The organism is Vibrio splendidus (genome assembly GCF_001557875.1).
Taxonomy (GTDB): domain Bacteria; phylum Pseudomonadota; class Gammaproteobacteria; order Enterobacterales; family Vibrionaceae; genus Vibrio; species Vibrio splendidus_F.
Genome location: NZ_LNRF01000006.1, coordinates 1 through 115,343, shown reverse-complemented (window position 1 = coordinate 115,343; position 115,343 = coordinate 1). Strand labels below are relative to the sequence as shown.

Annotated in this window: 91 protein-coding genes, 1 rRNA gene, 1 pseudogene and 2 other annotated features (1 of these 95 running past the window's edge); of the genes and pseudogenes, 56 read left to right on the top strand and 37 right to left on the bottom strand. The window is 44.8% G+C overall.

Translation table 11 applies throughout. The features are described 5' to 3' along the window. The 6 genes from secA to ATB74_RS15020 all read left to right on the top strand — a co-directional run. A protein-coding gene (gene secA / locus ATB74_RS15045) for a preprotein translocase subunit SecA (protein WP_061019049.1) crosses the window boundary here: on the top strand, nucleotides 1-1,226 show its 3' portion. Its footprint begins 1,501 nt before the window's first position; 1,226 of the gene's 2,727 nt are visible here — the last part of the coding sequence; the start codon falls outside the window, past its left edge; the stop codon is at nucleotides 1,224-1,226. A gap of 295 nt (nucleotides 1,227-1,521) precedes the next feature. Beyond that, on the top strand, nucleotides 1,522-1,920 hold the full coding sequence (gene mutT / locus ATB74_RS15040; RefSeq protein WP_060983042.1) for an 8-oxo-dGTP diphosphatase MutT: 399 nt from the start codon (nucleotides 1,522-1,524) through the stop codon (nucleotides 1,918-1,920). A 92-nt stretch (nucleotides 1,921-2,012) separates the two neighbouring features. Then, on the top strand, nucleotides 2,013-2,837 hold the full coding sequence (gene dapB / locus ATB74_RS15035) for a 4-hydroxy-tetrahydrodipicolinate reductase (RefSeq protein WP_081090132.1): 825 nt from the start codon (nucleotides 2,013-2,015) through the stop codon (nucleotides 2,835-2,837). A 503-nt stretch (nucleotides 2,838-3,340) separates the two neighbouring features. After that, nucleotides 3,341-4,495, top strand: coding sequence for a glutamine-hydrolyzing carbamoyl-phosphate synthase small subunit (gene carA / locus ATB74_RS15030; protein ID WP_010434758.1), 1,155 nt, complete (start codon nucleotides 3,341-3,343; stop codon nucleotides 4,493-4,495). A gap of 16 nt (nucleotides 4,496-4,511) precedes the next feature. Next, entirely contained in the window at nucleotides 4,512-7,742 is a 3,231-nt protein-coding gene (carB, locus tag ATB74_RS15025; RefSeq protein ID WP_061019048.1) for a carbamoyl-phosphate synthase large subunit, read from the top strand. A gap of 195 nt (nucleotides 7,743-7,937) precedes the next feature. Continuing rightward, entirely contained in the window at nucleotides 7,938-8,717 is a 780-nt protein-coding gene (locus ATB74_RS15020; RefSeq protein WP_061019047.1) for a TSUP family transporter, read from the top strand. Here ATB74_RS15020 and ATB74_RS15015 read toward each other — a convergent pair. The 10 genes from ATB74_RS15015 to gltB (ATB74_RS14970) form a co-directional block, all read right to left on the bottom strand. Beyond that, the gene (locus ATB74_RS15015; RefSeq protein WP_052880112.1) at nucleotides 8,668-9,513 is read right to left on the bottom strand and encodes a LysR family transcriptional regulator; all 846 of its coding nucleotides are present in this window, start codon (nucleotides 9,511-9,513) and stop codon (nucleotides 8,668-8,670) included. The genes ATB74_RS15020 and ATB74_RS15015 overlap by 50 nt on opposite strands. A gap of 207 nt (nucleotides 9,514-9,720) precedes the next feature. Further along, nucleotides 9,721-10,338, bottom strand: a complete 618-nt coding sequence (locus ATB74_RS15010; RefSeq protein ID WP_017062893.1) for a TRIC cation channel family protein — start codon at nucleotides 10,336-10,338, stop codon at nucleotides 9,721-9,723. A 74-nt stretch (nucleotides 10,339-10,412) separates the two neighbouring features. Beyond that, entirely contained in the window at nucleotides 10,413-11,282 is an 870-nt protein-coding gene (gene btuF / locus ATB74_RS15005; protein ID WP_060983045.1) for a vitamin B12 ABC transporter substrate-binding protein BtuF, read from the bottom strand. A gap of 1 nt (nucleotide 11,283) precedes the next feature. Beyond that, complete coding sequence (locus ATB74_RS15000; protein WP_060983046.1) at nucleotides 11,284-12,237, bottom strand: cobalamin biosynthesis family protein; 954 nt, start codon at nucleotides 12,235-12,237, stop codon at nucleotides 11,284-11,286. Nucleotides 12,238-12,247: 10 nt separating this feature from the next. Beyond that, entirely contained in the window at nucleotides 12,248-12,943 is a 696-nt protein-coding gene (gene mtnN / locus ATB74_RS14995; protein ID WP_061019046.1) for a 5'-methylthioadenosine/S-adenosylhomocysteine nucleosidase, read from the bottom strand. Between the two features lie 127 nt (nucleotides 12,944-13,070). Then, on the bottom strand, nucleotides 13,071-13,499 hold the full coding sequence (locus ATB74_RS14990; RefSeq protein ID WP_061019045.1) for a DUF1499 domain-containing protein: 429 nt from the start codon (nucleotides 13,497-13,499) through the stop codon (nucleotides 13,071-13,073). Between the two features lie 174 nt (nucleotides 13,500-13,673). Then, on the bottom strand, nucleotides 13,674-15,086 hold the full coding sequence (locus tag ATB74_RS14985) for an FAD-dependent oxidoreductase (protein WP_061019044.1): 1,413 nt from the start codon (nucleotides 15,084-15,086) through the stop codon (nucleotides 13,674-13,676). Between the two features lie 16 nt (nucleotides 15,087-15,102). Next, entirely contained in the window at nucleotides 15,103-19,566 is a 4,464-nt protein-coding gene (gltB, locus tag ATB74_RS14980; protein ID WP_061019043.1) for a glutamate synthase large subunit, read from the bottom strand. Between the two features lie 445 nt (nucleotides 19,567-20,011). Continuing rightward, nucleotides 20,012-21,481 carry a glutamate synthase subunit beta gene (locus tag ATB74_RS14975; protein ID WP_061019042.1) on the bottom strand — a complete coding sequence of 490 codons (1,470 nt, stop codon included), beginning with the start codon at nucleotides 21,479-21,481 and terminating at the stop codon, nucleotides 20,012-20,014. Continuing rightward, the gene (gene gltB / locus ATB74_RS14970) at nucleotides 21,481-26,028 is read right to left on the bottom strand and encodes a glutamate synthase large subunit (RefSeq protein WP_061019041.1); all 4,548 of its coding nucleotides are present in this window, start codon (nucleotides 26,026-26,028) and stop codon (nucleotides 21,481-21,483) included. The genes ATB74_RS14975 and gltB (ATB74_RS14970) overlap by 1 nt, the downstream gene beginning before the upstream one ends. Before the next feature lie 530 nt (nucleotides 26,029-26,558). Here gltB (ATB74_RS14970) and ATB74_RS14965 point away from each other — a divergent pair. From ATB74_RS14965 to ATB74_RS14950, 4 genes are all read left to right on the top strand, one after another. Next, on the top strand, nucleotides 26,559-27,512 hold the full coding sequence (locus tag ATB74_RS14965; protein ID WP_060983050.1) for a TIGR01212 family radical SAM protein: 954 nt from the start codon (nucleotides 26,559-26,561) through the stop codon (nucleotides 27,510-27,512). A 91-nt stretch (nucleotides 27,513-27,603) separates the two neighbouring features. Next, nucleotides 27,604-29,355 carry a sensor domain-containing diguanylate cyclase gene (locus ATB74_RS14960; protein WP_060983051.1) on the top strand — a complete coding sequence of 584 codons (1,752 nt, stop codon included), beginning with the start codon at nucleotides 27,604-27,606 and terminating at the stop codon, nucleotides 29,353-29,355. Between the two features lie 174 nt (nucleotides 29,356-29,529). Continuing rightward, nucleotides 29,530-31,899: an aerobic respiration two-component sensor histidine kinase ArcB gene (gene arcB, locus ATB74_RS14955; RefSeq protein ID WP_061019040.1), complete on the top strand. Its 2,370-nt coding sequence runs from the start codon at nucleotides 29,530-29,532 to the stop codon at nucleotides 31,897-31,899. Between the two features lie 7 nt (nucleotides 31,900-31,906). Then, on the top strand, nucleotides 31,907-32,350 hold the full coding sequence (locus ATB74_RS14950; RefSeq protein WP_061019039.1) for a hypothetical protein: 444 nt from the start codon (nucleotides 31,907-31,909) through the stop codon (nucleotides 32,348-32,350). Nucleotides 32,351-32,475: 125 nt separating this feature from the next. Here the strand turns inward: ATB74_RS14950 and arcA are convergent, their stop codons facing one another. Continuing rightward, nucleotides 32,476-33,192: a two-component system response regulator ArcA gene (gene arcA / locus ATB74_RS14945; protein WP_004741534.1), complete on the bottom strand. Its 717-nt coding sequence runs from the start codon at nucleotides 33,190-33,192 to the stop codon at nucleotides 32,476-32,478. A gap of 429 nt (nucleotides 33,193-33,621) precedes the next feature. Further along, nucleotides 33,622-33,723 (bottom strand): annotated as a pseudogene (locus ATB74_RS24440) (ribonuclease activity regulator protein RraA); the annotation flags it as partial. A 47-nt stretch (nucleotides 33,724-33,770) separates the two neighbouring features. On the opposite strand from ATB74_RS24440, the gene ATB74_RS14940 reads away from it, so the two are divergent. Beyond that, nucleotides 33,771-34,256 carry a putative 4-hydroxy-4-methyl-2-oxoglutarate aldolase gene (locus tag ATB74_RS14940; RefSeq protein WP_060983054.1) on the top strand — a complete coding sequence of 162 codons (486 nt, stop codon included), beginning with the start codon at nucleotides 33,771-33,773 and terminating at the stop codon, nucleotides 34,254-34,256. Nucleotides 34,257-34,321: 65 nt separating this feature from the next. Here ATB74_RS14940 and ATB74_RS14935 read toward each other — a convergent pair whose 3' ends face one another. Then, on the bottom strand, nucleotides 34,322-34,798 hold the full coding sequence (locus tag ATB74_RS14935; RefSeq protein WP_081090128.1) for a ribonuclease regulator: 477 nt from the start codon (nucleotides 34,796-34,798) through the stop codon (nucleotides 34,322-34,324). 315 nt (nucleotides 34,799-35,113) lie between these two features. Then, nucleotides 35,114-35,232, top strand: a sequence feature (Thr leader region). Between the two features lie 29 nt (nucleotides 35,233-35,261). On the opposite strand from ATB74_RS14935, the gene thrA reads away from it, so the two are divergent. Genes thrA through thrC form a run of 3 tightly spaced genes read left to right on the top strand, consistent with a single transcriptional unit; the run spans nucleotide 35,262 to nucleotide 39,975 of the window. Then, complete coding sequence (thrA, locus tag ATB74_RS14930) at nucleotides 35,262-37,721, top strand: bifunctional aspartate kinase/homoserine dehydrogenase I (RefSeq protein WP_061019038.1); 2,460 nt, start codon at nucleotides 35,262-35,264, stop codon at nucleotides 37,719-37,721. Between the two features lie 17 nt (nucleotides 37,722-37,738). Then, entirely contained in the window at nucleotides 37,739-38,695 is a 957-nt protein-coding gene (thrB, locus tag ATB74_RS14925) for a homoserine kinase (RefSeq protein ID WP_061019120.1), read from the top strand. Then, nucleotides 38,692-39,975: a threonine synthase gene (thrC, locus tag ATB74_RS14920; protein ID WP_060983056.1), complete on the top strand. Its 1,284-nt coding sequence runs from the start codon at nucleotides 38,692-38,694 to the stop codon at nucleotides 39,973-39,975. Before thrB ends, thrC begins: the two co-directional genes overlap by 4 nt. A gap of 78 nt (nucleotides 39,976-40,053) precedes the next feature. On the opposite strand, the gene grcA is transcribed toward thrC, so the two are convergent. After that, nucleotides 40,054-40,431: an autonomous glycyl radical cofactor GrcA gene (gene grcA / locus ATB74_RS14915; RefSeq protein ID WP_017059315.1), complete on the bottom strand. Its 378-nt coding sequence runs from the start codon at nucleotides 40,429-40,431 to the stop codon at nucleotides 40,054-40,056. A 326-nt stretch (nucleotides 40,432-40,757) separates the two neighbouring features. Between grcA and nfo the strand changes: the two genes are divergently transcribed. The 4 genes from nfo to ATB74_RS14900 all read left to right on the top strand — a co-directional run bounded on the left by nfo (nucleotide 40,758) and on the right by ATB74_RS14900 (nucleotide 43,395). Continuing rightward, nucleotides 40,758-41,666, top strand: coding sequence for a deoxyribonuclease IV (nfo, locus tag ATB74_RS14910; protein ID WP_061019037.1), 909 nt, complete (start codon nucleotides 40,758-40,760; stop codon nucleotides 41,664-41,666). A gap of 107 nt (nucleotides 41,667-41,773) precedes the next feature. Next, nucleotides 41,774-41,896, top strand: coding sequence for a hypothetical protein (locus tag ATB74_RS24490; protein ID WP_279626290.1), 123 nt, complete (start codon nucleotides 41,774-41,776; stop codon nucleotides 41,894-41,896). 180 nt (nucleotides 41,897-42,076) lie between these two features. Beyond that, nucleotides 42,077-42,757 carry a uracil-DNA glycosylase gene (gene ung / locus ATB74_RS14905; protein ID WP_061019036.1) on the top strand — a complete coding sequence of 227 codons (681 nt, stop codon included), beginning with the start codon at nucleotides 42,077-42,079 and terminating at the stop codon, nucleotides 42,755-42,757. 86 nt (nucleotides 42,758-42,843) lie between these two features. Next, nucleotides 42,844-43,395 carry a hemerythrin domain-containing protein gene (locus ATB74_RS14900; RefSeq protein ID WP_060983059.1) on the top strand — a complete coding sequence of 184 codons (552 nt, stop codon included), beginning with the start codon at nucleotides 42,844-42,846 and terminating at the stop codon, nucleotides 43,393-43,395. A gap of 144 nt (nucleotides 43,396-43,539) precedes the next feature. Here the strand turns inward: ATB74_RS14900 and ATB74_RS14895 are convergent, their stop codons facing one another. Then, nucleotides 43,540-43,728, bottom strand: coding sequence for a DUF3545 family protein (locus ATB74_RS14895; RefSeq protein ID WP_017059319.1), 189 nt, complete (start codon nucleotides 43,726-43,728; stop codon nucleotides 43,540-43,542). A gap of 709 nt (nucleotides 43,729-44,437) precedes the next feature. Here ATB74_RS14895 and ATB74_RS14890 point away from each other — a divergent pair. Together ATB74_RS14890 and yaaA are read left to right on the top strand one after the other, a co-directional pair. Next, nucleotides 44,438-45,865, top strand: coding sequence for an alanine/glycine:cation symporter family protein (locus ATB74_RS14890; protein ID WP_032545312.1), 1,428 nt, complete (start codon nucleotides 44,438-44,440; stop codon nucleotides 45,863-45,865). A gap of 208 nt (nucleotides 45,866-46,073) precedes the next feature. Continuing rightward, nucleotides 46,074-46,850, top strand: a complete 777-nt coding sequence (yaaA, locus tag ATB74_RS14885; protein ID WP_048606773.1) for a peroxide stress protein YaaA — start codon at nucleotides 46,074-46,076, stop codon at nucleotides 46,848-46,850. A 112-nt stretch (nucleotides 46,851-46,962) separates the two neighbouring features. On the opposite strand, the gene srmB is transcribed toward yaaA, so the two are convergent. Next, nucleotides 46,963-48,228, bottom strand: a complete 1,266-nt coding sequence (srmB, locus tag ATB74_RS14880) for an ATP-dependent RNA helicase SrmB (RefSeq protein WP_060983060.1) — start codon at nucleotides 48,226-48,228, stop codon at nucleotides 46,963-46,965. A 107-nt stretch (nucleotides 48,229-48,335) separates the two neighbouring features. Then, entirely contained in the window at nucleotides 48,336-49,064 is a 729-nt protein-coding gene (locus ATB74_RS14875; protein ID WP_061019035.1) for a tRNA1(Val) (adenine(37)-N6)-methyltransferase, read from the bottom strand. A gap of 314 nt (nucleotides 49,065-49,378) precedes the next feature. On the opposite strand from ATB74_RS14875, the gene brnQ reads away from it, so the two are divergent. Continuing rightward, the gene (gene brnQ / locus ATB74_RS14870) at nucleotides 49,379-50,692 is read left to right on the top strand and encodes a branched-chain amino acid transport system II carrier protein (RefSeq protein ID WP_061019034.1); all 1,314 of its coding nucleotides are present in this window, start codon (nucleotides 49,379-49,381) and stop codon (nucleotides 50,690-50,692) included. Between the two features lie 130 nt (nucleotides 50,693-50,822). On the opposite strand, the gene fldB is transcribed toward brnQ, so the two are convergent. Continuing rightward, entirely contained in the window at nucleotides 50,823-51,344 is a 522-nt protein-coding gene (gene fldB / locus ATB74_RS14865; protein WP_061019033.1) for a flavodoxin FldB, read from the bottom strand. A 150-nt stretch (nucleotides 51,345-51,494) separates the two neighbouring features. Between fldB and xerD the strand changes: the two genes are divergently transcribed. The 9 genes from xerD to ATB74_RS14825 all read left to right on the top strand — a co-directional run bounded on the left by xerD (nucleotide 51,495) and on the right by ATB74_RS14825 (nucleotide 60,947). Further along, the gene (gene xerD / locus ATB74_RS14860; RefSeq protein ID WP_048658059.1) at nucleotides 51,495-52,409 is read left to right on the top strand and encodes a site-specific tyrosine recombinase XerD; all 915 of its coding nucleotides are present in this window, start codon (nucleotides 51,495-51,497) and stop codon (nucleotides 52,407-52,409) included. A gap of 26 nt (nucleotides 52,410-52,435) precedes the next feature. Beyond that, nucleotides 52,436-53,215 carry a thioredoxin fold domain-containing protein gene (locus ATB74_RS14855; protein WP_061019032.1) on the top strand — a complete coding sequence of 260 codons (780 nt, stop codon included), beginning with the start codon at nucleotides 52,436-52,438 and terminating at the stop codon, nucleotides 53,213-53,215. Between the two features lie 80 nt (nucleotides 53,216-53,295). Next, nucleotides 53,296-55,032 (top strand): single-stranded-DNA-specific exonuclease RecJ, encoded by a 1,737-nt coding sequence (recJ, locus tag ATB74_RS14850; RefSeq protein WP_017059329.1) that lies wholly within the window; start codon nucleotides 53,296-53,298, stop codon nucleotides 55,030-55,032. 235 nt (nucleotides 55,033-55,267) lie between these two features. Continuing rightward, nucleotides 55,268-56,366, top strand: a protein-coding gene (gene prfB / locus ATB74_RS14845) for a peptide chain release factor 2 (protein WP_102300662.1) whose coding sequence is annotated in 2 segments (ribosomal slippage) — nucleotides 55,268-55,342 and nucleotides 55,344-56,366 — 1,098 coding nt in all. Because the reading frame shifts where the segments join, the coding sequence is not laid out codon by codon here. Nucleotides 56,367-56,464: 98 nt separating this feature from the next. Then, nucleotides 56,465-57,997, top strand: a complete 1,533-nt coding sequence (gene lysS, locus ATB74_RS14840) for a lysine--tRNA ligase (RefSeq protein ID WP_060983067.1) — start codon at nucleotides 56,465-56,467, stop codon at nucleotides 57,995-57,997. A 271-nt stretch (nucleotides 57,998-58,268) separates the two neighbouring features. Continuing rightward, a complete protein-coding gene (vpsR, locus tag ATB74_RS14835) occupies nucleotides 58,269-59,603 on the top strand; it encodes a cyclic-di-GMP-binding transcriptional regulator VpsR (RefSeq protein WP_060983068.1) in 1,335 nt (444 codons plus the stop codon). Between the two features lie 334 nt (nucleotides 59,604-59,937). Further along, nucleotides 59,938-60,060 carry a hypothetical protein gene (locus ATB74_RS24485; protein WP_260167372.1) on the top strand — a complete coding sequence of 41 codons (123 nt, stop codon included), beginning with the start codon at nucleotides 59,938-59,940 and terminating at the stop codon, nucleotides 60,058-60,060. Between the two features lie 109 nt (nucleotides 60,061-60,169). Further along, the gene (locus tag ATB74_RS14830) at nucleotides 60,170-60,421 is read left to right on the top strand and encodes a hypothetical protein (RefSeq protein ID WP_004735015.1); all 252 of its coding nucleotides are present in this window, start codon (nucleotides 60,170-60,172) and stop codon (nucleotides 60,419-60,421) included. A gap of 214 nt (nucleotides 60,422-60,635) precedes the next feature. Beyond that, nucleotides 60,636-60,947 (top strand): DUF6482 family protein, encoded by a 312-nt coding sequence (locus tag ATB74_RS14825; RefSeq protein WP_004735016.1) that lies wholly within the window; start codon nucleotides 60,636-60,638, stop codon nucleotides 60,945-60,947. Nucleotides 60,948-61,036: 89 nt separating this feature from the next. Here ATB74_RS14825 and mutH read toward each other — a convergent pair whose 3' ends face one another. Further along, nucleotides 61,037-61,702, bottom strand: a complete 666-nt coding sequence (gene mutH / locus ATB74_RS14820; RefSeq protein WP_048606845.1) for a DNA mismatch repair endonuclease MutH — start codon at nucleotides 61,700-61,702, stop codon at nucleotides 61,037-61,039. 616 nt (nucleotides 61,703-62,318) lie between these two features. Here mutH and rppH point away from each other — a divergent pair. The 7 genes from rppH to ATB74_RS14785 all read left to right on the top strand — a co-directional run bounded on the left by rppH (nucleotide 62,319) and on the right by ATB74_RS14785 (nucleotide 69,846). Further along, entirely contained in the window at nucleotides 62,319-62,837 is a 519-nt protein-coding gene (gene rppH, locus ATB74_RS14815; protein WP_017059335.1) for an RNA pyrophosphohydrolase, read from the top strand. A gap of 2 nt (nucleotides 62,838-62,839) precedes the next feature. Continuing rightward, nucleotides 62,840-65,089, top strand: a complete 2,250-nt coding sequence (ptsP, locus tag ATB74_RS14810; protein WP_061019031.1) for a phosphoenolpyruvate--protein phosphotransferase — start codon at nucleotides 62,840-62,842, stop codon at nucleotides 65,087-65,089. A gap of 8 nt (nucleotides 65,090-65,097) precedes the next feature. After that, the gene (locus tag ATB74_RS14805) at nucleotides 65,098-65,889 is read left to right on the top strand and encodes a sulfite exporter TauE/SafE family protein (protein WP_060983070.1); all 792 of its coding nucleotides are present in this window, start codon (nucleotides 65,098-65,100) and stop codon (nucleotides 65,887-65,889) included. Between the two features lie 57 nt (nucleotides 65,890-65,946). After that, the gene (gene lgt, locus ATB74_RS14800; RefSeq protein ID WP_008221585.1) at nucleotides 65,947-66,768 is read left to right on the top strand and encodes a prolipoprotein diacylglyceryl transferase; all 822 of its coding nucleotides are present in this window, start codon (nucleotides 65,947-65,949) and stop codon (nucleotides 66,766-66,768) included. Nucleotides 66,769-66,777: 9 nt separating this feature from the next. After that, entirely contained in the window at nucleotides 66,778-67,629 is an 852-nt protein-coding gene (locus ATB74_RS14795; RefSeq protein WP_060983071.1) for a thymidylate synthase, read from the top strand. Nucleotides 67,630-67,751: 122 nt separating this feature from the next. Further along, entirely contained in the window at nucleotides 67,752-69,152 is a 1,401-nt protein-coding gene (locus tag ATB74_RS14790) for a winged helix-turn-helix domain-containing protein (protein WP_061019030.1), read from the top strand. Nucleotides 69,153-69,369: 217 nt separating this feature from the next. Beyond that, nucleotides 69,370-69,846, top strand: coding sequence for a hypothetical protein (locus tag ATB74_RS14785; RefSeq protein WP_061019029.1), 477 nt, complete (start codon nucleotides 69,370-69,372; stop codon nucleotides 69,844-69,846). Between the two features lie 418 nt (nucleotides 69,847-70,264). On the opposite strand, the gene ATB74_RS14780 is transcribed toward ATB74_RS14785, so the two are convergent. Beyond that, nucleotides 70,265-71,410 (bottom strand): Na/Pi symporter, encoded by a 1,146-nt coding sequence (locus ATB74_RS14780; protein ID WP_048662115.1) that lies wholly within the window; start codon nucleotides 71,408-71,410, stop codon nucleotides 70,265-70,267. Between the two features lie 389 nt (nucleotides 71,411-71,799). Between ATB74_RS14780 and nhaR the strand changes: the two genes are divergently transcribed. Beyond that, on the top strand, nucleotides 71,800-72,690 hold the full coding sequence (gene nhaR / locus ATB74_RS14775; RefSeq protein WP_060983074.1) for a transcriptional activator NhaR: 891 nt from the start codon (nucleotides 71,800-71,802) through the stop codon (nucleotides 72,688-72,690). A 100-nt stretch (nucleotides 72,691-72,790) separates the two neighbouring features. After that, on the top strand, nucleotides 72,791-73,084 hold the full coding sequence (locus tag ATB74_RS14770) for an ArsR/SmtB family transcription factor (protein ID WP_004735028.1): 294 nt from the start codon (nucleotides 72,791-72,793) through the stop codon (nucleotides 73,082-73,084). A gap of 270 nt (nucleotides 73,085-73,354) precedes the next feature. Here the strand turns inward: ATB74_RS14770 and rpsT are convergent, their stop codons facing one another. Next, nucleotides 73,355-73,615: a 30S ribosomal protein S20 gene (gene rpsT, locus ATB74_RS14765; RefSeq protein ID WP_004739529.1), complete on the bottom strand. Its 261-nt coding sequence runs from the start codon at nucleotides 73,613-73,615 to the stop codon at nucleotides 73,355-73,357. Nucleotides 73,616-73,866: 251 nt separating this feature from the next. Here rpsT and murJ point away from each other — a divergent pair, with 251 nt between their 5' ends. The 6 genes from murJ (at nucleotide 73,867) to ispH (ending at nucleotide 81,709) form a co-directional block, all read left to right on the top strand. Then, on the top strand, nucleotides 73,867-75,429 hold the full coding sequence (gene murJ, locus ATB74_RS14760) for a murein biosynthesis integral membrane protein MurJ (RefSeq protein WP_060983102.1): 1,563 nt from the start codon (nucleotides 73,867-73,869) through the stop codon (nucleotides 75,427-75,429). A 70-nt stretch (nucleotides 75,430-75,499) separates the two neighbouring features. Further along, the gene (ribF, locus tag ATB74_RS14755) at nucleotides 75,500-76,435 is read left to right on the top strand and encodes a bifunctional riboflavin kinase/FAD synthetase (protein WP_017062867.1); all 936 of its coding nucleotides are present in this window, start codon (nucleotides 75,500-75,502) and stop codon (nucleotides 76,433-76,435) included. 63 nt (nucleotides 76,436-76,498) lie between these two features. Continuing rightward, nucleotides 76,499-79,357 (top strand): isoleucine--tRNA ligase, encoded by a 2,859-nt coding sequence (ileS, locus tag ATB74_RS14750; protein WP_060983075.1) that lies wholly within the window; start codon nucleotides 76,499-76,501, stop codon nucleotides 79,355-79,357. 157 nt (nucleotides 79,358-79,514) lie between these two features. Beyond that, on the top strand, nucleotides 79,515-80,015 hold the full coding sequence (lspA, locus tag ATB74_RS14745; RefSeq protein ID WP_060983076.1) for a signal peptidase II: 501 nt from the start codon (nucleotides 79,515-79,517) through the stop codon (nucleotides 80,013-80,015). A 149-nt stretch (nucleotides 80,016-80,164) separates the two neighbouring features. After that, on the top strand, nucleotides 80,165-80,596 hold the full coding sequence (fkpB, locus tag ATB74_RS14740; RefSeq protein WP_155645152.1) for an FKBP-type peptidyl-prolyl cis-trans isomerase: 432 nt from the start codon (nucleotides 80,165-80,167) through the stop codon (nucleotides 80,594-80,596). Nucleotides 80,597-80,752: 156 nt separating this feature from the next. Further along, nucleotides 80,753-81,709, top strand: coding sequence for a 4-hydroxy-3-methylbut-2-enyl diphosphate reductase (gene ispH / locus ATB74_RS14735; RefSeq protein WP_029235087.1), 957 nt, complete (start codon nucleotides 80,753-80,755; stop codon nucleotides 81,707-81,709). Between the two features lie 156 nt (nucleotides 81,710-81,865). Here ispH and btsR read toward each other — a convergent pair whose 3' ends face one another. The 3 genes from btsR to ATB74_RS14720 form a co-directional block, all read right to left on the bottom strand. Then, the gene (gene btsR, locus ATB74_RS14730) at nucleotides 81,866-82,597 is read right to left on the bottom strand and encodes a two-component system response regulator BtsR (RefSeq protein WP_061019027.1); all 732 of its coding nucleotides are present in this window, start codon (nucleotides 82,595-82,597) and stop codon (nucleotides 81,866-81,868) included. Between the two features lie 102 nt (nucleotides 82,598-82,699). Next, nucleotides 82,700-84,370, bottom strand: coding sequence for a sensor histidine kinase (locus ATB74_RS14725; protein WP_061019026.1), 1,671 nt, complete (start codon nucleotides 84,368-84,370; stop codon nucleotides 82,700-82,702). Between the two features lie 255 nt (nucleotides 84,371-84,625). Continuing rightward, nucleotides 84,626-86,116: a carbon starvation CstA family protein gene (locus ATB74_RS14720; RefSeq protein ID WP_061019025.1), complete on the bottom strand. Its 1,491-nt coding sequence runs from the start codon at nucleotides 86,114-86,116 to the stop codon at nucleotides 84,626-84,628. Nucleotides 86,117-86,448: 332 nt separating this feature from the next. Here ATB74_RS14720 and ATB74_RS14715 point away from each other — a divergent pair, with 332 nt between their 5' ends. Beyond that, on the top strand, nucleotides 86,449-86,799 hold the full coding sequence (locus ATB74_RS14715; protein ID WP_061019024.1) for a DUF2799 domain-containing protein: 351 nt from the start codon (nucleotides 86,449-86,451) through the stop codon (nucleotides 86,797-86,799). Between the two features lie 264 nt (nucleotides 86,800-87,063). Here the strand turns inward: ATB74_RS14715 and murQ are convergent, their stop codons facing one another. The 4 genes from murQ to ATB74_RS14695 are packed head-to-tail and all read right to left on the bottom strand — an operon-like array spanning nucleotide 87,064 to nucleotide 91,619. Next, nucleotides 87,064-87,984 carry an N-acetylmuramic acid 6-phosphate etherase gene (gene murQ, locus ATB74_RS14710; protein WP_048658073.1) on the bottom strand — a complete coding sequence of 307 codons (921 nt, stop codon included), beginning with the start codon at nucleotides 87,982-87,984 and terminating at the stop codon, nucleotides 87,064-87,066. 45 nt (nucleotides 87,985-88,029) lie between these two features. Next, a complete protein-coding gene (locus ATB74_RS14705; protein ID WP_061019023.1) occupies nucleotides 88,030-89,142 on the bottom strand; it encodes an anhydro-N-acetylmuramic acid kinase in 1,113 nt (370 codons plus the stop codon). Further along, the gene (locus tag ATB74_RS14700; RefSeq protein ID WP_061019022.1) at nucleotides 89,139-90,023 is read right to left on the bottom strand and encodes a BadF/BadG/BcrA/BcrD ATPase family protein; all 885 of its coding nucleotides are present in this window, start codon (nucleotides 90,021-90,023) and stop codon (nucleotides 89,139-89,141) included. Before ATB74_RS14700 ends, ATB74_RS14705 begins: the two co-directional genes overlap by 4 nt. A 3-nt stretch (nucleotides 90,024-90,026) precedes the next feature. Then, nucleotides 90,027-91,619, bottom strand: a complete 1,593-nt coding sequence (locus ATB74_RS14695; protein ID WP_061019021.1) for a sodium:solute symporter — start codon at nucleotides 91,617-91,619, stop codon at nucleotides 90,027-90,029. Nucleotides 91,620-91,860: 241 nt separating this feature from the next. Between ATB74_RS14695 and ATB74_RS14690 the strand changes: the two genes are divergently transcribed. The 4 genes from ATB74_RS14690 (at nucleotide 91,861) to tyrA (ending at nucleotide 96,258) form a co-directional block, all read left to right on the top strand. Further along, on the top strand, nucleotides 91,861-92,709 hold the full coding sequence (locus ATB74_RS14690) for a MurR/RpiR family transcriptional regulator (protein ID WP_061019020.1): 849 nt from the start codon (nucleotides 91,861-91,863) through the stop codon (nucleotides 92,707-92,709). A 10-nt stretch (nucleotides 92,710-92,719) separates the two neighbouring features. Further along, nucleotides 92,720-93,709: a beta-N-acetylhexosaminidase gene (gene nagZ, locus ATB74_RS14685; RefSeq protein ID WP_061019019.1), complete on the top strand. Its 990-nt coding sequence runs from the start codon at nucleotides 92,720-92,722 to the stop codon at nucleotides 93,707-93,709. A gap of 246 nt (nucleotides 93,710-93,955) precedes the next feature. Then, nucleotides 93,956-95,029 (top strand): 3-deoxy-7-phosphoheptulonate synthase, encoded by a 1,074-nt coding sequence (locus tag ATB74_RS14680; protein ID WP_061019018.1) that lies wholly within the window; start codon nucleotides 93,956-93,958, stop codon nucleotides 95,027-95,029. Nucleotides 95,030-95,130: 101 nt separating this feature from the next. Further along, a complete protein-coding gene (gene tyrA / locus ATB74_RS14675) occupies nucleotides 95,131-96,258 on the top strand; it encodes a bifunctional chorismate mutase/prephenate dehydrogenase (protein ID WP_017071391.1) in 1,128 nt (375 codons plus the stop codon). 144 nt (nucleotides 96,259-96,402) lie between these two features. Here the strand turns inward: tyrA and ATB74_RS14670 are convergent, their stop codons facing one another. From ATB74_RS14670 to ettA, 3 genes are all read right to left on the bottom strand, one after another. Then, a complete protein-coding gene (locus ATB74_RS14670; RefSeq protein ID WP_061019017.1) occupies nucleotides 96,403-97,413 on the bottom strand; it encodes a M23 family metallopeptidase in 1,011 nt (336 codons plus the stop codon). A 48-nt stretch (nucleotides 97,414-97,461) separates the two neighbouring features. After that, entirely contained in the window at nucleotides 97,462-97,830 is a 369-nt protein-coding gene (locus ATB74_RS14665; protein ID WP_061019016.1) for a PilZ domain-containing protein, read from the bottom strand. Between the two features lie 90 nt (nucleotides 97,831-97,920). Next, entirely contained in the window at nucleotides 97,921-99,588 is a 1,668-nt protein-coding gene (gene ettA, locus ATB74_RS14660; RefSeq protein ID WP_017056147.1) for an energy-dependent translational throttle protein EttA, read from the bottom strand. A 263-nt stretch (nucleotides 99,589-99,851) separates the two neighbouring features. On the opposite strand from ettA, the gene ATB74_RS14655 reads away from it, so the two are divergent. Then, nucleotides 99,852-101,801, top strand: a complete 1,950-nt coding sequence (locus tag ATB74_RS14655; RefSeq protein WP_061019015.1) for a transglycosylase SLT domain-containing protein — start codon at nucleotides 99,852-99,854, stop codon at nucleotides 101,799-101,801. Nucleotides 101,802-101,973: 172 nt separating this feature from the next. Beyond that, on the top strand, nucleotides 101,974-102,267 hold the full coding sequence (trpR, locus tag ATB74_RS14650; RefSeq protein ID WP_048615039.1) for a trp operon repressor: 294 nt from the start codon (nucleotides 101,974-101,976) through the stop codon (nucleotides 102,265-102,267). Nucleotides 102,268-102,385: 118 nt separating this feature from the next. Here trpR and yjjX read toward each other — a convergent pair whose 3' ends face one another. From yjjX to ATB74_RS14620, 6 genes are all read right to left on the bottom strand, one after another. Beyond that, complete coding sequence (gene yjjX / locus ATB74_RS14645) at nucleotides 102,386-102,907, bottom strand: inosine/xanthosine triphosphatase (RefSeq protein WP_061019014.1); 522 nt, start codon at nucleotides 102,905-102,907, stop codon at nucleotides 102,386-102,388. Then, nucleotides 102,870-105,248: a putative bifunctional diguanylate cyclase/phosphodiesterase gene (locus tag ATB74_RS14640; RefSeq protein WP_061019013.1), complete on the bottom strand. Its 2,379-nt coding sequence runs from the start codon at nucleotides 105,246-105,248 to the stop codon at nucleotides 102,870-102,872. Before ATB74_RS14640 ends, yjjX begins: the two co-directional genes overlap by 38 nt. A gap of 333 nt (nucleotides 105,249-105,581) precedes the next feature. Next, nucleotides 105,582-106,757, bottom strand: coding sequence for a prephenate dehydratase (gene pheA, locus ATB74_RS14635; RefSeq protein ID WP_061019012.1), 1,176 nt, complete (start codon nucleotides 106,755-106,757; stop codon nucleotides 105,582-105,584). 12 nt (nucleotides 106,758-106,769) lie between these two features. Beyond that, nucleotides 106,770-106,891 (bottom strand) — a sequence feature (Phe leader region). A 110-nt stretch (nucleotides 106,892-107,001) separates the two neighbouring features. Further along, entirely contained in the window at nucleotides 107,002-107,337 is a 336-nt protein-coding gene (gene hpf, locus ATB74_RS14630; RefSeq protein WP_004735034.1) for a ribosome hibernation-promoting factor, HPF/YfiA family, read from the bottom strand. 438 nt (nucleotides 107,338-107,775) lie between these two features. Next, complete coding sequence (locus ATB74_RS14625; protein ID WP_347876251.1) at nucleotides 107,776-109,200, bottom strand: lytic transglycosylase F; 1,425 nt, start codon at nucleotides 109,198-109,200, stop codon at nucleotides 107,776-107,778. Nucleotides 109,201-109,339: 139 nt separating this feature from the next. Then, the gene (locus ATB74_RS14620) at nucleotides 109,340-110,068 is read right to left on the bottom strand and encodes an outer membrane protein assembly factor BamD (RefSeq protein WP_061019010.1); all 729 of its coding nucleotides are present in this window, start codon (nucleotides 110,066-110,068) and stop codon (nucleotides 109,340-109,342) included. Nucleotides 110,069-110,205: 137 nt separating this feature from the next. Between ATB74_RS14620 and rluD the strand changes: the two genes are divergently transcribed. The 4 genes from rluD to ATB74_RS14600 all read left to right on the top strand — a co-directional run. Then, nucleotides 110,206-111,180 (top strand): 23S rRNA pseudouridine(1911/1915/1917) synthase RluD, encoded by a 975-nt coding sequence (gene rluD / locus ATB74_RS14615; protein ID WP_019820953.1) that lies wholly within the window; start codon nucleotides 110,206-110,208, stop codon nucleotides 111,178-111,180. A gap of 1 nt (nucleotide 111,181) precedes the next feature. Then, nucleotides 111,182-111,922 (top strand): peptidoglycan editing factor PgeF, encoded by a 741-nt coding sequence (pgeF, locus tag ATB74_RS14610; RefSeq protein ID WP_061019009.1) that lies wholly within the window; start codon nucleotides 111,182-111,184, stop codon nucleotides 111,920-111,922. Between the two features lie 142 nt (nucleotides 111,923-112,064). Beyond that, a complete protein-coding gene (gene clpB / locus ATB74_RS14605) occupies nucleotides 112,065-114,638 on the top strand; it encodes an ATP-dependent chaperone ClpB (RefSeq protein WP_061019008.1) in 2,574 nt (857 codons plus the stop codon). A gap of 580 nt (nucleotides 114,639-115,218) precedes the next feature. Beyond that, nucleotides 115,219-115,343: ribosomal RNA gene (locus ATB74_RS14600) — 16S ribosomal RNA — on the top strand; the annotation flags it as partial.

Genomic DNA, 115,343 nt, shown 5'->3' with positions numbered 1-115,343 from the left:
TAACTATCGCAACTAACATGGCTGGTCGTGGTACCGATATCGTGTTAGGCGGTAGCTGGCAGGCACAAGTTGAGAAGCTAGAGAATCCAACCAAAGAGCAGATCGATAAGATCAAAGCTGATTGGAGAATCATCCACGATAAAGTACTTGAGTCAGGTGGTCTGCACATCATTGGTACTGAGCGTCATGAATCTCGCCGTATCGATAACCAGCTACGTGGTCGTTCTGGTCGTCAAGGTGATGCGGGTTCTTCTCGTTTCTACCTATCAATGGAAGATTCTCTGCTACGTATCTTTACATCGGATCGTATGGCTGGTCTTATCCAAAGTGGTATGGACGAAGGCGAAGCGATCGAATCTAAAATGCTTTCTCGCTCAATTGAAAAAGCACAACGTAAAGTTGAAGGTCGTAACTTCGATATTCGTAAGCAGCTTCTTGAGTACGATGATGTAGCCAATGACCAACGTAAAGTGGTTTATGAGCTTCGTGACGAACTGATGAGTTCTGACGACATCAGCGAAATGATCGAACACAACCGTGAAGACGTGTTTACTTCGGTTATCGATGAGTACATTGCTCCTCAATCTCTTGAAGATATGTGGGATATCGCGGGTCTGCAAGATCGTCTGAAGAATGACTTCGATCTAGACTTTGATATTCAAGGTTGGCTAGACGAAGACGACAAGCTTTACGAAGAAGCATTGCGTGAACGAATCCTAGGTATGGCGGTTGATTCGTACAAACAGAAAGAAGAAGTGGTTGGTGCTCAAGTACTGCGTAACTTCGAGAAGTCTGTGATGCTACAAACGCTAGACGGTCTTTGGAAAGAGCACTTGGCTGCGATGGATCACCTTCGTCAAGGTATCCACCTACGTGGTTATGCTCAGAAGAACCCGAAACAAGAGTACAAGCGTGAGTCGTTTGAACTGTTTGAAGGCCTACTAGATGTACTAAAAACAGACGTTGTTACCATTCTTTCTAAAGTTCGCGTTCAGCAACAAGAAGAAGTTGAAAAGATGGAAGCGCAACGTCAAGCCCAAGCTGAAGAAGCGGCGCGTCGTGCAAAAGCACAACATGCAACGGCTGAAAACCAGCTAGGCGACAATGAAGCTGAAGCTGCATCTCCACAAACGGTAGTACGTGATGAGCGTAAAGTGGGTCGTAACGAACCATGCCCATGTGGAAGTGGTAAGAAGTACAAACAGTGTCACGGTAAAATAGACTAATGCTTTGCTGTAGTGGCTGATAACTTCGTCGGCGATGCTCATTTACATTTGTAAACTCCGCGTCGCCTCCTCGTTCTCAACCAATACAGCTTTGCCTTAATATAATTTTGATAAAAAGAGTCGCTTAGGCGGCTCTTTTTGTATGTGAAAATAATAAGGCTTCGATAGCGTCATCCTCGAGAGTGAGGGACGAGCGAGTCGGGGATCTTTCGAACTAACAAAAGAGTAGATTCCCTATCTAATTCGTTCCTCATTGTAGGGAATGACGATGGGGACATGAAAGGAACACCAACATATGAAAAGAATCCACATTGTAGCGGGCATTATCTTCAATCAAGATAAGTCACAGGTATTTATCACAAAGCGCCCGGACGACAAACACAAGGGCGGTTTCTGGGAATTTCCTGGTGGTAAGGTAGAAGCGGGTGAAACCATTGAACAAGCAATGACTCGTGAACTTGATGAAGAGATTGGCATTAAAGTGACTGAACAGTCTCTGTTTGAGCACCTTGAATTTGACTATACGGATAAGTCGCTTAAGTTTGATTTCATCCTGGTGACCGACTTTCAACAGCAGCCTTATGGCAAAGAAGGTCAACAAGGTGAATGGGTAAGACTAGAATCATTGAATCAATACGCCTTCCCAGAGGCAAATGTGCCAATTTTAGAGCGAGTAATAAAAGAGTTTTCGTAATTGCTAGCCTGAGTTTGAGATTGTTGTTAGTTTAAAGAGATTAATCGATTGAACGTTGCTGCAAGAGATAAGTGGCAACGGTAACCAAAACAATGGAGATATTCGCAGTGGTAAGAATTGCAATTGCAGGAGCAGCGGGCCGTATGGGTCGCAACTTGGTGAAAGCCGCTCATCATAATTCAGAAGCAAGTGTTGGTGCTGGTTCAGAGCGTCCAGAGTCATCTTTGGTCGGCGTTGATGTTGGCGAGTTATGCGGTGAAGGTCGTTTTGATGTTGCTCTAGTGGATGACTTGTCTAAAGCCATCGAAGAGTTTGATGTGATTGTCGATTTTACTGCACCTGTTAGCACATTAGCGAATATTGAACTTTGTAAACGTCACGGTAAAAAGCTGATCATCGGTACGACGGGTTTCTCTGAAGAAGAGAAGCAGGTGATTGATGCAGCTTCAAAAGAGATGCCTATCGTAATGGCACCTAACTACAGTGTCGGTGTGAACCTGGTATTTAAGCTGCTAGAGAAGGCCGCTAAAGTGATGGGCGATTATTGTGATGTCGAGATCGTTGAGGCTCACCATCGTCATAAAGTCGATGCACCTTCTGGTACTGCGATTGGCATGGGCGAAGCGATTGCTGGTGCGATGGGCAATGAGCTAAACAATGTAGCCGTGTGGTCACGCGAAGGTATTACTGGCGAGCGTACTAAAGATGAGATTGGTTTCGCGACGATTCGTGCCGGTGACATCATCGGAGAGCACACCGCTATGTTTGCTGATATCGGTGAGCGAGTAGAAATTACTCATAAAGCCACAGATCGAATGACCTTTGCTAATGGCGCAATCAAGGCTGCGGTTTGGTTAAATGATAAACCAGCAGGCTTTTATACCATGACGGATGTGCTTGGTTTGAATGACCTGTAAATAGATATTTATGCGCTGGCAATTGCCGGCGCTTTCTTTATTTGGTGCCTTTTCCTTAGTAATCTCTCTTCTACGATCCTCCTTTTACTTTCTTATCATCGTCATTTCTCCTCTATTTCTATGTTGTTTATGTGGGCTTTAGTGTGTTTTTTGTTTTAGATCTTTAAATTGTCATGTTTTCTCTTTGTATTTATCGATTGCGTTTTGTTGCTGATATTTTTGTCACTCTACGGGTGGCTAAAATGAGGGGTGAAAATTAGAAAATCGTAATATTCGAGCTAAATGCGCATGAAAGTTGAACTTTTGGAGCTTTGAGGGGGTAAATTGAATTAGTCCTTACAAATGTTTAATTTCTTTTGCGTTAAATGTTGACACGTATCATGCAGATCACTAAAATACCGCCAATTTGTCTAATTTCCATAAACACGCAGTTTTTGGTGTTGCAGGAAGGTAGATTTGCAAATTAAATCAATTTTAATGCATTTTTATTTCTGGAGGTTGTCTTGAAGAAGTCAGCACTACTCGTCCTAGAAGATGGGACAGTATTTCACGGTGAAGCCATTGGCGCTGTAGGTTCTGCAGTTGGTGAAGTCGTTTTTAATACCTCGATGACGGGGTACCAAGAAATCCTCACTGATCCTTCCTATTCTCAACAAATCGTTACCCTTACTTACCCTCACATTGGCAATACCGGAACCAATTCCGAAGACGAAGAATCTTCTTCAATCCACGCTCAAGGCCTTGTGATTCGCGATCTCCCTCTAATCGCTTCTAACTTCCGTAATGAACAATCCCTTTCTGATTACCTTAAGTCGCAAAACGTTGTTGGTATCGCTGATATCGATACTCGTAAGCTGACGCGTATTCTTCGTGAAAAAGGCGCACAGAACGGTTGTATCGTAGCTGGCTCTTCAGTAAACGACGGAAATTTAGACGAGGCTTTGGCTCTAGCTAAAGCAAAAGAATTCCCTGGCCTGAAAGGTATGGACCTTGCGAAAGAAGTTACAACAAAAGAAGCGTATCAATGGAAACAAGGTTCGTGGACGCTTACGGGTGGACTTCCTGAAGCGAAAGCAGACTCAGAATTGCCATACCACGTTGTTGCTTATGACTTCGGTGCAAAACGAAACATCCTACGAATGCTTGTTGACCGCGGCTGCCGCCTAACGGTTGTTCCTGCTGAGACTTCTGCAGAAGAAGTGCTAGCTCTGAACCCAGACGGTGTTTTCCTTTCAAATGGCCCTGGTGACCCAGAGCCATGTACTTACGCAATTGAAGCGACAAAAGTGTTCCTAGAAAAAGGCTTACCAATCTTCGGTATCTGTCTAGGTCACCAGATTCTTGCTCTTGCGTCAGGCGCTAAGACAGTGAAGATGAAGTTTGGTCACCATGGTGCAAACCACCCGGTTAAAGATTTAGATCGTGATGTTGTGATGATTACTTCGCAAAACCACGGCTTTGCTGCTGACGAAGAAACCCTTCCAGAGACACTACGTGCAACGCACAAATCACTATTTGATGGTTCTCTACAAGGTATTCACCGTACAGACAAACCAGCATTCAGCTTCCAAGGTCACCCTGAAGCAAGCCCAGGTCCAGAAGACGCAGCGCCGTTATTCGACCACTTTATTGAACTAATCAAACAGCACACAGCGTAATTCGGAGTAGTAGACAATGCCAAAACGTACTGACATTAAAAGTATTCTTATTCTAGGTGCTGGCCCGATCGTTATCGGCCAAGCATGTGAGTTCGATTACTCTGGTGCTCAAGCTTGTAAAGCGCTTCGCGAAGAAGGTTACCGAGTTATTCTTGTAAACTCGAACCCAGCGACAATCATGACTGACCCAGATATGGCCGATGCAACTTACATCGAACCTATCCAATGGGAAGTTGTGCGTAACATCATCGCTAAAGAGAAGCCTGATGCAGTTCTACCTACTATGGGTGGTCAAACTGCATTGAACTGTGCTCTAGACCTAGAAAAGCACGGCGTTCTTGAAGAGTTCGGTGTTGAAATGATTGGTGCAACGGCTGACGCTATCGATAAAGCAGAAGACCGTTCACGCTTCGATAAAGCAATGAAAGCTATTGGCCTTGAGTGTCCAACTGCTGATACAGCGAAAACGATGGAAGAAGCTTACAAAGTTTTAGACATGGTTGGCTTCCCTTGTATCATTCGTCCATCGTTCACGATGGGTGGTACTGGTGGCGGTATCGCTTACAACAAAGAAGAGTTTGAAGAAATCTGTCGTCGTGGTTTGGACTTATCTCCAACAAACGAACTTCTTATCGATGAATCACTTATCGGTTGGAAAGAGTACGAGATGGAAGTGGTCCGTGACAAAAACGACAACTGCATCATCGTATGTGCGATTGAAAACTTCGACCCTATGGGTATTCACACCGGTGACTCAATCACCGTGGCTCCAGCTCAAACGCTGACAGACAAAGAATACCAATTAATGCGTAACGCATCTCTAGCAGTACTGCGTGAGATTGGTGTTGAAACAGGTGGTTCAAACGTACAGTTTGGTATCAACCCGAAAGATGGCCGTATGGTTATCATCGAGATGAACCCACGTGTATCTCGCTCTTCTGCACTAGCATCTAAAGCAACAGGTTTCCCAATCGCTAAGATTGCAGCGAAACTGGCTGTTGGCTTCACGCTAGACGAGCTAATGAATGACATCACTGGCGGCGCAACGCCAGCATCATTCGAACCAACAATCGACTATGTAGTAACTAAGATTCCTCGTTTTAACTTCGAGAAATTTGCAGGTGCTAACGACCGTCTAACGACGCAAATGAAGTCTGTTGGTGAAGTTATGGCTATTGGCCGTAACCAACAAGAATCTCTACAAAAAGCACTTCGCGGCCTAGAAGTTGGCGCGACTGGTTTTGACGAAATGGTAGACCTAGATGCACCTGATGCTCTAACGACTATCCGTCACGAACTTAAAGAAGCTGGCGCAGAGCGTATTTGGTACATCGCTGACGCATTCCGTGCTGGTATGTCGGTAGATGGTGTATTCAATCTAACGCAAATCGACCGTTGGTTCCTAGTTCAAATCGAAGACATCGTTAAGCTAGAGCAAGAACTGAAAGCGAAAGGCTTTGCTGGTCTGAACAAAGACGAGCTAAACAAGCTTAAGCGTAAAGGTTTTGCAGATGCGCGCCTATCTAAGATTCTAGGTGTAGCAGAGAGCGAAATCCGTCGTCTGCGTGACCAATACGATATCCACCCAGTGTACAAGCGTGTAGATACGTGTGCGGCTGAGTTCTCTTCTGATACAGCTTACATGTACTCATCTTACGATGACGAGTGTGAAGCGAACCCAACAGACAAAGACAAGATCATGATTCTAGGCGGCGGTCCAAACCGTATCGGCCAAGGTATTGAATTTGACTACTGTTGTGTACACGCATCACTAGCACTACGTGAAGATGGCTACGAAACTATCATGGTTAACTGTAACCCTGAGACTGTTTCTACAGACTACGATACGTCTGACCGTCTGTACTTCGAACCAGTAACTCTAGAAGACGTACTAGCAATCGCTCGTGTTGAGAAGCCAAAAGGCGTTATCGTTCAGTACGGTGGTCAAACGCCACTTAAACTGGCACGTGCTCTTGAAGCGGCTGGCGTACCAATCATCGGTACTAGCCCTGACGCAATCGACCGTGCAGAAGACCGTGAGCGTTTCCAAGTTGCTGTAGACCGTCTAGGCCTACTTCAGCCAGAAAATGCAACAGTAACAACAATGGAGCAAGCGGTAGAGAAATCTCGCGAAATCGGCTTCCCACTGGTTGTACGTCCTTCTTACGTACTTGGTGGTCGTGCGATGGAAATCGTATACGACGAGCAAGATTTACGTCGCTACTTCAACGAAGCAGTTAGCGTATCAAACGAATCTCCAGTACTACTTGATAGCTTCCTAGACGACGCTGTTGAAGTAGACGTAGATGCGATTTGTGACGGTGAGCGCGTTGTAATCGGCGGTATCATGGAGCACATCGAGCAAGCGGGTGTTCACTCAGGTGACTCAGCATGTTCTCTTCCTGCATACACGCTAAGCCAAGAAATCCAAGACGTAATGCGCGAGCAAGTTGAAAAGCTAGCGTTTGAGTTGGGTGTTCGTGGTCTGATGAACACGCAGTTTGCTGTTAAGAACAATGAAGTGTACCTAATCGAGGTTAACCCTCGTGCAGCACGTACGGTTCCATTCGTATCTAAAGCAACTGGCGCGCCAATCGCTAAGATTGCCGCTCGTGTAATGGCGGGTCAATCTCTAGAGTCTCAAGGCTTTACGAAAGAAATCATCCCACCTTACTACTCAGTGAAAGAAGTTGTACTTCCATTCAACAAATTCCCTGGTGTTGACCCACTGTTAGGCCCAGAAATGCGCTCTACTGGTGAAGTTATGGGTGTTGGTGCGACGTTCGCAGAAGCATACTCTAAAGCTGAATTGGGTTGTGGCAACATCTACCCAGAAGGCGGTCGTGCACTTCTTTCTGTTCGCGAAGGCGACAAAGAGCGTGTTGTTGACCTAGCATCTAAGCTATCTAAGCTTGGTTACCAGCTAGACGCAACTCACGGTACTGCGGTTATCCTTGGCGAAGCGGGCATCAACCCACGTCTAGTAAACAAGGTGCACGAAGGTCGTCCTCACATTCTTGACCGTATCAAGAACAACGAGTACACGTACATCGTGAACACTGCAGCTGGCCGTCAAGCGATTGAAGATTCTAAAGTTCTTCGTCGTGGTGCACTTGCTGAGAAAGTTAACTACACGACTACGCTAAATGCTGCATTCGCGACTTGTATGGCGCACACTGCAGACGCGAAAACGTCAGTAACTTCAGTTCAAGAGCTACACGCTCAGGTTAAAGCTTCTCAAGCTTAATCACCTAAAGTGTATCGCTGTTAAGCGGATACAAATGCTCAAAGCCCACTCTTCTGAGTGGGCTTTTTTATGTCTGTTATCTGATGTTGGTTAAATGATGAATATTTGGAATAGGTTAGAATCTTGTGTTTCGTTATTGCTCGTCTGTCGTGAGTGGTAACTTGTCGCTACACAGGACTTAAAGGCGTTGGGTATATGGAAATCACTCTAGAAATATTGACTATCTTGTTTGTTGTTGCAACGGCAGCAGGCTTTATTGATGCAATGGCTGGCGGCGGTGGGTTACTGACTCTACCTGCATTGCTAGCGGCTGGAGTTCCACCCACGCAGGCATTGGCAACCAATAAACTCCAAAGCTCATTTGGCAGCTTCTCTGCGAGTTGGTATTTTGTGCGCAACGGTATCGTCAGCATCAAAGAGATGCGCCTTGCTATCTTTTGTACCTTTATCGGCTCTGCTATTGGCGCCGAGTTAGTCCAGCACATTGATGCGAGCCTACTGACTAGTGTGATACCGTTGCTGCTTATCGCTATATCTCTCTATTTCCTGTTAGCACCCCAAACTAGAGCGTCTGAAGGAAAACAGAAGATCTCTGAGGCGATGTTTGCTCTGTGTATTGGCGGCGGCGTGGGTTTCTATGATGGCTTTTTTGGCCCAGGAACAGGCTCTATCTTCACCGTCTGCTTTGTTGCGATTGGTCACTTCTCGTTAGTCGACGCGACGGCGCGTACTAAGGTACTTAACTTCACCTCGAATATCGCTGCCTTAATTTTCTTTATTTTGGCTGGTTTGCCAATTTGGAAGTTGGGATTAGTGATGGCGGTCGGCGGTTTTATGGGCGCTCAGCTTGGCGCTAAAGTGGTGGTGACAAAAGGGCAGAAATGGATTCGCCCCCTTGTGATCGTGATGTCGATGCTAATGGCGTCTAAACTGCTTTGGGAACAGCATCAACAATGGATTCTATCAGTGTTTTAACTCGTGGAGACTGGTAACTATTTGGTCTGACACAGATATGAATCGGCCGAATCAAGCCTGCTAATTCGGTGAAGCTATACAGATATTGAGGCTCAATATTGAGTGTTTTTACGATAGATAGCGGGATTAACGCTGGCCCAGTCCCGCCCAATGCAAGTTGCGCCGCTGCGGTGTAGGCATCCATCTCCATTAAGGGTTTGATACCAAACTTCTCTAATACAGAAAGTTGATAAGAATTGGCAGGGTTGGTCATATCGTTGGTAATCACCAATGGAGGAAGCTCCGTTAGCGGCGACTTACTCACTATGTAAAACGGTTCATCAAATAGGTGGAAGGTCATCAACCCATGATGCGGTGGCAGTAAGCCAGCACACAACCCCAAAGTCGCCTTGCCAGATTGTACTCGCTCTATGATTCTCGGTGTGTGGTTGGTGGTAATGGTGATGTACTTATCTTGCTGGATAAATTGGCCCATCATCTCACCTAAATAACCGGCTATCAGAGATTTAGAGCTGTCTAGGGTAATGAGAGTGGTATCTTCCAACTCTTGCTGTTCATAAATAAGCCCGCGAAGTTCATTGAATGTAGGGCCAATACTCTCTATTAATGCTATCGCATCTGGCGTGAGTTTTATCTGTCGGCCACTCGGTTCAATGAGTTTTTTACCTAGCTTCTTTTCTAAATTCGCAATCCGTTTGCTGACTGCTGATTGGCTGATATAAAGCAAACTGCCTGTGCGGCTCATGGTCTTTGCTTTACTCAATACCAGTAGAGTTTCGATTCCTTCGAGTAGCATTGGGTTATATTCATGAAAGTTGGGAATGATTTTTTTAACTTACCTGAAACGCAATCCATTCTCTAGACTTGAAACTAAAGCTTTGAACCAAGTTAGGTATTTTTAGTTATGCTCGCACGTGTAACGCGAGAGCATAATAATTGTGTTGAGGGAGCTCAAATTAAGAAAGGCTCCTTTGCGGAGCCTTTCTTAATATTTGGTAATGGTTTATTTGATGGCGAAGGTCGGCAATGATAAATGCCAACGAATGGCGCCAAGCCTGATCAATAGTGTTGAGAACACGCCGGCTAGAAATGCAGTTTCTGAGTCGTGCCCCATGCTGATCGCCATGGTGTGGAAAGTGCCACCAATGATACAAGCGGTCGCGTAGACTTCACTTCTTAGAATCATTGGCACTTCACGAGCAAGCACGTCGCGGATAATACCACCACCACAGCCGGTGATGACCCCCATGATGATGGCCACTAGTGCTGAATCTTGATAGATAAGCGCTTTTTCTACCCCAATGCCAACAAACACCGCTAGGCCAATCGCATCACATACCGGCAATATCCACCAAGCGAGACGTTTCGGGCGTCTTACAATAATCATGGTCAGCAAACAGGTGATGATGATGACCCAAAGGTAGGTGGTATCGGTGATCCAAAATACGGGAGTCGCGCCCAGAGCCATGTCTCGAATTGTACCGCCTCCAATTGCGGTAACACTGCCTAGAACGGCGACGCCAAAGGGATCCATCTTAAGACGGCCAGCGACAAATACGCCTGAGACGGCAAAGATGGCAGTGCCAAATAAATCGATAATATAAAGCAGCATGGAGTCCATGATACTGGTGCTCTTATAGTTAAAATTGTAGGGACAGGTCGGTGGCGAATTGTACGAAAAAACGCAGCAAATAGTTAGTGATTTTGCCTAGCTCTATCGAAGAAATCGCACACTTGTTGGATCGCATTCAAAGTTCTCGTTGTCGGGCGATTAATCCAGTCAGAATTGAGTGACCAAATCTGATTTTGAGCAACTGCTGGGATCTCATCTTCCCATGTTTGCCACATGGTTCCATTCTCAATCGCGTGCTGAGAAGTGAAGATCACTTGCGGTTTTCTTAATACAACTTGTTCAATACCAACTTGCGGATAGGGGGAAGCACTGTCTTCAAAAATATTGTGGCCACCACAAAACTCAAACACCTCACTTGGCCAGTGCCCTTGAGCAACAGTGATGATCGGCTTCTCACTGAGTTGGTAGAAGTAGTTTACTGGCTCAGCATCTTTGTATTTTAGTCTTAACGCGTTGAGCTGCTCTCTGTATTGTTGAGCGTTATTTTCGCCAATACTTGGATCGCTAGCGTATTGGCTCAGTTGTTCAATATTGGTTGCGATACTGTCTAGGCTTTTGGTTTTGGAGTAGTAAATATTAAAACCAAATTGCTCTAGTTTTGCTAGTTCTCTGGGCGGATTTCCGGCTGGCCACGCAAGAATCAAATCAGGCTGAAGTGCGATGATCTTCTCAACCTTGATGCCTTGATAGTTTGCCACTTTTTCAAGCTGGTCTGCTTGTGGTGGGTAATCACTTCGTTCACTTACGGCTACAAGGTTGTCGCCTAAACCAGCGCTGTACGCGAGCTCAGTAGCGTGAGGAGCAAGGCTGACCACGCGTTGAGCTGGCTGTACTTTTTCTTGAGTCAGAGGTGCTTCTTCTGCAAATGATAAAGGCAGCCATAAGCTGGAAGACAAAATAGTAAGGCTTGTAACAAGTGCTGAATGTTTCACTCTAAATCCCTTGGTGAACAAATAGTAAGGCTAGGCTTTGTAAAAACATCCAGATAGCGATGCGACCAAATAGTAGTTTCTGAACCTGAGACAGATGCAGGGCTGATGGGGCGATTCTTCCGCCTAATTTTGCACGAATGGCTTTGGTGTTGTCGTAAATCGCAGGGCCACCCAATGATAGTTCAAGCTTGTTGCCAACGGCTGTGATTAACCATGCAGGGCCGGGCAGTGGCCAAGAGCGACTTTGGACTAGCATCATCTTAAATGTGTGTGTTGCTTTATCACCACATGCGATCATCAAAGCAAACAAACGCATCGGTATAAATTCTAGGATAGCGACGATCTTGATAGCCGTTGAGCCAAATGGAGAAAATAGCTTGCGACTTGGTGACCAAGCTCGAGCTAACTCGACCACAAGGCGATACATTAACGCGGCGACTCCACCACCAATGGCGTACCAGAACAATACACAAACCACGTTACGAGCGTAACCCATGATGATGGTTTCTGTGGCGGCTTTGCCTAGGCCAAGTGATGAAAGTGATTCAGTCTGACGATTGACAATCGGAGCCAGTAACTGACGTGCGGCCGCTTTATCTTCTCGGCCAAGTGCTTTGATCAGTTGGTTAGCCAGCTTTTCATTATTGCGCCAATCAATCGCGAGTAATAACAGTGCTAATTCAAACAGTTGAGATTGCCAAACCAATGGTTGCAGAGCCAATAGAATAACCAGAGTCGGCAGTACCATTAGCCCCCAGGCTAATGTGCCTGAGATTAAGCTTTGGGAGTAGTTGTGGTTGTTATTAACCTTGCTTGCTAAAAGCTCAGCAAACTTATGCCATAAGGTCGTGGGGTGTGCGGCATGGGGTATAGGTAAAATTAAATGAAAAAGCAGTGCTCCCCACATCACAAGGAGCACGCCATTTGCAAATACCTGATCAAACAGTGTTTGCATGTCTAGTCGCTTACTTTAGTAGGGCAACCATTTTGATAACCATTTCAGAAGAGCTTTGCGCTGCGAGTGGCAGGAACTCTTCAAAACTCATTGGTGATTCTTTGTCTGCAACATCAGAGATTGCACGAACAACCACAAATGGTACTTGGAACTGGTGACAAGCTTGAGCAATCGCAGAAGCTTCCATTTCTACAGCAACCACAGACGGGAAGTGCTTACGGATGAACTCTTGGTGTTCTGCTGTGCAAACAAATGCGTCGCCAGTACAGATAAGACCGCGAACTGCATGCTTATCTTCCATTTGTGCTAGTGCTTGCTCAGCAACGGCCATCAGCTTGTCGTCTGCTTTGAACGCTGCAGGTTGACCTGCCATTTGGCCGATTTCGTAACCGAAGGCCGTAACGTCTGCATCGTGGTGACGAACTTCTGTAGAGATAACAACATCGCCAAGGTTCAGTGTTGAATCAAAACCGCCAGCAGAGCCTGTGTTTAGTACCACGTCTGGTTGGTATTCGCTTAGTAGGATAGAAGTACCAACAGCCGCTGCTACTTTACCAATGCCAGATTGAAGCAAAACAACGTCAACACCATTTAGCTGACCAGAGAAAAAGGTACAACCGCCTTTATTAACTTCAGTAATGTCTGAAATTGCTGCTTTTAGGATCGCAACTTCTTGCTCCATTGCGCCAATGATGCCGATTTTCATGTGTAGTCTCTTAATAAATAATATTTAAACAGTAGAGTGAAATTGTAGCATGGATAAGAAGTGTCGAGCGACTGCCCAGAGGCACTTCTCATCCGAATAGCAGCGATTTATCTGCGTATTCTTTTATCTATTTGATTAGGCCTTCGCTTTTCAAGCTAGTACGAAGTTGTTCAGCACGTTTTCGGTTTACGCCAAAATCAGAATGGCCAGTACGAGACTCTGAACGCACGATCAGTTTGTCACCAGTGATTTTTAGTTCTAGGTCATCGACAAAGCGCATGATGCGGGAAGTACATTCCACACGCAGGTAATCTTCTGTTTTACTCGCGGTTTTCGAACCTGGTAAGGTTAGCGCAACCTGCTCAATCGCATCCAAGCTTGCTGAATCTGATAACTCAAATGCAGCCAAAGTATGTTGTTCACGGTCATCTTGTGTTGATACGCAATTGGGTTTGTTACCACAAGGTGATGAGGTTCTGTCTTTCATGTCCGTGATTCCTTGGCTGCAAGCGGTTAAAGTGAAAAGAGATAGCGAGAGGAGAGCGGCTTTTTTCATAGTGTTTCCTATGGCGTTGTTTTATACCAATCGTAGTTCTGGGTATTGGTTACTTTGCGATTGTTTCACGTATTTTCGTTATGCTTGTAATAAACGTATCTAATTCAAAAAAGGATCCATCATTGGATCCTTTTTTATAGTAACGAACTGAGTAATAAAGGAAACCTTAACCAATTACACTTCTAGATAATCCAAGATCCCTTCCGCTGCTTTGCGGCCTTCATCAATAGCGGTCACCACTAAGTCAGATCCTCGAACCGCATCACCACCTGCAAAGATCTTGCTGTTGGTGGTTTGGTATTGAAACTCTTGTTTGCCGGGAGCTTTGATTCGACCCCATTGATCCAATTCCACACCGAAAGGTTCTAGCCATTCCATCGCGTGAGGTTGGAAACCAAATGCCATGATAACGGCGTCTGCTTCAAGAATATGCTCACTGCCTTCTACAGGTTCCGGACGACGACGACCTGCTTCATCGGGTTCACCTAGCGCCGTTTTCACCACTTTGACGCCCGTAACGTGACCGGATGAATCGGTTTCCAGTGCTAATGGTTGAAGGTTGAACATAAACTTCACGCCTTCCTCTTTCGCATTCTTCACTTCACGACGAGAGCCTGGCATGTTCGCTTCATCTCGGCGATAAGCACAAATGACGTTAGCTGCATGCTGACGAATCGAAGTTCGGACACAGTCCATCGCGGTATCACCACCACCAAGCACAACCACTTTTTTACCCTTCATGTCGATGAATGGCGTTGGATTATCGAGTTCCATGACCTTGTAGGTATTGGAAACAAGGAATGGTAGGGCATCATAAACGCCCGGAGCTTCTTCGTTGTCTAACCCAGCACGCATGTTTTTATAGGTACCGACACCTAAGAAAACGGCATCATAGTCATCGACCAGTTGTTGTAGTTGAACGTCTTTACCGACTTCGGTATTCATCTTAAATTCAACGCCCATCCCGCTAAAAATACGGCGACGGTTTTCCATGATACCTTTCTCTAGTTTGAACGATGGGATACCAAACGTGAGCAGGCCACCGATCTCCGGATAGCGGTCAAATACTACGGCCTTCACACCGTTTCGAACTAAGATGTCAGCAGCAGCAAGACCGGCGGGGCCTGCGCCGATGATTGCGACCTTTTTGTCGGTCCACTCGACATGCGACATGTCTGGTTTCCAGCCCATCTCAAACGCTTTGTCATTGATGTATTTTTCAATGTTGCCGATGGTGACTGCGCCGAAATCGTCGTTGAGGGTACAAGACCCCTCACACAAACGGTCTTGAGGGCAGACTCGGCCGCAAACCTCAGGCAAGCTGTTGGTTTGGTGAGACAGTTCAGCTGCTTCGATAATGCGCCCTTCATTGGCAAGCTTGAGCCATTGAGGGATGTAGTTATGGACTGGACACTTCCATTCACAGTAAGGGTTACCACAGTCTAAACAGCGGTCAGCTTGCGCCTTGGCTTGTTGCTTAGTAAAAGGTTCGTAGATCTCTACAAACTCAATCTTACGTATCTTGATTGGCTTCTTCGCTGGGTCTACGCGATTCACATCAATAAATTGGTATACATTCTGGCTCATTAGTGGCTCCTTCCAATTATTGCGCTTGAACACGAAGTTCAGCAGAGCTTCGGCTTTGGTGACCGAGCAAGGTGTTGAGATCCGCCGTCTTTGGCTTCACTAGGTAGAACTTCGGAATCCATTCATCAAAGTTCGCCAGAATCGCTTCAGCGTGTACTGAGCCCGTCTCTTCTAAGTGCTCTGCAATCAAACCACGTAAGTGTTCTTGGTGGATGAATAAGTCAGATAGAGAAAGTGCCTCGACCGACTCGTTGTTCACTCGGCCTTGGAAGTCTTCGTTTTTATCCATCACATAAGCGAAGCCACCCGTCATACCTGCGCCGAAGTTCACTCCAGTTGCGCCAAGGATGGCCACAATACCGCCTGTCATATACTCACAAGCGTTATCACCTGCGCCTTCAATCACAGCGACGGTACCTGAGTTACGCACGCCAAATCGTTCGCCTGCAGTACCTGCAGCAAATAACTTGCCTCCGGTTGCGCCATACAAGCAAGTATTGCCGATAATGGTAGCTTCGTTACAAACAAATGCAGTGCCTTGGTGAGGTTTGATAACCACCTTACCGCCCGCCATGCCTTTGCCGACATAGTCATTGGCATCACCCGTTAGGTAAAGCTCGACGCCACCGGCGTTCCAAACTGCGAAAGATTGGCCAGCGGTACCGTCGAGATACAATTTGATTGGTGAGCCTGCCATACCTTGGTTACCGTAACGTTTCGCTATTTCGCCTGAGATACGGGCGCCTATTGAACGATCGGTATTGATCACGTTGTAGTAGAGGCTGGTGGATTGTCGCTTCTCAATCGCATCGAGTGCATCATCAAGGATATGCTGGTTGAGCTGAGCCTTATCAAATGGTGCGTTTGGCTCGGTCCAAAACAACGGGTGACCTTCTGGAGATACCGGAGCTTCGAGTATTGAAGATAGATCGAGTTTGCTCTGTTTCGCTGTGAGACCTTGAACGGCTTCTAGTAAATCAGTACGACCAATCAGATCAGTAAGTTTTTCTACGCCAAGTTCTGCAAGGTATTGGCGAACTTCATCGGCTAAGCCAGTAAAGTAGTTCACCACCATGTCTGGTAGGCCTTTGAAGTATTCGCGGCGTAGGGTTTCATCTTGAGTCGCAACACCCGTTGCACAGTTGTTGAGGTGACAAATTCGTAAGAACTTACAACCCATTGCTACCATCGGCGCGGTACCAAAACCAAAGCTTTCAGCACCGAGAATCGCGCCCTTGATAACATCAAGGCCAGTTTTCAAACCACCGTCGACTTGCAGGCGGATCTTATGACGAAGCCCATTAGCAACCAGTGCTTGTTGGGTTTCTGCTAGCCCTAACTCCCAAGGACAGCCAGCGTATTTCACCGAAGTCAGTGGGCTTGCCGCGGTACCGCCGTCATAGCCTGAAATGGTGATCAGGTCGGCATAGGCTTTTGCCACGCCAGTTGCGATCGTGCCTACACCCGGCTCAGAAACTAGCTTCACTGAAACCAAGGCTTTGGGGTTCACTTGTTTAAGATCGAAAATAAGCTGCGCTAGATCCTCGATAGAATAAATATCGTGATGTGGAGGAGGAGAGATCAGTGTCACCCCTTGCACGGAGTATCTCAGCTTAGCAATCTCTGCCGTGACTTTATGACCTGGCAGTTGACCGCCTTCGCCTGGCTTCGCCCCTTGTGCGACCTTGATTTGCAGAACATCTGCATTGGTTAAGTAATGTGGTGTTACGCCAAATCGACCAGAAGCTATCTGTTTAATACGCGAGTTACGGTCGGTGCCAAAACGTCGTGGATCTTCACCACCTTCACCAGAGTTGGAGTAGCCTCCTAGTCGGTTCATCGCCATGGCAAGTGCTTCGTGGGCTTCTGGGCTCAGAGCACCAATCGACATTGCAGCAGAGTCAAAGCGTTTAAAGAGATCGCTGCTTGGCTCTACTTGCTCAAGCGTTAGTGGCTTATCGGCTTTTTTGAGACTCATTAAGTCACGCAGCATAGCGGCAGGGCGAGCATTTACTTGTTTCGCAAAAGATAGGTAATCTGAAGTTTCGCCGGTTTTAACTGCCGTTTGCAGCGTCCCTACCACATCTGGGTTATAAGCGTGGTATTCGCCACCATGGACGTATTTCAGTAAACCACCGTGCTCGATTGGCTTACGCTTAGTCCAGGCTTTGCGAGATAAATTATAGATATCTTGCTGGAAATCGCTAAAGCTTGCGCCTTGGATTCGTGTAGTAACTCCGCGGAAACAGAGCTCAACAACATCGGAATGTAGGCCAACGGCTTCGAAAAGCTGCGAACAGCGATATGAAGCAATCGTAGAAATACCCATCTTCGACATGATCTTATACAGACCTTTGTTAATGCCGTTTTGGTAGTTTTGCATCGCGGTACGATAGTCTTTATCTAAAGATCCATCATCCAACATTTTTCCTAACGCTTCATAAGCGAGGTATGGATAAACTGCGGTTGCACCGAAGCCAAGCAGCACTGCAAATTGGTGAGGGTCACGTGCAGTTGCGGTTTCAACCACGATATTGGCATCACAACGTAGGTTGTTGTCTGCAAGTTTGGTTTGCACAGCTCCGACAGCCATCGCAGCTGGAACCGGCAGTTTACCTTTCTCTAAGTTTTTATCTGAAAGCACAATTAAAACGGCACCGTCACGCACTTCTTGTACCGCACTATCACACAAGTCATTGATGGCTTGTTCGAGATCTTTTTCTGCTGGGTCATAGTGCATGCTAAGAATAGCGTGGCCATAGTGTTTTTGATTTAACTGTAGAAGTTGCTGCATGTCAGAGTAGAGCAGAACTGGTGAGTTAAATGTCACACGGTAGGCGTGACCGTCCGTTTCGCAGAACACGTTCATCTCTTGGCCGATACTGGTCGCTAAAGACATCACGTGCTTTTCACGCAAAGGATCGATCGGTGGATTGGTGACCTGTGCAAACTTCTGACGGAAGTAATCAGTGACTAGTCGCTCTTTCGAAGAGAGTACTGCCATTGGCGTGTCGTCGCCCATTGAGCCGACCGCTTCCTGTCCCATGTCACCAAGCACGCGTAATACTTGATCGGACTCTTCGTTGCTCATCGCAAACTGTTTTTGGTAGGTCTTGAGCGTGTCATCGTCGAAGCTACGCTTACCCACTTGGTTATCATCAAGCTCAGAAAATGGTGTTAGCTTGTGAACGTTCTTTTCCATCCACTCTTTGTAGGGATGACGCCCTTTAAGGTCATTATCGATTTCATTAGATTGCCATAGCTTGCCTCGGCGTGTATCGATAACGAGTAATTCTCCCGGACCAACGCGGCCTTTTTCTGCAACTTCATCCGGTGCGTAATTCCAGATACCAACTTCAGATGCCAGAGTGATTAGGTTGTCTTTGGTAATCACATAACGCGCTGGACGCAGTCCATTTCTATCGAGGTTACATGCGGCGTAACGACCATCTGAAAGTACGATACCAGCAGGGCCATCCCACGGTTCCATGTGCTTGGAGTTGAAGTCGTAGAATGCACGTAGATCGGGATCCATGTCTGGGTGGTTTTGCCAAGCGGGCGGCACCAACATACGCATCGCTCGGAACACATCCATACCACCGGCAAGGAACAAGTCGAGCATGTTATCTAGGCTCGATGAATCTGAGCCAGTCTCATTTACAAAGGGTGCAGCCGTTTGTAAATCGGGCAGCAGCGGTGAAGAGAATTTGTAAGCACGAGCTTTAGCCCACTGGCGGTTACCTTCAATGGTATTGATCTCACCATTGTGCGCCAAATAGCGAAATGGCTGAGCCAATGGCCAACGTGGTTGTGTATTGGTTGAGAAACGCTGGTGGAACAGACATATCGCCGATTCCATACGTAAGTCCGCAAGATCGAGGTAAAATCGCGGAAGATCGGCCGGCATACACAGACCTTTGTAAACCATGACTTGTGTCGAAAGGCTACAAATATAGAAATCTTTGTCTTCGGTGATCTGCTTTTCAATTCTACGGCGAGCGATATAAAGGCGTCGTTCAATATCGCGTTCACGCCAACCCGCAGGGGCTGAGATAAAGACTTGCTGAATATTGGGTACCGAATCTTTGGCAATCGGGCCTAATACGTCGGTGTTGGTCGGCACTACGCGCCAACCTGCAACAGTTAAGGTCTCTTGAGCGAGCTCTTTATTGACGATGTCTTGCGCGGTTTGCGCTTTGATTGGATCTTGGCTGAAGAAAATCATGCCGACAGCGTATTGCTTGCCGAGCTTGAAGTTATTCTCTTCTGCAATAATTCTAAGATAAGAGTCTGGCTTTTGTAGTAATAAGCCACAGCCATCCCCGGTTTTACCATCCGCAGCGATACCACCACGGTGTGTCATGCGATCGAGGGCTGAAATAGCAGTTCGTACCAACTTATGACTCGGTTGGCCTTCCATTTGCGCTATTAAACCAAATCCACAGTTGTCTTTTTCAAGACTAGGATCATATAGAGCCATTGCAATTCTCCCTTTTGCTTCTCTGTCATCCAGACAGTAAATGACTAACTATTCATATACTTGTTATTTTTTATAAGCTTGTTCTTACATAAACTGATTGTTTGTTTTAGCTAGTTAAAACGTTATCGGTTGTGTTAACAAAACCTATTGGTTTTATTTTCACCAGCTTTACAACGTATAGCTAATTGTGTTTAAGGTCAAGTTCATGGTTAATTATCATGCGTAAACGCGATTAACCACGTAATAATCTAAAATAGTAGAGTGATATCAAAGGGATATAATAGATAGATGTTAATAAGATTTAACATGTACAGCGAGGGGAATATCGTAAGAGCCAGAAAGCAGAGAGAAAAAAGGCTAGCATCGAGTGCTAGCCAAATATAAAAGTTAGGAAGGGTGTTGCTTTTCCTCTAGGCTAACGTCATTGACGTTAGCCCGAGAAATATTATGCGGAAAGCATGAGTGAATCTGCTTTCGCTTCTAAGTTTGAGTTACCCATTAAGAAGTCATCAATGGCAATTGCACATTCACGACCTTCATTAATACAACGTACAACTAGAGATTGACCAGTACGCATATCACCAGCAGCGAAAACGCCTTTCTGGTTCGTTGCAAAACCTTCAGAAGCGACGTTACCGCGCTCGTCCAGTTTTATGTCTAGTTGAGCAAGCACACCGGTTGGCTCTGGGTGTAAGAAGCCCATTGCTAGGAATGCCATGTCACAAGGAATAACACGCTCAGAGTTCGCGACTTCATCAAAACCTGGACGCTCACCTGGTTTCGCATCTTGCCAAACGATGTCAGCAATACGTAGACCCGTCACTTGACCTTGATCGTTACCGATGAACTCTTTAGTCAAGATGTTCCAGTGACGTTCACAGCCTTCTTCATGAGAAGTCGTGGTCTTCATGATCATTGGGTATTGGGGCCAAGGCATGTTTGCTGGGCGTTTCTCTGGTGGGATCGGCATGATCTCAACCTGAGTAATGCTTGCTGCTTTGTGACGGTTTGATGTGCCTACACAGTCAGAGCCTGTATCACCACCACCGATAACCACAATGTGCTTATCTTTAGCGTGAATCTCTTCAGTCTTAAGGTCTAAGTCGTTAGCACGGCGGTTGTTTTGACCAAGGAACTCCATGGCAAAGTGAACGCCTTTCAATTCGCGTCCCGGGATTGGTAAGTCACGTGGAACCGTAGAACCACCAGTTAGCAATACCACATCAAACTCTTGGCGCAGTTGTTGAGCATTAACATCAACACCAATGTGTTGGTTAACTTTAAACTCAACGCCTGCTTCAGCCATTAGGTTGATCTTGCGATCAATCACGTCCATGCCCAGTTTGAAATCAGGGATACCGAAGCGCAGTAGACCACCGACTTTCTCATCACGTTCAAATACTGTCACTGAGTGACCTGCACTGTTTAGCTGCTCGGCTGCGGCTAGACCTGCAGGGCCAGAGCCAACAATCGCTACGGTTTTACCCGTGCGAGAGCGAGGTGTTTTTGGTTTTGCGTACCCTTCACGGTACGCAGTTTCTACAATTGTTTTCTCGATATTACAGATAGTGATTGGGTCTTGGTTAATACCTAGTACACAAGCACTCTCACAAGGAGAAGGACACACACGACCCGTAAATTCAGGGAAGTTGTTGGTAGAGCTTAGGATGTTCCAAGCCTCTTCCCAGCTGTCACGGTAAACCGCGTCATTGAATTCTGGGATGATGTTACCAATCGGACAACCGCTGTGACAGAAAGGTACGCCACAGTCCATACAACGAGAGGCTTGAGTATTGATTTTGTCACCAAACTCTTCGTTAAGTACGAACTCTTTGTTGTCTTCAATTCGAACTGACGGGTCGAGCTTCTTTGGAAGCTCACGACCGTGTTCTAAAAATCCAGTAGGCTTACCCATTATACTGCCTCCACTTCTTCCGTTTGTGCCTGTTGTGCTTCAGCTTTACGCTTTTCAAGAACCGCTTTGTAGTCGCGTGGCATGACTTTAATCAGTGATGCAACACTTGCTTCAAAGTTGTCTAGGAAAGACTGAGCAACTTCACTTCCTGTGAATTCAACATGCTTGGTTAGCATATCTAGTAGAAGATCTTTATCTTCTTGTTCAATTGGATCTAGGTCTACAAGTTCAGAGTTAAGCTTGGTTTCGAAGTCACCCGCTTTATCCCAAACATAGGCAACACCGCCACTCATACCAGCAGCAAAGTTACGACCTGTTGAGCCGAGGATAATTGCAACACCACCAGTCATGTATTCACAACCGTGGTCACCAACGCCTTCAACAACAACCTTCGCGCCAGAGTTACGAACACAGAAACGTTCGCCAGCCATACCGCGAATGAAAGATTCACCTGAAGTCGCGCCGTAGAAACATACGTTACCTACCACGATGTTGTCTTCAGCAACGATAGTCGATTTCGCATCTGGGTACAGTACCAACGTACCGCCAGACAGACCTTTACCCCAGTAATCGTTCGCGTCGCCTTCTACTTCGAACTTAACGCCTTTCGCAAGGAACGCACCGAAAGATTGGCCAGCACTACCGTGGAACTTAACGTTCATTGGCTGTGGTAAACCTTGGTCTTTGTAAACCTTCGAGATTTCGTTCGACAGCATGGTGCCTGCTGAACGGTCCGTGTTGATGATAGGGAACTGAGCGGTAACCGCTTCGCCTTTCTCAAGAGCTGGAATCGCCGCTTGAATCAACTTGCGGTCTAGAACGTCTTCTAGGTTGTGGTTTTGTTGTGTCTGGTTGTAGATACCATCTTCTTCACGCGCCTGCTCGATGTGCAGTACCGGTGTTAGATCTAGGTTCTTGTACTTCCAGTGACCGATGTCATCACGAACTTTAAGTTTGTGCGATTGACCAACCATCTCATCGATAGAGCGGAAGCCAAGTTCAGCCATTACTTCACGCAGACCTTCAGCCATGTATTGGAAGAAAGTGACTACGTCTTCTACGCGGCCGTCGAAACGCTCACGCAGAGTTTTGTTCTGTGTTGCGATACCAACAGGACATGTATTCTTGTGACACTTACGCATCATGATACAGCCTTCAACAACTAGAGCTGCTGTTGCTACGCCCCATTCTTCAGCGCCAAGTAACGTTGCTACTGCAAGGTCACGTGGTGTTTTCATCTGACCATCAGACTGAACAACGATACGGTTACGTAGGCCATTTTTCAGTAGTGTTTGGTGAGTTTCCGCTAGACCCAGTTCCCAAGGCAGACCTGTGTGACGGATAGAAGACATCGGAGATGCACCCGTACCACCATCAAAACCTGCGATAAGTACCACGTCAGCTTTCGCTTTCGCTACACCAGATGCAATCGTACCTACGCCTGCTTCCGATACTAGCTTCACGTTGACACGGCCGTTACGGTTCGCGTTTTTCAGATCGTAGATCAGCTGAGCTAAATCTTCGATTGAGTAGATATCGTGGTGTGGCGGTGGAGAAATAAGACCTACGCCCGGAGTCGAGTGACGAGTTGCGCCGATCCAGTCATCAACCTTATCACCTGGTAGTTGACCACCTTCGCCAGGTTTCGCACCTTGAGCCATCTTGATTTGTAGCTCATCAGCGTTAGATAGGTAGTAAGACGTTACACCAAAGCGACCAGAAGCCACCTGTTTGATTGCTGAACGTTCCCAGTCGCCATTTTCTTTACGTTCGAAACGTGCTGGATCTTCACCACCTTCACCTGAGTTTGATTTCGCGCCAATGCGGTTCATCGCAACAGCCAGTGTTGAGTGAGCCTCATGCGAGATTGAACCAAAGCTCATTGCGCCGGTTGCGAAACGCTTAAGGATATTCTCGATTGGTTCTACTTCTGCTAGAGGAATAGAGCCTGCAGGGTTCTTGATGAAATCCAGTTGGCTACGTAGTGTTGCTGCGTTGTCGCCTTGGTCATCGACTGCTTTTGCGTACTTCTTGAACTGGCCGTAATCTTTGTTACGCGTTGATTCTTGAAGTAGAGAAATCGTTTCAGGGTTGAATAGGTGCTTCTCGCCACGTTGTTTCCACTGGTAAACACCACCAACATCAAGGATCTGAGCTGGGATTTCACGAGCTGGGTAACCAACACGGTGACGAACCAGTACTTCTCGCGCGATATCGTCGATCGTTAGACCTTGGATACGAGAAACAGTACCTGTGAAGTATTTTTCAACCACTGATTTGCTAACACCAAGTGCTTCAAAGATTTGTGCACCGTGGTAAGACTGCAGCGTAGAGATCCCCATCTTAGAGAAGATCTTAAGTAGACCGCCGTTAACACCTTTACGATAGTTATCGAATAACTCACGTGGGTGTACGTTTGGATCTAGCTTCTTCGTACGTTGCAGTTCAACAATCGTTTCAATAACTAGGTACGGGTTAACTGCGTTCGCACCGTAACCGATAAGCGTTGCAAAGTGGTGTGTCTCACGAGCGTCACCCGTTTCAACAACGATGTCACACTTAGCGCGTAGACCTTTACGGATTAGGTGGTGGTGAACCGCACCAACAGCCAGCATTGCTGGAATAGCGGCATGGTTAGAGTTAACCGCACGGTCTGTCAGTAGGATGATAGAGTAGCCATCAATCACTGCGTCTTCTGCGTATTGGCAGATACGCTTAAGTGCGCGCTCTAACTTACCTTGGTCGCCATTTGCTTGGAATACGATGTCCAGCGTCTTCGCTTGAAGGTGCTCGTTATCGATTGCACGCAGTTTTTCTAACTCTGAGTTAGACAGTACTGGAGACTCAAGTTCTACTTTTTGACAGTGCTCAGGTGTTTCAGCAAGTAAGTTCTGGTCTTTACCTAGGTAAGTATTCAGAGACATAACCATGCGCTCACGAATCGGGTCGATTGGCGGGTTGGTTACTTGTGCAAACAACTGTTTGAAGTAGTTTGAAAGGTGCTGCGATTGGTGAGACAGAATCGCTAGCGGCCAGTCAGCACCCATTGCAGAAAGTGGCTCGTAGCCTGTTTTCGCAAGAGGTAGAATAATTTCGTTTACTTCTTCAGAGCTCACGCCAAACGATTGTTGTTTGTGGAGAAGTTTCTCTGGAGAAGGTTGGCTAAATTCGTTGCTCGCATCTGGTAGCTTTTTCAGGCTCAGAAGGTTCTCTTCAACCCACTTTTCGTAAGGTTGTGCTTTAGCAATGCTGTCTTTCACTTCTTCATCAGAAATGATACGACCTTGCTCAAGGTCAGCAACAAAAATACGACCTGGTTGTAGACGACCACGGTACTCAACGTTTTCAGGTGCGATCTCAACAACACCAGACTCAGACGCCATTACTAGGAAGTCGTCTTTAGTTACTGTGTAGCGAGAAGGACGCAGACCGTTACGGTCAAGTGTTGCACCTACTTGAACACCATCGGTGAAACATACAGATGCTGGGCCATCCCATGGTTCCATAACGTTCGCGTGGTATTGGTAGAACGCGCGACGAGTCGGATCCATGTTTTTGTTTTCTTGCCATGCTTCCGGGATCATCATCATCAACGCATGTGGCAGAGTACGACCTGAAAGAACAAGTAGCTCAAGCGCCATATCGAAGTTTGATGAATCCGAACTACCTTCCTGACAGATAGGCAGTAGCATGTCGATTTCAGCTTGTGTAAACAGATCCGATTCTAGGATTGCTTCACGTGCTTTCATCCAGTTCAGGTTGCCGCGAACCGTATTGATTTCGCCATTATGCGCGATGTAACGGAAAGGCTGAGCTAGACGCCAACGTGGGAATGTATTGGTAGAGAAGCGAGAGTGTACAAGTGCTAGAGCTGTCACCATGGTTGGGTTTTGCAGGTCTAGGAAGTACTGAGGAACTTGTTCAGTTGTTAGCTGACCTTTGTACACCAATGTCTTGTAAGACATAGAGTTGATGTAGAAGTCATCACCGATATTTGAAACGCTTTCTAGGCATACACGAACCGTGTAGTTACGTAGAACATACAGTTTACGCTCAAGTTCTTCTGGTGTGATACCAGGGCCGCCAGAAATAAATACGTGTTCAAATTGAGGTTCAGTGCTTAGTGGGTCAGCACCAATCATTGAATTGTCAGTTGGAAGTTCACGGTAACCGATAACTTCTAACTCAAGGCGTTGTGCATTGCGTTCTAGAATGTCACGACACTGTGCACGTTTGTGTTCATCTTTAGGGAAAAGTACAACACCAACACCATATTTTTCAAAAGATGGCAGCTTAATTCCAAGCTTTACGGCTTCTTCTAGTAAGAATTCGTGCGGCTTCTGTAGCAGGATACCTGCACCATCACCAGAACACGGATCGCAGCCTTGGCCGCCACGGTGTTCCATACGTGCAAGCATATCGAGTGCTTGAGTTACTACATCATGAGATTTGCGATTCTTTAGATGCGCAACAAAACCGATACCACAAGCGTCATGCTCCAATTCAGGAGTATACAGACCCTGTGAGTTCTGCTCTTGATCTACCATAGATACATCCTTCCAGTTAAATCTAGGCGCAACTTCTTTGTATAAAGTCAGCCTTGTCCTTTTATATTTATGGGTCTAAACCTGCCTATGCTGGCGGTTTGAATCCTTTCCGTATCTCGCAGGAAAAGTATTGCGAGAAAAACAATCCTTAGTGATATCCGTTTATTTTTAACCACAAACTAGTGGTTTATATAGGTGGGATATGGATATCACCGACTTATTAGCAAGTTTTAGTTGTAAGTAAATACTCAAAAACCGCCAATATGTGTAAGTATCCTACAATTTTGTCTAGGCGAATTGCAATGAAAGTTGACCCATGTAGACCATTTTTTTCGTTTTATTTTGAATTTAATGCCTAACAAATGTGCAACATTAGGCAAATAGAGCCGATTTTTTGCATGTTTATTGATATTTGTTAGGTTGCTCGCAAAAAGCCTTGAGTAAACTAATTGGTCGAATTTTGCAGGGATGTAATTTTTTTTCAAAAAAAAGACTGATATTCATTCTTATTTACTGAGTGCTTTGAAAATATGCAATTACATGAGTTAGTTAATACTATCGGCCAAGATCTTCAACGCCGTTATGGCGAGAAGGTTCACAAGCTGACGCTTCATGGTGGTTTCAGCTGCCCAAACCGAGACGGAACCATTGGTCGCGGGGGCTGCACTTTTTGCAACGTGGCCTCCTTTGCCGATGAACAAACTCAAATTCAAAGCATTGCTGACCAGCTAAAGGATCGCGCAGGTGAAATTGCTCGTGCCAAGAAGTATCTGGCTTACTTTCAGGCTTACACCAGCACTTATGCAGAGGTGCAAGTGCTCAAGAATATGTATGAAGAGGCGCTAAAAGCACCCGGTGCAGAGATCGTCGGCCTTTGTGTTGGCACGCGACCAGACTGTGTGCCTGATGCGGTGTTGGATCTATTAGCGGGCTACGTTAAACAAGGCTATGAGATTTGGCTCGAGCTCGGCCTACAAACGGCCAATGATAAAACCCTCAAGCGAATTAATCGCGGACATGATTTTGCGGTGTATGAAACGATCACCCAGCGCGCACGAGCTTTAGGCATCAAGGTATGTACTCACCTTATTGTCGGCCTGCCCAAAGAGACCAAAGCGGATAATCTTGAAACCTTAGACAAGGTATTAGCGGTGGGAACCGATGGTATTAAGCTGCACGGCCTTCATATAGTAGAGGGCAGTACCATGGCTAAGGCGTGGAAGGCAGGAAAGCTAGAAGCCCCAAGCCTTGAAGAGTATATTGATATCGCGAGTGAGATCATTCAACGCACGCCTGCGGAGGTGGTTTATCACCGTGTTTCTTCAGCGGCGAGACGCCCAACGTTACTCTCTCCTTTGTGGTGCGAGAACCGCTGGTTAGCGATGACTGAAATAGGTCGTTCGCTCGATAAGACAGGTGCTCAAGGCATCAGAACTGGCTCTGCATTTGAGTACACACTGCCTGTTTTAAACGCTGCCAATTAATAGAAATGGGTGACTGTAGGTAACAGCAGATAAAACCAACAAATAGTGGTAACATTTCCCTCACAGATTTTATGGTATAGATTGAGAGTAAATGGAACTAGTAATGACTTGGTTGTGGGACAGGGCGTATGGTTACGGTATTTATATCGTTGTTATATTGCTGATTGGCCTCATCTGCTGGCATCTCTATTCTCGTTATCAGTCGCACATCGAAACGCTTCTACTCGCTACCCCTTCGCCACTCTACTTTGTTGATGTTCGAAGGGGCGAAATACTCTATGCCAATCGCCAAGCCATGCAGCTGCTTGGTATTCGCCAAATTGGCGTTCACTTTCGATTCCCTACCGTTGAAAGCGAGAATAGCTTTCGTCACTACTTAACCAATCACATACGTTCTCGATCTTTTGAGCAAGTTTCCCTGTGGGCACTTTCTGAATTTGAGTCTTTTAAGATCAATTTAGTCGGTCGCAAGATCCTTTTTAGAAATAAGAAGGCGTGGATGATTCATGCCTCACCTTATAAAAATACCAACGAAGAACTGTCTCAAGAGGTTCGAGAGCTTAATGTTGCGCGCACCGCTTTGGATTCTTTATCTGAGCTGATCTACGTGAAAGATCAGAAAGGAGAGTTGGTTGCTAGTAATCGTTCGTTTAAAAAGTTTTGGCACGGTCGACCTGAAGAAGGCACTTTAAGTGTTTCTGGTGGAGCATTAAAAGGTCGAGTCAGTGAACGTTCGTGGACGACGGATCAAGACGGTAAAGGTTGCTTGCTCGAAACCTATCAAAGTGTACTGCTTTCACAAGATGGAGAGACCATCGGTACGCTTTCGATCAGCCACGATGTGACCGATTGGCACGACATGCAGCAAAAACTGCGTGGTGAAATGGAAAAACGAAAAGATACCGAAGTGGCACTTGCACAGCGAGACACAATTTTACAAAATATCTTGGAAGCTAGCCCTGATTCGATTGGCATCTTCAATGAAAACATGGTTTATCAAGCGTGTAATAAGCCGTTTGTGGCGGCGCTTGGTATTTCTGAGGTCAGTGACCTTGTTGGTAAACGCCTGCAAGATGTCGTTCCGAATAGTATGTACATGCGTATTTCAGACACCGATCATCAAGTGCTTCATCAGGGTAAGTCGTTACGCTATATCGATAAGGTCATCTCTAGTGATGGCGAATACACTTGGTATGATGTGGTAAAATCGCCGTTTAGAGATCTGGCATCCAGCACCAATGGCGTATTGATTATGGCCCGTGATATTACCGAGCGTTACCTTGCTGAGCAGAAGTTGGAAGAGGCTAACCTCGAGCTTGAACGTCTTAGTTTTATGGACAGCTTGACTCAAGTATCCAACCGCCGTCGTTTTGATGAGCAGCTCTCGACATTGTGGCACTACCATGTGCGTGAGAAGTTGCCATTGACCATCATGCTGTGTGACATCGATTTCTTTAAAGGCTACAACGACTATTACGGACACCAACAAGGTGATGACGCTCTGGTCCAAGTTTCTCAGGCATTTAAGCAGGTGCTGAATCGTTCATCGGACTGTGTAGCTCGTTATGGTGGTGAAGAATTCGGCTTTATTTTGCCGAATACAACGACCGAAGGTGCTCAGCTGGTGGCGCAGCGTATTCATGACGAAGTCCTTAAATTGGAACTTGCGCATGAGAAGTCGACGGTCTCTGAATTCATCACGGTGAGTATTGGTATTGTCTCTTACATTCCTAAGCCTGATGACGAGATGGAGTCGGCCGTTGCTTTGGCTGACAGTGCGCTGTATCAAGCAAAATCTGACGGTCGAAACCGTTCTATGGTGCATCCATCTTCAATTCGCTAACTCTATAAAATCGGTGATTTGCCCACCTTTGTCTGTTTTGGTTGTTCGGTATTTATATTAATTGGATTAACCTGCGATATTGCCGCTGATCTCTTGCTGCGTGTGATGTAGCTAGCTTACCTCCTATCTTCAAACAGGGTAGAATGTTGCTAGTCTTATCGCATGGAGCGCTAAATGAAACCCATGAAAAATCTTGCCCAGTATTACGTGGATCTACTCGTAAAGCTGGGGATTGTCCGCTTTTCTATCTTACTCGCCTTAGCGCTTGTTGCCCTCGCTGTTGTTGTGCAAGTTGGCATTACCCTCGCACTTAAAGGTAATGTTGATGATATCGACATTGTCCGTTCAGTTTTCTTCGGCTTAGTGATCACGCCTTGGGCGGTTTATTTCTTATCGGTGGTCGTTGACCAGTTGGAAGAATCTCGTCAGCGTCTAGCTAAACTGGTCTCTAAACTTGGCGACATGCGAGAGCGAGACCAAGAACTCAACAATAAACTGCAGCTCAATATTGAGAAGCTTAATCAAGAAATTGAAGAGCGTGAAAAAGCGGAGGAAGCACGTGCAGAAGCGATGCACGACCTTGAGAACGAGGTGTTCCAACGTGAGCGAACTCAGCTTGAACTTGCAGAGCGAACGGCACTATTACGCTCGTTTATCGATGCTTCTCCTGACCTTATTTACTACCGTAATGAAGATGGTGTGTTTTCTGGTTGTAACCGAGCGGTGGAAGAGCTCACCGGAAAAACAGAAAAAGAACTGGTTGGCTTAACGCCTTGGGATGTCTACAGCAAAGAGGTTGCCCAGCAAGTTGTTGAAACCGACAAGAGAGTATTTGCCGACAACCAAGCGCTGACCTATGACCAGTGGCTTGAATACCCTGACGGACGTAAGAGTTACTTCGAACTGCGTAAAGTTCCTTTCTACAGTAAAGATGGCCGTCACTTGGGTTTAGTCGGTTTTGGCCGTGATATTACTGAACGCAAAGAACATCAAGAGTCGCTTGAGAAAGCCAGTCGTGATAAGACAACCTTTATTTCAACCATTAGCCACGAGTTAAGAACACCACTTAACGGTATTATTGGCTTGAGCCGCATGTTGCTCGATAGTCAACTGACGACCGAACAGCGTAAGCAGATGCAAACCATCAAGGTGAGCGCAGTTACATTGGGTAATATTTTTAACGATATTATCGATATGGACAAATTCGACCGCCGTAAGCTTGAACTATTCCCAACCCCTATCAACTTTGAAGACTTCGTTGTTGAGATCGAGAGCATTTCTGCGTTAATGGCAGAGCAGAAAGGGTTGAGGTTCGATCTAGAAAGATTGTCTGATCTTCCTGTTGCTGTTGAAGTGGATGGTACTCGTCTTAGACAGGTACTGTGGAACCTTGTAAGTAACGCGATGAAGTTCACCAAAGATGGTGGTGTGGTGATGACAGTCAGCGCCGACATTGATGGCGACTTTGCCAATATCACGATGGAAGTAGAAGACACCGGGATTGGTATCCCTGAAAGTGAAATCGAGAAGATCTTCGCGATGTACTATCAGGTGAAATCGGGAACGGACAATCTACACGCCGTCGGTACCGGTATTGGTCTTGCTGTATCTCAACAACTGATCAATATGATGGATGGCCACATTGAAGTGACCAGTGAAGAGGGTTTTGGTAGTACCTTTACAGTTTCGATTCGTGTGCCTGTTAATCACGATACTCAAGCATTGATTAAGACACCAAGAAAGCAATCAAATCTAAAGATCTTTATGGTCGAAGACATTGAGCTCAATATTACGGTGGCTCGTTCTCTACTTGAAAGCTTAGGCCATGAAGTGACAGTAGTGATGACGGGTAAAGAGGCGCAAATAGCTTTCAACCCTGAAGACTATGATTTGGTATTACTGGACATCCAACTGCCAGATATGACAGGTTTCGACATTGCCCAATACTACCGTGAGAAATACAGCCAGCTGCCGCCTTTGGTTGCATTAACGGCGAACGTATTGAATAACAAGCAAGAGTACTTCCAGAAAGGCATGGACGAAGCGATCAGTAAACCATTGTCGGTTCGTGCAATCCAAGATGTCATCAGCGAACTGATCGAAGATACGCCAGAGGTAATTGAGACAGTAGCGGGTACGGAGAAGGTTGAGAGCATTGATAAAGTCGACGTGAGTAAGCCTGTTCTTTCACCGGTTGATACCACTTTGCTTGATATTGATATGCTAGAGTCTTATGTTGATATTGTTGGGCCGAAACCGGTTTTGGATAGTATCGTGATGTTTGAAGATATGATGCCGGAGTATATGGAAATATTGAACTCCAACATGGTCGCGAAAGATCAAGCCAGTATCGTTTCTGAGGCGCATAAGATTAAAGGTGCAGCAGGCTCCATTGGCCTAAAGCGCATACAGCAAGTTGCTCAGAAAGCCCAATCTCCAGATATGCCTGCGTGGTGGGAGAACATTTCAGATTGGGTTGATGAAATAAATAACGAATACCAAAACGATATTGAAGTTTTAAAAAGTTGGTTAAATCAAAGGTAGAAGAATAATGAAGAAATTAGCATTCGCCGCATGCGTTGTGGCATTAGCCGGCTGCTCTGCACCACAAGTAGAATGGCAGCAAGATAACCAAGTTGAAGTCTCTACATCTACAGTCACAATGAAGAGTAATCTTTGGCACAACAAGATGCCAACTATTGGAGAAGCTCAAGATAAGACACTACACGGTTCTATCTACCTAGAGTCAGACTCACAGCTACCAGCAACACTTGCAGTGGAGAGCGTGACAGTTAAGCAAGGTGCAGATACCTTGCTAGTAACGGCTGATGACCTTGACCTAAGAACACATAGTGAAACTCAGTGGGAAGTGGCGTTTGTATGGCAGTTAGAGATCGATAGCGAAAAGCCTGTTGATGTTGCGGTTGAGCTGAGAGACGGTGAAACTGTGAAGTGGCTGGTGGAGAAAGACGTTAAGGTTGATACGGTTTACTAAAGCCTTATCAATTAAGAAGAATAAAAAAGGGAGAATGCGTTGGCATTCTCCCTTTTTAGTAACTATTGATTGCGCTTCTACTGTTAAAAACACCGAGTGTTAAACGACCAGAAACGCCAATCGAATTAGTCTTCTAGGTCACCACAGAAGCGGTAGCCTTCACCGTGAATCGTTGCAATGATTTCTGGCGTACCAGAAACAGATTCAAAGTGCTTACGAATACGACGGATTGTTACGTCTACAGTACGATCGTGTGGCTTAAGCTCACGGCCAGTCATCTTCTTAAGAAGGTCTGCACGTGTTTGGATCTTACCTGGGTTCTCACAGAAGTGAAGTAGAGCACGGAACTCTGAACGAGGTAGCTTGTAGCCTTCGCCATCTGGGCTAACCAGAGAACGACTGTTGATATCTAGTACCCAACCGTTGAACTCGTACTTCTCAACGCTGCGCTTTTCTTCTTGAACAGAGCTTGTGCTCATTGAACGGTTCAGAAGGTTGCGTGCACGGATAGTCAGTTCACGAGGGTTGAAAGGCTTAGTGATATAGTCATCAGCGCCGATCTCTAGGCCAAGGATCTTATCAACTTCATTATCACGACCAGTTAAGAACATAAGCGCTACGTTTGCTTGCTCACGTAGTTCACGCGCAAGTAGTAGACCATTCTTACCTGGAAGGTTGATGTCCATAATTACAAGGTTAACTTGGTTGTCAGATAGCACTTGGTGCATCTCTTCACCGTCGCTAGCCTCAAAAACAGCATATCCCTCTGCTTCAAAAATACTCTTTAGAGTGTTACGAGTTACTTGCTCATCTTCAACGATAAGAATCTGCGGGGTTTGCATTTGGCGGTACCTAAATTTGTGACGAAACTGTGCTAATAGAATAAATTCTAGGCAAAAACATAACATACAGGTAATGTATTTTTGATGATAACTTAAAGTTTTCAAAAAAACACTTACTTCCAGCTATCTGCCTTCCTTGAAGTATTGCCCAATAACGTAGATCCAGTACGCCTTTCAATCATTCTTTTAGTGATTGCAGAGGATTCTATAATGTTAACAGCATGCTAACAACGCGAGAATGTTAATTCCATTCAGTTTGTTGATTTACATCAATTGCCGTATCGCAACAAACTTTAATAGTATGGCTACAACTTAACCAATGTTATGGTGACTATTTAGTACCAAAACAAGAATGATTATTCGAGATGCTTCGCACATCTCGGTTGCTAAAGACCGGATTATTAACCAAGGAAGCTGAAAGCTTTCCTAAGAGTCTAGTAGATAAATATGCTCAATCAACTTTTATTGAGTAATAAATTGAGCATAGAATAATGAAAACAAAGGATTAATTTTAATAACATATAAAAGCATAGAGGCTCACCTGACTTAACAGGTAGCGCCTTACTCACGGAGGATATATGCACGATATAACACCTGACTTGTGTGATGAGTTTGAAAGCAAAGTCACCCTACTGAATATGCCATTGCAGAACTTCGGTCAACGTGGTGCGTTCTTTGGAAAAATTGTAACAGTTCGTTGTTATCACGATAATTCCAAGGTTCGCGAGGTTTTAGAGACAGACGGCTGTGGCAAAGTGCTTGTTGTTGACGGGAATGGTTCATGCCAGAAGGCGCTGCTTGGTGATCAACTCGCGATTCTCGCAATAGAAAATGGCTGGGAAGGCGTGATTGTAAACGGTGCTGTGCGTGATGTTGGCATGATGTCGCAAATGGATCTTGGTGTTCAGGCATTGGGTGCATCGCCATTCAAGACAGAGAAACGCGGCGTAGGCCAAGTGAATGTCACGCTCTCTATACACAATCAACTGATTCAGCCTGGGGATTACATTTATGCAGATTGGAATGGTGTGTTAATTTCATCTGAGCTATTGCTTGAATCATAAGTGGTGCGTAACTAATAAAAGAGGCTTGAATACGTAACATATTCATCGATATCAAGTTAATTGGATTAGAAGCGAAACCCTAACCCCACTTCAACACCTTGCTGCCACTCTTCATAATCAAGAGTGGCATGCAAATCTAAATTGTCGGTCAGCTGTACTCGGCTAGAAACTTCTGCGGCCACCGATTTCTCATTGTCTTCGGTTTCATCTTTATAGGTGTGCAGAGAACTGTTGAAAGAGACTCTTTCTGAGAATTGATAACTGACACCGCTCAAGAATCCGCTTTCCTGTTTCAGTGCAGCACTATTGATACGTGTACCGACATAAAGATCCACATCCGAAAACAAGCTATATGAATAGCCACTGTCTATTTTCCAAGTATCGAAGCTTTCATTCGATGCGTTTTGGGTGGAGATAAAAAATTTATGAGAAGAGCGATCGATTTGACCGGGAAGCTGAGGCAAACTATTTAGAAGAGGTAAACTGTTCGCTGAACAAACAACAGGCATAGCCAAGGCTAAAAGAATAAGTAATCTCTTCACTTCCCACTCCTGATGTCATTATTATTGTTTTTCGAACGTTATCGTTCAATTAAAGCACAGAATTTGTACGCTCGCCGCACAATCGATATAGCATTTTGTTATTAGCATATGCAATTGACTACCTATATTTGCTCGGTGAGTGAATTCAGTATCTTAATTGAAGGTTAATACAGGGTGTTTTATCCCTAAAATGATGGTTTGCTCTGAAAAATGGTGCGAATGTAAAAAAAACGCAACTTTTCATTGACGTCTAGTGGTAAAAATTGATACACGTAGAGTAAAGCACAAGCAGAGAATTTGATATGCAGCACGTAAGCCACCTAGTAATGACCACAACCATTATTATTACCGACATTAACATTGTTGGGGCAGGCTGCTAAGTAACGGATTTTAAAAAAAAGGCCTGTATCCAACAAGATACAGGCCTTTTTTTGTACCATTTTTATGACTTATGGAGAAAGGGATGCGCGTTTTAAAGTTTGGAGGTTCATCATTAGCTGATGCAGATCGTTTTTTACGAGCGGCGGATATCATCGCTAATAATGCCCAGCAAGAAGAGCTAGCCGTTGTACTATCGGCTCCAGGGAAAACAACCAATAAGTTGGTCGCTGTTATTGAAGCTGCACTGAAAAATGGTGAAGCAGACGCACAGATTACAGAGATCGAATCCTCATTCGCTGCACTGTTTGCAGATATTCAAGTTGTTGTTCCTTCTATTGATGGTTCAGCGTTCCAGGAGCAGGTTGATACTTCTCTTGCTCAGCTAAAACAGTTCGTTAACGGTATTAATCTACTGGGTATGTGCCCGAATCATGTTAATGCACGCATCATCAGTAAAGGTGAGCGAATCTCAATCCAGCTAATGAAAGCGGTACTTGAAGCGAAAGGCCAACCAGCAAGCCTGATTGATCCAGTTCAATACCTATACGCTAAAGGTGATCACCTTGAAGCTATGGTAGATGTGGATGTTTCAACTCAGAACTTCCGTCAATCGCCACTTCCTAAAGGTCACGTAAACATCATGCCGGGCTTCACTGCCGGTAATGATAAAGGTGAGTTAGTAACACTTGGCCGTAACGGCTCTGACTACTCAGCTGCAGTTCTAGCAGCATGTCTACGTGCTGATTGCTGTGAGATCTGGACAGATGTAGACGGCGTTTACAACTGTGACCCGCGTTTGGTCGATGATGCTCGTCTGCTTAAATCACTTAGCTACCAAGAAGCAATGGAGCTTTCTTACTTTGGTGCTTCGGTTCTACACCCGAAAACGATTGCTCCTATCGCACAATTTCACATTCCTTGTCTGATCAAAAACAGCTTTAACCCACAAGGTGCTGGTACTTTGATTGGTCAAGACACTGGCGAAGATAATCTAGCGATCAAAGGCATCACGACACTAAGTGACCTAACTATGGTTAACGTATCTGGCCCAGGTATGAAAGGTATGGTAGGCATGGCAAGTCGTGTATTCGGCGCGATGTCTTCTGCTGGCGTTTCTATTGTCCTTATTACTCAATCTTCTTCTGAGTACAGCATCAGCTTCTGTATTGAATCGGCTGACAAAGTGAAAGCGAAGCAAGTGTTGTCAGACGCGTTTGAGCTTGAACTTAAAGATGGCCTGTTAGAGCCTGTTGAGTTCATGGATGACGTTGCGATTGTAACGCTGGTAGGTGACGGTATGCGCACTTCACGTGGTGTAGCATCTCAATTCTTCTCTTCTTTAGCTGAAGTGAACGTCAACATTGTTGCAATCGCTCAAGGCTCTTCAGAGCGCGCTATCTCTGCGGTTATTCCTGAAGACAAAATCTCTGAAGCGATCAAAGCGTGTCACGAGAACCTATTCAACTCTAAGCACTTCCTTGATGTATTCGTTGTTGGTGTTGGCGGTGTTGGTGGCGAGCTTGTTGACCAAATCCAACGTCAACAAGGTAAACTGGCTGAAAAAGGCATCGTGATTCGTGTATGTGGTTTAGCAAACAGTAAAGGTTTGTTGCTAGACAGTGATGGCCTACCGCTAGAGCAGTGGCGTGACCGTATGTCGAGTGCGACTGAAGAGTTCAGCCTCGCGCGTTTAGCGGCTCTGGTTCAACGTAACCACATCATCAACCCGGTATTGGTTGACTGTACGTCTAGCGAAGGCATTGCTGCGCAGTACGCTGATTTCCTAGCGGCTGGTTTCCACGTGGTGACACCAAACAAGAAAGCAAACACAGCAAGCATGGCTTACTACCATCAGCTTCGTGAAGTTGCACGTAACTCACGTCGTAAGCTGATGTACGAGACAACGGTTGGCGCAGGTCTACCAGTAATCGAAAACCTACAGAACCTAATCTCTGCAGGTGATGAACTTGAGAAGTTCAACGGCATTCTTTCAGGTTCACTGTCTTACATCTTCGGCAAACTTGATGAAGGCATGACACTGAGCCAAGCAACCAACATTGCTAAAGATAACGGCTTCACTGAACCGGATCCTCGTGATGATTTATCAGGAATGGATGTGGCGCGTAAGTTACTTATCCTTGCTCGTGAAGCTGGCATGGCACTTGAACTTGAAGATGTTGAAGTTGACCAAGCTCTACCACCGGGTTTTGATGACTCAGGCACGGTTGAAGAGTTCATGGCTCGCTTGCCAGAAGCGGATGCTTACTTCCAAGAGCAATCGGCGATCGCAGCAGAAGAAGGTAAAGTACTTCGTTATGTTGGTGAAATCGCTGAAGGTAAGTGTAAGGTTCGTATCGCTGCTGTTGATGGCGATGATCCAATGTTCAAGATTAAAGATGGCGAGAACGCATTAGCATTCTACAGCCGTTACTACCAACCAATCCCTCTAGTGCTGCGTGGCTACGGTGCGGGTACAGAAGTAACAGCAGCAGGCGTATTCTCTGATGTGATGCGTACTCTTGGTTGGAAATTAGGAGTTTAGGAATGAGTTCAAGTGATATGGATGTTGTCGTTTATGCTCCTGCATCAATCGGTAATGTCAGTGTAGGATTTGATGTACTGGGGGCAGCTGTGTCTCCAGTGGATGGCACACTGCTGGGCGACCGAGTAATGGTTAAAGCAGGTGATGAACCGTTCTCACTTAAAACAGCAGGCAGCTTTGTTTCTAAGCTGCCAACTGAAACCAAAGAAAACATTGTCTACGATTGTTGGGTTGTGTTCTCTCGAGAGCTTGATAAAAAAGGCGTTGCGCTTAAGTCTTTGGAAATGACACTAGAAAAGAATATGCCTATCGGTTCTGGTTTAGGTTCAAGTGCATGTTCAATTGTCGCGGCACTGGATGCGCTCAACCATTTTCACGGTCAGCCATTGAATGAAACTGAACTGCTTGCTCTGATGGGCGAAATGGAAGGTAAGATTTCAGGCGGTATCCACTATGATAACGTTGCACCCTGTTATCTTGGTGGTGTGCAGTTAATGCTTGAAGAGTTAGGCATCATTAGCCAAGAAGTTCCGTGTTTTGATGACTGGTACTGGGTAATGGCGTACCCGGGCATTAAGGTTTCAACGGCTGAAGCTCGCGAGATTCTTCCTTCTCAATATCGTCGTCAGGATGTGATTGCTCATGGCCGTCATCTAGCGGGTTTTATTCACGCGTGCCACTCTGGTCAGCCAGAGCTAGCAGCGAAGATGATCAAAGACGTGATTGCAGAACCATATCGTGAGAAACTGCTTCCAGGGTTTGCTGATGCGCGTAAATACGCAACCTCAGCTGGAGCACTGGCTACTGGGATCTCCGGTAGTGGTCCAACTCTATTTAGCATTTGCAAAGAACAAGATGTCGCCGAGCGTGTTGCACGCTGGTTAGAACAAAATTACGTACAAAATGAAGAAGGATTCGTTCACGTTTGTCGCCTAGACAAGCAAGGTTCGATCGTTACAGGAAGTGAGTTATGAAGCTGTACAACATCAAAGAAAATGACGAGCAAGTCTCTTTTGGCCAAGCCGTTCGTCAAGGTTTAGGTCGTAATCAAGGTCTATTTTTCCCGTCTGAACTACCAAAGTTTGATGATATCGATGCGCTGCTAGCAGAGGACTTCGTCCCTCGTAGCGCTAAGATCCTGTCAGCATTGATTGGTGATGAATTACCAAAGGAACAGATTGATCAAATGGTGGATGCAGCGTTTCAATTCCCTGCTCCAATCAACCAAGTAAAAGACGGTGTTTATGCGCTTGAGCTTTTCCACGGTCCAACACTGGCGTTTAAAGATTTCGGTGGCCGTTTTATGGCTCAATCTTTAGCTGCTGTTTCTGATGGTGGTCAAATCACTATCTTAACGGCAACATCAGGTGATACTGGTGCGGCGGTTGCGCATGCTTTCTACGGAATGGAAGACATCAATGTTGTGATTCTTTACCCGAAAGGCAAGATCAGCCCACTACAAGAGAAGCTGTTCTGTACGCTTGGCAAGAATATCCACACTGTGGCGATTGATGGCGATTTTGATGCGTGTCAGGCTCTGGTTAAAGACTCATTTGATGACGCTGAACTGCGTAAAGAGATCGGTCTTAACTCGGCAAACTCTATCAATATCAGCCGTTTAATGGCTCAGATCTGTTACTACTTTGAGGCGGCTTCTCAGCTGACTAAAGAGCAGCGTGAAAACCTAGTTATTTCTGTACCAAGTGGTAACTTTGGTAACCTAACGGCTGGTCTATTGGCTAAAGCGCTAGGCTTACCTGTTAAGCGTTTCATCGCAGCAACTAACGAAAATGACACGGTTCCTCGTTACCTAGAAACAGGCCAATGGGATCCAAAACCGACCGTTGCGACAACATCAAATGCGATGGACGTAAGCCAACCAAACAACTGGCCTCGTATCGAAGAGCTTTGCCAACTAAAAGGTTGGGGCTTAGATACACTGGGCAAAGGTAAAGTGTCTGATGAGCAAAGCGCTGAGTCAGTTCGCGACCTAAAAGCACAAGGTTACCTATGTGAACCACATGGTGCGATTGCTTACCGTCTATTGGAAGAGCAGCTGCAAGAGAACGAAACTGGCTTGTTCCTGTGTACTGCACACCCAGCGAAATTCAAAGAAGTGGTTGATGACATCCTAGGTTCTGATATCGAACTGCCTGGCCCGCTAGCAAAACACGCGGCGATGGAGTTGTTGTCTGAAGATTTAGATAACGATTTTGAAGCGCTAAAAGCAGTGCTTCGTCGAGTTCAACCGTAACGTACATCTGTATTGTTGAACAAATAAAAACGGCGCTCAATGAGCGCCGTTTTTGTATTCTAATTCAAGCTCTAAAATTTATAGAGACTCAGTGAACGTACGTGCGATAACGTCACGTTGCTGTTCAGTAGTTAGAGAGTTGAAACGTACAGCGTAACCCGATACACGGATAGTTAGCTGTGGGTAGTTCTCTGGGTGAGCAACTGCGTCTTCTAGCGTTTCACGCTTAAGAACGTTAACGTTTAGGTGTTGACCACCTTCGATGCGTGGTGCTGCTTCGATTGCAACTTCACGGCTTTCGTACTCGCCTAGGTCTGCAGCTGAGATAACTTGGTCAGCTTCGAAACCTGCAGTAGCAACAACACAACGAGCTTCATTCTTCTCGCTATCTAGTAGCCAGATTGAGTTTAGTAGGTCATCGTTTGCTGCTTTAGTAATTTGAATACCTTGGATCATAACTATCTCCTAGTCCACTGAATGTGGTTTGATTATGGTGTTAACTTTCGATTTTTATTGAGCTGGGTAATATATACCTAATAATAGTAAGGTTAACATTGATTTAAGTCAAAAAACAACCAAAAGCCATGTTTTTACAAAGGTGATTATATTGAGGTAAATCAATAAAACCTTTGAAAACAAAGTAATTACAAAATATTTTAAAGTATAAAAAATATTTAACAGTCGTATTTGTTGTAAGTTTACTACATTTGTTGTGTTTTTATTGAACAGAAACCGATACGACCCTTTATTTATTAAGCATTCTGAAAGTGTAAAGTGATTTAATGACAAACAATAATTCATCCTCAAAACCGGAAACAAATATTAAGTTTATCGGTGCTCATGTGTCGGCTGCGGGCGGTGTTGATCAGGCACCAATGCGTGCGCGTGAGATCGGTGCCAATGCGTTCGCACTGTTTACCAAAAACCAGAGACAGTGGGCAGCAAAACCGCTAGAGGCGAAAACCATTAGTGCCTTTAAAGCCAATTGCAAAATGTTGGGCTTCGGTGCTGAGCACATTCTTCCTCATGACTCCTACCTGATTAACCTAGGAGCACCAGAAGAAGAGAAACTAGAGAAATCACGCGCGGCTTTTATTGACGAAATGGAGCGTTGTAACCAGCTTGGTTTAACGCTACTTAATTTTCATCCTGGGAGTCATTTAAAGAAAATCTCAGAAAGCGAATGTTTGGCTAAGATCGCCGAATCAATCAACCTAGCTCATCAAGCAGTACCTGACGTAATCGCAGTGATTGAGAATACGTCTGGGCAGGGCACTAACCTGGGTTGGAAGTTTGAACATCTAGCCGAGATTATCGAACAGGTAGAAGATAAGTCACGTGTTGGTGTGTGCTTAGACACCTGTCATACCTTTACTGCTGGCTATGACTTACGTACAAAAGAGGCGTGTGAACATACTTTTGCTGAGTTCGACCGCATTGTGGGTATGCACTATCTAAGAGCAATGCACATCAATGATTCAAAAGCGGAGTTCGCGAGTCGAGTCGATCGACACCATTCTTTAGGAAAAGGCGAAATTGGCTGGGACTGTTTTGAGTATATTGCTTCGGATTCTCGCTTTAATGGTATTCCTCTTATCTTGGAAACGATTGATTCGACGATCTGGAAAGAGGAAATTCAACAACTTAGAATGTTTCATCGCTCAGCAATGGAAGTGAGTGAAGAAGCGTAATATATAGAGGAAAAAATAATTTCCTTCTATTCCTAAAATTGGCATCTTTCTTTCATAGTGTTTAGTTGAATATGTAGTTCACTGTAACAATAGAGGAGGGTGCCATTATGTATTCTATAACTTATACCCTAAGTGCTTCTTCAACAGTCCATGCAGCAGCGCGTCTGCCAGCACCGAACCGTCACATCCATAGTCATGGTCACCATCGTACTCCCCAGAAGAGTGGCTAACCGAAATAAACTTAAATTGAACCCATTAATATGATTCATCAACAAGTGAACCCTACACATCATGTTTATTAATAGCTGTATGAGGTATAACTAGAGCCTTATTTAGGACAGTTAGCCGATACCGCTATTTTTTTGTCTGGCGAAAGACCCTAGAAACCTTGATGATTGGGAAGTAAAACGATGAGCGCACCAAAGACTTGGGAATCCATTATTAATGATGAACGTGATAAAGAGTACTTTCAGAGTATCCTCGCGTTTGTTGAACAGCAACGTAATAGTGGCAAAACCGTCTACCCGCCACAAGATCTGGTGTTCAGTGCCTTTGATATGACGCCTTTCGAATCCGTGCGCGTGGTTATCTTAGGGCAAGACCCTTATCACGGTGCTAACCAAGCTCATGGTTTAGCATTCTCAGTCCTTCCTGGCGTGAAAATCCCACCTTCTCTACGCAATATGTACAAAGAGCTTGCACAAGATATAGAGGGCTTTGAGATTCCTAGTCATGGTTATCTCGATTCTTGGGCATCGCAAGGGGTGTTGATGTTGAACACGGTTTTAACCGTAGAAGAGGCCAAAGCACACTCACATGCGAAGTGTGGCTGGGAAACCTTTACCGATGCCATCATTGCTGAGTTGAATCAGCGCTCTGAACCTATCATCTTCTTACTATGGGGTGCACACGCCCAGAAGAAAGGGCAAGCGATCGATGTAGATAAACACCATGTGTTGATTGCGCCTCATCCATCGCCATTATCCGCTCGTCGTGGCTTTTTTGGTTGTCAGCACTTCTCAATAACTAACAAGTTACTTTCTTCTATTGATCAACAACCTATCGACTGGCGGTTACCAATAGAGCTGTAGGTTGGTGGTTTTCTGAGCAGGGTCAAATCATAAATGAGCATCTTCGTATACACTTATAAACTGTAGGTGTAATGGAGTGCAATACTATGATGATTGAAAGGATAAGACGAGAGCATGGCTATATGGCTCGTTTGCTAGCAATACTCAACAATAAGTTAGAGCTTCTGAAGCAAGAGCGAGAAATAAACTATAGCTTGATCGCTGAGGTGGTTGATTACCTTATGAATCATTCAGACAAGGTGCATCACCCAAAAGAAGACGTCATTTATCGTTACTACCTTAAGCAATATGGCGGTGACCAAGTGATTGAAGACTTGGAGCTAGAGCATCAATTACTTTCTGAAAAAACAGCGGACTTTTTAGGAGTGGTTGATATGATCCTTCAAGATGCGGTGGTTCCTCAGCAAGTATTTATTGAGCAGCTTGAAGCGTTTGTTAAGGCTCAGCGAAAGCATATGGAATATGAAGAGAAGCACGTGCTACCCATGATTGTAGAGGCGTTCACGGTGAAAGATTGGCAAGAAGTGGAGTCTCAATGGCTTCAACCGGAAGATGATCCTGTCTTTGGAGAGACGATAGCCGATCAATATCGCCAACTCGCAGCTCGTGTTCGACAAAATGAGCAAGAGTGCGTTTAGTGAGTCGGTATTTGCCTCTATAGTCGAAGGGCTTTTCTCTGATAATTGGGGGTTGAAATCGACTCACAGGGAGAAATGCCGCCTCATCAACAAAAAAGGCACCGATATAGGTGCCTTTTGCTATCTGATTTCTTATCGTGCTGATTAAAGCTTTATATCGTCAAGGCTAAAATCAAGACCGAGGTTCATCTCTCTCAGCTCTTTTTCAAGCTGCCTACGATCGTTGATGGCTTCTATTTCACGCCACTTACGCTTGAGTGGTTTTGAGCGTGATTTTTGAGTTACACGAGGCATTTCTAGTTCTGATACTTCATCGAATTGAAAGCTATCCATAAGCCATATCTCCTTCCGTGGGACTAGTTCTTACGAACCATTAAATATCATATTTAGGTTCACAATAACTTTGATTTGTTTCTCATTTGTTTCAAATTCATGAAGCTTTTGTTCTGTTTTCTTATGCATGCTCACACATCGTGGGAATTTTTATGTGCAAAAAATAAGCAAACAAACCTAAGTAAACGATTAAATTGGGGGTTATTGAATGTTAATTCATTGTGCGAATGGAATAGCGTTTTGACTATAGTGCATTGAAGTGCACATGGCGCCGTGCGGTATAGGGATATCATTGGCCTAGAAAAAAACGAAGATCTTCACTATACCTTGTAAAACCTAGGCTGACGTCATTTTTATAGGATGATGTTCTTGTTGGGGCGGTGCCATGGCTGTTGTTGATATTATGTCCCGATAATGTGACTTTTATTAAGCTGCATTGTTGAAAGTTGTGTTAACAAAAGGTGTGTTATTAGTGAAATGTCATTTTAATATAAGTGCATTTGCATATTGATTTTTAGGCCGTCTCGCTGCATTATCCGCCCGTCAAAAAATACACTGATACGTAAAATGGATGCATGAAGCGACATTTACAGTCTCAATCGCCGCAAGAATATAACAAGAGTGCCGACACAACATTGACAGAGGCATAGGCGATTAAGAGGAAGGCTAGGAAGCATGATCGGTGCTTAAACTCAATTACGAGGTTCACGTGACAGACTTAATCAATTTGATGAACGATCTCCTTTGGGGATCTATCTTAGTTTACTTACTGGTTGGTGTGGGTATCTACTTCACTGTACGACTAGGCTTCATTCAATTCCGCCATTTCGGCCACATGTTCTCTGTTCTTAGAAACAGCCGTAAAGCAGACAGTGCTGGTATCTCTTCTTTCCAAGCTCTTTGTACTAGTCTCGCTGCTCGTGTAGGTACAGGTAACATGGCAGGTGTTGCAGTAGCACTAACCGCTGGTGGCCCGGGTGCTATCTTCTGGATGTGGCTAATCGCAATGCTAGGTATGGCAACATCGTTTGCAGAAAGCACACTGGCACAGCTATACAAAACGCGTGATAACGACGGTAACTACCGCGGCGGCCCTGCATACTACATGGAGAAAGGCCTAGGCATGCGTTGGATGGGGGTTCTATTCTCTATCTTCCTAATCATTGCATTCGGTCTTGTATTCAACGCGGTTCAAGCGAACGCGATTGCAAGCGCAATGAACACAGCATTCGACCTTGAGCGTAGCTACGTTGGTGTTGGTATCGTAATCATCTCTGCATTCGTTATCTTCGGTGGTATCCGTAAGATTGCACGTACAGCAGAAATCATCGTTCCAATCATGGCACTGGCTTACCTAGCGATCGCTATGTACGTGATGTTCGCGAATATCGAGAAAGTGCCTGAAGTACTGGCTCTTATCTTCAAGAGTGCATTCGGTCTGCAAGAAGCAGCTGCGGGTGGCCTAGGTTACGCAATCGCACAAGCGATGATTAACGGCATCAAACGTGGTTTGTTCTCGAACGAAGCGGGTATGGGTTCTGCGCCAAACGCAGCAGCTTCTGCTACGCCTTACCCACCGCACCCAGCATCACAAGGTTACGTGCAAATGTTAGGCGTGTTCATGGATACCATTGTTATCTGTTCAGCAACAGTCGCAATCATCCTGATGTCTGGTGAGTATGTACCACACGGTGAAGTAACGGGTATCGAACTAACGCAACGTGCGCTAACAGCACAAGTTGGCGAATGGGGCGGCATCTTTGTAGCGGTAGCGATTTTCTTCTTCGCTTTTACTTCAATCATTGCAAACTACTCGTACGCTGAAACGAACCTTATCTTCCTTGAGCACAACAACAAGAAAGGCCTAGTGCTGTTCCGTATTGTTGTTCTGGGTATGGTTATGTTCGGTTCTCTAGCGACGCTGCCAACGGTATGGGCACTGGCTGACGTATCAATGGGCCTAATGGCGATTGTTAACTTGGTGGCGATTATCCTGCTATCAGGTATCGTGATTAAGCTAGCGAAAGACTACAACCGCCAACTAGACGCGGGTAAAGTACCAACATTCGATTCGAATGACTTCCCAGAGCTTAAGTCTCAGCTGGAAGACGGTATTTGGGACAACAACAAGAAGTAATCTTGTTGGAGCGATAAACGGCTCATCCTAAAGTGATTAGAAAGGCTAAGGTTTCGACCTTAGCCTTTTTCTTTGCCTGTCATTTGTCTCATTCTGTCTATCGAAGCTCATTCTCCCTATCGAAACAATAGGAAGAGCCATAAAGACAAGTTGATGTTTTTTCTATACTCTAGCAGCATCCAGTTAGATAACCGATTAGGGTAAAGTTATGTTAGTTGTCGTTTCTCCAGCCAAAACACTTGATTACGAATCACCATTAGCGACGGAACGCTTTAGTCAGCCTGAGTTTGTTGAACACTCTGCTGAGTTGATTGAAGAGTGCCGTAAGCTGACGCCAGTCGATATTTCTGCACTGATGAAGGTGAGCGATAAAATCGCAGGGTTGAACGTAGCGCGCTTTGAGCAGTGGAGCGAGACCTTTACCCAAGACAACGCACGCCAAGCGATCCTAGCCTTTAAGGGCGATGTATATACAGGCCTAGACGCTGAAACGCTATCGGATGAAGATTTTGACTACGCACAAAACCACCTGCGCATGCTTTCTGGGTTATATGGCTTGCTTAAGCCGTTAGATTTGATGCAGCCATACCGCCTAGAGATGGGTACACGCTTGGCCAATGCTCGTGGTACTAACTTGTACCAGTTCTGGGGCAACATCATCACAGACAAGCTGAATGAAGCGTTGAATGCTCAAGGCGACAATGTGTTGATCAACCTAGCATCGAACGAATACTTTAAAGCCGTGAAGCCGAAGAACTTGGATGGCCAAGTGATTACTCCTGTATTCAAAGACTGTAAGAACGGTCAGTACAAGGTGATCAGTTTCTACGCGAAGAAAGCGCGTGGCATGATGGCTCGCTACATTATCGAGAACAAGATCGACTCGGTTGAGGCACTCACTCAGTTTGATACAGCAGGTTACTACTTCGTTGAAGAAGAGTCGAACGCGAAAGAGCTTGTCTTCAAACGTGAAGAGCAAAACTAGACGTTATTGATTAATGGTCGTCACGCTCTATGGCGAGATGCCAGCCAGATAGAGAAAAGCCCCATGCAGCGAACTGCATGGGGCTTTTTATTGAATCGTTGAAGCTGTTAGATTATTTCTTCTTTGCTGCTTTCTTTTTCTTCGCGATTTTTTTCTTTTTCGCGATTTTTTGTTTCTCTACCGCTTTCTTATCTTCTTTCTTCGGCTTCTTCTTCTTAGTTACGGCCGCTTTCTTATGCGTAGGGCGCATGCCTTCGATGAAGCGTTCTTTGATTGGTTCGTCTGTGTAACGAGCCACACGTTCAATCATCAGTTGATCGTGCGCTTCAATGATAGAAACCGCGTTACCTTTTTTACCAGCACGAGCAGTACGGCCAATACGGTGTAGGTATACATCAGCAGTACGTGGCATGTCGTAGTTGATTACGTGGCTTACGTCTGGAAGGTCGATACCACGAGCAGCAACGTCAGTCGCTAGCAGTACGTTTACAGAACCGTCACGGAAACGAGCAATCGCGTTGTTACGACGATCTTGAGGCATTTCACCTTGGATCCATGCACATGGGATTTGCGCGCTTTCAAGTTGAGCTCGTAGATCACCTAGACGATCACGTGTCTTCAAGAATACGATGCTGCGCTCAGCTTGTTCTGTGATGATGTGCTTTAGGATGCTCAGCTTGTGCTCTGCTGTGTCTGCACGGTGGTACCACTGAGTGATCTTCTTACGCTCACGAAGTGATGATTTCGCATCGATCTCCGCTGGGTTTTTCAGTAGGTCTTCAGTGAAGCCTTCAATGCCTTTACCTTCTAGCGTTGCAGAGAACAGTAAAGTTTGTTTACGCCAGCGACATTCTGCAGACAGACGGTCAACAACAGGACCAAAGCCCATATCTAGCATACGGTCGGCTTCATCTAGAACCAGCCATTCAATCGCACGACAATCAAAACGCTCGCCTTCAATGTATTCCATCAAACGACCAGGTGTTGCGACTACGATATCTTGAGTCGTGCTTAAGATATCTGCATGCTCTTGATACATCACACCGCCCGTGATCGTGAAGATGTTTAGGCTGGTGTATTTAGCAAGCTCACGTGCTTGTTCGGTTATCTGCATTGCTAGCTCACGCGTTGGCGTCAGGATAAGCATACGTGCAGGGCCAGATTTCTTACGTGGGAAATCCAGTAGGTATTGCAGTGCTGGCAATACAAATGATGCTGTTTTACCAGTACCTGTTGGCGCAGAAGCCAAAACGTCTCTTCCATCTAACGCTTGTGGGATTGCTTCAGCTTGTATCTGTGTTGGACGTTCGTAGCCCATTTCGTCAATTGCTTTAAGCAGCTCTTGGTTTAGATCGAGTTCTGCAAAGGTTCTGATCACTGTTGTTTCTCCACAAGCAATAAATGTTTCTGCCTCAAAAAGCAGACGATAAAAAAGAGTAGTCGGACATTATAGAAGCATTAGTGATTAGGATCACATGGTATTTGCTACATCTTGAGATAAAAATCTTTCGTGAGCGCAATAAATGCTTCGCTATAACCACCTTGGTGGTGAATTGTAAGCGATTCGCGCTGCAAATCTTGCTCGCAAACAGGATCTTTAGATAACTCAAATAGAATTCGGCTAGCCGGTTTCTTGTCTGTTGTTTTCACATCAAGGCGTTTTGCTAGATACCAACCACATTGCTCGGCAAGCTTGATAAAACCTTCCCCCTCAGGCGTCGGTAGGATGAAATTAGCAGTCGCGGTGTCGGTTGTTATCTCGAAACAACGCTGGGCAAGCGCTAAATGATCCAAGCTGTCGGTGTGCCTGGCGGTGGCTCTTTGGCTTTGCTGCGCCTGTTCTCCAGAGTTGAAGTAGGGCGGGTTACAGATGATCGCATCAAACTTTTGTGGAAAGTCGGCCGTTAACACGCTGCCGTGATCAAGGGAGATACGATCTTGCCAAGGCGATTGCTCAATATTGACAGTGGCAGCATCAATGGCGTGTTGATCAATATCTATCGCAGAGATTGAAGCATCCTCAAAACGTTGCGCAGCCATCAAGGCCAGCAGACCTGTTCCTGTTCCAATATCGAGTGCACATGATCTTTGTGGCAGGCTTACCCACGCGCCAAGTAACACGCCATCGGTACTGACTGGCATACCGCTTTGCCCGCCGTAAATTGAGAATTGCTTAAAATTGAAGCTTTTAGTTTGCACTGTTTTGTCTTTCATTAATGTTCTGAGTATCAAGATATTTTAAGTGATTAGCTCTAATGTTAACCGCTTGTATGAATCAATGTTCTGCTTGGGAAACTATTGTTGTGAATTATGGTTAGTTTATAATTGTGGCTATTTTTCCATAGCCAGTGTAATCCACTGCTTTTTGTTCTCATATGCAAATTTATATGGTGTTTTTGTGTGGTGACTTGCAGCTAGCCAAGTGTTTCGTCATTATGCGCGACTATTTTATAGATTGATTGGCAGCTTTTAGCTGTAACATTCATGTAAGCACAACATAAACTCATAAATATAATTAAGGATTATCTGTGAAACAGAGTCTAAAACTAACAGATATAATGGCATTGGGCTTTATGCTTTTTGCGTTTTTCTTGGGTGCGGGTAACATCATCTTCCCACCTCTAGCTGGCCAATTAGCCGGTGATCACTTCCTTCCAGCGATGTCTGGTTTTCTGCTGACTGCCGTTGGTCTGCCGTTAATCACTATCGTCGCGGTCGCTGTGGCTGGTGGCTCTTGGGGTCACTTAACTAAAGATCTTCCTAAGCAAGCTGCAACCATTATGGCTGTGCTGATCTTTATCATTATCGGTCCTGCATTTGCAGCACCACGTACTGGCCTTGTTGCCTATGAAATGGCGGTGAAACCCTTCTTCATCGATGCCTCTCAAGCTCACCTAACTCTCTTTTCGATTGCATTTTTTGTAGTAGCGATGTTCTTCTCATGGTCGCAAGGTAAGCTTATTGACGTCATTGGCAAGGTACTGACACCTGTATTATTCGTTGGTTTGGTTGTACTGGCGATTGCTGTATTCGTTAACCCTCAAGGTGATGTTCTTGCGGCTCACGGTGAGTACATTACTCAGCCACTGACTAAAGGTTTCCTTGAAGGCTACAACACCATGGATACTTTTGCTTCTTTGATGTTTGGTATGCTGATTGTTGATGCGATTCGTAGCAAGGGCATTACTGACCGTGCTGCGACGACTAAGTACCTAATTAGCGCGGGTTGTATTGCCGCAGCGGGTCTAGCGTTTGTTTACATCTCTCTATTCTTCCTAGGCGCAACAAGTGCAACAGTAGCAGCCGGTGCAGACAATGGCGGTGCTATCTTAAGCCTATACGTTCAATCGTTGTTTGGTCCTTCTGGTCAGCTAGTGCTTTCTGTGATCGTACTATTAGCGTGTCTAACAACTGCGATTGGTCTTGTGTCAGCATGTTCGGATTACTTCAGCTCGCTAACGCCTCTGTCTTACAAGACTTGGGTAATCATCAACGGTGTGGCTTGTGCAACCGTTGCAAACGTTGGTCTTTCTCAACTGATTTCTCTGTCTGTTCCAGTACTATTTGCATTGTACCCAGTCGCTATCGCGTTGGTTGCTCTGACATTCTTGCGTAGCCGTTTCCCTAATCCCAAAGTGGCTTACCGCGTAGTAGTATTAGTGTCACTGCTGTTTGCTCTTATTGATGGCGCTAAAGTAGCGGGTGTAGACGTGTCTGCACTTAAGATGCTGCCACTGTTTGAGATCGGTATGGGTTGGTTGCTTCCAACGACTGCTGCAATCATCTGTATGTTCTTCGTTGGTAAATCAACAGAGCAAGAGATGGCTGAGGAGACTGTTTAATCTTCCGTTGAGATTAGATTGTTCTTCGAGATGAAATAGAAAAGGCCTCATTACTTCGCAGTAATGAGGCCTTTTTGTATTCTGTGGTCTTTTTATATTCAGCTACTTAGTTAGGTGTACTTCTGTTTGGTTATAGCTTTTCGCTGTACTCAACCAGTACTTGCTCAACCCAGCTTGCGATACGGTCATCGCTAAGCTCGTATTGTGAATCTTCATCAAGCGCCAAACCAACGAATTGAGATTGGTCTTCCGTTAACGCTTTAGACGCTTCGAACTCGTAGCTGTCGTCGTTTGGCCAGAAGCCAACAAACTCTGCTCCAGCGGTTTTCAGTTCATCATGCAACAGACCCATCGCATCAAGGAACCATTCGCCGTAGCCTTCTTGGTCACCTAAACCAAACAGAGCCACAACCTTGCCTTTCATTGGCGTGGTTGCGATGTCTTCCCACAGTTCATTCCAATCTTCTTGGATTTCACCGAAGTCCCAAGTCGAGATGCCCAGCAATAAAAGGTCGTAGTCCGCCATCAATGAAAGAGGGGTTTCTTTCACGTTATGGATATCAACTAGGTCTTCACCAATAATGCTGCGAATTTTCTCTGCTGCCATTTCTGTGTAGCAGGTGGTTGAGCCGTAAAATAATCCAATTTTCATAGCAAACGTTCGATTTTAATTTCAGATGGCGAATTCTAACCATAAATCGACTTCGATTGCAGCGATTATCCGCTCAAGTCGTAATTTTTATGGCATTCATATTTGCTCTGGCATACTCTCAAAACAGTTTCCAATATTGTGAGTAACACTATGCAGTCGCCTCAAGGGCAGAGCGAAGACCACGGTCTCGTTGAGCAGTTTTTAGATGCTATGTGGATGGAGCGAGGATTATCGGAGAATACGCTTGTCTCGTACCGTACCGATTTATCCAAGTTATTAGCGTGGATGGAAAAGAACAATTACCGCCTCGACTTCATTAGCCTTTCAGGTTTACAGGATTATCAAGGCTGGTTAGCCGACGCTGATTTTAAACAGACTTCTCGTGCCCGTATGTTGTCGGCGATTCGTCGCTTGTTCCAATATTTACACCGCGAGAAAATCAGAGGCGATGATCCAAGTGCCTTGTTGATCAGCCCGAAGCTGCCGCAACGCTTGCCGAAAGATTTGAGCGAAGAGCAGGTTGATGCTTTGCTTGATGCGCCAGATCCGAACGATCCGATTGAGCTTCGCGATAAGGCGATGCTTGAGTTACTCTATGCAACCGGTTTGCGTGTGACAGAACTGGTTAGCTTGACGATGGAAAACATCAGCCTAAGACAAGGTGTGGTGCGTGTTATTGGTAAGGGTGGCAAAGAGCGCTTAGTACCCATGGGCGAAAATGCGGTGGATTGGATAGAGACTTTTATTGAACAAGGTCGTCCACATCTACTTGGCGAAAACAGTTCTGATGTGGTTTTTCCGAGTAAACGCGCCAAGCAAATGACCCGTCAGACGTTCTGGTATCGTATCAAGCACTACTCGGTCGTCGCTGGAATCGACACAGAATTGTTGTCACCCCACGTATTGAGACACGCTTTTGCGACGCATTTACTGAACTATGGCGCAGATCTCAGGGTCGTACAGATGTTACTTGGGCATAGTGACTTATCGACAACCCAAATTTATACTCACGTGGCGACTGAAAGGCTGAAGCAAATTCACGCGCAGCATCACCCACGTGCTTAAATCCATTTATTTTTAAGGTGAACTTAATGAGCGTATTACGCCGTCTTCCTCTACTAGCGCTTCCTCTTATGATTACTGCATGTAATGCATCAGAAGCGAAAGTAGAAACAACATCAACAGCCGTAGAAGCTGGTCCAGCTCAAGCTATTGATACAGCTGCGTTAACTAAGCGTTTTGAAAAAATCGGTATTAAGGTTGATAAGATTGTCCCTTCGGATATCGATGGTCTGTTAGAAGTTCAAACCAACAGCGGCATTATCTTTTCTTCTCCAGAGGGCGATCACTTTCTAGCCGGCACTCTTTACTCTCTGGATGATAACGGCAAATTCAGTGACGTTTTGGCTGAGCGTCAAGCTCCGCTGAATGCTGAAAAAGTCGCAGCGATGTCGGATACGGTTATCGAATACAAAGCCGATAACGAAAAGTATGTTGTGACGGTATTTACTGACATTACGTGTGGCTACTGTGTTCGTCTGCACAGCCAAATGCAAGGCTACAACGATCTGGGTATCACCGTTCGTTACATGGCTTACCCACGCCAAGGCGCGACAGGGCAAGTTGCCGATCAAATGGCAGCAATCTGGGCTTCAGATGATCCAAAAACAGCGATGCATGACGCTAAAGTAAACCGTCAAATGCCAGCGTCTGGTAAAGACCTAGCAGAGCAAAAGCAGATCATTGCTAAACAATACCAACTGGGTCGTGAGCTTGGCATCAATGGCACACCGGCTATCGTGCTAGCAAGTGGTGAGTTGGTGAGTGGTTACTTACCGCCAGCACAACTTCTTCAACGTTTAGAGCAATAATCTCATTTTCTGTATTGCTAATTTGTCCCCCATGTTTTTGATTTAAGGAGTGGCCTGATTGATATCGGGCCCATTTTTATATGATAGAGATCCAACGCCGTCCTGAGGTCGACATTTCAGTCTTACCTGCTCACTTACCTGACTTGTTAAAGCGCATTTATGTGAGTCGTGGAATCGACAGTGCTGACCAACTAGAGACAGCAGCGAAAGGCTTGCACTCTTATCAAAAACTGGGTGGCATTGATGCTGCGGTTGAACTGTTGTTCAAGGCCATTCAGCAGCAAAAACGCATCATCATTGTTGGTGACTTTGATGCCGATGGCGCAACCAGTTCAGCGTTGTCCGTACTTGCTCTACGTATGTTGGGCAGTTCTAACGTCGATTATCTGGTACCAAACCGTTTTGAAGATGGTTATGGCTTGAGCCCGGAGGTTGTCGAACAGGCAATCGAGCTTGGCGCCGAAGTGATCATGACGGTTGATAACGGTGTCTCTTCTATTGAAGGTGTTCGCTTCGCTAAAGAGAAAGGACTAGAGGTTCTGGTTACCGACCATCACTTGCCGGGCAATGAACTGCCAATGGTCGATGCGATGGTTAACCCAAACCTTGAGAGCTGTGCTTTTCCTTCGAAAGCCCTAGCGGGTGTTGGTGTCGCTTTTTATCTGATGATGGCATTGTGTGTTCACATGCGTAAGTTGGGTTGGTTTGCAGAGCGCGGCATGACAGAACCTAAGTTGATGGAATTGATTGACCTTGTGGCATTGGGCACCGTAGCCGATGTCGTGCCACTCGATGAAAACAACCGCATCTTGGTACACCAAGGGTTGCAACGCATTCGTGCTGGTAAAGCTCGTCCGGGTATTCAAGCCTTGATCGAAATCGCTAAGCGAGACGCTAAGCGTTTGGTGGCGTCTGATTTTGGCTTTGCTCTTGGTCCTCGTATCAATGCAGCTGGTCGATTGGATGACATGTCTTTTGGTGTTGAGCTACTAATGAGTAACAACATCCATGCTGCGCGCCGAATGGCAAGTGAGTTAGATGGCTTGAACCAAACACGTAAAGAGATCGAAGAGGGTATGAAGCAAGAAGCGATGGCTTTTTGTGAGCGCCTTGAGTTTGGTAAAGACGACTTGCCTTCTGGTTTAGCCCTGTTCCAACGTGATTGGCACCAAGGTGTGATTGGTATCTTGGCTTCGCGTATCAAAGACAAATACCACCGCCCAGTGATTGCGTTTGCAGATGGCGGCGAAGGCAGTATTAAAGGCTCTTGTCGTTCGATTCCGGGTTTGCACATGCGTGATGCTTTAGACCGAATCGACACTCAAAACCCAGGTTTGATTCTTAAGTTTGGTGGCCACGCAATGGCGGCTGGCTTAACCATCATGGAAAAGGACTTTGAACGCTTCAGCAAGCTGTTCAATGATGTCGTGAAGAATGAACTTGGAGAAACAGCACTTAAGGGCATTATCTTGTCTGATGGTGAGCTGTTGCCAGAAGAGTTCTCGATGCACACTGCTGAAACGCTGCGTTCAGGAGGCCCGTGGGGACAAGCTTTCCCTGAGCCCATCTTCGACGGTGAGTTTAAAGTGCTGCACCAAAAGCTAGTGGGTGAAAAACACCTTAAGCTGATGCTCGAGCCGCTCTACAAAGGCCACCCTACCAATGTGATGATTGACGGTATTGCTTTTAATGTCGACTTACGTCGCTGGCCAGATGCTTCGGTGAAAACTGTTCATCTTGCATTTAAGCTTGATATCAACGAGTTTCGCGGCAACCAATCGTTGCAGCTGATGATTGATCATATCGAAGCCAAATAGTTATTTTGGGCTCAATAATGCTAATCATATAGCGCTAAATTCAACAAGCTCTGTTCAAAAACAGGGCTTGTTTTCCTTCCTTCCCTTACAAATTTTAGGTGTTTTTTCTGCCTGTCAATTTTATATCCCATTAAGTTGTTGAATCTTGGTTCAGCACTCTAAAAAATTCTGTATCTCCGTCACACTTTTGAGTACAATTCTCCGGTTAAATTCTACTCATAAATGATGAGCTAAAATGTTTGAAATCAATCCTATAAAAAACCGTCTGCAGGATGTGTCTGAGCGCACAAATATCCTGAGGGGGTATCTTTGACTATGACGCTAAGCAAGAGCGTCTAGAAGAAGTAAACGCAGAATTAGAACAGCCGGATGTATGGAACGAACCTGAGCGTGCTCAAGCGCTAGGTAAAGAACGTTCTGCATTGGAAGCGGTAGTAGAAACGATCGACCAACTTGACCAAGGTGTTGAGGATGTTGATGGCCTATTAGAGCTTGCGGTTGAAGAAGAAGATCAAGAAACGTTCGATGAAATTGAACCAGAATTAGCCGAGCTTGAAGCTAAGCTAGAGAAGCTGGAATTCCGTCGTATGTTCTCTGGTGATCACGATGCATCAGATTGCTACATTGATTTACAGTCAGGTTCGGGCGGTACAGAAGCTCAAGACTGGACTTCAATGATGCTGCGCATGTACTTACGTTGGGCAGATTCGAAAGGCTTCAAGACTGAAGTTATCGAAGTGTCGGATGGTGATGTTGCTGGCCTTAAAGGCGCAACGGTACGTATTTCTGGTGAGTACGCTTACGGTTGGTTACGCACAGAGACTGGTGTTCACCGTCTAGTTCGTAAGTCACCATTTGATTCAAGTGGTCGTCGTCATACTTCATTTGCATCTGCGTTTATCTATCCTGAGATTGATGACAACATTACGATCGACATTAATCCTTCTGACCTACGTATTGACGTATACCGTGCCTCTGGCGCTGGTGGTCAGCACGTAAACACCACGGAATCGGCGGTACGTATTACTCACGTTCCGACTAACACCGTGGTTCAGTGTCAGAATGACCGTTCGCAGCATAAGAACAAAGATCAAGCGATGAAGCAGCTACGTGCTAAGCTTTTTGAACTTGAGATTCAAAAACAAAATGCTGAAAAACAAGCGAGCGAAGAAACGAAATCAGACATCGGTTGGGGCAGTCAGATCCGCTCTTACGTACTGGATGATTCTCGTATCAAAGATTTACGCACTGGCATCGAAAACCGTAATACTCAAGCGGTTCTTGACGGTGACTTAGACAAGTTTATTGAAGCTAGCCTGAAATCAGGTCTGTAAGCTTTATCAACTATTAAGCTTTACCAATAATATTGGTAAAAATGCCTATATTTGCAAAAATATAGCTGTCCAAATTTTAAAAGCAGGGTACATCTCTAATGACTGATGCTGTTCAAAACGAAAACGCACAAGAAGCTTCTTCACCTGAAGAGAACAAACTAATCGCTGAGCGCCGCAGCAAGCTGGATCACATCCGCCAAAACTGCAAAGCTAACGGTCACCCAAATGACTTCCGTCGTGAGCACCTAGCTGGCGATCTTCAAGCGGAATTCGGTGAGAAGACTAAGGAAGAGCTAGAAGAGCTTAACCACATCGTTGCGATCGCTGGTCGTGTTATGGCGAAGCGTGGCCCATTCCTTGCGATTCAAGAAACTTCTGGTCGTATCCAAGCATACGCAGCGAAAGACGTACAAAAAGTACTGAAAGAGAAGTACCAAGGCCTAGATATCGGTGACATCATCGGTGTTAAAGGTGCGCTTCACAAATCAGGTAAAGGTGACCTTTACGTGAACATGGAAGAGTTTGAATTGCTGACTAAAGCACTTCGCCCTCTACCAGAGAAGTTCCACGGTCTAACTGACCAAGAGATGCGTTACCGTCAGCGTTACGTTGACCTAATCGTGAACGAAGATTCTCGCAATGCGTTCATCGTGCGTTCTAAGCTTGTATCTTCAATCCGTAACTTCATGAGCTCAAAAGGCTACCTAGAAGTTGAAACGCCAATGATGCACGTGATCCCGGGTGGTGCAACAGCACGTCCATTCATCACTCACCACAATGCACTAGACATCGACATGTACCTACGTGTTGCACCTGAGCTTTACCTTAAGCGTCTAGTGGTTGGTGGTTTTGACCGTGTATTCGAGATCAACCGTAACTTCCGTAACGAAGGTTTGTCTCCACGTCACAACCCAGAATTCACAATGATGGAATTCTACCAAGCGTACTCTGACTACAAAGACCTTATGGATCTGACTGAAGAGATGCTTAGCACTGCGGCTATGGACGTTCTTGGTTCTACTTCTATGCCTTACGGCGACGAAACGGTTGAGTTCGGTGGCACTTACGCTCGCATGAGCATGTTCGATGCAATCAAACACTACAACCCTGAGCATGCTGAGATTCAAGCGCTAACAGAAGCAGACCTACAAGATCGTGAGAAGATGGTTGCTATCGCAAAATCTGTACACGTAGACGTAGAAACGTTCTGGACATGTGGTCAGCTTCTAGAAGAGATCTTTGGTGAAACGGCTGAGCCTCAGCTAATTCAACCAACGTTCATCACTGGCTACCCTGCGGACATCTCTCCTCTAGCACGTCGTAGCGATGACAACCCATTCTTCACAGACCGTTTTGAGTTCTTCATCGGTGGCCGCGAAGTAGCGAATGGTTTCTCTGAGCTTAACGATGCACAAGACCAAGACGAGCGTTTCAAAGCGCAAGTTAACGCGAAAGACGCGGGTGATGACGAAGCGATGTACTACGATGCAGACTACATTACTGCACTAGAGCACGGCCTACCGCCAACAGCGGGTCAAGGTATCGGTATCGACCGTCTAGCAATGCTATTTACAAACACGCACACAATCCGTGACGTGATCTTGTTCCCGGCAATGCGTCCACAAGCTTAATTCTCGCTTAAGGGTCGTAGCAGCCCATAAAATTAAAAAGCCACCTTCGGGTGGCTTTTTCTGTTTTTGGGCTTCAAAACCTAGTCTGTACCGCACTCTTGATTCGAAAAAACGTTATTTCTGACGTAGTCTTACTATTGAGACATAAAATCTAAGATAGTCTCACTACTATACGTCTCTGCGCTGAATACGATCTCGCGGCATTATGTCGAACGATGAAGCAGTGACTCGTATTAGCCTGATTTAAATAAAAATAGAATAAGGAAGAAGGATGGGAACTCAATTTAAGATGGATTCCTTACCAGGTTCTCTTATCGTCGTTGGTGGTGCGTACGAACCCTGGTTATCAGTGTTAGAACAAGTGGGTTGGCAGTGTACCCAGTGTGCGGATTTACGAAAAGCCGATGCCTTGATTGCAGATATTGGCCCATGCATTGGTATTGTCGATCTTAGTCATGATGAATTCAGTCTCAACGGTATTGCTAACCTTGTGAGCAATAACAAGCAGGTGAGATGGCTCGCCTTTATCCGTGAATCTCAATTAAGCTCTGATACGATCTGCCAGTTTATCGTTAACTTCTGTATCGACTTTTTCACGGCGCCAATCCCAGATGCTCAGTTGCTAAGTACCATTGGTCACCAACTGGGTATGCTTAAGCTTGAGCAGAAGGTATGGCCAAACTACGGCATCAATAACAACATGGGTCTACTAGGTGATTCTGTAGCTGTGAAGCGCCTGAGAGACCAAGTGAAGCGTATTGGCCCGACAGATGTAAGTATCTTAATTTATGGTGAGAGCGGGGCTGGTAAAGAGACGATTGCACGTTCTATTCATCAAAACTCGTCACGAGCTCAGAAACCATTTTTAACGGTTAACTGCCGTGCCTTATCTGAAATGAGAATAGAGGCCGAGGTGTTTGGTATTTCAGCACAGCCAGCTGCAACACCTTGTATGTTGGAAGAAGCTGACGGCGGAACCATCTTACTCAATGATGTTTTAGCAATGCCGCGCAATCAACAATTGAACCTGTTGCGCTTTTTGCAAGAAGGTAAGATTGAAACCGAGAATGGGCCTAAATCTGTCGATGTACGTATTCTGGCTGCGAATTCCTCTGATATAGAGAAGGCGTTGATCGAAGGTGACTTCAATGAGGAGCTATATCACTACATCAATGTCTTGCGTATTCATGTTCCGAGCTTAAAAGAACGTGTGAGCGATATTTCAGTACTGGCGAATCACTTCCTACGAGAGTACTCGAAAGAGTTTAATGCTCAAGCGAAGAGTTTCTCAGACGATGCCATTCGTTCGATGAATCGCTACCATTGGCCGGGAAACGTTCGTGAGTTGATGAACCAGATTAAGCGCGTTGTGTTGATGTCTGATGCAGTGATCATCGAAGATCACCAACTCGATTTACCAAAACAGAATGATGAACGTCGTAGCTTGAAAAGCATTCGTGAGCGTTCAGAGCGCGATGCGTTGTTAATTGTTTTGGAATCTTACGGCGGTCAGGTTTCGTTGGCAGCTAAAGAACTTGGTGTATCACGAGCTACTATGTACCGATTGCTGAATAAACACAGCCTAATCTCTGAGGGTGTGGTTTAGACTCTTTTCTACCTGAGTTTATTCAGTCTCTGAAAATTAAACGCCACGTATCTACGTGGCTTTTTTGTTTCTGAAGGTAGCTCGTTGTTTTCTAGCTAAGCCCTAAGAGAGATATGCTGTGATTTTATATAATCATAGTGAATATGTTATATATAAATGAATATGCAACTGATATTTCAGGCGAATGCATTGTTTTAAAAATGTTAACCAATTAGCGGTTGAATAATATACTCACTTGGTTAGACTTTAACCGTGAAAGCAACAATTTAACAAAGACTTGTCTGCTTTTACTACCCCATTTCTTTTGGATTTTTTAGTTAGCTTGGAGGCGCAAATGAAACATTTCGATTTTATACAGCATATTTGCGCGTCGTTTGATCCGTGTACTGACATGGTGACTGATATGTCACAAACATCAGCCATGGCCGATCGAAACACCCAAGATAAACCTAACTAATAGATCCGTACCCTTATTTGGCTGCGGAAAAATAGCAGCTAAGTGAGAAGCCCTCATACTATCGAACACGCTATTTTTCCTCAGTTGATTCAACAACTGGAGAGTTATTATGCGTCACTCAGTATATTTAAAATTAGCAACAGTCCTTATCCGTGCCGATCTTCGTCGTGAAGAGCGTGAATGGCAACGAAAAGTTCGTCGTAGTTCATATGATCTACCATGGAACAATACTCACTTATTAAGAGATATTGGTCTTGAAGCTGACGGTCGACCAATTGGTTTTTCTGAACCAGAAGTCGTCACTATTGAACGTCGAGTACGTCACCTTCGTCGTGTCTTAAGTGCGCGAATACCGACGTAATCTGCGGGGTTGATAGCACCTTTCAACCCCTAAGATAATTTACAGTGATAGTTATGGCGTCGAAAGTGCAAACTTTTGAACTAGAACTGGCCAAAAAAGAGAAGCTCTTGCTTCTCTTTTTTGCTTTTTTAAGCTGTTATCTGTGCTTTTTTAAGTCGTTATCTAGTAAAGGAAAAGAGTTCTACTAAGCTTTATAGAGCAAGGGAGGCTGGCTATGCAAAAGCATCAATTAGACATGTGGTTACATGGAGAGCACAAAGACTCTTATCAAACACCCAAAGTGTACGTGATTGGCTGTTCTGATATCTCAGAATACCTACTGGCGGTGGAGTACAAACACAAGCTAGAACCGGTAAAGCAAGACGGCGAGCCGCTTCACTTTGGATCCTTGGATCAAGTGAAAGAGGAGTTACTCCGGCTCGGTTTTGAAAAGGCGTATCTTCGCTTACACAACGCGTATGATGAGTTTGGTAATGAGCCAAGCCAAAGCTATTGTGATATTGAACTGGCGCTCAAACCTCATTAAGAGAGCGTTTGTAGCTAGAGATTGATTCAACTTACAGACTGTTTTGTAACGCACTGATAGTTTTGGCTATCGAGGCTCGATTAAAAGCTCTATGCGTAATGTGTTGTCAGCAATTTGTGGGTGAATTGAGTTCGTAGATAGAAACCACGAGGTTTAGTTTTGATTGGTTTTCCACTTGCACCGTAAGCTTCTGTTAACACTCGACTGTTGGCGGCTTTTGGACGTAAATGCAGTGCTTCACCGTGTCTTGCTGTTATCTGCTCAACATTGCCTAAAACAATCAACTCCATCAGTTCTTCCCAATCTCTTTTCAAGAGTTCGTCTTCAGCTTGGCTAGGCGTCCATAATAAAGGGGAGCCTACATGCCTCTCAGCTAGCGGGATCTCTCTTTCCCCCTCGACAGGGATCCACAACACTTTAGACAACTTGTTTCGAACGTGGCTGGTTTCCCAAGTTATGCCTTGCACGCCCATCAAAGGCGCAACACACACAAAGGTGGTTTCGAGTGGCTTGCCAGAGTAGCCAATCGGAATGCTTTTTAGCTCGATCCCTAGCTTGGCAAAATCTTGTTCTGGCTTGCTGCCTGCAGGTGCACCCAAGTGCCATTCCAATAGCTGTCCAACCCAGCCTTTATCACGCTTAAGGTCGTTTGGCATCACCATCTCGGCTTCGTCGGCGAGCTCTTTAAAGGTCATTCCGGCGATGGCATACGCGCGCTCTAACAGCTCTTGTTGTGTTTGTGGTTCTGGTTTCATAATAAAAGGCATGATCAAAAAAACGATTTTATCAGAAGTTATCACCAAATGACGACTGGTTAAGAAATGATCTCCTTGCGATAAAAGGGATCAAACTCAGGGTTATCCACAGGACATAAAGGTAATTAATTGAAATATTAATTTAGTGGATAAATAAACAGGGGTTTATGGTGGATAAAATGCTTGCCAAATAGGGTTCAAAATGAATCTTTCACTTACTAGTGTGGATAAACATCGTAGTGGTTGATCTTTGACCATGTTGAATTTCTGAAAGATCTTTTACATTTCTAATGTTTTTTAAAACTAAAATATTATTTTAATTAATTGATTTTTAATGAGATAAAGTGATTTTGATTGGTTTGTCTTTTTTAGTGTTGATGAATCTATGGATTAAAAAAAACGATTGCGGGTAATTCTTCACATAGTTATTCACAGAAAAGGTGAATAAATGTGGTCTATGTCTCACTATTGTGTGGGTAACTAGAATTTGAGCAAAACTTATCCATATTCCTAGTTATTATTCATAAATATAGCGCTTATCACGTCACTAAGTTTGCTCCGATTGGGGATATGTGGAAAAATCAGAGTAATTAAAAATTTAGATAGAGGTTGGCCAGTGATAGATGGCGATGGTTACCGATTAAATGTTGGTATTGTAATCTGTAACAACCATGGTCAGGTCTTCTGGGCTAAACGATACGGGCAACATTCATGGCAATTCCCTCAAGGGGGAATAGATGAAGGTGAGACTCCGGAACAAGCAATGTACCGCGAGTTGTATGAAGAGGTTGGCCTTACCAAAAAGGATGTAAAGATCGTCGCGACAAGTCGTCATTGGTTACGCTACAAGCTACCCAAACGACTGGTTCGGTGGGATTCTAAACCTGTCTGTATTGGACAAAAACAGAAGTGGTTCCTTTTGCGCTTAGATTGCGATGAATCGCATATCAATATGCAGCGTGGAAGTACACCTGAGTTTGATGGTTGGCGTTGGGTGAGTTACTGGTACCCAGTTCGACAAGTTGTTTCTTTCAAGCGAGATGTTTACCGTCGAGCGATGAAAGAGTTCGCATCTTTAGCAATGCCGTTTAAAGAGCGAAAAATAAAAGGAAAGCGCAAATTGCGTAGAGGTTAAGCATGCTCAGTCAACTAAGGGAAATAGTTGAACACGTATCAAGAGTTGAAGATGTATCGACGGCTCTTGATATTTTGGTTAAAGAGACATGCAGTGCGATGCAGACGGAATGTTGCACCGTGTATTTGGCAAATAATGATATGCAGCGCCTTGAGTTGATGGCAACTCAAGGCCTGATCTTCAAAGGCAATAGCATTCACATTGGTTTTGACGAAGGTCTGGTTGGCCTTGTTAAAAGAAGTGCTGAACCTATCAACCTTGCACAAGCGTCTGCTCACCCTGCTTATAAGTTTTTTCCAGAGCTTGGAGAAAACGTCTATCACTCTTTTCTCGGTACTCCGATTATCCACCGCAAGCAAGTGCTCGGTGTATTGGTCATTCAACAGAAGACCCCGCGTTTATTTAGTGAGATGGAAGAATCCTTCCTTGTCACGCTCTCTGCACAACTTGCCGTTATTGTGGCGCACGCCCAAACTCAAGGCCATTGGCTGTTAGAGCAACAGAAGCTACCTGCGACTAAAGGTATTGCAGCTTCATCGGGCGTGGCGATTGGTGATTTGTGGTGGGACAATACTCAGCCTGAACTCACCGATGTTTATCCTGCTTCGACGCTCAATGTAGACAGAGAGCACGAGTTGTTGGCGGTAGCGGTTGAAAACGCCCTCAATGACTTTAAGCGCATGCGAAAGCGCTTAGATAGCGAAATCAATAAAGATGCGTTGGCGATCTTTGACCTGTTTACTCACTTACTCAACGATCCTATGTTGCGTAAGGATCTGAAGAGCCAAATCCAGAAAGGCGATAAAGCCGATTGGGCACTAAGACAGGTTGTTGAAAGCTATTCGAATCGCTTTGCTCGTATGTCAGATGTTTACCTTCGTGAGAGGGCACAAGACATCCGAGAGCTCGGACAAAGGCTGCTCTATTTCCTCCATAACTCTGAACATGAACTCCGCACCTTAGATAAGCCGATTATTCTAGTAGTTCGTGAGTTAACCGCTTCGGTATTAGCGTCTATTCCCAAAGAAAAGCTCTTGGCGGTTATTTCTTTGGAAGGGGCGGCGAACTCGCACGCAGCGATTTTATCTCGAGCGCTTGGCATACCTTCAGTCATGGGGGTAAATCTTAACTTAGCTCAAGCTAATGGCAAGCGAGCGATAGTTGACGGGTATAGCGGTGAGATCTTTATTGAGCCGACGCAAAACCTGCTTAAAGAGTATCGAGGGCTGATTCTAGAAGAGAGTGAGCTCTCGTCTATGGTCAATCGTGAACTGTACCTTCCGGCAAAAACGCAAGACGACAAGCAAGTCGAAATTCTGCTTAATGCGGGTTTGAGTGCAGACACTAACATCGCTATCAACCAAGGTGTTGATGGAGTAGGGCTGTATCGAACTGAAATTTCTTTCTTATTGCAGCAAAGATTCCCGTCAGAGGACGAACAATTCAAGCAGTATCGCTCTGTGCTGGCAAGCTACCCTGAAAAGCAAGTGGTGATGCGTACACTCGATATCGGTGGTGATAAGGCCTTACCTTATTTTCCTATCGAAGAGGACAATCCATTCCTTGGTTGGCGTGGTATTCGTTTTACGCTCGATCATCCTGACATTTTTATTATTCAGTTACGTGCCATGCTACGTGCGAGTTGTGAAAGCCATAACTTGAGTATTTTGCTGCCGATGATCTCTGGCGCGCAGGAACTGGATGATGCACTACAACTTATTGAGCAAGCGTATGACGAAGTGCTTGAGCTTGATAACCGAGTGCGTATGCCTCGCGTTGGTATCATGATTGAAGTGCCATCCATGCTTTACATACTGCCGCTGATTGCGGATAAGGTCGACTTCGTTTCAGTTGGTACCAACGACTTAACCCAATATTTATTAGCGGTTGATCGGAACAATTCACGAGTATCCGATGTCTATGAATCAATGCACCCTGCGGTGATCATGGCATTAAAACAAATTCATGATACTTGTAAGCAATATCAATTGCCTGTGTGTATTTGTGGCGAGTTGGCAGGTGACCCGATGGGCGCGCTGCTATTGATTGGATTGGGGTATGAGACGTTAAGTATGAATACCTCGAATGTTGCAAGAACCAAATATTTGATTCGTCAATCGAACTTGGCTGAATTACAGGATTTGGCAAATAAGGCACTTTCAAAACCGTATGGTAGTGACATCTATAGTATGATGCTGAACTATTTCGAAGAGCGTGAATTTACAGGCTTCATTCGAGCAGGTAAAAAATAGGATTTAACGTGTCATATGAACTGATAGGCTTGTTAGCAGGCCTTGGTGCTATTGTTGGTGTTTTAGCTGGCTTGCTAGGCATTGGTGGTGGTCTGTTGGTGGTTCCTGCCTTACTGTATTTGCTTCCTAAAGCGGGTATCCCTCAAGAGTTTGCGATGCAAATGGCATTGGCTACCTCGTTATCAACCATCATCGTTACGTCGGGATCGTCTGCGATTAACCATTTAAAATTGGGTAACGTAGAGATATTTGTCGTTAAGTGGTTGATGCCAGGTGTGGTGATAGGTGGCTTCCTCGGTTCTTTCGTGGCCGATGTCATTCCAGCTCAGTACTTACCAAAAGTCTTTGGTGTGATTGTCTTAGTATTGGCGTTGCAAATGCTGTTGTCGATTCGCTCTAAGAGCCAAAAGTCGATGCCGGGTTCAGCTAAAACCGTGTTGTGTGGTGGCGGGATTGGTTTGGTATCAAGCTTAGCGGGTATTGGCGGTGGGTCTTTATCGGTACCTTTCCTTAACCATCACGGTGTGGAAATGCGTAAAGCCGTCGGCTCATCTTCGGTATGCGGTTGTGTTATCGCGATTTCGGGAATGCTAGGGTTCATTTGGCATGGATCTTCTGTCGATGATCTTCCTGCGTATAGCTTAGGTTACGTTTATCTGCCGGCTTTAATCGCGATATCTTGTACCTCAGTTTTGACCACTCGAGTGGGTGCGAAACTGGCCACTCAATTGCCAACCCCTGTGCTGAAGAAATTCTTTGCGGTATTTTTAATGTTTATAGCAGCCACAATGCTGCTGTAGTGTCTTTTCTGTTAGCCATTGAGCTAACCGTTAATCAATTTAGATAGAGAGCCAAGTATGTCTCAGGGTTTTATCGAATTCCCAAATATCGATCCTGTTCTTATTGAACTAGGACCAATCTCAGTTCGTTGGTACGGCCTAATGTACCTTGTTGGGTTTATGTTTGCTCTTTGGTTAGCAAATCGCCGAGCTGATCAACCGGGTAGCGGTTGGACTCGAGAGCAAGTATCAGACTTACTGTTTGCTGGCTTTCTAGGTGTGGTGCTGGGTGGTCGTATTGGCTACGTACTTTTCTACAACTTTGACCTTTTCCTCGCCGATCCACTGTACCTATTTAAGGTATGGACTGGCGGTATGTCTTTCCACGGTGGCTTGCTTGGTGTTATTACTGCCATGTTTTGGTATGCCAAAAAGAACGGTCGAACCTTCTTTGGTGTGGCAGACATGATTGCACCATTGGTGCCATTTGGTTTAGGTATGGGACGTTTAGGCAACTTCATGAACAGCGAGCTTTGGGGCCGTGTGACTGATGTGCCATGGGCGATTGTGTTCCCTAACGGTGGTCCACTTCCTCGTCACCCATCTCAACTTTACGAGATGGCGCTTGAAGGTATTGTGCTGTTCTTCATCTTGAACTGGTTTATCAAAAAGCCGCGTCCTCTTGGTTCTGTATCAGGGTTATTCCTAGCTGGATATGGTACATTCCGCTTCTTAGTAGAATACGTACGTGAACCAGATGCTCATTTAGGCTTGTTCGGCGGGTTTATCTCTATGGGACAAATCCTATCACTGCCAATGGTTATCATCGGTGCGCTGATGATGGTATGGGCATACAAGCGCGGTCACTACAAAGACGAATTACCACAACAAACGAAGTAAGGAATTGGTGTGAAACAGTATTTAGATCTCTGTCAGCGTATCGTTGATGACGGTACTTGGATTGAAAATGAACGCACGGGCAAGCGCTGCCTAACCGTGATCAATGCTGACCTTGAATATGATGTTGGTAATAACCAATTCCCACTGGTAACAACGCGTAAGAGCTTTTGGAAAGCCGCAGTTGCTGAGCTGCTTGGCTATATCCGTGGTTACGACAATGCTGAAGATTTTCGTAAGCTAGGGACTAAGACTTGGGATGCGAACTCGAACCTGAACGAAGCATGGCTGAATAACCCTTACCGCAAGGGTGAAGATGACATGGGCCGTGTTTATGGCGTTCAAGGCCGAGCATGGGCAAAGCCTGACGGCGGTCATATCGACCAGCTGAAAAAGATTGTTGATGATCTAACGAACGGTATCGATGACCGTGGTGAGATCTTAAACTTCTACAACCCAGGCGAGTTCCACATGGGGTGCTTACGTCCGTGTATGTACAGCCACCACTTTTCTCTACTTGGTGACACTCTGTTCCTAAACAGTACTCAACGCTCTTGTGATGTGCCACTAGGCCTGAACTTCAACATGGTTCAAGTGTATGTGTTCCTAGCGATCATGGCGCAAATCACGGGTAAGAAAGCTGGTGTGGCTTACCACAAGCTTGTTAACGCTCACATTTACGAAGACCAATTAGCACCAATGCGCGACATTCAGCTAAAGCGTGAGCCTCTAGCCGGCCCAACATTCCATATCAATCCTGAGATTAAGTCTCTAGAAGATTTGGAAACGTGGGTAACGATGGATGACTTTTGGGTTGAAGGGTACGAATGCCACGAAGCGATTAAGTACCCATTCTCGGTTTAATCGTATCCGTTTGTTGATTGAAAGGCTGCCACTGTGCAGCCTTTTTTATTTGTGATACTTGGCTTGCTTACCATTTATAAAACCAATAATCTTGTGTGGTCTTTTCTAACTACAGAACTACTATGACTCGCTCGCATTGCTTTATATTGCAACACGATTTTCCTATTGCTTTCTACCCTGATAAAAATCAGTTGGTGGTGGATAGTGAAGCGATTCATTTAGAGCCATTACAGGCAAAGTTGCTCAGCTATTTCATCGAAAATCGCGGGCAAGTGGTTAGCACTCAGCAGATAGCTGCTGATGTGTGGCAAAGAACTCAAGTGTCTGACAATTTGGTCAGACAGGTCATCAGCTTGCTGCGCAGTCAGCTTCAGGATAAATCGCGTCCGTATCGCATTATTCAAACCATTCCCAAGCAAGGTTACCTGTTCGATGTAGAGGTGACTCAGCCGAGCGTCGAACCAACTCCCGTTGAGGACGTCTCTTTACCTGAATCTGAGCCTAAACCTTTTGTGGCTAAGTCAAAAAAGAAAATCATCGCCTTGATTACAACCGCAGTATTCTCTGTTGGCTTAATAGCAACTTGGGCATGGCAAGCCGATGTCCCAACCAACGATACAGCTGTTACTTCCGCTCATCAAAGTAATGTGATTCCTGTCTATATCCATGACATAACACTCGATTCTGCGAACGATTATGAGATGTCAGAAAGCGTCTATAACTATCTTTTCTACGGGTTGAACTCAGCTAAAAACCTATCAGGTTACCACTTCTCTCAGCTATCTAAACAGGGTAAGCAATCACTTGCCAACAATGGTGTCGAACTCAAAAGTTGGCTCAAGAAAAAGGATGGGGATTATGTACTGAGAGTGTTGGTACAAAATAACAGTCAGCCCAACCAAAGTCAGAAAGTGGAAAAGCGCTTTAGCCAAGATGATTTCTTTGATGCCATTGGGGATGTGATTCTCGAGATTAAAGCCATTATTGCCCCAATGAGCTCAGAATACGGAGTGGCAAGTCATCGAGTGACTTCTATTGATAACTACGATGATTGGAGTGTTATCTCTGAGGGGATATCGTTGTTCTATCAGGGTAAAGGTGGTCAGCCATTTGAGGAAATAGCACTTCAGTTGGATACGATTCAACAGCAAGGGCGGGATAATTATCTGGTCAATGCCTTACTGTCGTATTCGGAATCTTTGGCTTATTTGCAAACTCATGAGCAAGAAGATCGCGAACATGCACTGCAACTGGCAAAGCAAGCCTTTGAGATGAACCCGCGTTGTGATATCGCTAACCTTACCTTGGGTCTTGCATTGTTAATCAACCAGCATGCCAATCAAGCTTTTCCTTACCTTTCTTATGCTGCCGAAAGTACACCGAGCCCGATCAGTTTTTATCTACTCAGTGTGGCTGACAAGCTGTCGGACAACCCAAAAGGTTCGCAATACAACTATCAGCGTTATACCGAAGTGAAAAAAGAACATAACGGACAACTGTTTGATCTTATTGAATATTTATAAAAAACAAACCTTTCCTAAACCACGAAATAAGTTCTCAAGCGAAGGTGTTTCGTGAGAGCTAATGGCAACGGTATTTTCGCAAGACTTTCTTGTGCCAACAGGCTTCTCAACATGTTTGATTATTGTTTGGACTCAGGCTCGATTGCCTTGCATCAAGCGTAAAAACATCGACTTCCAGATACTGGTATCTAAATTATTAACTATTTAGGGTACACATATGTTGAAGAAATTCGCTTTTCAGATCATTCCAATTCAGATCTTCCTGTTCGTTTTTTGGTTCAAAAATGGCTTTATCGATAAAGTGATGGGCGTGCTACTTGGCTTCATTACGCCCGACACTGCTTATTCGGGAGACACTTGGGCTGGCTGGAAAGGTTACATTGTCGGCACTTGGGATAAGAGCCAAATCGGTCATGCTCTACTGAGCCCAACGTTCGACTATATGTTCCCGATTCTGATTGCTTTGCAATGTGTGCCATTTTTATTGGTTCTTCGTTCAGTACTTGCTGGTGAGTTCATGGTTGGCAAAGAGCGTCCGTGGTTGCTCTATGCTGCCTTTGCTTCTCTGTTTGTGACTGCTTGTATGGCTTTTACTCAAACCATCACTGGCGCAAGCGATGGGCAGTATCTATGGCAATTTATCGGCTTTGGCATGGTTGCCATTATGTACTTACGTTATGAGCAAGGTAAGTAGGGGCGCTAGATACGAGTACACGAGATGCGAGATACGAAGAGCAAAGCCTCCGTCATTCCCTAGACCGACGAAGGAGGGAGTAGGGAATCTCTGGGTGTAGTGTGCTAGGCAGATTCCCTATCACGCTCGTGCCTCGCAGTAGGGAATGACGGATTTTTAGATGCGAGCAAACGGGATTCGAGATGCGAAGAGCGTGTTTAGATTTGAGTCAGTTAGATACGAAATATTAAAACGCAGATAATTAGAGAGAGTCGCTTTTCGTTACTCGTTTACACGAATCTCGTATCTGGTTTTGGTCTTCGTTACTCGTTTACTCGAATCCCGCATCTTTTTTTGTTTCCCGTATCTGTTCCTAAAAAGAAAAAGCCCGCAACCTAGGAGGTTGCGGGCTTTGCTATAAGCGATGTTTATTTTGCTATTAAGCAGTCAGTGCTAACACGGTACCAGGCAGTACAAGGAATACCGCAACAAGGTAGCCAGCGACTACAGATTTGTTCTTCACAGCCATGTCTGAAATCATGTCAGCCGCTTTAACTGGTAGCTCACGTAGGAACGGGATACCGAAGATGAATACCGTTGCCATGATGTTGAACACCAAGTGTACTAGAGCAATCTGTAGTGCAAATACCGCGAACTCACCAGATACTGCTGTAGCTGCAAGTAGAGCTGTAATACATGTACCGATGTTTGCTCCCAGAGTGAATGGGTAAACGTCACGTACTTTAAGAACACCTGAACCTACTAGCGGAACCATCAAGCTTGTTGTCGTAGAAGAAGACTGAACAAGGATAGTAACGATAGAGCCAGAAGCGATACCGTGGATAGGGCCACGACCGATTGCGTTCTTTAGAATCTCACGAGCACGACCAACCATTAGGCTCTTCATTAGCTTACCCATTACTGTGATGGCTACGAAGATAGTCGCAATACCTAGAACGATAAGCATGATGCCGCCAACAGTGTCGCCAAATGTTGATAGAGGCTCTTTAATCGCACTGACTACTGGCTTAGTGATTGGCTTGATGAAGTTTAGACCACCCATGCTCATATCACCTGTTGCTAGCATTGGTGATACTAACCAGTGAGAAATCTTCTCTAGAATACCAAACGCCATCTCTAGTGGTAGGAAGATAGCCACAGCTAATAGGTTAAAGAAGTCGTGAATTGTCGCACTTGCGAATGCACGCTTGAACTCTTCTTTACAACGAACGTGACCAAGGCTAACCAGCGTATTGGTTACCGTAGTACCAATGTTCGCACCCATGATCATTGGGATTGCTAGCTCAACAGGTAAACCACCTGCCACAAGGCCAACGATAATTGAAGTAACTGTACTAGATGACTGAATCAGTGCTGTTGCTACTAAACCAATCATTAAGCCTGCAACTGGGTGTGAAGCAAATTCAAAAAGAACCTTTGCTTGCTCGCCTGTTGCCCATTTGAAGCCTGTACCAACCATTGAAACTGAAAGTAATAGTAGGTAAAGCATGAATGCCAAGTTAGCCCAGCGTAGCCAACGAGTAGTGCTCGAGATAGGCGCTGCTGCAGTAGTAGCTTGGTTCATAATGTATTCTCCATTGGACCGTTTAAGTCTGTGTTTGGTCTGTTTGTTTAATCTGAGCGTGATGTTAGAGAACAAATATTTCAGTAATATTACATTTTGGTTTAGGTTGGTTTTTTTTGTGATGATTTGCTGTTTAAATATTTTGACAGTAAATACTGCCATTTTAACCAGTTGTTTTTGTTGGGTTTTGTGTGATTTATGACTTGGTGGTGTAGATCTTAAAAGTTGGAGAAAAATTGAAAATAATTGCTGAAATATTACATTATGAAATCAGACACTTCGTAAAAATAGGTAGTAATGCTTAGTTAGGTTTGGTTTTTCCGAGTTTATTGAGTGGCGGTGTCATATTTGATATAAAAGGGTATCTACTCTTTTATTACGGCACACCTATGTCGCACCTCAACTACAACCATCTGTATTACTTCTGGATGGTTTGCAAGCAAGGTTCTGTTACTAAAGCTGCAGAAGCCCTATTCCTAACACCACAAACGGTAACGGGGCAGATAAAAGCCTTAGAAGAGCGCATGGATGGCAAGTTGACCAAGCGTAATGGCCGCAGTGTTGAGCCAACAGAACTTGGACAGCTAGTGTTTAAATATGCTGACCGAATGTTTGGCCTGAGTTACGAGATGCTGGATATCGTGAATTACAGCCAGCACTCCAATATTCTGTTTGATGTTGGCGTTGCAGATGCGCTCTCTAAAAGACTCGTCAGTAAGATACTGATGTCGACCATCCCTCCAGATAACAGCATTCATTTACGCTGTTTTGAATCGACCCATGAAATGCTACTTGAGCAACTCTCTCAGCATAAGCTCGATATGATCTTGTCTGACTGTCCGGTGGACTCTAGTCAAAGCCCGGGCCTATTTAGTAAAAAGTTGGGCGAGAGTGGAATGAGTTTTTTCAGTTCAGGCAAGGTTGAAGGCGTTAACTTCCCCGCAGTATTAGAACAAAGAAAGCTTTTGATCCCAGGAAGCCGAACCTCGATGGGACGTAAAGTACTGCAATGGTTTGATAGACAAGGACTTAAACCTGATATTTTGGGTGAGTTTGATGATGCCGCATTAATGAAGGCTTTTGCGCGTTACCATGATGACGCAATATTCTTAGCACCGACGCTTTATATGTCTGAAGTAGAAGAAGACACATCACTGCAGCTATTAGGTGGTATTGAAGAGTTAAAAGAGGAGTACTACGTCATATTTGCTGAGAGGATGATCCAACATCCAGCAGTAAAAAACGTATGCGACGCAGATTTTAGCAAATTGTTCGAGTGAGGCGGTTTGTTAATGAATTGATATCGATTATCATAACTCCACCATATGCCGGAAATACTGATAGCCCGTAGTTGGCGTAAAGGTTGTAGGGAGCCAAACTATGAACTTAAAAGAGATGGAGAAGAACTCAGCGCAAGCTGTGATTCTACTCAAAGCCATGGCCAACGAGCGTCGCTTACAGATCTTGTGCCTATTACATGGTACTGAGCTGTCGGTTGGGGAGTTGTGTGGCAAGCTGGAACTGAGTCAGTCTGCTTTATCTCAACATCTTGCTTGGTTGAGAAGAGATGGTTTGGTCGAAACTCGCAAAGAAGCTCAAACCGTGTATTACACATTGAGCAGTGAAGAAGTCAAAGCGATGATTAACCTACTGCATGGTATTTACTGTAAGTAGCTAATTGCTGGTGGGAGGGGGATTTCTTATCAGCGATGGAATGACACAAGGAAGTGTCAGTATTTCATGTCGAACGTTAAAATTTACCTGTCTACGTACCGATTTGCTTCTCTCTTTATTTTCCTGATTGTTTTTTATCTATCTGCTTAATTGTCTATCGGTAAGTAAAATGGCTGTTAGCACGTAAAATAAAAGCGTTACTCAAAATTTAGATATAAAAAAACCGGCCTAGGCCGGTTTTTTTCGTTTTGCGTTGTAATCAAATTTCTATTAAAGAGCTTTGATTGCAGCAGCGAAACGAGACTTATGACGTGCAGCTTTATTCTTATGAATAAGGCCTTTAGTCGCCATACGGTCAAGAAGTGGTGTAACTTCTACAAGAGCAGCAGTTGCAGCTTCTTTATCACCAGCTGCAATAGCTGCGATAGTCTTTTTCATGTAAGTGCGCATCATAGAACGACGGCTAGCATTGTGCTGGCGACGTTTCTCAGCTTGGATAGCGCGCTTCTTAGCAGATTTACTGTTTGCCAAGGGTCTAACTCCCAAAAACTTAGTTCGGTGACAATTTAAGGGCGAGGACTATCCCTCATTAGCGCTTAATTGTCAAATGATTTGTGCAAAAACCAATCGTAGCCAAACAAACTTTGGTATGGAAAGGTCATCGCGGTTAAGATGGCGGGGATTCTAACAGCATTTTTAGACCAATGCTAATAAATATGCTTCTTAGGATAGGATAGTATTTATCCTCGCTTGAAAGTAATCAACCAGTGTCAGAGGTTTCTGTGAGTAAACGACTATTAAAGTCAGGCCTGATTGTCAGTGCAATGACTTTTGTTTCCCGTGTGTTGGGGCTAGTACGTGATGTAGTAGTAGCAAATTTGATGGGGGCTGGAGCGAGTGCTGACGTATTCTTCTTCGCTAATAAAATTCCTAATTTCTTACGTCGACTTTTTGCAGAAGGTGCGTTTTCTCAAGCGTTTGTTCCTGTATTAACGGAATATCACGCAGCAGGTGATAAAGATAAGACTCGAGATTTAATTGCCAAAGTATCGGGTACGCTCGGAGTTTTAGTGTCTATCGTCACCGTTATCGGGGTATTGGGCTCTGGCGTGATCACCGCGATGTTTGGTGCGGGTTGGTTTATCGACTGGCTAAATGATGGCCCATCAGCGCCAAAATTTGAGCTAGCGAGCCTTATGCTCAAGATTACCTTTCCTTATTTGTGGTTCATCACCTTCGTAGCTTTATCTGGGGCCATTCTTAATACATTAGGTAAGTTTGCGGTCTCTTCTTTTACTCCAGTGTTCTTGAACGTGATGATCATCGGCGCTGCATGGTTTATCTCTCCTAATTTAGAACAACCAGAAATTGGTTTAGCCATTGGTGTGTTTCTTGGTGGCTTAGTCCAATTTCTTTTCCAAATGCCTTTCTTGATCAAAGCGGGTGTGTTGGTTAAGCCGAAGTGGGGCTGGAGAGATCCGGGTGTAGTTAAGATCCGCACATTAATGATCCCAGCTTTGTTCGGTGTATCGGTCAGTCAAATCAACTTATTGTTTGATACCTTTATCGCCAGCTTCCTCGCAACAGGCTCTATCAGTTGGTTGTACTACTCAGACCGACTGCTTGAATTTCCTCTCGGTTTATTCGGTATCGCGATTGCGACCGTGATTCTTCCTGCTTTATCTCGTAAACACGTAGATGCTCAAGGGGAAGGATTCGCGCATACCATGGACTGGGGCGTGCGCATGGTTTTGCTGCTTGGTATTCCTGCGATGTTAGGTCTTATCGTTTTAGCTAAACCAATGCTGATGGTGTTATTCATGCGCGGTGAGTTTTCTCCACATGATGTACAGCAGGCGTCGATGTCATTGGTAGCTTACGCGTCAGGCTTGCTTAACTTCATGTTGATTAAAGTGTTAGCCCCAGGTTATTACTCGCGCCAAGATACCAAAACACCGGTTAAGTACGGCATTATCGCAATGGTGACCAATATGGTGTTTAACGCGATCTTTGCTTATTTCTATGGTTATGTGGGTTTGGCGATTGCGACGGCACTGTCAGCCTTTGTGAATATGGCCTTGTTATATCGTGGTTTACACCTCGCAGGTGTCTACAAATTAACGAAGACGACTTTGTTGTTCTGCGCGAAGTTAATTGTCTCTGGTGGCGTGATGGTTGCGGCTATTTTGTGGCAGCTAGATAATATGCAACAGTGGCTTGAATGGAGCTTTAGTCAGAGAGCGCTGATGCTAACAGGCTTGATTGGACTTGGTGGCTTTGTTTATATTGTTTCGGTACTGGTTTTAGGTATCCGAGTAAAACATTTAAAAGCAGCGACAGATTAATACTGATTAGTATATAATCCGTCGGTTTCACACAATAAATGATGCAAATAACAGGTTTTAGCTGATCATAATGGAACTGATCCGAGGTATACACAATATTAAAGCGCAGCATCATGGCTGTGTATTAACCATAGGTAACTTCGATGGTGTTCATTTAGGACATCAAGAGGTTCTGAGTCAGGTTTCTAAACAAGCTGCAGCACTAGGGCTACCTTCTGTTGTTATGACGTTTGAACCGCAGCCTATGGAGCTGTTTGCCCGAGATAGAGCGCCAGCACGTTTAACTCGTTTACGAGACAAATACGTGCAACTGAGTAAGCTAGATATCAGTCGCTTATTGTGTGTTAATTTTAATCAGTATTTTGCAAGTTTATCTGCAGAAGCATTCATTAAGGATCTTTTGGTTGATAAGCTTGGTGTGAAGTTCTTGGTGGTTGGTGACGATTTTTGCTTTGGTAAAGGTCGCACTGGTAATTTCGCTATGCTCAAAGAGGCGGGCGAGAAGTACGGTTTTGAGGTGGTAAGCACCCAAAGCTATTGCTTAAACCAATTACGAGTAAGTAGTACTGAGATACGAAATGCATTAGCGGTCGATGACTTGGCTGCAAGTGCTACCATGTTAGGACGTGATTACAGTATTAGTGGTCGAGTGTCCCATGGTCGAAAACTAGGGAGAACTATCGGTTTCCCTACCGCTAATATTCCATTAAAGCGTTGTGTTTCTCCTGTATCGGGAGTGTATGTTGTTGAAGCATTGGATATCGACGGTGTTCCTGTCGGTGGCGTTGCTAATATTGGACAACGACCAACAGTTAATGGGGTAAGGCAGCAATTAGAAGTGCACTTTTTTGACTTTAAAGCCAATTTATATGGTAAACAGTTAGAAGTACGACTTTTGCACAAACTGCGCGACGAGATAAAATTTGAATCGTTCGACGCACTAAAGAATCAAATAGAATTGGATGCTGAAGCCGCAAGGGTGTGGCTGCTTCAGCTAAAGAATTAATCGGATGATTCCACCGATTAACATAATGTCTAACTTCGCCCAATATAACGGAATTAAGAATCGATGAGTGATTATAAAGATACCCTGAACTTACCAGAAACAGGGTTCCCAATGCGCGGCAATCTGGCAAATCGTGAGCCAGAAATGCTGAAGCGTTGGTACAAAGAAGATCTTTACGGCGAAATCCGTAAGGCAAAGAAAGGTAAAAAATCTTTCGTACTGCATGATGGCCCTCCATACGCGAACGGCGACATTCACATTGGCCACGCGCTGAATAAGATTCTTAAAGACATTATTATCAAATCTAAGACCCTTTCTGGTTTTGATGCACCGTACATCCCTGGTTGGGACTGTCACGGTCTTCCAATCGAGCTAATGGTTGAGAAGAAGAAAGGTAAGCCTGGTCAGAAGATTTCGGCTGCTGAATTCCGCGAAGAGTGTCGTAAGTACGCTGCGGGTCAAGTTGAAGGTCAGAAAGAGAGCTTCAAACGTCTTGGCATCATGGGCGAGTGGGACAAACCTTACCGCACTATGGATTTCGGTACAGAAGCGAACATCATTCGTTCTCTAGGCAAAATCGCAGATAAAGGTCACCTTCTTAAAGGTTTCAAACCAGTTCACTGGTGTACTGACTGTGGTTCTGCTCTGGCTGAAGCTGAAGTTGAATACAAAGATAAAGTTTCTCCATCTATCGATGTGAAATTTACTGCAGCTGACGAAGCGGCGCTTCTAGAGAAATTTACTCTAGCTGAAGGTCATGCGGGTCAAGGCGAAATTTCTATCGTTATCTGGACGACAACACCATGGACTCTGCCAGCGAACCGCGCAGTATGTCTACGTGATGATCTTGAATACGTGCTTATCCAAGTTGAAGCGAATGGCGATCAGCCTGCTCAACGTATCGTTGTTGCTTCTGAACTAGCAAAAGACGTAATGGACCGTGCAGGTATCGAGCATTTCCATAACCTTGGCTTTGCTACTGGTGCTGATCTTGAGCTTTCTCAGTTCAACCACCCGTTCTACGGTTTTACTGTTCCTGCTGTTCTTGGCGACCACGTAACAACGGATTCAGGTACTGGTGTGGTTCACACTGCGCCTGGCCACGGTCAAGAGGATTTCGTGGTTGGTAAGAAGTACAATCTAGAAATCGCTAACCCAGTTGGTTCAAACGGCGTTTACCTGCCAGATACTGAGCTATTTGCTGGTCAGCACGTATTCAAAGCGAACGACTCTGTTTTAGAAGTTCTAAAAGAGAAAGGTGCACTTCTGCATCACCACGCTTACGAGCACAGCTACCCACATTGTTGGAGACACAAAACTCCGATCATCTTCCGCGCAACACCACAATGGTTCATCTCTATGGATCAAGCTGGCCTACGTGCTAAAGCACTAGAGTCAATCAAGAGTGTTGAGTGGTTGCCTGAATGGGGTCAAAGCCGTATCGAAGGTATGGTTGAAGGTCGCCCTGAGTGGTGTATCTCTCGTCAACGTACTTGGGGTGTGCCAATTGCTCTGTTCGTTCATAAAGAAACAGCAGAACTTCACCCAGAAAGCCCTGCACTTATTGAAAAAGTAGCGAAGCTAGTTGAAGAGAAAGGCATTCAAGCTTGGTGGGATGTAGACGCTGCTGAACTTATGGGCGCAGAAGACGCTGATAAGTACGAAAAAGTAATGGATACGCTAGACGTATGGTTCGACTCAGGTGTTACGCACTTCTCTGTTGTTGATTCTCGTGAAGAGTACAACTTCCCGAACGAAGAGCGTACTCACAGTGCTGATCTTTACCTTGAAGGTTCAGACCAACACCGTGGCTGGTTCCAGTCTTCTCTAATTTCATCTATCGCGATGAAAGACGAAGCACCGTACAAGCAAGTACTAACTCACGGTTTCGTGGTTGATGGTAACGGCCGTAAGATGTCTAAATCTATCGGTAACGTTGTTGCTCCTAAAGACGTAACCAACAAGCTAGGTGCAGATATCCTGCGTCTATGGGTTGCTTCTACAGACTACACAGGTGAAGTTGCGGTTTCTGATGAAATCCTGAAGCGTTCAGCGGATGCTTACCGTCGTATTCGTAACACAGCTCGTTTCTTCCTAGCGAACTTGAACGGTTTCAACCCTGAAACTGACCTAGTACCTGCTGAAGAGATGGTTGCACTTGATCGCTGGGCTGTTGGCCGTGCTCAAGCTGCACAAGAAGAGATTGTTAAAGCATACGGCGAGTACAACACTCACGGTGTGACTCAACGTCTAATGCAGTTCTGTTCTATCGAAATGGGTTCTTTCTACCTAGACGTAATCAAAGACCGTCAGTACACAGCGAAGCAGGGCAGCCATGCTCAACGTAGCTGTCAGACTGCGCTTTACTACATCGTAGAAGCTCTAGTTCGTTGGATGGCACCTATCATGTCGTTCACTGCAGATGAAATCTGGAATGAAATGCCGGGTGAGCGCGACACGTTCGTATTCACAGGTGAGTGGTTCGAAGGTCTGTTTGGTCTTGCTGAAGGCGAAGAGCTAAGTAACGAATTCTGGACTGAAATCCAGTCTGTTCGTGGCGCAGTGAACAAGCTTCTTGAAGATGCTCGTAAAGAGAAAACGATCGGTGGTGCACTGCAAGCTGAAGTTACTCTATACGCTGACGATGCACTAGCGGCGAAAATCAACAAGCTAGAAGATGAGCTACGTTTCGTACTTATCACTTCTGCAGCTGTTGTTAAGCCACTGAGCGAGAAGTCTGATGCAGCTCAAGCGACAGACGTTGCTGGTCTATTCGTTGAAGTTGCGGCTACTGAAGCTGAGAAGTGTGACCGTTGCTGGCACCACACTCCAGATGTAGGCACTATCGAAGGTCACGAGAAAGTTTGTGGTCGTTGTGTGTCGAACATCGACGGTGAAGGCGAAGTGCGTAAGTTCGCATAACGACTCAGAGAAAGACTGAACTTTTTGTAAAAATCATAGCCCCAGTATCAACTGGGGTTATTTTTAGTTATAGGAAATGTGTTTAACCAAGTTGGTAATCAAGGTCACGTAAGGTGACTAACAATGAATACCAATTTCGTAAATACTAGGAATAGAAATGAGTGAAGTTTCGTTAAAACAATCTGGTGTACGTTGGTTATGGCTGGCTCTATTGGTCTTCTTAGCTGATATCGGCATTAAACTCTTTGTCATGGACAATATGGGTTACGGCTGGGCAAACCGTATTGAGGTGCTGCCATTCTTTAACTTTTTGTACGTGCATAACTACGGTGCAGCGTTTAGCTTCTTGAGTGATCAAAGTGGTTGGCAGCGTTGGTTATTTACGGGTATCGCATTTGCGGTAACAGGTATGCTGACGTACTGGATGAGCAAACTACCAGCAGCAGAGAAGTGGAATAACATTGCTTATGCGATCATCATTGGTGGTGCAGTAGGTAATGTGTTTGACCGAGTCGTACATGGCTTTGTTGTCGATTACTTAGACTTCTACTGGGGCACTTACCACTGGCCTGCATTTAACTTAGCGGATATGGGAATCTGTATCGGTGCTGCGATGATCATCTTAGATGGTTTCCGTAAGAAAGAAGAAAGCAAATAGCTTGCCTCAAAGTCAGTCTATGACTCACAGAATAGAATAGCCCTAAGCGCTGTCGGTTGATTCCGACGGCGCTTTTTTTTATGCTTCAGTCAACAAGGAAGCAAAGCACAATGCATCCTCAAATAATAAAGAAATCTAAGGAAAGTAACGTGGCAGCAATTAAAAATGATTCAGCAGTAACTCTACATTTTACGATTAAAATGAAGGATGGTTCAGTTGCCGATAGTACGGAAAATATGGGCAAGCCAGCGAAGTTCGTCATGGGCGATAGCAGCCTAAGTGAGAACTTTGAAGCGTGCTTACTTGGACTTGAAGCCGGCACTGAAAAGTCTATCGAACTGAAAGCGGAAGACGCGTTTGGTATGCCAAACCCAGATCATATTCACTATATGGATCGTGCTAAGTTTGTTGGCGACTCTGAAGTTGAAGTGGGCACTATCATGGCATTCTCAGGTCCTGACGGTATGGAAATTCCAGGTATTATTACTGAAATCGCAGGTGATTCAGTGACGGTTGATTTTAACCACCCACTTGCTGGCCAAGACGTTACGTTTGACGTCAACATCTTAGCGGTAGAATAACTATTTTAACGTTAGAATTGTTGTCTTCACGCTAGAACAAGATAGCCTTACAGCTGTGATGTCACCCAGAGCTTCACTGTCTAGACGCTTCACTGTAGAATGCGAACCTCGCTGACGGCGAACTCTATAGAAACAACCTTAGTACCGCGATAAATGATGAGCAATGAAATGAAAATAATGTTAGCTAACCCTCGTGGCTTTTGTGCCGGTGTCGATCGTGCGATCAGCATCGTAGAGCGTGCACTCGAAATGTATCAGCCACCGATCTATGTTCGCCATGAAGTGGTACACAACCGCTTTGTTGTTGAGGGGCTCAAGCAGCGTGGTGCTATTTTTGTCGAAGAACTGAGTGAAGTGCCAGACGACAACATCGTGATCTTCTCGGCTCACGGTGTTTCTCAAGCGGTTCGTAAAGAAGCGAAAGAGCGTGAGTTAACGGTATTTGATGCGACATGTCCTTTGGTGACTAAAGTTCATATGGAGGTTGCTCGTGCGAGCCGCAAACATATGGAAGTAGTACTGATTGGTCACGCGGGTCACCCTGAAGTTGAAGGTACTATGGGTCAATACGCGAGCCAAACGGGTGGTATGTACTTGGTTGAGAGGCCAGAGGACGTGCAAAACCTAGTAGTGAACGATCCGAGTAACCTGCACTACGTTAGCCAAACTACGCTATCAGTTGATGAAACAGCAGATGTAATTGAAGAGCTACGTCGTGTATTCCCTGAGATTCAAGGCCCTCGTAAAGACGACATCTGTTACGCGACTCAAAACCGTCAAGACGCCGTGCGTGAGATGGCGAATGACGTTGATGTAGTGATTGTTGTTGGTTCTAAGAACTCATCTAACTCAACTCGTCTAAAAGAGCTGGCTGAGAAGCTAGGTACGCCAGGCTACCTAACTGATTGTCCTGAAGACATTCAAACCGAGTGGGTTGAAGGCAAAAAGAAAATCGGTGTAACAGCCGGTGCTTCTGCTCCTGAAGAGTTAGTAAATCAAATTCTAGATCGTATCCGCGAACTAGGTGCGACTGACGTTGAAGAGATTCAAGGTCGCGAAGAGAACATGTTCTTCGAAGTACCTAAAGAGCTGCAGATTAAGCAAGTCGACTGATCTCTATTGACTGGTGACACCATCGATTCGTGATATTAGCGATTCGTAACACTATCGATTTGTAAACACTATTGATTTGTAAACAGCAGGAAGCCAACGTTGATACGTTGGCTTTTTTGATCGTGCTTTGGAACTAGGCGTCGAACTTCTAACGCGTTACTGGAGACCGAGTTGCTCTTTTAAAGTCTTTAAGTAGCGACGGCTAACAGGCACTTCAAAGCCAGTTAGGGTAATGATCTCCGCTAATCCATTCTCTAACAGTTTGATCTCTTGGATCGATTTTATGTTGATCAAATACTGTCGATGACAGCGGATCAAATCAGTTTTTTCTTCCAAGATCTTTAGCGTTAACTGTGAGGTCGCGGTTTGCGATGAGCTACGAACATGCACACCACTGATATCGGAATAAGCGCACTCGACCGTTTGGCTTGCCATGATCACAATGCGGTTATGACCGATACACGGGATCTGCTCTAAGTGACAGGGAGCAATCGCTGAGATGTTTTGTTCTGGTGCTTTCTGATTTTGTTTGATGACCTTATTCAGGCGACAAACGCTCTTGTTTAATCGACAAGGCTCGACTGGCTTAAGTAGGTAATCAAAAGCATTATCTTCAAAGGCTTGAATAGCATATTGGTCGTAGGCGGTGACGAATACCACGTAGGGCATGGTTTCCGGGTCAAGCATACTCAACAATTCAATACCGGTGACCTGAGGCATTTGAATGTCCAAATACACCACATCAGGCTTGAGAAGGTTGATCTGCTTAAGTCCTTCAATTGCGTTACTCGCTTGACCAATGACTTCGACTTCTCCGGTTTCTGTCAGAAGTTCAATCAGTTCTTCGCGAGCAAAAAGCTCATCATCGATAACTAATGCTTTTAACATCCTACAATCTTCATTTTTGTGCCATCCCTGCTTGATTCACGCTTATCTTTTTAATGTCTGCTAAATGTTACTACTGGGGAGCTAACATCTATGAAAACACAATTATTTTAGTATAGGTATGATAAAGCTCATTCGAGTAAATTGCTGTGGTTGAGATTCTATTTTTAGTGCTGAATCTTGTCCAAAGAAATTAGTGAGTCGTTTATCAACAATTTCCATCCCTAATCCTACATGATCCTGAGATGGCTTTTGGTAATTACCCGCGTTGTCTTCAACGGTTAACTTGAATCCACCCTCGAAAGCCTCGCTATAGATCTTCACTGTGCCACCTTCTAGCATGTTCGAAATGCCATGCTTGATGGCGTTCTCAACCAATGGTTGCAGGGTAAAGCTTGGTAGTTGTGACTCGTATAACTGTGGGTCGATATCCCATTCCACTTCTAACCGGTCGGTAAAACGCGCCTTTTCAATGGTGAGATACGCATTGACGTGTGCCAGCTCGTCTTTAAGTTTCACAGTGTTGATGTTCTGCTTAAGGTTGCTTCTAAAGAAGTGAGATAGGTGCTGAATAAGCTCTCGCGCTTTATCAGGGTCACGACGTGTTACTGCGCTGATAGTATTAAGCGCATTGAACAAGAAGTGTGGGTTCACTTGAGCGTGCAGTAGTTTGATTTCAGCTTGGGTAAGCAGGGTTTGTTGTTGCTGATAGTTGCTGAACAGGATCTGACTCGACAATAGTTGAGCAATACCTTCAGCCATCGACATGTTGATGGTTGAAAATAGCTTCAGCTTAGGCTCATACAGTTTGATGGTGCCGACCACTTCGTTACCCGCGCGCAGTGGAATAATCAGAGCCGAGCCCAACTTACAATCCTGCGACAGGGAGCATTGGTATGGGTTCTCTTTGCCATCAAGGTAGATGATGTCGTTCTGTTCCATCGAAGTGAGCGTGCTTTGTGATGAAATAGGGGTATTTGGAATATGGTGTTCATCGCCAATGCCAACGAACGCGAGGATTTTTTCTCGGTCGGTGATCGCTACCGCCCCAACATTGGTCTCTTCGTAAACGATACGTACGATTTTTTGTGCGTTATCTGAATTAAACCCGCCATGTAGAATACCCACCGAACGTTCGGCAATAGTGAGTGCTCGACGTGAGAAGGTCGCTGAGTACTTTTCGAAGATGGTTTTCCTGTCTTGGATGATACTCATGAACAGCGCAGCACCGACCGAGTTAGCAATGATCATTGGCGCGGCAATATCAGAAACCAAAGCATAGGACTGCTCGAATGGTTTGGCGACTGCAAGCAGAATTAGCATCTGAATAATCTCTGCAAACAAAGTAACAGAGAAAACCACCAATGGATTAAACAGCTGGCTGGCTTTGTTCTTTCTGACTAGGTAAACGTGTAATAGGCCACCAATCAAGCCTTCTGCTGTGGTTGAAATCGCACAAGCTAAATCAGTAAAGCCACCTAATGAGTAGCGATGAATCCCGCCAGTAAAGCCGACCGCAAAGCCAACGACAGGGCCGCCAAACAGCCCTCCCATTACCGCCCCCATTGCACGAGTGTTGGCTATCGCGTCATTAATCTGCAGTCCGAAATAGGTGCCCATAATGCAGAACAGGGAAAACAGAACATAACAGCTGACTTTATGACTTAAGCGTGAAGAGATGCTCAACAAAGGGAGAATCAACGGAGTTTTACTTAGCATGTAAGCGATCACTAAGTAGACACAGGTTTGTTGCAGCAGAGAGAGAATGAGTTCCATATTTTCACCTATTGAGACGCTTGTTAAGTGTAAAGCTCATTGCGTGGTAACGGTAGCTTTGCTTGTGTTTTCGTTGGTTATATCGAGTGACGATTGCTTCTCAATGCTGAGATACAGTAAAGCCCATCACAGAGGACGGGCTTTAGTCTTAATTTCCACGAATCACTGGGTGATTACGGGAGCAAGCGAAGTGTGTTTGGCTGTTCTTTTGTCTCTCTATGAAGACGTGTCTCTTTTATTAAAAGTCTGAAAGAACTAGGCAGTTTTGGTTACGCCTTTTGCTTCCTTCTCTTCTTCATCAGCAAGGTCGATATCACCTTTGCCTTTTGAAATCTTGATAACGTAAGCCGCAATACCAAGTGCAGTCACCACACCAATGATGGTCGAGATTTGCATTGGTAGACCGAAGCCTAGTTGGCCGTTGTTCAGGATGAATGTGATACACACAGACGTCATGAACACAGCTGGAACTGTAGTTACCCAGTGCAGTTTGTTGTGACGAAGTAGGTAAGCTGAAGCTGTCCACAGCATCATTACTGCTGTTGATTGGTTAGCAAAACCGAAGTAGCGCCAGATGATGCCGAAGTCTACTTGAGTCAGGATGCCACCGATAACGAACAGTGGCAGAGCCATCAGTAGGCGGTTACGCAGTGTTTTCTGTTCCATGTTGAAGTATTCAGCAAGGATAAGACGGCTTGAACGGAATGCTGTGTCACCAGAAGTGATTGGTAGAATAACCACACCAAGGAAAGCAAGGATACCGCCGAATACACCTAGTAGACCAAATGAAGCGCTGTATACCACGTTACCTGGGCCACCGTTTGCAATCGCATCAGATAGAGATTCAACTGAACCGAAGAATGATAGAGCAAGTGCACACCAGATTAGAGCGATGATGCCTTCACCAATCATTGCACCGTAGAATACGAAGCGACCGTTCTTCTCGTTTTCCATACAACGCGCCATCAAAGGAGACTGAGTTGCGTGGAAGCCAGAAATAGCACCACATGCGATAGTGATGAATAGAGCAGGCCAAAGTGGTAGGTCATTCGGGTTCATGTTGGTGAACATGTCTTTCATCTCGAAGCCACCCATGATTTGGTGCTCGTCAGATAGACCAATCGCAGTGATTAGGCCTACAGACATAAAGATAAGTAGTGCACCGAACAGTGGGTAGAAGCGACCGATGATTTTATCGACAGGGACAATCGTTGCGATGATGTAGTAAGCAAAGATGATAACAACCATCGTAGTTGCAGACATCGCGAAATCAGTTTGGTCGTTCACTAGGTTAGTGATCATGCCTGCTGGAGCAGAAACGAATACCACACCAACAAGAAGCAGTAGAACAATGGCAAAGATGTTCATAAAGTGTTTTGCGCCATTGCCTAGGTAACGTCCAGTGATGGTTGGAACCGAAGCTCCGCCATTACGGATAGATAACATACCTGAGAAGTAGTCGTGTACTGCACCTGCGAAGATACAACCTAGTACAATCCAAAGCATTGCTGCTGGACCGTACAGGGCACCCATGATAGGGCCGAAGATTGGACCAACACCTGCAATGTTAAGCAGCTGAACTAGGTAAACCTTTGGCGTCGACATTGGAACGTAGTCCACGCCGTCTTGCTTGGTATGAGCAGGTGTTTGACGCTTTTCATTGATACCGAAGATCTTCTCGATAAAGGCACCGTAAATAAAGTAGCCACCAATGAGTGCTGCAACACAGGTAAGAAACCACATCATAATTTGTTATCCCTGAATGTATTAATTAAGTCAGGGTGTATATTAGAGGAGTGTATGAGAAGAAACTTCCGCTATGAGAGTGAGTGGTCGAATAGTCAATTAAGTGGTGTTATAACTGATTGAGTGGTTTGTTACGTTTGTAGAGCGGTTGGTTATTCATGTTGAGATGTGTCTTGCTTCTGGTAAGTGGTGATTTATCAGCTTTAAGCGGCAACCAATAGATATCAGTGGCAGATAATAGACATAAGTGGACATCAACCAGTGTTCAGCGGAGAATCACCACAAAGGCAATGCTTCGTCAGGAAGTGGCTAGGTAAATATAAAGGACTGAAATGAAAAAAATAATCGCACTATTCGCCGTGGCATTTAGCCTTGCAGGGTGCAGCGCCAATGTTCAAGATTTAGCAGCTGAAGGCAATTGGCAAGAGATTGGCTATCGTGATGGTATCAAAGGCCACACTCAGCGTTCGTATTCAGAGATGACTGATCTTGGTGCAGTCGATCAAGCGAGTTACACAGAAGGTTACCACCTAGGTGTGACTGAATATTGTAATCCGAACCATGCTTATCAGATTGGTTTATATGGTCAGGTGTATGAAGGCGTGTGTTCTGGTACGGAAGACGCTCAACGTTTCCGTATGGAATGGCAACGTGGCTGGGATGAGTTCTCAAACGACTATTAAGCCCAAGCTAGCGATAAAAAATTAAAACTAAAAAGACCAGTACCGCATGTGCACTGGTCTTTTTGTATGTAGCGATAGGAACGGTCAACAGTATAATACCAATCGTAGTAAATAACTGGCCATCCTAGCTGGTTAAAACACTCGATAACATCGTTAGAAATTTTGATTGTAGAATAACTACTTATCGAAAATTTCTGCCTTGTTCTCAAGCATTTTTCCTGCGCTATTTATGATCACTTACTTACTGTGATTGGTATCAGCAGATTACTGATTATTCTCGACTGCTTTTCTTAAGAAGCCATTTTGCTTATCAAGCTGAGCCTTGGCCAATTCTAAATCTAGCCCTGTTAGAATCATCAAAATAGACAACTTCACATCGTAATCAGTCGTTTTAAGTGTCGAGACTGCCAGTGCTTTGTCGCACTCAGTTGCTTGGATAACGATACGAGCAGCGCGGGCAACCAACTTTTCATTGGTCGCTTTTACGTCGACCATCAGATTTTGGTAGCTTTTACCAATGCGAATCATGCTGGCAGTCGTCAGCATATTAAGCACCAGCTTTTGTGCTGTACCTGATTTGAGTCGTGTTGAACCCGTCAATGCTTCTGGGCCAACCACTGGGCTAATTGCGATTTGAGCGATTTCAGCAATTGGAGAATCAGGGTTACAAGACAATGCAACGGTCACCGCGCCAAGCTGATTGGCATAGTTGAGTGCACCAATCACGTAAGGTGTGCGACCACTGGCAGCTATACCCACTACGACATCATTTTCTGAAAATTGAATCGCTTTCAGATCTTCAATACCGAGAGTCAGCGAGTCTTCTGCGCCTTCTTTGGCTTTTAAAATCGCCTCTGGTCCACCTGCAATTAGGCCGATAACCATTTTGTCTGAAACACCGAAAGTCGGTGGGCATTCTGATGCGTCTAACACACCTAATCGACCACTGGTGCCTGCGCCCATATAAATCAGTCGGCCACCGTTTTGAAAGGCATGAGCAATTTTATCTACCGCTTTCGCAATCTGCGGCAGTTCCGCTTCAATCGCCAGTGGGACTTGTTTGTCTTGTTGGTTAATCTTTTCAACCACTTCGAGAGAGGTGAGCAGATCAATATCCATAGTATCAGGGTTTCTCCCCTCCGAAACGAGGTGCGAGAGCGCTGATATGAGAGCGTCGTTACTCATAATGATCCTTAAATGGTGATTCTAAAATGATGGTTCTAAAATGGTTTAGTCAGCACGATAGAGAACGCCTAGAGAGGCCGCTCTGCTTGCGCCAGTCACTTCTGGTAAATTGCTTGGCAGTTGATGAACATGACGCTGAGCAAGCCACGCAAAAGCCATCGCTTCCATGTAATCGGCATCAACGCCTTTACTGGTCGTTGAGTCAACATCCCAAATTGGAAGCAGTTCGGACAATCTCTTCATCAACAATGGGTTTCTTGTACCACCGCCACACACATACAGTGCAGGCTGGTCACCCAAGCGATAAGTCTCCACTTCATTGGCTATCGTCAGTGCGGTGTATTCACAAAGCGTGCACTGAACATCTTCTGCCGTAAGATCTTTAAATTCTGTAAGCTGTTGCTCTAGCCAGGGTAGGTTGAACAGCTCTCTACCGGTACTTTTCGGTGGCATTTGAGATAGATAAGATTCATTTAACAACTGTTCGAGTAAAGCTTGATTGAGTTGGCCCTTAAGAGCGAATTGCGCATCGCGGTCAAATTTCTCGCCCGTGTGTTTATCAACCCAAGCGTCCATCAACATATTGCCTGGGCCTGTATCATAACCAAGTGTTGGCTGATTCGGGCGCAGTACTGAAATATTCGAGATACCACCAATATTCAACACCACAACCGAGCTGTCTTGCGGGTGGAAAATTGTATGGTGGAAGGCGGGGACTAACGGTGCACCTTGTCCGCCTAATGCCATGTCTTTACGTCTGAAATCAGCGACGGTTTGAATCTGTGTTTTAGCGGAAATGATGTTGGCATCACCCAGCTGCATGGTAAATGGAGATTCGCCTGTGGGCTGATGAAACACCGTTTGGCCATGATTACCAATCGCAGTCACAGAAGATGCAGGTGTGTCTGATTTGTCGAGAAGTTGCAGAACCGCATCAGCAAACAGGTGGCCAAGCTGGTGGTCTAGCTCACCAATAGCAATCAAATCCGTTTTCTGACCAATACAAACCTCCAGCAGACGCGCTTTGAGGTCATCAGGCATTGGGAACTCATCATGAGCAAGCAATGTGATTTGCGTATCTTCAATCGACACTAAGGCAGTATCAACACCGTCCATACTCGTCCCTGACATCACACCGATATATAACTCTGATTTCATTGTTCATTTCCTAAATTAAGCTGTTGGAACTTTTGGCTTGCGATGACTTCAGCGCCATCCAGAGCATTGCCTTGAATGTTTAAGGTACGAACTTGGAGTTCTTGGGAAAGCCTAGGGTGGTAGAACTGTCCTAAACTGCCTAAGAACATAATCGGTAATGAGTTATAGTCTGAGCATGTTCGTGCGAGCTTCTCTATTTCTTCAATACCTTGTTTTAATATGGTACTTGCCGTTGAACAGCGCTGCTCCATATCAACGAGCTCTCGTGCAAATTGGGCGTAATCGGTCGCGTTAGCTTCGCCAATCCACCGTAGAATTTGGCTGCGTTGGTTGCCTGTTTTTCGCATTACAAGCTGACTAGTTAAAGAAGTGCGCTTGTTATCTAATTCAACGAGAGTTTGTTGAACTGCTCGAAACCCAAGCCAAGCGCCACCACCTTGGTCACCAATCGGAAAACCCCAGCCACCAATTTGATGAGTATTTTGGTGTGCATCCAATTGAATCGCAACGGAACCAGTGCCAATCGCAATACAGTTAACACCTTGTCCTAAGTTAGCACCAAATACAGAAGTTTCTGCATCGGTCGTCACATACAGGTGCGGGCAGTGGATTAACGCTGATTGCAGTTTGGCTTTTAAATCTAAGTTTCCTACGCCAGCAACGCCAACCACAATATAGCACTGTTGTGATTTTATCTGATTAGCACTCAACATTTCATCAATATAATGAGTAAGTTGAGTGATCGCAGTTTCACCATATAAGGTCAATGATGTCGCTGGTAAAATACACTCTTCGATGACAGTTAGGATTGGTAATATTCGCTTGAGTCTAATGGCGGTTTTAGTTCCACCGCCATCGACTGCCAAAGTATGGGTAATCATTGGCTAAACCGTTTGTAGTTTATTAACTTCTTGAGTTTGCTTCATACCTGAAAGGCATACGATTAACGATACAAATGTGCCAACACAAAGTTGATAAGGGAAAGCTAAACGAATCCCTACCCAATCAGCGTTAATCACGCCCATTACGCTATCCCAAACATAAGCTTGCATCAGCAGTGTGGTTAAGAAGCCAGCCATTAGAGCTAGAGCGACCGAAGTTTCGTTACCGCGCTCGGTGAATATTGCAGTGAAGTAGACACCCAATAATCCTGTGTAGGCAAAGACCATAACACTCAAAGCAAACGACAACAGTGGCATGTCAGTGTACTGCTGCCAGTAGTAACACAGGATCCCCATACTACCTAAGGCCACAGCTGCCGCCGCCATACCAAATCGACCAGCTTTCACGTAATGGAAATCATCTTGTACTCCTTTACGAGCTTCTAGCCAAGGCTTGTAGATATCCTGAATAGCCACTGATGACATTGAGTTCAAGCCGGAATTTAGTGTTGAAAGTGCCGCAGCAACAACCCCAACAGTAACCAAGCCTCTAAGACCTGCTGGCATTTCATTCAGCACGTAGTACATGAAAATCGTGACGTTCTCGCCATTAAAATTTTGAACAACCTCTTTGCCTTCAACGCCCATCAGTTCAGGTCTTTGGTAGAAGACATACAAGAGTAGGCCAATTGACATAAATACAAGCACAACTGGAATAGAGAAGATGATTGAGTTAATCATCGCTTTTGAACCTTGCTTGGCATCTTTACATGTTAGAACTCGCTGAGTCATGTCTTGATCAAGGCCAAACGCACCAATGTTTAACAGCACGAATCCCGTGATACATGCCCAAAAGCTGAAGGTACCAGCAGGGCTAAAGTCGAGGTTAAAATCTAATAAAGTCAGTTTCGAAGCTTGGCCTTCACCAGGGTTAGCCAGTACCTGCGCAATTTGGTTGAAATCAGCTGGAATTTGTCCCAATAAATAGATGATCACAGCAATGGCTGCACCGACATAAACCACAAGCTGAATTAGGTCGCTCCAGATAACGGAACGAATGCCACCCATGTAGGTATAAGCAAGGCCAACGGCAACCAGAATGACCACTGAAGTAACTACGCTGCTTGGATCAATGTTGGTAAATAGAATCATGGAGACAGCGATAGCGGCCATGTATAGGCGCGCACCAGAAGCAAATATGCGACCGACCAAGTACATCACACCTGCGCGCTGTTTTGTTTTCTCGCCAAAACGAACTTTTAGCAGTTCGTAAACGGTAGAGACTTTGTTTTTGTAGAAGCGAGGTATTAGTACTAATGCGACAAAGACAGCCCCAATAATTCCACCAATGTTGGTCGCTAGATAAGTGAGATCGCCACGGTAGCTAGATTCTGGCCCACCTAAGAACGTCGCTGCCGATTGCGAGGTCGCCAGTACTGAGATGGCAACGACCCACATTGGCATCGAGTTACCGCCTAAGAAATAGTCTTTGGTGCTCGTGATTTTGGTTCGACTGAAGTGCCAGCCTGTAAAAGCGATAACAGCGAAGTAAACCGCAAATACTGCCCAGTCCAGCGAAGTAAATAGTGAATTCATAGCAGCTCCGTAGCATGAATAGGATAGAGGGTGTTTATTATTATTTTTTCAGAATGTCAGTTTGAATAATGAGTTTCAAAATCTATTCCTTGGTGGAATAGTGACCAATGGTTTTCTTTGACAGTGATCCCAGAAGGCTGTGTTAGCTATTCCAAACAGCAGAATGTGAAGGAATAATTATTCCAATGAAAATACAAAACTCGTTATGATAGCGAGGCGTAGGCAGAGGGAAGGGCGTTTAATGAAAGGTATTGCGAAAGTTAAAGCGTTATTACCAAAACTCTCGCCATCGGATTCGCTGGTGGCTCGTTATGTATTAGATCATCCACAACAAGTTAAGCTGCTCTCCTCTCCTGAATTGGCTAAAGCGGTGGGTGTGAGTCAATCGACGATCGTCAAGTTTAGTCAGAAGCTCGGCTATAAAGGGTTCTCTGAAATGAAGATGAAACTCTACCAGAGTGATATGACCTACCAACCAGTATCCCAACGTGGAATACACGGCACCATTACCAGAAAAGATCCGCCTGATACGGTGATGGACAAACTTCTTGCAAGTAAAACACAATCGCTTGAGCGTACCGTGTTATTAAATGAAGGTGAACAGCTAAGCAAAGCTGCTGATTTACTGCATCTTGCTAATAAAATACAGATTTCTGGGGTGGGTGCATCGTCTCTGGTTGCGAAAGATTTCGCTTATAAGCTGATGAAAATAGGTCATGCTGTTAACGCAGAGCAGGATGCTCATATTCAGATTGCTAATGCCGCTTCTCTTTCTGAAAATGATGTGTTGGTTGCAATTTCCTATTCAGGAAATACCAGAGAAGTGGTGAAGGTTGCACAGCTAGCTAGATCGAAAAAGGCCAAGGTGATTGTGGTAAGCCAGTTATCCCCTTCTGCTTTAGATAAATACGCTGATATCAAACTTATCTCGGCGGCAGACGAAAATCATATTCGAAGCTCATCTATCACTGCGCGTGATAGCCAGCTTTTTATTACGGACTTGTTGTTCATTGCGTTAACTCAGCAAGAAGAGCAGGCCGACCAATTAATTGAACAAAGTAAATCTGCAGTAGCGGAATTTAAGCAATAGAGGAAATTTTATGGGACCGTTGTGGGTTGATGTTGCAGGCTACGAACTGACCGCTGAAGACAGAGAAATTTTAGAGCACCCAACTGTTGGTGGTCTCATCTTATTTGCTCGAAACTATCACGATAGCAAACAGTTATCGGCGTTAAATAAAGAGATTCGTAAGGTAGCAAAGCGCCCTATTCTAATCGGTGTTGACCAAGAAGGTGGCCGGGTTCAGCGTTTTCGTGACGGCTTTTCAATTATCCCAGCAGCTCAGGAATTTGCGACTAAGAATAATGGCGAACAGTTAGCAGAACAGGCGGGTTGGTTGATGGCTGCAGAGCTGATTGCCCATGATATCGACCTGAGCTTTGCGCCAGTATTAGATAAAGGCCACGACTGTAAAGCGATTGGTAGCCGATCTTTTGGTGAAGATATTGATACCATCGTTCGTCATAGCAGCGCGTTCATCAAAGGCATGAAGTCGGTTGGCATGGCGACAACAGGCAAGCACTTCCCTGGACACGGTGGCGTAATTGCTGACTCACACTTAGAGACGCCATATGACCCTAGAGACGATATCTTTGAAACAGACATGGCAATCTTCAAGGCGCAAATTGAAGCCGGAATATTGGATGCCATGATGCCTGCACATGTGGTGTTCTCTCATTATGATGATCAACCAGCAAGTGGCTCTCAGTATTGGCTACAGAAAGTATTGAGACAAAAACTTGGCTTTAAAGGTCTAATATTCTCGGACGACTTAACCATGGAAGGTGCTGCTATTATGGGCGGACCAGCCGACAGAGCAAAAGCGGCCTTGAATGCGGGTTGTGACATGGTATTGATGTGTAATAAACGAGATGCACAAATTGAAGCTCTTGATCACTTAGCGATTCAAGAGGTGCCTTTAGCCAACTCATTGCTTAAAAAACACAGCTTTGATTTGTCGACGCTTCACTCGGATGCTAGGTGGAAAGCGACCTCAGAGACGATTAAACGAATGCTAGGTAGTGAGTGATAAATAAACACATAATAATTTTAGATAAGGCGATATGATAAATATCGCCTTTTTTGTATGTGTGATCCGTGGTTTAAACCTATTTATCTCTCAGAGTGAGTTAAAGTTAATGTGTAAATTTAAATTTACACCAAATGTTTTTTATTGTTTACACTTGCAATCGTTTTTTTAGCTGTTATTGTGTTTTTAAAGATTGTTAGCCCAAATGGAAATACTGGGTGTAAAAATAAATATACAGGTTGAGTTATGCAGAAAAGTGAATTAAGCAATGTCAATATCATCGACGAACAGGTACTGATTACTCCTGAGGAGTTAAAAGCAAAACTGCCTTTGAGTGATAATGCTCGTCGTTTCATTCAAGAGTCTCGTCAAACTATCGCAAACATCATTCATAAGAAAGATCATCGCATGCTTGTTGTATGTGGCCCATGTTCTATCCATGACATTGAAGTGGCGAAAGAGTACGCGAAACGCCTAAAAGCCTTATCTGAGCAACTTAGCGATCAACTGTATATTGTTATGCGTGTTTACTTTGAGAAGCCTCGTACCACTGTGGGTTGGAAAGGTTTGATCAATGACCCGCATCTAGACGGCACTTTCGATATTGAGCATGGTCTGCATGTTGGCCGTGAGCTACTTGTTGAACTCGCTGAGATGGAAATCCCACTAGCGACTGAAGCATTAGATCCAATCAGCCCTCAATACCTAGCAGATACGTTCAGCTGGGCGGCAATCGGAGCTCGTACGACCGAATCGCAAACTCACCGTGAGATGGCAAGTGGTCTTTCAATGCCAATCGGTTTCAAAAACGGTACCGATGGCAACCTAGGCACAGCGATCAATGCAATGCAGGCGGCTTCGTCTAGCCACCGTTTCATGGGTATCAGCCGCGAAGGTCAAGTTGCACTACTAACAACGCAAGGTAACCCAAATGGTCACGTGATTTTACGTGGCGGTAAGCAGACGAACTACGATTCAGTATCGGTACACGAATGTGAGCAAGAGTTGGGTAAATCTGGCTTAGAGGCTGCGCTAATGGTCGACTGTAGCCACGCTAACTCTCGTAAAGATTTCCGTCGCCAACCTTTAGTTGCAGAAGATGTGATTCACCAAATTCGTGAAGGCAACAAGTCGATTATCGGCCTTATGATTGAAAGCCATATTAACGAAGGAAACCAATCTTCGGATATACCTCTCAATGAGATGAAATACGGCGTTTCTATTACCGACGCGTGTATCAATTGGGATTCAACTGAGGCACTATTGAAACATGCACATACGGAATTAGTCCCGTTCTTAGAGAACCGCTTGAAAGGTTAGTCAGAGTTTTAAATTTAAGTGCCTCATCTAATGGGGCATTTTAAGATCTGTTACTAACGAAATCTGGGTTAGTACGGGCTTATAGATTAGTAAGGAATAAAATGGCCGTTGAACTGAACGAATTACGCGACCAAATCGATGCTGTCGATAAACAAATGTTGGATTTACTGGCTCAACGCCTTGCTCTAGTAGAGAAAGTAGGCGAAGTAAAAAGTGAACATGGTTTACCTATTTATGTACCAGAGCGTGAAGCTGCGATGCTGGCATCTCGCCGTCAAGAAGCCGAGAAAATAGGGGTTCCACCACAGTTAATCGAAGATATTTTGCGTCGTACTATGCGTGAGTCTTATGCCAGCGAAAAAGATTCTGGCTTTAAGTGTCTTAACCCAGAGTTACGTTCAGTGGTTATCGTTGGTGGTAATGGTCAACTTGGTGGCTTGTTTGGTCGTATGTTCAAACTGTCTGGCTACGAAGTGAAAATCCTCGGCAGCCAAGATTGGGATAAGGCCGACGAAATCTTAGATAATGCAGGGCTTGTTGTTGTTACGGTTCCAATTCACCTGACTGAAGGTGTGATTGCAAAACTAGGTAACCTACCAAGCGATTGTATTCTTTGTGATTTAACATCGATTAAGTCAAAACCGCTACAAGCAATGATGGACATGCACCAAGGCCCGGTAGTTGGTTTACACCCAATGTTTGGCCCTGATGTACCAAGCTTAGCGAAACAAGTGATTGTTTACAGTGATGGCCGTGGTTCTGAAAGCTACCAATGGCTACTGAATCAATTTGGTATCTGGGGTGCGAGCCTATGTCAGATGGATGCAGCTGAACACGATCACGGCATGACCTTGATTCAAGCACTTCGTCACTTCACCTCTTTTGCTTACGGCTTGCACCTGAGTAAAGAGAACCCGAATATCGATCAGCTTCTGAAGTTAAGTTCACCAATCTACCGACTTGAGATTGCGATGGTTGGTCGTCTGTTTGCTCAAGACCCGAACTTGTATGGTGATATCATTCTGTCTTCGGATGAGAATATTGAGATGATTCGACGCTTCCATAGTTGTTTCGGAGAAGCGTTAGAAATCCTAGATGGCAAAGATAAGGCTAAGTTTGTTGAGAGCTTCAACCAAGTGAGTGATTGGTTTGGTGACTACTCACAACAATTCTTGCAAGAGAGCCAAAGTCTTCTAAAACAAGCACATGACTCGATTCATCGTGGTTAATACTGATTTGAAATCATAAAAAAGAGCGACCATCTGGTCGCTCTTTTTGTTTGTGCTGAACGCTATGAAAGTATTTGGCCTACAGTAGACTAAAAAGCAATTAGATCATCATAGGCCAAATCAACAGCTCTTAGCTATTAACAACTAGTTAGTTGTGATAGGTTTCTTACTATCTTCACTCGATACGGTGTCGATGGTCGAGCTAATGTAAGGCACGTTCGTCAGGTTGATCTGTAAGCGAACCACATTATCAATCAGTTGAACCAGCGGGCCCCACTTAACCTTTTTCTCTTTTTCGAATACGTAGTTGAAGTTTTCCGGTGTCCAATCCATCAAGTATTGAGGGTTCAATGAACGACCAAGGAAGCGTACTTCATAATGTAAGTGTGGGCCGGTTGAGTTACCTGAGTTACCACAGCTCGCAATGACATCGCCTTTACTAACAAACTGACCGCTACGTACCTTGAACTTCTGTAGGTGCGCATAAGAACTCATGAAACCGAACGAGTGACGCATAGTAATAAAGTTACCGAAGCCTTTTTTACTTGGGCGTACTGTTTCAATGACTCCATCTGCTGGCGCTACAATATCTTCACCACGCTTACACGTCAGATCGATACCAGTATGTACGTGGCGTTTACCTGAAATAGGGTTAGTGCGACTACCATAAGAAGAAGAGATACGTTGATAAGCCATCGGGCTGTCGTTTGGAATCAACCGGAACATCGTGGCTCTTACTGCTGAATCGACTGCAGCCGCATCAATGCGATCTTCTAGAGAAATATCATCGGTAAGCAGCTCTTCATCAGCAAGACCCAGCACTGATTCCACATCAAATACACGCTTACCAAGCAGCTGAATCGTGCCTTCTTTCTCGGTGAGTATTTGCGATAGAGAATGGTTGGTTTCTACCTGCTCAGCATAAAGAAATTCTGTTTGTTCTTTTTCAACAATCAGTGTTTCAATCAACTGTTGGGCATCACCCGCTTGCAGTGCGAGTTCTTGTTTACTCTCGAAGTGCATGTACGCAGCTCCGCCAATCAGCAGCGGTACTGAAAAAATCGCAGTGGTGCACATGAGTACGGCTTTACGGCCGAAGTAAAACGTCTGCTCCCCCTGACTAGAGGGAATAGTAATGGATACTTTTTTAGACATGGTTTTGTATTAACTAAATGCTTCTAATAGAAAAGGGTAATGGAGATGTCACTCTTTACCTAAATCGGTAAGGTGTTCAATCTCTCTATAAAGCAGTTCATCGTCACCAACGTTAAGCTCAACAAGTCGCTTAAGGTGGCTGATACTATCAATATCTAAATGCTCTATGCGTAAACGCATTGAGGTATTGATGGTAGAGACTATCGTTGCTGCTAACTGAATATTGATATTACTGTTTTCGAGTTTAAAGCTCACTTGAACAGGGACATCACGGCTAAGTTGTTTTGATTCATTGCATTGAATGAGTAAACCATGGAGTGATAAGTCTTGCACTGAGCCTGTTACTTTTACTTGTCCTTGTGAGATCTCAGTCGGGACTTGATAAATAACTCGTGAAAATTGACGTCTTTCAACCATAAGTAATCTCTCTATATCGATGCATAACACGTAAGCCAGATATATCAAAGGCCGCTATTATCGCGGCCTTTGTTCAAAATACAAGCTTATTTACTTAGCGATACGCTTGTACTTAATACGGTGTGGTTCTGCCGCTTGTGCGCCTAGAGTCTGCTTAAGCCACTCAGTGTACTCAGTATAGTTACCTTCGTAGAAGTTAACTTGACCTTCATCACGGTAGTCTAAGATATGGGTCGCAATACGGTCAAGGAACCAACGGTCATGCGAGATAACCATTGCACAGCCAGGGAATTCAAGCAGTGCTTCTTCAAGAGCACGTAGCGTTTCAACGTCAAGGTCGTTGGTAGGCTCATCGAGTAGCAGTACGTTACCGCCCGCTTTTAGCAGTTTTGCTAAGTGGACACGGTTACGTTCACCACCAGAAAGCTCACCGATGATCTTCTGTTGGTCGTTGCCTTTAAAGTTGAAACGAGAACAGTAAGCACGCGCAGGGATTTCGAAGTTGTTGATCTTAATGATATCAGCGCCTTCAGAGATCTCTTGGAATACTGTCTTAGTGTCGTCCATGCTGTCACGGAACTGATCAACAGAAGCAAGCTTAACGGTTTCGCCTAGTTCAACTGTACCTGAATCTGGCTGTTCTGCGCCGCTTAGCATCTTGAATAGTGTTGATTTACCTGCACCGTTGGCACCAACGATACCGACGATTGCACCCTTAGGCATGCTGAACGATAGGTCGTCGATAAGAACGCGATCACCAAACGATTTAGTTAGGTTGTTCACTTCAAGAACTTTGTCACCTAGACGCTCACCTGGCGGGATGAACAGTTCGTTGGTTTCGTTACGCTTCTGGTATTGGCCAGTTGTCAGTTCTTCAAAACGAGCCATACGAGCTTTAGACTTAGCTTGACGGCCTTTAGGGTTTTGACGAACCCATTCAAGTTCTTTTTCGATTGTCTTTTGACGTGCGCTTTCGCCCGCTTTTTCTTGCTTAAGACGCTCGTCTTTTTGCTCTAGCCAAGACGTGTAGTTACCTTCCCATGGGATACCTTCACCACGGTCAAGCTCTAGAATCCAGCCAGCTGCGTTGTCTAGGAAGTAACGGTCGTGGGTAATCGCCACAACTGTACCACTGTAATCAACTAGGAAGTGCTCAAGCCATGCTACTGATTCTGCATCCAAGTGGTTGGTTGGTTCATCAAGAAGCAGCATGTCTGGCTTTTCAAGAAGTAGACGACAGATAGCAACACGACGACGCTCACCACCTGATAGGAATTCAATTTTCGCATCCCACTCAGGAAGACGAAGTGCATCAGCAGCACGCTCTAGAGCTGTCTCTAAGTTGTGACCGTCTTTTGCTTGAATCAGTGCTTCTAGTTCGCCTTGCTCTTTAGCAAGTGCATCGAAATCTGCATCTGGTTCTGCGTACGCTGCGTAAACCGCATCAATACGCTTAAGTGCGTCAGCAACGTCAGAAACCGCTTCTTCTACGATTTCACGAACCGTTTTTGATTCGTCTAGTACAGGTTCTTGCGGTAGGTAACCTACTTTAAGGCCTTGTTGTGCACGTGCTTCACCATCAATATCAGTATCAATACCAGCCATGATACGTAGTAGGGTAGATTTACCTGAACCATTTAGACCCAAAACACCGATTTTAGCGCCAGGAAAAAAGCTAAGAGAAATGTCTTTAAGAATTTGACGCTTAGGTGGAACAGTTTTGCTCACCCGAGACATGGTATATACGTATTCAGCCATTGCCGATCGATCCTAATTATTGTTCAAAATTGTCTGCTATTTTATACCAATATCCTCAAAGATGTTACTCCTAGGACAGAAAAGCCACTCTTGAACCAATCCTTACCTATTATTGTCACATTGGTCATTAAAACTATATTTAATGGGCTTCTGAGGCGAAGTGTTAAATATTAATAATATTTACACTCAAATCCTTTACATTTGATGTGATGTCGGGCGTAAATAGACTTCACGTATTCATACACGCACTAAGGAAAGAGCGAATGTTTTTCCGCATTGGTAATACGAAAATTGCTGTGGCTGCATCGGCAATTTTGTCTTCGGTTTCACTGGCTCCGTTAGCTATGGCTAGCAATGCCTCCGAGCTTGAAATGCAGCGTGACGTTTATGATAGAGCGCAAGAGGTTTTAGATAACCGAGACCTAAAAGCTTACTCCGCGTTACGTAACAAAATTCAAACATATCCTTTAACACCTTACACCGATTATCGTGCCTTCTTATTAGGTTTAGGTGAGCGTACTCCTGCTGAGGTGGATGCTTTCATTGAAGAGAACAAGGCTCTGCCATTCTCGAATCGTATGCGTGCGCCTTATTTAGATTTAATGGCCGCTCAAAAGAAATGGAAGACGATCCTTGAGTTTCAAACCAAAGAGCCTGTAGGTGAGAAATACCAATGTATCTATTACCGAGCGCATTACGAACAAGGCAATCAAGAGCTTGCCTTTAAAGGAGCTAAACAACTTTGGTTGAGTGGCAGTGGTGTTGATGACGCTTGTGACCCTTTATTTAAAAGCTGGGATCAAGCTGGGTTAAGAACTGATGAGCTGATTCTGGATAGAATGCTGCTAGCGTTCGAGGGCCGTAACGGTAAGTTAATGAGCTATCTGATTAAGCAATTGGAGCATGATGAGTCAATTGCTCAAGCGAAGCAGATGAAGGCGTTGTACAACAAGCCTGAAAATGTACTCGCGTTTGCTAAAAAACACCCAGCGAATGAATTCTACCAAGCTCAAACCGAGTTTGCTTTCGAGAAGCTAGCAAGGAAATCATCAAGCAGTGCTCAAGAGGTGTTTGATGATGTCATCAAGGCTCAGAAGTTTTCGAAAGAGAAATCCCAAGAGCTAGCCGATTACTTAACGTTTCGTCTAATCAACACCGACTCTGAAGAGTTGATGGTGTGGCGAGACAAAATGCTAGCGAGTTCATCAAAGCAAGTTCTGCTCGAACGACGTGCTCGCTTAGCGATTCAACATGCCGATTGGACGGGTTTGAAAGAGTGGATAGCGCGCTTGGATGATAAACATCAGGCTTCGCTTCGTTGGCAATATTGGCAGGGCAGAGCTGAAATCGCGACGGGCGATACTGACAAAGGCAATAAGCGACTGTCAGATATCTTGGGTCAGCGTAATTTCTACAGTGTGGCTGCGGCTAAGCAGCTAGGTAAGCCAGTTCAATATCCAACATCGACACTTAAATACAATGCTGAAACAGTGAAGCCATTCGACACCTCTTTAGTGCGTATTGGCGAGCTGATTGACCGAGACAAAATTGCGGCAGCGAAAAGTGAATGGCGCTGGTTATTAACTAATGCAGATAAAGACCAAAAAGAGATGCTTGCGGCTTATGCTGCGACGCAGCGTTGGAATCACTTTATGGTAACGGCGAGCATCTCGGCGAAGATGTGGGACAACATCGCGTTACGCTTCCCTGTCGCTCATAAGTGGTGGTTTAACTTCTACGCTGAAAAGCACGATCTCGATCCAATCACTTTGATGTCTTTAGCAAGACAAGAGAGTGCGATGGATTCAGAGGCTCGTTCTCCAGTAGGCGCGCGTGGCATCATGCAAATTATGCCAAAGACGGCGCAATACACGGCGAACAAACATAAGATTAAGTATCAGGGCAGCGATGATCTTTATGATGTCGGCAAGAACATTGAGATTGGCAGTCACTACTTAGATGGTTTACTCGCTCAATATGATGACAATCGTATCTTTGCTTTTGCGGCCTACAATGCAGGTCCAAGCCGCGTGAAACAGTGGCGTTCACGTAGTGATGAAAAGCTCGATGCCTTCGCTTTTATTGAGATGATTCCATTCAAAGAGACACGTGGCTATGTTCAGAATATCTTGATGTTTGAGACCTACTATCGAGATATCTTGGGTGAGAAAGGGACGTTTTTAGCGCCCCATGAGGCAAAAACGAAATACTAAGCCTTCGGCATTTGGCCCGAAACTGAGTAAGAATAAAGGCAGTGAGTGCGAACCATTTCCACTTACTGCCTTTTTACATTGGATCGCATCAAGTGTTTCGGTATAAAGTGTTAAACGCTTTCAATCGTTAAGCGACTCTTTAAAGTCAGAATTTAAAAGTAAGTGTAGAGATATGGCATCACAACCTGAATATGATAATTGGCAACAACTGATGGACTTGGTAAAGACGGCTGTCGAAAAAGATCAGCACGAGCTGTTGTTGACCATGATGATGACACCAGACGAGCGAGATGCTCTGGTTGCTCGAATTAATATCTTCTGTGAGCTGATGAAAGGCGATATGTCTCAACGTCAGGTGAGTCAAATGCTGGGCGTAGGCGTCGCGACGATAACCAGAGGCTCAAATGAGCTAAAGGCCAAATCTGAACAAGAGAAAGCCGTGATCGCCGACCTATTGCTAAAGTAATAACGGAATTAAGCTATCACGCGATAGTGCGAATACGAATTCGATAAAAACGCTAACTGAATGTTAGCGTTTTTTGTTTCTGAAGATTGTTCTTTGACCTTTCTAAGTTTACGAAGTGCTAAATAGGAAAGTGCTCAGGATTCACAAATGGGATCAGAGCTAAAATTAAAGCCTGATGATAGACAGAACTGCGCGACAGTTGGTTATGTGTCAGTAGGCCAATGGCGCCACCTTTCTGTTTGATATTGTCGGTACCAAACACTTCATCCATCACATCCCCTAACTCGTTTGCATGCTCTAACTTCTCAAGCACGGCTGGTGGCAGTATCAGGCTTGCTGAACGAGACTCTCCACGTTGACCATTCGCTTCGATCACCATCCAAGCAAAAGTGACGTTTATTTCTATTCCCGCTTCTAGACCAACATAGAAGTCTGCATCAGGCTGAGCTTGAGTTGCGTTGTGAACACGATTCACGGCACCTTGATAGGTTTCATCATTGCTCATCGGTTGATCGGCGACACCACTAGGGACGCTGATGCCTTTGAAATCAAATTCAGTATCAGGAAAAGCAGATAAGAACGCACTTTTAACGGCGTTAATTTTAGCTGGGTTCAGCGATGCGATGATTACAGATTTCATGTGTCGGATTCTTTTTGTTGTCGATTAGATTGAGTTGATGCTGTCGGTACCATTCACTCAATTCTTCTAGTGGCATGGGTTTACCAAAGTAATAGCCTTGCAGCATATCGCACTGTGCATCCTGTAACCACTGGTGCATGCCTTGAGTTTCAATCCCTTCGGCGGTGACCTTTTTCCCTTGAGCATGACACAACCCGATAACCGGTTTTACGATGTTCTGGTTATTGGTCTCAATCAAGGTATCCAAAAACGCTTTATCCAATTTAATTTTCTGAGTTGGATACTGCACCAGTTGAGTGATAGAGGTATAACCGGAACCAAAATCATCAATCGCAAGTCGATAGCCCATGCATGCCAGTTCGTTCAGCAATGGAAAACCTTGTGAATTTGAGTAAAAGGTTTCAGTGATTTCAAAATCGATTAGGCTTGGTGGAATTCGATTTAACTCCGCGTGTTCTTTAATGAAACCCGCAAGGTGAGTGGTTTCAATGCCAGCAGAAGATAGGTTGATCGACAATTGAATTGAGTGATCAAATTGAGTCTGAAGTCGATGGAATGAAGCAAACGCATTCTGTATTACCCAGCGGTCAACATGTTCAAACAGCCCGGTTTGTTCGGCTATTGGAATGAACTCATCCGGTGGAACCAAACCAAGTTGCTTTGAATTCCAACGTAATAACACCTCAACGCCAATAACATCAGTCCCGGTAGAATCCATGTAGGGCATGTAAACGAGCCTGAATTCATCATCAAAATTCTTACCTCTAAGCGCACGTTCAATGTCTGCTTGGCGCTGAATGGCTTTGTCTAAATCCCGTGAATAGTCAGCAAATTGGTTTTTACCGGCACGCTTGGCTTGGTACATCGCAGTATCTGCGTTGGACAGTAGCTTCTCGATTGAGTTGCCATCATTAGGGTAGGTCGCAATACCAATACTGACCGTGATCGGAAAGCTGCCTGATTCGGTGACAAAGCCTTTTTGCAGTGGAGTGAGCAAATCGTTCGAGAATCGATGCGCGACATTTCCTCGGTGACTAGGAGCGTTAATGTAGACAACGAACTCGTCACCAGAAAGTCGGGCTGGCATGCAGTGAGCGTCGAACTCCGCTTTATAGTGGCGACAAATATCTGAAATACGCTGAGCAAAAGAGACCAGAATCGAGTCGCCGATTTGATGTCCGTATTTGTCGTTCACAAACTTGAAGTTATCTAAGTCAAAATAGAGAACCCAGGTTTCGGTATTGGAACTCGGTTTTGGCAATGATTGCTGAACGAAGGTTTGAAACTGATGCCTATTGGCTATTTGGGTTAACTGATCATTTTCGGCCAAGAGTTTGGTTTGCTGGTAGGTGTTGTCTAGCTCTTGGTACATGTCATAAAAACGCTGTGATAGGCGGCCAAGTTCATCACGAGAGCCTAAGCGTTCAATGTTCTTACGTTGTTTCTTTTCGACTTGCTGTAGTTGTCGATCGAGCCGTGTTATTGGAGTAATCACAGTGCGAGACAGAAGCATGAGTAGCAGAGCGACAGTTACAAACGCAGACAGTGCAAACGACAAACTCAGCTTGTTCCAAATCGAATCGAGCTTGTTTTCTAACAGGAATTGCGCCGGATCGACCGTGGCGTAAAGTTCTGGTGCAAGCTTGACTGAGTGGGTGACATCGTTTTCCAAAGAAACCGCTATGGATGTGAAGAACAAACTGGTTTGGTAGTCGAACTCTATTTGTTTTCTCAACGCATTAAACTTGTCCAGAGAGACAGAGACAACAACAAAGAACACATCGTCGGGTTGATTGCTTGCGGTTGGGAAAATCGCTTTTCTATCTACCTTGTCGTAGTGAACCAACATCCCTTCGCCTTGGGAGTTTTGAATATAGTTGGTACTCGATGTTGCTAGGGTGTCTTGATAGTGCTGGTCAACATATTCCAATATCTTACTGTCAATCTGAGTGCGTGAGTCGTTGCTATTATCCGCGTAATAACGCAGTTTTCGATCACCATTAAGAAGAGCTAAAGCTGTATAGCTTTCATCGTCATCTTGCAGGAAATGTATGGCTTCTCGAAGGTTACTTACCAGTTCAAGATCGCGAGATAGATTTTGATCAGTGAGGAAATAACGCTTCACCATATCACTCTGGGTCAAGGTGTAAGAGTAGCTATTGAGGAACGAACGAGATTGGCGAAAGTAACCGGCTAGTTTCTCCATATTCAGCTGAAGTGCGTTGTCTTCGCGTTTGATGAAGCTACTTTTCTGTGTCGAATAAATAATATAGCTAGAAGCCGCGGTACTGATCAGTATCACAGGGGCTATCAGTAGTAAGATTTTAGTACTTAGCTTCATAGTTAATGACAACACTATTTATAATTTAAGCGCGTAAGTTTATGTTACTTAATGCTTACTCGCTATTAATTACACGTAGTTCGATGATTTCCTGTGAAGGGGGTAAGGTTTTGTCTTTATTGATAAAAAAGCCACTAATGAGTTTTTTGTTAGAAAGGCGTAAGCAGTGGAGCGAGTATGCGTGCCGAATGTGCGAAACAAGAGAATTGTTTCTCAGGCATGCTAGGGTATGTGTTCTTAGCTCGAATAGTATTCGACTAGAGGGTGATTTAAGCATTTGGCCTACTGTAGGCCAAATACTTATGTGAGCTAAAAGCCGATACTCGCTCTCAGCTATGACAACTTCACTTGAGTCGCTTTGATGTTCTCACTTGGGTAGCAACCCAACACTTTCAGGTGGCGAGTAATGGCTGTTAGTTCCGTTATCGCTTGCTGCATATTATCTGAATCCAGATGCGCCTCTAAATCGACATAGAACATCTCTTCCCAAGGGTTACCCATGATAGGACGAGATTCTAGCTTGGTCATGTTGATGCCTAAGCGTTGCAGGATCAGTAGTGTCTCTACCAAAGAGCCCGCCTCTTGAGAAGTCGACATGATGAGCGTCGTTTTCGCAGGTATTTGAGTTGACACTTCAACAGGCTTACGAGCTACCACGATGAAACGTGTGTGGTTCTCTGTTTGGTTTGCAATGTTGCCCTGAATTGGCTGAAGCCCATAAAGCTTACCGCTCGATGCATTACCAATAGCAGCTACGTCATTACCACCCAGTTCTTTAACCTTTTTCATTGCATCAGCGGTGCTTGCGCAAGACTCAAGGCTGACGCCCTTAAGGCGGCTCAAGAACTCACTGCATTGCTGATGAGGTTGTGGATGGGAATAGAGCGTTTTGATGTCTTCTAATCGGATATCACTTTTCGCTACTAGGCAGTGTTCGATTGGTTGAGAAAGCTCACCAACGATGTAAAGCGTTGTGTGTTGAAGTAGGTCATACACTTCGTTAATCGAACCTGAGCTGGTGTTCTCAATAGGTAGTACACCGTAGTCGGCATGGCCAGATTCTACCGTAGAGGCTACTTCTTTGAAGTGATTACAGTTTAACTCAATTAACTCCATATTCTTACGGCTGAAGTATTCGCGACTCGCAAGGTGAGAGTATGATCCCTTAGAACCTAAGAATGCAACGCGAGCCAATGGTTTGCGGCTTTGCGGGTTCGCTAGGTTTTGTAAATATGACTGCTGTAGTAAAACGGAATCTTCGATGATGGTGTGAAACAGCTTGGTAATGTACTGCGCATCAAGTTCGTATTTATCTTTGCCATTGTTGATCAGCTTAACTAATAGTTGTTGCTCTCGTACTGCATCACGAACTGGTTTTGATGTCTCTACTTTGCTTTTAGCGACTTCGATACTTAGCTTGCGACGCTCCGAAAGTAACTTCAGGAGTTCGTCGTCTAAATCATTAAGACGAAGGCGGATATCATCCAGTGAAATTGAGCGGTCAGTCATAAATGTGTCCTTATAAAAAAGCCTCCCTAGTGTGGGAGGCTTCTTGTTCGTTTTTGACTTGTTTTTCTAAAACGACTTAGCCTCCGATTTACGGAAGAAAAAAGAAGTCAAAAATAAACAAAGATTGAGTGTGCATAAAAAGTGTTTGTTTTATGAATGTTTAAACACAATAAGCAAGCGAGCTACGAGCGTCAAGCAAAAAAATAGCGCCCTGAGGCGCTATTTTTTAATCTGTTCTCTTTCCTTATTCTACTTCAGCTTCTAGCTCTTCGATTTCAGGCTTTTCAGCGCGGCGCGCTTCAGGTTTATGGCGTAGCTTGTTGAGTTGACGCTCTAGTTTTTGTTCTACTTCGTTGATAGCTACGTAGAGGTCGTCATGGATTGATGAAGCAACAAGTTGGCCTTTTGGTACGGTTAGAACCGCTTCAAATTTTTTCTTCTTGTTTGGTTCTTCGCTAAAGCTCGCTTGGCAGCCAATGATGTCTACTTGCCATTTATCCAGCTTTTTAAATTTGCTTTCTATGTGATCACGGATTGCAGAGGTAATGTCGATGTTTTTACCAGTGATGTTCATTTTCATAGAAGTTTTCCTCTGTTGTATCCCTCATGGGTTAACTTCAGATTACGACTTTTAGGAATAAAGAATGTGATCTGGATCTTGTTTTGATTGGGTGGGATAAGCATTAAAATCAAATGTGATCTCACGCAAGTCTTAGTATCTTTTTGGCGAAAAATGCTTGTTATCTCTATGAAAAACGATAACTTGGAGGCAAGGCTTCGCTAAAAATTAAACCAGTTTTTAGGGGCGTCCTACAGCCTATGGAAAGTGCTTGATTGAAATTTACTCAATAGTGTTTTGTGATAAAGGTCTCGTGATATAGATCTCGCGATCTAGATCGCTACGTAAGCTTCTTCAGAATTAGATAAGCAAAAGCCGCATAAGTTTTCTTATGCGGCTTTTGTGTTTTTAATTTGCCTTAGTGCCTTAGCTCCCCAGGCTCTTAGGGTTGAAGACAAACTAATCGTTGGTTTTTAGTAGTCTGGCTGTCCCATTTTCTCGGATAGCATTGATAGCTTGTAACTGCTTATAGATTACAAAGTAACGGTTGATGTTGGCGACGTAGGTCACCGGTTCTTTGCTCACGTATTTACGAGTGATGATTTCTACGTTTTTAAACCAGATGTTTGGGTTGTAACCTTTCTGCTTGGCAATGCGCCTCATCTTTCTAATCTTAGCAGGACCAGCGTTGTAAGAAGCCAAAGTGAAATAGATTTGGTTATCTGGCGTAATGGCAGGGTCGTCAAAATACCTGTCCTTAATGAAACGCATGTATTTCACGCCCGCATGGATGTTGTTATCCACCTTATGTATGTTTTTGATGTTGACGTTTTTGTCTTTGGCGGTACTTGGCAATACCTGCATCACACCAATAGCTCCACGGTGAGAAACCCGGCTTTGATCCAGTCCTGACTCTTGGAAACCTTGTGCAGACATCATCAAAGGGTCGAATTCGTATTGACTCGAATATTTTTCAAAAACATCTGACAGCTTAGCCACTCGGTCTACTTTATTTGGGTTGAGCGCTCTACCTAACCAGCGAGTGTTGTCGATGTATTTCTGGTAGATGACGTTTCCAAGCAGGGTGCCTGTTCGTGCGGTCTTGACGTATTTGTTTATCTCTTTCTTCAGTTGAGGGCTGTCTTTTCTCAAAGCCCAAGCAATACGACCATTTTCTCGCAAAGGTAAGTCGTTATGGACTTGAATGTTATCCATTACGTCAGTCCATAACTTTGCTTTATGGCTATCTAGGATTGTGCCTTGTATATAGCCTTGGTTGACCAACTCTATCAGCTCGTAGTCTTGTAATGACTCCTCAATAAAGTGGACATGCAGCGGTGGTAAGTCTAATTCATTCAGTTCTTTATTGACTCTTTGTACACTCTCGAAGTAACTCGAACTTGCACGGATCCAAACCTCTTTACCGCTCAGTTGCTTGATTTCGGTGATAGGGGCTGAATTCTTTCCTGTGATAATCAGTTCTTTTCCATCTTTAATCATTGGGTCGGAAAAATCGATGATTCGCAATCGCTTGTCGGTGATCGTCAGGTTCGCGACAGCGACGTCGCCATAACCAGATTCTAAAGACGGAAGTAGATCATCTCGTTGCACGGGGATGATTTGAACATTGAGATAGGGATGTTTTTTACGAAGGCTTTTCTCAAAGTGGTAGAGCATTTCTGCCACGATGCCTTTTGGCTTACCATCCTCGATGTAATAGAAACCAAGATCGGCAGAAACTAGAACTCTAACCGTTCCTTTGGTTTTGAGCACATCCAAGTCGCCCATGTAAGGCTTATTGCTTAATGGGGACAGTTCTAATGCGTAGGATAATTGGCTAAATAGCGATATCCAGATAAATAATAACAACCTACTCACATCCACACTCCATGTTGATGTTTTGTTAAAAGTTATCTTTTGAAGATACCGTGTATTATGCGATTCATCAAGTTTGCGATATGTGGATAAAAAAAAACGCGCTAGTAAATTAGCGCGCTTTTGGGATTGAGATGTAAGAAGTCGATTAAGGTAGTGGGTTTAACTCAATCAACTTTTCTGTTCTTAACACAGCGTCATCTAGGCCTAGTTGTTTATAAGCTTCTAGCTGAATTTCTAGAGATTTACGAGCAGCGATGGTATCTGGGTAAGTCTTTTGCAACTCTTGCGTTCTGTTTATAGCTGCAATCCACGCTTCGCGACGTAGGTAGAAATCCGCAGTTGCTAAATCATAGTCGGCTAGGCGATTCTTAAGTGCGAACATGCGTTTTTGTGCATCTTCAGCATAAGGGCTGCTAGGGAAACGTTCGAGTAGTCGCTTGAAGTCAGCAAACGCAAGTTTCACCGGTTCAGGGTCTCGGTCACTACGGTCGATATTGAAAATATCGTGCATGAAGTTTCGGTCTTGCGCCATGTGCGTTAAGCCGCGCATGTAAAGAACCCAGTCTTGTTTCTCGTGAGTAGGGTTCAAACGTAGGAAACGTGAAATGGTAGCAAGGCCAAGTGCCAAGTCATCATTTTTGTAGTAAGCGTAAATCAGATCGAGCTGTACTTGCTCAGAATAGGCGCCGAATGGGTAACGTGAGTCTAGGGCTTCTAGCTTTTCTATTGCTGAAAGCCAGCTACCGCTCTGCAGTGATTCTTGCGCGTCAGAGTAGAGAACCGATGGTGGTACATCTGGCACTATCTCTTCACTACTTGAACAACCAACCAAGAGTGATACGGCTAATAGACCCGATAAAGTAAGGTGTTTCATGTCAGGCGTCGATTCCTTGAATTAAATATTTCGTAAGCTTCCGTTACTTTCTAACCAGTAACAGATACAATGATGCAATTATTCTATTTTATCCATACTAATGGGTATTAGTCTCACGGTTTTTAAAAAAGTTCGATATGGCTCAGCAGATCACATTAACAGACACAGTAAAAAGCAGCCAGTTAGGTCAACGTTTAGACCAAGCTGTCGCTGAACTATTTACCGATTTTTCTCGCTCTCGTATTAAAGAGTGGCTTCTTGACGGCAAGATCCAAGTGGATGGCGAAGTTATAACTAAGCCGCGCGTTAAGGTTTTGGGCGGTGAGGAGATCATCTTGCAAGCTGAACTTGCAGATGAAGAGCGCTGGGAAGCACAAGATATTCCTCTAGACATTGTCTACGAAGATGATGACTTATTGGTTATCAATAAGCCTCGCGATCTGGTTGTACACCCAGGAGCAGGCACGCCGGATGGAACCATACTAAACGCATTGCTTTTCCATTACCCACAGATTGCAGAAGTGCCTCGTGCAGGTATTGTGCACCGTCTTGATAAAGACACAACAGGCCTTATGGTTGTGGCTAAAACGGTTCCAGCTCAAACTCGTCTTGTGCGTGCTCTTGCTAAGCGTCGTATTACTCGTGAATATGAAGCAATTGCAATTGGCAAAATGACCGCTGGTGGTGTGGTAGAAAAAGGCATTAGCCGTCATGCAACTAAGCGTACCTTAATGGACGTAAATGAATTAGGAAAGCCAGCGGTAACTCACTACCGTGTTGCTGAGCACTTCCGCGAGCATACTCGTATTCGTCTGCGCCTAGAAACGGGTCGTACTCACCAAATCCGTGTTCACATGTCATACCTTCAGCATCCGCTGTTAGGTGATGTTGCATACGGTGGCCGTGCTCGTATTCCAAAAGGTGCATCTGAAGAACTAACGACCATGATTCGTTCTTTTGATCGCCAAGCACTACACGCCGTTATGCTTAAATTTGTTCACCCAATTACAGGTGAAGAAGTTGAGTTCCACGCTCCTGTGCCAAATGACATGGTTGTGATGGCTGAAGCGTTACGTGTTGATGCTCGCGAAAATAAAGAAGAAGACATTTAATATGTCGTTGATCATCCCTAACTGGAACGCCCCCAACAACGTGAAGGCATTTGCGTCGACACGTGTAGGTGGTTTTTCTACAGGTGCGTATCAAGGATTAAACCTAGGTACGCATGTTGGGGATGATGCTTCGCTTGTTGAAAACAATAGAACCTGGCTTAAGCAGCAAGCTAACATGCCTGCGGCTCCGGTATGGCTAAATCAAACTCACTCAACAGATGTCATTACGGTTTTAGAACCTATGGCGAGTGTTCTTGATGCTGACGGTGCATTTACCACTGCTAAAGGTGTTGTCTGTTCTGCGATGACAGCTGATTGCTTACCTGTAATTCTTACTGATACCAACGGCACTCAAGTTGCTGCTGTTCATGCTGGTTGGCGTGGCCTTGCTGGTGGAATTCTTGAAAATGCAGTCGCAAAGTTTTCAAACCTAGATTCAGAGAATAAGATCATTGCTTGGCTTGGTCCTGCAATAGGCAAACAAGCCTTTGAAGTAGGTGATGATGTGTTGGAAGCTTTTGTTCGTTTTGACCTTCAAGCTAAGCTCGCATTTGCAGCCAAAGCTGAACCGGGAAAATGGCTAGCGAATATGTCTCAACTTGCTACACAACGACTTGAAAAAGTGGGTGTGTCGGAAGTGACGGATTCGAATCTCTGTACCTTTGCAGATCCCGATTCGTTCTATTCTTATCGTCGTGATGGTATTACTGGACGCCAAGCTACCTTTATTTGGTTAGAGTAATCTTTAGCTAGTGCAACTAGTCACCCAGCTCATTTATATTTTTATATAAGCTCTATTCTTCATTCTTATCCCTTGAAAATCCGCGTTACCGTATCCATCTTCTAATCATAAGATAAACATATCTAAGAGTAGGAAGGTTGGCATGCGTCTCGATCGATTCACTAGTAAATTCCAAATTGCGATATCTGATGCTCAGTCGCTCGCATTAGGTCGTGATCACCAATATATAGAACCTGTGCACCTAATGGTGTCTTTGCTTAATCAAGATGGTAGTGCAATTCGTCCATTGCTCACCATGCTGAATATTGATGTGGTTCAATTGCGCTCTAAATTGAGCGAAATATTAGACCGAGTCCCTAAAGTAAGTGGCATCGGTGGTGACGTTCAATTATCGAATGCAATGGGAACGCTGTTCAACCTATGTGATAAGGTCGCGCAAAAGCGTCAAGACAGTTACATATCTTCAGAAGTATTCCTACTTGCTGCTATTGAAGACAAAGGTCCTTTAGGAAACTTACTTAAAGAGCTAGGTCTTACCGAGCAAAAATTATCTCAAGCTATTGAACAAGTTCGCGGCGGCCAGAAGGTCGATGACCCAAATGCGGAAGACAGACGTCAAGCACTAGAGAAGTTCACCATTGATCTGACCGAAAGAGCAGAGCAAGGCAAGCTGGATCCTGTTATTGGCCGAGACGACGAAATCCGTCGCACTATCCAAGTTCTTCAACGCCGTACTAAGAACAACCCTGTCATTATTGGTGAACCAGGTGTCGGTAAAACAGCAATTGTCGAAGGTTTAGCGCAGCGTATTATCAATAATGAAGTACCTGAAGGTTTGAGAGGCCGACGTGTACTTTCGTTAGATATGGGCTCTTTGATTGCAGGAGCTAAATATCGTGGTGAATTTGAAGAACGTTTAAAATCAGTTCTTAACGAATTATCGAAAGAAGAGGGCAATATCATTCTCTTCATCGATGAAATTCACACCATGGTCGGTGCGGGCAAAGGCGAAGGCTCTATGGATGCCGGGAATATGCTGAAACCAGCATTGGCTCGTGGTGAACTTCATTGTGTAGGCGCTACAACGCTCGATGAATATCGCCAGTATATAGAGAAAGATCCTGCGCTAGAGCGTCGATTCCAAAAAGTGATCGTCGATGAGCCAACCGTGGAAGACACGGTTGCGATTCTCCGTGGTTTGAAAGAGCGCTATGAACTTCATCATCACGTAGAAATTACCGACCCAGCGATTGTTGCGGCAGCAACGTTATCTCACCGATATGTTTCTGATCGTCAACTTCCAGATAAGGCGATTGATTTGATTGATGAGGCGGCTTCGAGTATTCGTATGCAGATCGACTCGAAACCTGAGTCTCTAGATAAGCTCGAACGCAAGATCATTCAATTGAAGATCGAGCAGCAAGCTCTTACTAATGAAAATGACGAAGCCAGTGAAAAGCGTCTTCGAACATTACAAGAAGAGCTTTCTGACAAAGAACGCGATTTCGCAGAGCTTGAAGAAGTGTGGAATGCAGAGAAGGCCGCGCTTTCTGGCACGCAACATATTAAATCAGAGCTAGAGCAAGCTCGAATGGATATGGATTTTGCGAGACGTGCTGGTGATCTTAATCGAATGTCTGAATTGCAATACGGTCGAATCCCAGAGTTAGAGAAGCAGTTAGATCTTGCGACTCAAGCTGAAATGCAAGAAATGACGCTGTTACGTAATAAGGTCACCGATGCAGAAATTGCAGACGTGCTATCGAAGCAAACTGGCATCCCTGTTTCTAAAATGTTAGAGGCTGAGAAAGAGAAGCTCCTTAAAATGGAAGGTGTTCTACATAAGCGAGTTATTGGCCAAGCGGAAGCAGTAGAAGTGGTATCGAATGCGATTCGTCGTAGTCGTGCAGGTTTATCTGATCCAAACAAGCCGATTGGCTCTTTCTTATTCCTTGGCCCAACTGGCGTTGGTAAAACCGAACTGTGTAAAACACTCGCGAACTTCATGTTTGATAGTGATGATGCGATGGTGCGAATCGATATGTCTGAGTTTATGGAGAAACACTCTGTTGCTCGTTTGGTTGGTGCTCCTCCAGGTTACGTTGGATATGAAGAAGGTGGCTACTTAACAGAAGCGGTACGTCGCAAGCCTTACTCAGTCATTTTGCTAGATGAAGTAGAGAAAGCGCATCCGGATGTTTTCAATATCTTATTGCAGGTGCTTGATGATGGACGCTTAACTGATGGACAAGGTCGTACAGTCGATTTTAGAAATACAGTTGTGATCATGACATCTAACCTTGGCTCATCGAGAATTCAAGAGAACTTCAATAGTCTCGATTACCAAGGAATAAAGAATGAAGTGATGGAAGTGGTAGGTAAGCATTTCCGTCCTGAGTTTCTGAACCGAGTTGATGAAAGCGTTGTATTCCACCCATTGGGGCAAGAGCACATCCAGTCGATAGCTTCTATTCAGCTTGAGCACCTTAAGAAGAGAATGGAAGACAATGGTTATGAGCTTGAAGTTTCGGATAAAGCACTCAAGTTGATTTCTCAAGTTGGTTTTGATCCAGTATATGGTGCGCGACCTTTGAAAAGAGCGATTCAACAAAGTGTCGAGAACCCGTTAGCGAAAGCGATATTGGCAGGAAAAATTAATCCAGATAAGAAAGTACAGCTATTAGTAAACAACGACCGCATTATTGCTCACCAATAGTTGAAGTAAGAATTGTAGGTACGATTGGCCGAAATTAGGGCTTAATCGTACCTATTTTAAACGCTTTGTGTGAATAGTGTTCGAACGGTCGCCGGTGGCGGCTTTTTTTCGTTTTTGGCCTTGTACAAAGGATTATTCTCTCTATAATGCGCCTCCGTTGCCAAGGATAACCAAGCGGTTTGAACTGAGTAACAAGACGGTGATAAGCATTTAAGATGCTTTGAAAAATTAGCTGGAAAAAGTGTTTGACACTGGAATCCAATCCGCTAGAATGGCCGTCCACTTCGAGAGGCTCCTTACTGAAAGGAACGCTCAACAAGTAAAGCTCTTTAACAATTTAAACCTATCAATCTGTGTGGGCACTCGTTGATGAATATCAAAACGTTATTACTTAGGTAGTAACAGTTACTTCGGTAACAAAATGATTTCAATGAACTGAGTGACCAATACAAATAACCTCGGTTATTCGGCACAGTCAATTCATTATCATTCTGTTGGAATGGTAATAGCTTTAGAATTACATGTTCATTTTACATGAATATTAGTTTTGAAGTCAGTATTCGTTGAGTCACAAAATCTTAAATTGAAGAGTTTGATCATGGCTCAGATTGAACGCTGGCGGCAGGCCTAACACATGCAAGTCGAGCGGAAACGACACTAACAATCCTTCGGGTGCGTTAATGGGCGTCGAGCGGCGGACGGGTG

Coding starts and splice junctions, on each gene's coding strand:
- mutT (WP_060983042.1), top strand. CDS start 1,522: ATGAAAAGAATCCACATTGTAGCGGGCATTATCTTCAATCAAGATAAG.
- dapB (WP_081090132.1), top strand. CDS start 2,013: ATGGAGATATTCGCAGTGGTAAGAATTGCAATTGCAGGAGCAGCGGGC.
- carB (WP_061019048.1), top strand. CDS start 4,512: ATGCCAAAACGTACTGACATTAAAAGTATTCTTATTCTAGGTGCTGGC.
- ATB74_RS15020 (WP_061019047.1), top strand. CDS start 7,938: ATGGAAATCACTCTAGAAATATTGACTATCTTGTTTGTTGTTGCAACG.
- ATB74_RS15015 (WP_052880112.1), bottom strand. CDS start 9,513: ATGCTACTCGAAGGAATCGAAACTCTACTGGTATTGAGTAAAGCAAAG.
- ATB74_RS15010 (WP_017062893.1), bottom strand. CDS start 10,338: ATGGACTCCATGCTGCTTTATATTATCGATTTATTTGGCACTGCCATC.
- ATB74_RS15000 (WP_060983046.1), bottom strand. CDS start 12,237: ATGCAAACACTGTTTGATCAGGTATTTGCAAATGGCGTGCTCCTTGTG.
- mtnN (WP_061019046.1), bottom strand. CDS start 12,943: ATGAAAATCGGCATCATTGGCGCAATGGAGCAAGAAGTTGCGATCCTA.
- ATB74_RS14990 (WP_061019045.1), bottom strand. CDS start 13,499: ATGAAAAAAGCCGCTCTCCTCTCGCTATCTCTTTTCACTTTAACCGCT.
- ATB74_RS14985 (WP_061019044.1), bottom strand. CDS start 15,086: ATGAGCCAGAATGTATACCAATTTATTGATGTGAATCGCGTAGACCCA.
- gltB (WP_061019043.1), bottom strand. CDS start 19,566: ATGGCTCTATATGATCCTAGTCTTGAAAAAGACAACTGTGGATTTGGT.
- ATB74_RS14975 (WP_061019042.1), bottom strand. CDS start 21,481: ATGGGTAAGCCTACTGGATTTTTAGAACACGGTCGTGAGCTTCCAAAG.
- gltB (WP_061019041.1), bottom strand. CDS start 26,028: ATGGTAGATCAAGAGCAGAACTCACAGGGTCTGTATACTCCTGAATTG.
- ATB74_RS14965 (WP_060983050.1), top strand. CDS start 26,559: ATGCAATTACATGAGTTAGTTAATACTATCGGCCAAGATCTTCAACGC.
- ATB74_RS14960 (WP_060983051.1), top strand. CDS start 27,604: ATGGAACTAGTAATGACTTGGTTGTGGGACAGGGCGTATGGTTACGGT.
- arcB (WP_061019040.1), top strand. CDS start 29,530: ATGAAACCCATGAAAAATCTTGCCCAGTATTACGTGGATCTACTCGTA.
- ATB74_RS14950 (WP_061019039.1), top strand. CDS start 31,907: ATGAAGAAATTAGCATTCGCCGCATGCGTTGTGGCATTAGCCGGCTGC.
- arcA (WP_004741534.1), bottom strand. CDS start 33,192: ATGCAAACCCCGCAGATTCTTATCGTTGAAGATGAGCAAGTAACTCGT.
- ATB74_RS14940 (WP_060983054.1), top strand. CDS start 33,771: ATGCACGATATAACACCTGACTTGTGTGATGAGTTTGAAAGCAAAGTC.
- thrA (WP_061019038.1), top strand. CDS start 35,262: ATGCGCGTTTTAAAGTTTGGAGGTTCATCATTAGCTGATGCAGATCGT.
- thrB (WP_061019120.1), top strand. CDS start 37,739: ATGGATGTTGTCGTTTATGCTCCTGCATCAATCGGTAATGTCAGTGTA.
- thrC (WP_060983056.1), top strand. CDS start 38,692: ATGAAGCTGTACAACATCAAAGAAAATGACGAGCAAGTCTCTTTTGGC.
- grcA (WP_017059315.1), bottom strand. CDS start 40,431: ATGATCCAAGGTATTCAAATTACTAAAGCAGCAAACGATGACCTACTA.
- nfo (WP_061019037.1), top strand. CDS start 40,758: ATGACAAACAATAATTCATCCTCAAAACCGGAAACAAATATTAAGTTT.
- ATB74_RS24490 (WP_279626290.1), top strand. CDS start 41,774: ATGTATTCTATAACTTATACCCTAAGTGCTTCTTCAACAGTCCATGCA.
- ung (WP_061019036.1), top strand. CDS start 42,077: ATGAGCGCACCAAAGACTTGGGAATCCATTATTAATGATGAACGTGAT.
- ATB74_RS14900 (WP_060983059.1), top strand. CDS start 42,844: ATGATGATTGAAAGGATAAGACGAGAGCATGGCTATATGGCTCGTTTG.
- ATB74_RS14895 (WP_017059319.1), bottom strand. CDS start 43,728: ATGGATAGCTTTCAATTCGATGAAGTATCAGAACTAGAAATGCCTCGT.
- yaaA (WP_048606773.1), top strand. CDS start 46,074: ATGTTAGTTGTCGTTTCTCCAGCCAAAACACTTGATTACGAATCACCA.
- ATB74_RS14875 (WP_061019035.1), bottom strand. CDS start 49,064: ATGAAAGACAAAACAGTGCAAACTAAAAGCTTCAATTTTAAGCAATTC.
- fldB (WP_061019033.1), bottom strand. CDS start 51,344: ATGAAAATTGGATTATTTTACGGCTCAACCACCTGCTACACAGAAATG.
- xerD (WP_048658059.1), top strand. CDS start 51,495: ATGCAGTCGCCTCAAGGGCAGAGCGAAGACCACGGTCTCGTTGAGCAG.
- ATB74_RS14855 (WP_061019032.1), top strand. CDS start 52,436: ATGAGCGTATTACGCCGTCTTCCTCTACTAGCGCTTCCTCTTATGATT.
- recJ (WP_017059329.1), top strand. CDS start 53,296: ATGATAGAGATCCAACGCCGTCCTGAGGTCGACATTTCAGTCTTACCT.
- lysS (WP_060983067.1), top strand. CDS start 56,465: ATGACTGATGCTGTTCAAAACGAAAACGCACAAGAAGCTTCTTCACCT.
- vpsR (WP_060983068.1), top strand. CDS start 58,269: ATGGGAACTCAATTTAAGATGGATTCCTTACCAGGTTCTCTTATCGTC.
- ATB74_RS24485 (WP_260167372.1), top strand. CDS start 59,938: ATGAAACATTTCGATTTTATACAGCATATTTGCGCGTCGTTTGATCCG.
- ATB74_RS14830 (WP_004735015.1), top strand. CDS start 60,170: ATGCGTCACTCAGTATATTTAAAATTAGCAACAGTCCTTATCCGTGCC.
- ATB74_RS14825 (WP_004735016.1), top strand. CDS start 60,636: ATGCAAAAGCATCAATTAGACATGTGGTTACATGGAGAGCACAAAGAC.
- mutH (WP_048606845.1), bottom strand. CDS start 61,702: ATGAAACCAGAACCACAAACACAACAAGAGCTGTTAGAGCGCGCGTAT.
- ptsP (WP_061019031.1), top strand. CDS start 62,840: ATGCTCAGTCAACTAAGGGAAATAGTTGAACACGTATCAAGAGTTGAA.
- lgt (WP_008221585.1), top strand. CDS start 65,947: ATGTCTCAGGGTTTTATCGAATTCCCAAATATCGATCCTGTTCTTATT.
- ATB74_RS14790 (WP_061019030.1), top strand. CDS start 67,752: ATGACTCGCTCGCATTGCTTTATATTGCAACACGATTTTCCTATTGCT.
- ATB74_RS14785 (WP_061019029.1), top strand. CDS start 69,370: ATGTTGAAGAAATTCGCTTTTCAGATCATTCCAATTCAGATCTTCCTG.
- ATB74_RS14780 (WP_048662115.1), bottom strand. CDS start 71,410: ATGAACCAAGCTACTACTGCAGCAGCGCCTATCTCGAGCACTACTCGT.
- nhaR (WP_060983074.1), top strand. CDS start 71,800: ATGTCGCACCTCAACTACAACCATCTGTATTACTTCTGGATGGTTTGC.
- ATB74_RS14770 (WP_004735028.1), top strand. CDS start 72,791: ATGAACTTAAAAGAGATGGAGAAGAACTCAGCGCAAGCTGTGATTCTA.
- ribF (WP_017062867.1), top strand. CDS start 75,500: ATGGAACTGATCCGAGGTATACACAATATTAAAGCGCAGCATCATGGC.
- ileS (WP_060983075.1), top strand. CDS start 76,499: ATGAGTGATTATAAAGATACCCTGAACTTACCAGAAACAGGGTTCCCA.
- lspA (WP_060983076.1), top strand. CDS start 79,515: ATGAGTGAAGTTTCGTTAAAACAATCTGGTGTACGTTGGTTATGGCTG.
- ispH (WP_029235087.1), top strand. CDS start 80,753: ATGAGCAATGAAATGAAAATAATGTTAGCTAACCCTCGTGGCTTTTGT.
- btsR (WP_061019027.1), bottom strand. CDS start 82,597: ATGTTAAAAGCATTAGTTATCGATGATGAGCTTTTTGCTCGCGAAGAA.
- ATB74_RS14725 (WP_061019026.1), bottom strand. CDS start 84,370: ATGGAACTCATTCTCTCTCTGCTGCAACAAACCTGTGTCTACTTAGTG.
- ATB74_RS14720 (WP_061019025.1), bottom strand. CDS start 86,116: ATGATGTGGTTTCTTACCTGTGTTGCAGCACTCATTGGTGGCTACTTT.
- ATB74_RS14715 (WP_061019024.1), top strand. CDS start 86,449: ATGAAAAAAATAATCGCACTATTCGCCGTGGCATTTAGCCTTGCAGGG.
- murQ (WP_048658073.1), bottom strand. CDS start 87,984: ATGAGTAACGACGCTCTCATATCAGCGCTCTCGCACCTCGTTTCGGAG.
- ATB74_RS14705 (WP_061019023.1), bottom strand. CDS start 89,142: ATGAAATCAGAGTTATATATCGGTGTGATGTCAGGGACGAGTATGGAC.
- ATB74_RS14700 (WP_061019022.1), bottom strand. CDS start 90,023: ATGATTACCCATACTTTGGCAGTCGATGGCGGTGGAACTAAAACCGCC.
- ATB74_RS14695 (WP_061019021.1), bottom strand. CDS start 91,619: ATGAATTCACTATTTACTTCGCTGGACTGGGCAGTATTTGCGGTTTAC.
- ATB74_RS14690 (WP_061019020.1), top strand. CDS start 91,861: ATGAAAGGTATTGCGAAAGTTAAAGCGTTATTACCAAAACTCTCGCCA.
- nagZ (WP_061019019.1), top strand. CDS start 92,720: ATGGGACCGTTGTGGGTTGATGTTGCAGGCTACGAACTGACCGCTGAA.
- ATB74_RS14680 (WP_061019018.1), top strand. CDS start 93,956: ATGCAGAAAAGTGAATTAAGCAATGTCAATATCATCGACGAACAGGTA.
- tyrA (WP_017071391.1), top strand. CDS start 95,131: ATGGCCGTTGAACTGAACGAATTACGCGACCAAATCGATGCTGTCGAT.
- ATB74_RS14670 (WP_061019017.1), bottom strand. CDS start 97,413: ATGTCTAAAAAAGTATCCATTACTATTCCCTCTAGTCAGGGGGAGCAG.
- ATB74_RS14665 (WP_061019016.1), bottom strand. CDS start 97,830: ATGGTTGAAAGACGTCAATTTTCACGAGTTATTTATCAAGTCCCGACT.
- ettA (WP_017056147.1), bottom strand. CDS start 99,588: ATGGCTGAATACGTATATACCATGTCTCGGGTGAGCAAAACTGTTCCA.
- ATB74_RS14655 (WP_061019015.1), top strand. CDS start 99,852: ATGTTTTTCCGCATTGGTAATACGAAAATTGCTGTGGCTGCATCGGCA.
- trpR (WP_048615039.1), top strand. CDS start 101,974: ATGGCATCACAACCTGAATATGATAATTGGCAACAACTGATGGACTTG.
- yjjX (WP_061019014.1), bottom strand. CDS start 102,907: ATGAAATCTGTAATCATCGCATCGCTGAACCCAGCTAAAATTAACGCC.
- ATB74_RS14640 (WP_061019013.1), bottom strand. CDS start 105,248: ATGAAGCTAAGTACTAAAATCTTACTACTGATAGCCCCTGTGATACTG.
- pheA (WP_061019012.1), bottom strand. CDS start 106,757: ATGACTGACCGCTCAATTTCACTGGATGATATCCGCCTTCGTCTTAAT.
- hpf (WP_004735034.1), bottom strand. CDS start 107,337: ATGAAAATGAACATCACTGGTAAAAACATCGACATTACCTCTGCAATC.
- ATB74_RS14620 (WP_061019010.1), bottom strand. CDS start 110,068: ATGAAACACCTTACTTTATCGGGTCTATTAGCCGTATCACTCTTGGTT.
- rluD (WP_019820953.1), top strand. CDS start 110,206: ATGGCTCAGCAGATCACATTAACAGACACAGTAAAAAGCAGCCAGTTA.
- pgeF (WP_061019009.1), top strand. CDS start 111,182: ATGTCGTTGATCATCCCTAACTGGAACGCCCCCAACAACGTGAAGGCA.
- clpB (WP_061019008.1), top strand. CDS start 112,065: ATGCGTCTCGATCGATTCACTAGTAAATTCCAAATTGCGATATCTGAT.